The sequence below is a fragment of the Paraburkholderia podalyriae genome (genome assembly GCF_014397785.1).
Taxonomy (GTDB): Bacteria; Pseudomonadota; Gammaproteobacteria; order Burkholderiales; family Burkholderiaceae; genus Paraburkholderia; species Paraburkholderia podalyriae.
This window is the reverse complement of record NZ_VZQQ01000008.1, coordinates 1-115,343: the sequence shown is the minus strand read 5'-3', so window position 1 is coordinate 115,343 and position 115,343 is coordinate 1. Positions and strand designations below refer to the sequence as shown.

At 62.2% G+C, this 115,343-nt stretch carries 101 protein-coding genes and 5 pseudogenes; 50 read left to right on the top strand and 56 right to left on the bottom strand.

All coding sequences use genetic code 11. From position 1 onward, the window contains the following. Positions 1-148: 148 nt before the first annotated feature. The 7 genes from F6X42_RS11715 to F6X42_RS11685 all read right to left on the bottom strand — a co-directional run bounded on the left by F6X42_RS11715 (position 149) and on the right by F6X42_RS11685 (position 7,580). Complete coding sequence (locus tag F6X42_RS11715) at positions 149-373, bottom strand: hypothetical protein (RefSeq protein WP_187634367.1); 225 nt, start codon at positions 371-373, stop codon at positions 149-151. A 115-nt stretch (positions 374-488) separates the two neighbouring features. Continuing rightward, positions 489-911, bottom strand: coding sequence for a hypothetical protein (locus tag F6X42_RS11710; protein WP_187634366.1), 423 nt, complete (start codon positions 909-911; stop codon positions 489-491). A 29-nt stretch (positions 912-940) separates the two neighbouring features. Then, positions 941-2,890 (bottom strand): putative bifunctional diguanylate cyclase/phosphodiesterase, encoded by a 1,950-nt coding sequence (locus F6X42_RS11705; protein ID WP_187634365.1) that lies wholly within the window; start codon positions 2,888-2,890, stop codon positions 941-943. Between the two features lie 204 nt (positions 2,891-3,094). Next, entirely contained in the window at positions 3,095-4,036 is a 942-nt protein-coding gene (locus tag F6X42_RS11700) for an ABC transporter substrate-binding protein (RefSeq protein ID WP_187634364.1), read from the bottom strand. Between the two features lie 131 nt (positions 4,037-4,167). Continuing rightward, positions 4,168-5,196, bottom strand: a complete 1,029-nt coding sequence (locus tag F6X42_RS11695; RefSeq protein ID WP_187634363.1) for an ABC transporter permease — start codon at positions 5,194-5,196, stop codon at positions 4,168-4,170. 13 nt (positions 5,197-5,209) lie between these two features. After that, positions 5,210-6,727, bottom strand: a complete 1,518-nt coding sequence (locus F6X42_RS11690; protein WP_187634362.1) for a sugar ABC transporter ATP-binding protein — start codon at positions 6,725-6,727, stop codon at positions 5,210-5,212. 91 nt (positions 6,728-6,818) lie between these two features. Then, on the bottom strand, positions 6,819-7,580 hold the full coding sequence (locus tag F6X42_RS11685) for a GntR family transcriptional regulator (protein WP_187634361.1): 762 nt from the start codon (positions 7,578-7,580) through the stop codon (positions 6,819-6,821). A 189-nt stretch (positions 7,581-7,769) separates the two neighbouring features. On the opposite strand from F6X42_RS11685, the gene F6X42_RS11680 reads away from it, so the two are divergent. The 3 genes from F6X42_RS11680 (at position 7,770) to yfcF (ending at position 11,446) form a co-directional block, all read left to right on the top strand. Then, positions 7,770-9,065, top strand: coding sequence for an L-fuconate dehydratase (locus tag F6X42_RS11680; protein WP_187634360.1), 1,296 nt, complete (start codon positions 7,770-7,772; stop codon positions 9,063-9,065). Between the two features lie 322 nt (positions 9,066-9,387). After that, on the top strand, positions 9,388-10,584 hold the full coding sequence (locus F6X42_RS11675; protein WP_187634359.1) for an aminotransferase class V-fold PLP-dependent enzyme: 1,197 nt from the start codon (positions 9,388-9,390) through the stop codon (positions 10,582-10,584). A gap of 229 nt (positions 10,585-10,813) precedes the next feature. Then, positions 10,814-11,446 carry a glutathione transferase gene (gene yfcF, locus F6X42_RS11670; RefSeq protein WP_187634358.1) on the top strand — a complete coding sequence of 211 codons (633 nt, stop codon included), beginning with the start codon at positions 10,814-10,816 and terminating at the stop codon, positions 11,444-11,446. 110 nt (positions 11,447-11,556) lie between these two features. Here the strand turns inward: yfcF and F6X42_RS11665 are convergent, their stop codons facing one another. Further along, positions 11,557-11,715, bottom strand: a complete 159-nt coding sequence (locus tag F6X42_RS11665) for a hypothetical protein (RefSeq protein WP_187634357.1) — start codon at positions 11,713-11,715, stop codon at positions 11,557-11,559. Positions 11,716-12,035: 320 nt separating this feature from the next. On the opposite strand from F6X42_RS11665, the gene F6X42_RS11660 reads away from it, so the two are divergent. Both F6X42_RS11660 and F6X42_RS11655 read left to right on the top strand, forming a co-directional pair. After that, positions 12,036-12,761, top strand: coding sequence for a cytochrome c oxidase assembly protein (locus F6X42_RS11660; RefSeq protein ID WP_246530057.1), 726 nt, complete (start codon positions 12,036-12,038; stop codon positions 12,759-12,761). Then, on the top strand, positions 12,758-13,270 hold the full coding sequence (locus tag F6X42_RS11655; RefSeq protein ID WP_187634356.1) for a HemJ family protein: 513 nt from the start codon (positions 12,758-12,760) through the stop codon (positions 13,268-13,270). Before F6X42_RS11660 ends, F6X42_RS11655 begins: the two co-directional genes overlap by 4 nt. Here F6X42_RS11655 and F6X42_RS11650 read toward each other — a convergent pair. Then, positions 13,234-13,746, bottom strand: a complete 513-nt coding sequence (locus tag F6X42_RS11650) for a DUF2231 domain-containing protein (RefSeq protein ID WP_187634355.1) — start codon at positions 13,744-13,746, stop codon at positions 13,234-13,236. The genes F6X42_RS11655 and F6X42_RS11650 overlap by 37 nt on opposite strands. A 51-nt stretch (positions 13,747-13,797) precedes the next feature. Here F6X42_RS11650 and coxB point away from each other — a divergent pair, with 51 nt between their 5' ends. The 6 genes from coxB (at position 13,798) to F6X42_RS11620 (ending at position 20,395) form a co-directional block, all read left to right on the top strand. Further along, positions 13,798-14,484, top strand: a complete 687-nt coding sequence (gene coxB, locus F6X42_RS11645; protein WP_187634354.1) for a cytochrome c oxidase subunit II — start codon at positions 13,798-13,800, stop codon at positions 14,482-14,484. Next, positions 14,481-17,018: a cytochrome c oxidase subunit I gene (gene ctaD / locus F6X42_RS11640; protein WP_187634353.1), complete on the top strand. Its 2,538-nt coding sequence runs from the start codon at positions 14,481-14,483 to the stop codon at positions 17,016-17,018. The genes coxB and ctaD overlap by 4 nt, the downstream gene beginning before the upstream one ends. Continuing rightward, positions 17,015-17,350 (top strand): hypothetical protein, encoded by a 336-nt coding sequence (locus tag F6X42_RS11635; protein ID WP_184055744.1) that lies wholly within the window; start codon positions 17,015-17,017, stop codon positions 17,348-17,350. Before ctaD ends, F6X42_RS11635 begins: the two co-directional genes overlap by 4 nt. Before the next feature lie 53 nt (positions 17,351-17,403). Next, positions 17,404-18,729 (top strand): ferredoxin reductase family protein, encoded by a 1,326-nt coding sequence (locus tag F6X42_RS11630; RefSeq protein WP_187634352.1) that lies wholly within the window; start codon positions 17,404-17,406, stop codon positions 18,727-18,729. A 176-nt stretch (positions 18,730-18,905) separates the two neighbouring features. Then, positions 18,906-19,676, top strand: coding sequence for a tetratricopeptide repeat protein (locus F6X42_RS11625; protein WP_187634351.1), 771 nt, complete (start codon positions 18,906-18,908; stop codon positions 19,674-19,676). 20 nt (positions 19,677-19,696) lie between these two features. Continuing rightward, the gene (locus F6X42_RS11620) at positions 19,697-20,395 is read left to right on the top strand and encodes a hypothetical protein (protein WP_187634350.1); all 699 of its coding nucleotides are present in this window, start codon (positions 19,697-19,699) and stop codon (positions 20,393-20,395) included. Between the two features lie 101 nt (positions 20,396-20,496). On the opposite strand, the gene F6X42_RS11615 is transcribed toward F6X42_RS11620, so the two are convergent. From F6X42_RS11615 to ehuA, 6 genes are all read right to left on the bottom strand, one after another. Continuing rightward, positions 20,497-21,846 carry an MFS transporter gene (locus F6X42_RS11615; protein WP_187634349.1) on the bottom strand — a complete coding sequence of 450 codons (1,350 nt, stop codon included), beginning with the start codon at positions 21,844-21,846 and terminating at the stop codon, positions 20,497-20,499. 208 nt (positions 21,847-22,054) lie between these two features. Then, on the bottom strand, positions 22,055-22,828 hold the full coding sequence (gene eutA, locus F6X42_RS11610; protein ID WP_187634348.1) for an ectoine utilization protein EutA: 774 nt from the start codon (positions 22,826-22,828) through the stop codon (positions 22,055-22,057). 3 nt (positions 22,829-22,831) lie between these two features. Further along, the gene (gene ehuD / locus F6X42_RS11605) at positions 22,832-23,491 is read right to left on the bottom strand and encodes an ectoine/hydroxyectoine ABC transporter permease subunit EhuD (protein ID WP_187634347.1); all 660 of its coding nucleotides are present in this window, start codon (positions 23,489-23,491) and stop codon (positions 22,832-22,834) included. A gap of 4 nt (positions 23,492-23,495) precedes the next feature. Then, the gene (gene ehuC / locus F6X42_RS11600; RefSeq protein ID WP_187634346.1) at positions 23,496-24,155 is read right to left on the bottom strand and encodes an ectoine/hydroxyectoine ABC transporter permease subunit EhuC; all 660 of its coding nucleotides are present in this window, start codon (positions 24,153-24,155) and stop codon (positions 23,496-23,498) included. A gap of 74 nt (positions 24,156-24,229) precedes the next feature. Continuing rightward, entirely contained in the window at positions 24,230-25,072 is an 843-nt protein-coding gene (gene ehuB, locus F6X42_RS11595) for an ectoine/hydroxyectoine ABC transporter substrate-binding protein EhuB (protein ID WP_187634345.1), read from the bottom strand. Between the two features lie 79 nt (positions 25,073-25,151). Beyond that, entirely contained in the window at positions 25,152-26,054 is a 903-nt protein-coding gene (ehuA, locus tag F6X42_RS11590) for an ectoine/hydroxyectoine ABC transporter ATP-binding protein EhuA (RefSeq protein ID WP_281393955.1), read from the bottom strand. A 330-nt stretch (positions 26,055-26,384) separates the two neighbouring features. Here ehuA and doeA point away from each other — a divergent pair, with 330 nt between their 5' ends. From doeA to F6X42_RS11560, 6 genes are all read left to right on the top strand, one after another. Further along, positions 26,385-27,605: an ectoine hydrolase DoeA gene (gene doeA, locus F6X42_RS11585; protein ID WP_187634344.1), complete on the top strand. Its 1,221-nt coding sequence runs from the start codon at positions 26,385-26,387 to the stop codon at positions 27,603-27,605. Between the two features lie 65 nt (positions 27,606-27,670). Beyond that, a complete protein-coding gene (locus tag F6X42_RS11580; RefSeq protein ID WP_187634343.1) occupies positions 27,671-28,762 on the top strand; it encodes an alcohol dehydrogenase family protein in 1,092 nt (363 codons plus the stop codon). A gap of 567 nt (positions 28,763-29,329) precedes the next feature. After that, the gene (locus F6X42_RS11575) at positions 29,330-29,596 is read left to right on the top strand and encodes a hypothetical protein (RefSeq protein ID WP_187634342.1); all 267 of its coding nucleotides are present in this window, start codon (positions 29,330-29,332) and stop codon (positions 29,594-29,596) included. A 248-nt stretch (positions 29,597-29,844) separates the two neighbouring features. Continuing rightward, entirely contained in the window at positions 29,845-30,330 is a 486-nt protein-coding gene (locus F6X42_RS11570; RefSeq protein WP_187634341.1) for an Hcp family type VI secretion system effector, read from the top strand. Positions 30,331-30,342: 12 nt separating this feature from the next. Continuing rightward, a complete protein-coding gene (locus tag F6X42_RS11565; protein ID WP_187634340.1) occupies positions 30,343-30,861 on the top strand; it encodes a DUF2778 domain-containing protein in 519 nt (172 codons plus the stop codon). Beyond that, complete coding sequence (locus F6X42_RS11560) at positions 30,842-31,099, top strand: hypothetical protein (protein ID WP_187634339.1); 258 nt, start codon at positions 30,842-30,844, stop codon at positions 31,097-31,099. Before F6X42_RS11565 ends, F6X42_RS11560 begins: the two co-directional genes overlap by 20 nt. A gap of 57 nt (positions 31,100-31,156) precedes the next feature. On the opposite strand, the gene F6X42_RS11555 is transcribed toward F6X42_RS11560, so the two are convergent. From F6X42_RS11555 to ehuR, 7 genes are all read right to left on the bottom strand, one after another. Then, positions 31,157-32,554, bottom strand: a complete 1,398-nt coding sequence (locus F6X42_RS11555) for an aspartate aminotransferase family protein (RefSeq protein ID WP_187634338.1) — start codon at positions 32,552-32,554, stop codon at positions 31,157-31,159. Between the two features lie 35 nt (positions 32,555-32,589). Further along, positions 32,590-34,122, bottom strand: a complete 1,533-nt coding sequence (locus tag F6X42_RS11550) for an NAD-dependent succinate-semialdehyde dehydrogenase (RefSeq protein ID WP_187634337.1) — start codon at positions 34,120-34,122, stop codon at positions 32,590-32,592. Positions 34,123-34,288: 166 nt separating this feature from the next. Then, on the bottom strand, positions 34,289-34,780 hold the full coding sequence (locus tag F6X42_RS11545; protein WP_187634336.1) for an Lrp/AsnC family transcriptional regulator: 492 nt from the start codon (positions 34,778-34,780) through the stop codon (positions 34,289-34,291). A gap of 7 nt (positions 34,781-34,787) precedes the next feature. Beyond that, positions 34,788-35,825, bottom strand: a complete 1,038-nt coding sequence (gene doeB, locus F6X42_RS11540) for a N(2)-acetyl-L-2,4-diaminobutanoate deacetylase DoeB (RefSeq protein WP_187634335.1) — start codon at positions 35,823-35,825, stop codon at positions 34,788-34,790. A 54-nt stretch (positions 35,826-35,879) separates the two neighbouring features. Then, a complete protein-coding gene (locus F6X42_RS11535; RefSeq protein WP_187634334.1) occupies positions 35,880-36,884 on the bottom strand; it encodes a cyclodeaminase in 1,005 nt (334 codons plus the stop codon). Then, entirely contained in the window at positions 36,881-37,912 is a 1,032-nt protein-coding gene (eutB, locus tag F6X42_RS11530) for a hydroxyectoine utilization dehydratase EutB (RefSeq protein ID WP_187634333.1), read from the bottom strand. The genes F6X42_RS11535 and eutB overlap by 4 nt, the downstream gene beginning before the upstream one ends. A 182-nt stretch (positions 37,913-38,094) precedes the next feature. After that, complete coding sequence (gene ehuR, locus F6X42_RS11525; protein ID WP_187634332.1) at positions 38,095-39,492, bottom strand: MocR-like ectoine utilization transcription factor EhuR; 1,398 nt, start codon at positions 39,490-39,492, stop codon at positions 38,095-38,097. A 212-nt stretch (positions 39,493-39,704) separates the two neighbouring features. Between ehuR and F6X42_RS11520 the strand changes: the two genes are divergently transcribed. The 7 genes from F6X42_RS11520 (at position 39,705) to F6X42_RS11490 (ending at position 47,079) form a co-directional block, all read left to right on the top strand. Continuing rightward, a complete protein-coding gene (locus F6X42_RS11520) occupies positions 39,705-40,454 on the top strand; it encodes an SCO family protein (protein WP_312892627.1) in 750 nt (249 codons plus the stop codon). 70 nt (positions 40,455-40,524) lie between these two features. Then, positions 40,525-41,073 (top strand): Kelch repeat-containing protein, encoded by a 549-nt coding sequence (locus F6X42_RS45570; RefSeq protein ID WP_187634330.1) that lies wholly within the window; start codon positions 40,525-40,527, stop codon positions 41,071-41,073. Positions 41,074-41,265: 192 nt separating this feature from the next. Next, positions 41,266-41,724: a hypothetical protein gene (locus F6X42_RS46400; RefSeq protein WP_429534938.1), complete on the top strand. Its 459-nt coding sequence runs from the start codon at positions 41,266-41,268 to the stop codon at positions 41,722-41,724. A 381-nt stretch (positions 41,725-42,105) separates the two neighbouring features. Then, on the top strand, positions 42,106-43,086 hold the full coding sequence (locus F6X42_RS11505) for a glycosyltransferase family 2 protein (RefSeq protein ID WP_187634507.1): 981 nt from the start codon (positions 42,106-42,108) through the stop codon (positions 43,084-43,086). 545 nt (positions 43,087-43,631) lie between these two features. Next, complete coding sequence (locus F6X42_RS11500; RefSeq protein WP_187634329.1) at positions 43,632-44,897, top strand: flippase; 1,266 nt, start codon at positions 43,632-43,634, stop codon at positions 44,895-44,897. Continuing rightward, entirely contained in the window at positions 44,887-45,984 is a 1,098-nt protein-coding gene (gene glf / locus F6X42_RS11495) for a UDP-galactopyranose mutase (protein WP_187634328.1), read from the top strand. Before F6X42_RS11500 ends, glf begins: the two co-directional genes overlap by 11 nt. 216 nt (positions 45,985-46,200) lie before the next feature. Continuing rightward, complete coding sequence (locus tag F6X42_RS11490) at positions 46,201-47,079, top strand: DUF707 domain-containing protein (RefSeq protein ID WP_187634327.1); 879 nt, start codon at positions 46,201-46,203, stop codon at positions 47,077-47,079. A gap of 142 nt (positions 47,080-47,221) precedes the next feature. On the opposite strand, the gene F6X42_RS11485 is transcribed toward F6X42_RS11490, so the two are convergent. Further along, entirely contained in the window at positions 47,222-50,518 is a 3,297-nt protein-coding gene (locus tag F6X42_RS11485) for an adenylate/guanylate cyclase domain-containing protein (RefSeq protein WP_187634326.1), read from the bottom strand. A 268-nt stretch (positions 50,519-50,786) separates the two neighbouring features. On the opposite strand from F6X42_RS11485, the gene F6X42_RS11480 reads away from it, so the two are divergent. Further along, the gene (locus tag F6X42_RS11480) at positions 50,787-53,009 is read left to right on the top strand and encodes an SLC26A/SulP transporter family protein (protein WP_187634325.1); all 2,223 of its coding nucleotides are present in this window, start codon (positions 50,787-50,789) and stop codon (positions 53,007-53,009) included. A gap of 19 nt (positions 53,010-53,028) precedes the next feature. Here the strand turns inward: F6X42_RS11480 and F6X42_RS11475 are convergent, their stop codons facing one another. From F6X42_RS11475 to F6X42_RS11450, 6 genes are read right to left on the bottom strand one after another with little or no spacing between them, the layout of a single operon-like run. After that, positions 53,029-53,565 (bottom strand): chromate transporter, encoded by a 537-nt coding sequence (locus F6X42_RS11475; protein WP_187634324.1) that lies wholly within the window; start codon positions 53,563-53,565, stop codon positions 53,029-53,031. Positions 53,566-53,609: 44 nt separating this feature from the next. Then, positions 53,610-54,236 (bottom strand): chromate transporter, encoded by a 627-nt coding sequence (locus tag F6X42_RS11470; protein ID WP_187634323.1) that lies wholly within the window; start codon positions 54,234-54,236, stop codon positions 53,610-53,612. 9 nt (positions 54,237-54,245) lie between these two features. Continuing rightward, entirely contained in the window at positions 54,246-55,796 is a 1,551-nt protein-coding gene (locus F6X42_RS11465; protein WP_187634322.1) for an efflux transporter outer membrane subunit, read from the bottom strand. Then, the gene (locus tag F6X42_RS11460; RefSeq protein WP_187634321.1) at positions 55,793-59,113 is read right to left on the bottom strand and encodes an efflux RND transporter permease subunit; all 3,321 of its coding nucleotides are present in this window, start codon (positions 59,111-59,113) and stop codon (positions 55,793-55,795) included. The genes F6X42_RS11465 and F6X42_RS11460 overlap by 4 nt, the downstream gene beginning before the upstream one ends. Then, positions 59,110-62,265: an efflux RND transporter permease subunit gene (locus F6X42_RS11455; RefSeq protein WP_187634320.1), complete on the bottom strand. Its 3,156-nt coding sequence runs from the start codon at positions 62,263-62,265 to the stop codon at positions 59,110-59,112. The genes F6X42_RS11460 and F6X42_RS11455 overlap by 4 nt, the downstream gene beginning before the upstream one ends. Before the next feature lie 15 nt (positions 62,266-62,280). Continuing rightward, positions 62,281-63,552, bottom strand: coding sequence for an efflux RND transporter periplasmic adaptor subunit (locus F6X42_RS11450; protein ID WP_187634319.1), 1,272 nt, complete (start codon positions 63,550-63,552; stop codon positions 62,281-62,283). A 441-nt stretch (positions 63,553-63,993) separates the two neighbouring features. Between F6X42_RS11450 and F6X42_RS11445 the strand changes: the two genes are divergently transcribed. Further along, positions 63,994-64,884, top strand: coding sequence for a 2OG-Fe(II) oxygenase (locus F6X42_RS11445; protein WP_187634318.1), 891 nt, complete (start codon positions 63,994-63,996; stop codon positions 64,882-64,884). Positions 64,885-65,100: 216 nt separating this feature from the next. Here F6X42_RS11445 and F6X42_RS11440 read toward each other — a convergent pair whose 3' ends face one another. From F6X42_RS11440 to F6X42_RS11370, 16 genes are all read right to left on the bottom strand, one after another. After that, the gene (locus F6X42_RS11440; RefSeq protein ID WP_246530053.1) at positions 65,101-65,595 is read right to left on the bottom strand and encodes an OmpA family protein; all 495 of its coding nucleotides are present in this window, start codon (positions 65,593-65,595) and stop codon (positions 65,101-65,103) included. After that, positions 65,592-66,023: a M35 family metalloendopeptidase gene (locus tag F6X42_RS43955; protein WP_246530052.1), complete on the bottom strand. Its 432-nt coding sequence runs from the start codon at positions 66,021-66,023 to the stop codon at positions 65,592-65,594. The genes F6X42_RS11440 and F6X42_RS43955 overlap by 4 nt, the downstream gene beginning before the upstream one ends. Further along, positions 65,926-66,270: a M35 family metalloendopeptidase gene (locus F6X42_RS43950; RefSeq protein ID WP_246530051.1), complete on the bottom strand. Its 345-nt coding sequence runs from the start codon at positions 66,268-66,270 to the stop codon at positions 65,926-65,928. Before F6X42_RS43950 ends, F6X42_RS43955 begins: the two co-directional genes overlap by 98 nt. Before the next feature lie 4 nt (positions 66,271-66,274). Then, positions 66,275-66,730, bottom strand: a complete 456-nt coding sequence (locus tag F6X42_RS11430; protein ID WP_187634317.1) for a hypothetical protein — start codon at positions 66,728-66,730, stop codon at positions 66,275-66,277. A 460-nt stretch (positions 66,731-67,190) separates the two neighbouring features. Continuing rightward, positions 67,191-67,592, bottom strand: a complete 402-nt coding sequence (locus tag F6X42_RS43945; protein WP_246530050.1) for a hypothetical protein — start codon at positions 67,590-67,592, stop codon at positions 67,191-67,193. Positions 67,593-68,270: 678 nt separating this feature from the next. Then, positions 68,271-68,942 (bottom strand): SEN1982 family lipoprotein, encoded by a 672-nt coding sequence (locus tag F6X42_RS11420; RefSeq protein WP_187634316.1) that lies wholly within the window; start codon positions 68,940-68,942, stop codon positions 68,271-68,273. A 39-nt stretch (positions 68,943-68,981) separates the two neighbouring features. Then, positions 68,982-70,460 (bottom strand): cytochrome-c peroxidase, encoded by a 1,479-nt coding sequence (locus F6X42_RS11415; RefSeq protein ID WP_187634315.1) that lies wholly within the window; start codon positions 70,458-70,460, stop codon positions 68,982-68,984. Between the two features lie 216 nt (positions 70,461-70,676). Next, on the bottom strand, positions 70,677-73,013 hold the full coding sequence (locus F6X42_RS11410; protein ID WP_187634314.1) for an alkaline phosphatase family protein: 2,337 nt from the start codon (positions 73,011-73,013) through the stop codon (positions 70,677-70,679). A 456-nt stretch (positions 73,014-73,469) separates the two neighbouring features. After that, complete coding sequence (locus F6X42_RS11405; protein ID WP_187634313.1) at positions 73,470-74,471, bottom strand: response regulator; 1,002 nt, start codon at positions 74,469-74,471, stop codon at positions 73,470-73,472. Next, positions 74,471-75,592 (bottom strand): hybrid sensor histidine kinase/response regulator, encoded by a 1,122-nt coding sequence (locus tag F6X42_RS11400; RefSeq protein WP_187634312.1) that lies wholly within the window; start codon positions 75,590-75,592, stop codon positions 74,471-74,473. The genes F6X42_RS11405 and F6X42_RS11400 overlap by 1 nt, the downstream gene beginning before the upstream one ends. Positions 75,593-75,600: 8 nt before the next feature. Beyond that, positions 75,601-76,956, bottom strand: coding sequence for a sensor histidine kinase (locus tag F6X42_RS11395; RefSeq protein ID WP_187634311.1), 1,356 nt, complete (start codon positions 76,954-76,956; stop codon positions 75,601-75,603). Between the two features lie 22 nt (positions 76,957-76,978). Then, positions 76,979-78,370: a class I SAM-dependent methyltransferase gene (locus F6X42_RS11390; RefSeq protein WP_187634310.1), complete on the bottom strand. Its 1,392-nt coding sequence runs from the start codon at positions 78,368-78,370 to the stop codon at positions 76,979-76,981. 101 nt (positions 78,371-78,471) lie between these two features. Further along, positions 78,472-78,729 carry a hypothetical protein gene (locus tag F6X42_RS11385; protein WP_187634309.1) on the bottom strand — a complete coding sequence of 86 codons (258 nt, stop codon included), beginning with the start codon at positions 78,727-78,729 and terminating at the stop codon, positions 78,472-78,474. 261 nt (positions 78,730-78,990) lie between these two features. Beyond that, positions 78,991-79,191, bottom strand: coding sequence for a DUF2000 family protein (locus tag F6X42_RS45275; protein WP_281393954.1), 201 nt, complete (start codon positions 79,189-79,191; stop codon positions 78,991-78,993). After that, a complete protein-coding gene (locus F6X42_RS11375) occupies positions 79,160-79,657 on the bottom strand; it encodes a hypothetical protein (RefSeq protein ID WP_222945559.1) in 498 nt (165 codons plus the stop codon). Before F6X42_RS11375 ends, F6X42_RS45275 begins: the two co-directional genes overlap by 32 nt. 103 nt (positions 79,658-79,760) lie before the next feature. Beyond that, positions 79,761-80,393 carry a cysteine hydrolase family protein gene (locus F6X42_RS11370; RefSeq protein ID WP_187634307.1) on the bottom strand — a complete coding sequence of 211 codons (633 nt, stop codon included), beginning with the start codon at positions 80,391-80,393 and terminating at the stop codon, positions 79,761-79,763. A gap of 193 nt (positions 80,394-80,586) precedes the next feature. Here F6X42_RS11370 and F6X42_RS11365 point away from each other — a divergent pair, with 193 nt between their 5' ends. Further along, on the top strand, positions 80,587-81,582 hold the full coding sequence (locus tag F6X42_RS11365; RefSeq protein WP_187634306.1) for an aldo/keto reductase: 996 nt from the start codon (positions 80,587-80,589) through the stop codon (positions 81,580-81,582). Positions 81,583-81,678: 96 nt separating this feature from the next. On the opposite strand, the pseudogene F6X42_RS11360 reads toward F6X42_RS11365, so the two are convergent. Next, a pseudogene (locus F6X42_RS11360) lies at positions 81,679-82,047 on the bottom strand (LysR substrate-binding domain-containing protein); the annotation flags it as partial. Positions 82,048-82,151: 104 nt separating this feature from the next. Here F6X42_RS11360 and F6X42_RS11355 point away from each other — a divergent pair. From F6X42_RS11355 to F6X42_RS11340, 4 genes are all read left to right on the top strand, one after another. Further along, on the top strand, positions 82,152-82,943 hold the full coding sequence (locus F6X42_RS11355) for an SDR family NAD(P)-dependent oxidoreductase (protein WP_187634305.1): 792 nt from the start codon (positions 82,152-82,154) through the stop codon (positions 82,941-82,943). Positions 82,944-83,247: 304 nt separating this feature from the next. Then, positions 83,248-83,652 (top strand): galactose oxidase early set domain-containing protein, encoded by a 405-nt coding sequence (locus F6X42_RS11350; RefSeq protein WP_312892624.1) that lies wholly within the window; start codon positions 83,248-83,250, stop codon positions 83,650-83,652. Further along, positions 83,652-84,095 carry a hypothetical protein gene (locus F6X42_RS11345; protein ID WP_246530049.1) on the top strand — a complete coding sequence of 148 codons (444 nt, stop codon included), beginning with the start codon at positions 83,652-83,654 and terminating at the stop codon, positions 84,093-84,095. Before F6X42_RS11350 ends, F6X42_RS11345 begins: the two co-directional genes overlap by 1 nt. A gap of 230 nt (positions 84,096-84,325) precedes the next feature. After that, complete coding sequence (locus F6X42_RS11340) at positions 84,326-84,724, top strand: hypothetical protein (protein WP_187634303.1); 399 nt, start codon at positions 84,326-84,328, stop codon at positions 84,722-84,724. A 10-nt stretch (positions 84,725-84,734) separates the two neighbouring features. On the opposite strand, the gene F6X42_RS11335 is transcribed toward F6X42_RS11340, so the two are convergent. Next, on the bottom strand, positions 84,735-86,375 hold the full coding sequence (locus F6X42_RS11335; RefSeq protein WP_312892623.1) for an MFS transporter: 1,641 nt from the start codon (positions 86,373-86,375) through the stop codon (positions 84,735-84,737). 253 nt (positions 86,376-86,628) lie between these two features. On the opposite strand from F6X42_RS11335, the gene F6X42_RS11330 reads away from it, so the two are divergent. After that, complete coding sequence (locus F6X42_RS11330; protein ID WP_187634301.1) at positions 86,629-87,870, top strand: cystathionine gamma-synthase family protein; 1,242 nt, start codon at positions 86,629-86,631, stop codon at positions 87,868-87,870. A 57-nt stretch (positions 87,871-87,927) separates the two neighbouring features. On the opposite strand, the gene F6X42_RS11325 is transcribed toward F6X42_RS11330, so the two are convergent. Next, positions 87,928-89,133, bottom strand: coding sequence for a TIGR03118 family protein (locus F6X42_RS11325; protein WP_187634300.1), 1,206 nt, complete (start codon positions 89,131-89,133; stop codon positions 87,928-87,930). A gap of 394 nt (positions 89,134-89,527) precedes the next feature. Here F6X42_RS11325 and F6X42_RS11320 point away from each other — a divergent pair, with 394 nt between their 5' ends. Further along, complete coding sequence (locus F6X42_RS11320; RefSeq protein ID WP_187634299.1) at positions 89,528-89,857, top strand: hypothetical protein; 330 nt, start codon at positions 89,528-89,530, stop codon at positions 89,855-89,857. Positions 89,858-90,343: 486 nt separating this feature from the next. On the opposite strand, the gene F6X42_RS11315 is transcribed toward F6X42_RS11320, so the two are convergent. Continuing rightward, positions 90,344-91,561 carry an FAD-dependent monooxygenase gene (locus tag F6X42_RS11315; RefSeq protein ID WP_187634298.1) on the bottom strand — a complete coding sequence of 406 codons (1,218 nt, stop codon included), beginning with the start codon at positions 91,559-91,561 and terminating at the stop codon, positions 90,344-90,346. 123 nt (positions 91,562-91,684) lie between these two features. Between F6X42_RS11315 and F6X42_RS11310 the strand changes: the two are divergent. Beyond that, a pseudogene (locus F6X42_RS11310) lies at positions 91,685-92,628 on the top strand (LysR family transcriptional regulator). A gap of 36 nt (positions 92,629-92,664) precedes the next feature. Here F6X42_RS11310 and F6X42_RS11305 read toward each other — a convergent pair. From F6X42_RS11305 to F6X42_RS11295, 3 genes are all read right to left on the bottom strand, one after another. Beyond that, a complete protein-coding gene (locus F6X42_RS11305) occupies positions 92,665-93,282 on the bottom strand; it encodes a dihydrofolate reductase family protein (RefSeq protein ID WP_187634503.1) in 618 nt (205 codons plus the stop codon). 354 nt (positions 93,283-93,636) lie between these two features. Beyond that, positions 93,637-94,704, bottom strand: coding sequence for a rhodanese-like domain-containing protein (locus tag F6X42_RS11300; RefSeq protein WP_187634297.1), 1,068 nt, complete (start codon positions 94,702-94,704; stop codon positions 93,637-93,639). A 56-nt stretch (positions 94,705-94,760) separates the two neighbouring features. Continuing rightward, positions 94,761-95,417 carry a peroxiredoxin gene (locus F6X42_RS11295; protein ID WP_187634296.1) on the bottom strand — a complete coding sequence of 219 codons (657 nt, stop codon included), beginning with the start codon at positions 95,415-95,417 and terminating at the stop codon, positions 94,761-94,763. Positions 95,418-96,062: 645 nt separating this feature from the next. On the opposite strand from F6X42_RS11295, the pseudogene F6X42_RS11290 reads away from it, so the two are divergent. Next, positions 96,063-98,038 (top strand): annotated as a pseudogene (locus F6X42_RS11290) (acid phosphatase). On the opposite strand, the gene F6X42_RS43425 reads toward F6X42_RS11290, so the two are convergent. Beyond that, a complete protein-coding gene (locus F6X42_RS43425) occupies positions 98,003-98,470 on the bottom strand; it encodes a Fic family protein (RefSeq protein ID WP_222945563.1) in 468 nt (155 codons plus the stop codon). The pseudogene F6X42_RS11290 and the gene F6X42_RS43425 overlap by 36 nt on opposite strands. A gap of 72 nt (positions 98,471-98,542) precedes the next feature. Here F6X42_RS43425 and F6X42_RS11280 point away from each other — a divergent pair, with 72 nt between their 5' ends. The 13 genes and pseudogenes from F6X42_RS11280 to F6X42_RS11220 all read left to right on the top strand — a co-directional run bounded on the left by F6X42_RS11280 (position 98,543) and on the right by F6X42_RS11220 (position 111,231). Next, on the top strand, positions 98,543-98,995 hold the full coding sequence (locus F6X42_RS11280) for a hypothetical protein (RefSeq protein ID WP_187634295.1): 453 nt from the start codon (positions 98,543-98,545) through the stop codon (positions 98,993-98,995). Positions 98,996-99,195: 200 nt separating this feature from the next. Next, complete coding sequence (phoU, locus tag F6X42_RS11275) at positions 99,196-99,903, top strand: phosphate signaling complex protein PhoU (protein ID WP_187634294.1); 708 nt, start codon at positions 99,196-99,198, stop codon at positions 99,901-99,903. A gap of 248 nt (positions 99,904-100,151) precedes the next feature. Next, positions 100,152-101,282, top strand: a pseudogene (locus F6X42_RS11270) (oxidoreductase); the annotation flags it as partial. 2 nt (positions 101,283-101,284) lie between these two features. Then, positions 101,285-102,052, top strand: coding sequence for an SDR family NAD(P)-dependent oxidoreductase (locus F6X42_RS11265; protein WP_222945558.1), 768 nt, complete (start codon positions 101,285-101,287; stop codon positions 102,050-102,052). Further along, positions 102,049-102,609, top strand: coding sequence for a MarR family winged helix-turn-helix transcriptional regulator (locus F6X42_RS11260; RefSeq protein ID WP_187634292.1), 561 nt, complete (start codon positions 102,049-102,051; stop codon positions 102,607-102,609). The genes F6X42_RS11265 and F6X42_RS11260 overlap by 4 nt, the downstream gene beginning before the upstream one ends. A 19-nt stretch (positions 102,610-102,628) precedes the next feature. Further along, on the top strand, positions 102,629-103,480 hold the full coding sequence (locus tag F6X42_RS11255) for an enoyl-CoA hydratase family protein (protein ID WP_187634291.1): 852 nt from the start codon (positions 102,629-102,631) through the stop codon (positions 103,478-103,480). A 1-nt stretch (position 103,481) separates the two neighbouring features. After that, positions 103,482-104,693 (top strand): acyl-CoA dehydrogenase family protein, encoded by a 1,212-nt coding sequence (locus F6X42_RS11250; protein WP_187634290.1) that lies wholly within the window; start codon positions 103,482-103,484, stop codon positions 104,691-104,693. Next, the gene (locus F6X42_RS11245) at positions 104,690-105,127 is read left to right on the top strand and encodes an acyl-CoA thioesterase (RefSeq protein WP_187634289.1); all 438 of its coding nucleotides are present in this window, start codon (positions 104,690-104,692) and stop codon (positions 105,125-105,127) included. The genes F6X42_RS11250 and F6X42_RS11245 overlap by 4 nt, the downstream gene beginning before the upstream one ends. Next, positions 105,127-105,522 (top strand): RidA family protein, encoded by a 396-nt coding sequence (locus F6X42_RS11240; protein WP_187634288.1) that lies wholly within the window; start codon positions 105,127-105,129, stop codon positions 105,520-105,522. The genes F6X42_RS11245 and F6X42_RS11240 overlap by 1 nt, the downstream gene beginning before the upstream one ends. A 46-nt stretch (positions 105,523-105,568) precedes the next feature. Continuing rightward, positions 105,569-107,209 (top strand): AMP-binding protein, encoded by a 1,641-nt coding sequence (locus tag F6X42_RS11235; protein ID WP_187634287.1) that lies wholly within the window; start codon positions 105,569-105,571, stop codon positions 107,207-107,209. 33 nt (positions 107,210-107,242) lie between these two features. Further along, positions 107,243-108,466, top strand: a complete 1,224-nt coding sequence (locus tag F6X42_RS11230) for a dienelactone hydrolase family protein (RefSeq protein ID WP_187634286.1) — start codon at positions 107,243-107,245, stop codon at positions 108,464-108,466. A gap of 392 nt (positions 108,467-108,858) precedes the next feature. After that, positions 108,859-110,352 (top strand): DHA2 family efflux MFS transporter permease subunit, encoded by a 1,494-nt coding sequence (locus tag F6X42_RS11225; RefSeq protein WP_187634285.1) that lies wholly within the window; start codon positions 108,859-108,861, stop codon positions 110,350-110,352. A 45-nt stretch (positions 110,353-110,397) separates the two neighbouring features. After that, positions 110,398-111,231, top strand: a complete 834-nt coding sequence (locus F6X42_RS11220; RefSeq protein WP_187634284.1) for an AraC family transcriptional regulator — start codon at positions 110,398-110,400, stop codon at positions 111,229-111,231. A 48-nt stretch (positions 111,232-111,279) separates the two neighbouring features. Here the strand turns inward: F6X42_RS11220 and F6X42_RS11215 are convergent, their stop codons facing one another. Both F6X42_RS11215 and F6X42_RS11210 read right to left on the bottom strand, forming a co-directional pair. Beyond that, positions 111,280-112,644 carry an MFS transporter gene (locus F6X42_RS11215; protein WP_187634283.1) on the bottom strand — a complete coding sequence of 455 codons (1,365 nt, stop codon included), beginning with the start codon at positions 112,642-112,644 and terminating at the stop codon, positions 111,280-111,282. Between the two features lie 241 nt (positions 112,645-112,885). Then, positions 112,886-113,464, bottom strand: a pseudogene (locus F6X42_RS11210) (AraC family transcriptional regulator); the annotation flags it as partial. A gap of 147 nt (positions 113,465-113,611) precedes the next feature. On the opposite strand from F6X42_RS11210, the gene F6X42_RS11205 reads away from it, so the two are divergent. After that, on the top strand, positions 113,612-113,995 hold the full coding sequence (locus F6X42_RS11205) for a hypothetical protein (protein WP_187634282.1): 384 nt from the start codon (positions 113,612-113,614) through the stop codon (positions 113,993-113,995). Positions 113,996-114,159: 164 nt separating this feature from the next. Continuing rightward, positions 114,160-114,657 (top strand): GNAT family N-acetyltransferase, encoded by a 498-nt coding sequence (locus F6X42_RS11200; protein ID WP_187634281.1) that lies wholly within the window; start codon positions 114,160-114,162, stop codon positions 114,655-114,657. Between the two features lie 110 nt (positions 114,658-114,767). Here F6X42_RS11200 and F6X42_RS11195 read toward each other — a convergent pair whose 3' ends face one another. Further along, positions 114,768-115,100: a hypothetical protein gene (locus F6X42_RS11195; RefSeq protein ID WP_187634280.1), complete on the bottom strand. Its 333-nt coding sequence runs from the start codon at positions 115,098-115,100 to the stop codon at positions 114,768-114,770. Between the last annotated feature and the right edge of the window lie 243 nt (positions 115,101-115,343).

Below are 115,343 nucleotides of genomic sequence, written 5' to 3'. Positions count from 1 at the left end.
GTAGCCGGACGGCGATGACAGCCCGATGAAAACATCGGGTGAGCAGCGGAAGGAGAGGTTCGATATCGAAAGGTTTACAAAAACAAATTGCCGGTGCCGCGCGTGATTCGATCACGCGCATGCAACCGGCAATCCGTTTGACGTCCGTTCAGGTCTGCGAGCTTGAATCGTCCGCGGCTTGAGCGTTGTCGGCGTCGGCCTGCTTCTCTTCTTCTTTCTTTTCCACCAGCGATTCCAGCTTGCCGGCACCCTCGAACCCGGCGATAGCGGCCACGCCTTTGGTCAACAGACCCGCTTCGGGATCGACTTTCTCCGCAGCTTCCACGGCGGCAACCGCACCGGCAATCTTGCCCACTTCGTCCAGCAGTCCCATATCGCACTCCCACAAAAATAAATGAAACTGCATCCTCTCACGAACTTTATGGCATGTCGTCAAATGTTACATCGCTTAACGATGAAGCTTTCCGAGTGAAATTTAAATGGCTGCGTCACACCCGGGCGGGCGGCTGCGGATTGTTCGCGGGATTCGTGTCGTACCTCGAAACGCGAAGAATGCCGTTCGTGTCGATCAGCTTTGACAAGCCGGCCTCGAGGGCATCCGCCACCTCCTTGCCATACACTTCGTCGCCGTTCACATAGAGCGTGAACGATTGCAGGTACTTCGCTTTCTTTTCCGGATTCCCGATGGTCTGCCGCGTCCATTGATAAAGCGGGTAATTCTCGGTACCGATTCTTTCGGCTTCGCTGACATAGTCGGCGAATGCATCGAACTGGCATTTGAGCGTGGCGTGATGCGCTTGCAGGACGGCACGAAGCGCTGGATGCGCGGCGCACGACGGGTCCGCGCGCAGCGAGTCGGCGAGTTCCGCCGATGCGGTGATACGCAACTGGAATTGCCAGGGAGACGACATCTCGACCTCGATCGTGTCGGTAACGGATATCAAAAGTCAGCGGGCGCGGCCTTGTCGGCAACACGCGCGTCGAGCACCGCTTCGCACTGCTCGATTTCGTCGTTGCACATCGGCTTGCCTAGCAGATAACCCTGCGCATGCGTGCAACCGCATACGCGCACGAAATTGAGCTGCTCCTGGTTTTCGATGCCCTCGGCCGTGGTCGGCATGCCGATTTCGCGCGCAAGCGCGACGATGCCGCGCACCACGGCCGCCGATTCCCGCCCATGCACGGACTCGCGGACGAACGAGCTGTCGATCTTCAGTTTGTCGAACGAGAAGCGCACGAGCGTCGACATCGTCGAAAAGCCGGTGCCGAAGTCGTCGAGCGCGAGCCCGATGCCCAATGCGCGCAACCGGGTGATATTGCGGCGAGTCACTTCGTCGTCGTTCAATAGCGCCGTTTCCGTGACTTCGAGATTGAGCCGCGTCGGCGGAAGCTTCGTTTTTCGAAGTATTGCCGTGACCGTCGATGCAAACGATTCCTCGCGCAACTGAACCGGCGATACGTTGACCGCGACGATCACCTTGTCGCGCCACGCCGCCGCAGCCATGCACGATTGCAGCAGCACCCATTCGCCCAATGCGAGGATCAGGCCGGTGCGCTCGGCGGTGGGAATGAACGCGGACGGCGACAACTCGCCGCGCGTCGGATGGGTCCAGCGAATCAGAGCCTCGCGGCCCGCTACTGCGCCGGTATTCAGATCGACGATCGGCTGATATTCCATGCGCAAACCGTTGAACGACTTCAGCGCGCCTTCGAGGTCACTGCGCAACAGGCTCAGGCTTTCGTCGGACACGTGCTGCTCGGCATCGAAAATCGCGAACGCGCTTTTGCCGCTTCGCTTGACGCCATACAACGCGCGGTCGGCGCAGATCAGCAATTGCGGGCCCGTTTTCGCATGTTCGGGATAAAGCGCGATGCCGACGCTCGCGCCGATATGGACGAGCGCTTCACTCAACACGAACGGCCGCGCCAGCGTTCTGACGATGCGATCGGCCAGCACGCGCACATCGCGAAGCTGCCCGGTGTCGTCCGAAATCGCGACGAACTCGTCGCCGGACAGACGGCCAACCTGATCGCCGCTCGGCAGCAGATCGCGCAAACGTGTCGCCGCTTCCTGAAGAATCTGGTCGCCGGCGGCATGGCCGAGACTGTCGTTGATCGCCTTGAAACCATCGAGGTCGATCAGCAGCACCGCGAACGCCTCGCCCTGCCGCGTCGAATGCTCGCCGCTGCGTTCGAGCAGCAATTCGCTGATACGCGCGCGATTCGGCAAACCGGTCAGGCTGTCCTGGCGCGCGAGGCGATGACTGTTTTCGCGCGCGAGCAGCAACGCGACGGTGTCGCGATTACTGCGCAGCGCGACCGTGAAAAAGCCGGCCGCGCAAAACGGCGCCTGAAATAGCAGCACGAGCTTGCCGTTGCCCGGCGACATCGCCGCGCCGATACTCAGAAAGCTGAGAATAAACACGATCTGCAATAACGCGAGCCGCGGCGTGCTCGCATTGCGGCCGGCCAATCCGCCGATCACACCGACCGCGCAAACGTTTCCAAGCAGAAATAGCGTGGGACTTGCGCTGATATTGCATAGCAATGTGCCGAAGCCGAATAGCGCGCTCCACAACAGACTCGCGAGAATAAACGCGGAAGTCGGGGTGGGCAGCCCTTGCGCGGCGCGCTTGCGGCATAGCCAGATCAGCAGGAGCCGCGCGATCAGCAACGCGACGACCGCAATGCCCCACGCGGCATACAGCGGAATCGGGTAAAGATAATACGCGGTCGCGCAAACGCTGATTTCGCAAATCGACGCAAAAACGATCGATGCGGTCCGCGTGAACAGGTTGGCAAGCAGAATCTGCCGGTTATCCGGACTCAGGTTCTGGGCCGTGGACACGACCCACCTGAAAAATGGAGACCTTGGTTCGGTAAAAGCCATGACCTGCGCATTCGACGGTGGGTGGGTCCGAATCGGCATGCGAATGGACGGCTCGTGCAGCGATCACATAAGCATAAAATATCAGATTAATGCAGGCAATGGCAGCCGTTGCGGAACGGCAATAAAAGAGAGGAAGAGCGCGGCTCTTCCTCTTTGATGATTTCCAGCAGCCTCGGCTTCCCGAGTCGCGATTGCCGGCCTTGCCTAGTCGTACAGCACGGCTGCGATCTTCGGATCGTTCATATTGGTCTTGTCGTACCAGTAGAAGCCGGTGTCGACCTTCTTCGGCAGCTTCTCCCCGTGCAGCGCCTTGACCGCCGAGTCGACCGTGCATTTGCCGATACCGACCGGATTCTGCGTAATCGCGCCGGCCATCAGGCCCGACATAATGTTCTCCTTCTGCTCCTTGCCGGAGTCGAAGCCGATCAGCACGAGTTTCTTACCCGATTCCTTGACGCCGATCGCCGCGCCTTCCGCGGAACCTTCGTTCGCACCGAAGATGCCCTTCAGGTTCGGATTGGCCTGGATCATTGCCTTGGCGATTTCCGCGGACTTCAGGTGATCGCCGGCGCCGTATTGCACGGACACGATCTTGATGTTCGGATGCTTCGACTTCATCTGGTTCAAGAAACCGTCGCGGCGATCGACACCGGTGCGGCTCGTCTGATCGTGCACGATCACGCCGACTTCGCCAGAATTGCCGATCAGCTCGGCCATCTTGTCGGCGGCGAGCGCGGCGGCGGCGACGTTGTCCGTCGAGCAGGTCGTCAAAGGAATATCGCTGTCGACGCCCGAGTCGAATGCGATCACCGGAATCTTCTGGTTCTGGGCGCGCTTGAGCAAGGGGATGGCCGCCTTGCTGTCGAGCGCGGCGATACCGAGCGCCTGCGGTTTCTTCGCGAGCGCGGCCGACAGCATGTCGATCTGCTTGTCGACCATCGCTTCCGTTTCCGGTCCCTCGAACGTGATCCTGACGTTGTTCGCTTTCGCGGACTGCTCGGCGCCCGATTTGACGGCCTGCCAGAACTGGTGCTGGAAGCCCTTCGAAATAAGCGGAATATACGGCTCGTCCGCATACGCGAGACAACTTCCGCCGACGAGCGCACCGACACCGACCGCGACACCGATTAGTCTTCTCTTCAACATGGGGCCTCCTCCAATGGTTGGGCTATCAAGCCGCTATCGAGCTTCAGGGGGAGCCTTCGCGCGCCCCTCTCGCTCATGGTTCTGGGTTTGCTGCTTATTTGCCGCCTATTTGCTGCTTCGTTGTTCCCGCGTCAACTGCTCCGGCTGCGCCGCAGGATGTCCGCATACACCGCCAGAATGATGATCAGACCCGTCACGACGATCTGCCACTCCTGCGCGACCGACATGATGCGCAGTCCGTTGGTCAGCACGCTCATGATGAAAGCACCGATGATGGTGCCGAGTATCGTGCCCGAGCCGCCGCTCAACGAGGTGCCTCCGATCACGACCGCCGCGATCGCATCGAGCTCGTAGCCCTGACCGAGCGCCGGTTGCGCCGAATTCAGCCGCGACGCGATCAGCAGACCCGCGATACCGCAGATCGAGCCGCCCACGCCGTAAATCGCGATCTTCCAGCGATCGACATTGACGCCCGAGAGCCGCACCGCTTCCTCGTTGCTGCCGAGCGCGAACGTATAGCGGCCGAGTGCGGTGCGATTGAGCGTAATAGAACTGACGATCGCAAGAAAGAACAGGATCAGTACCGCATTCGGAATCGGCACGCCCGGCAGGAAATAGCCGATCAGCGAGTCCTGGGAAATACGGTAGAAGTTCTCGGTATCGGTGAAATAGATCGGCTTGTCCGCCGATACGACGAGCGAAAGCCCTTTGAGCAGCATCATCATGCCGAGCGTCGCGATGAATGGCGGGATCTTCATTTTCGCGGTCAGCGTGCCGGATACCGTGCCGCATACCGCGCCCGTCGCGAGTGCCGCGAGTACGCCCATCCACATCGGCAGATGCCAGTAAGTGAGAAACACCCCGCAAATCACGGCGGTAAACGTCATCAACGTACCGACCGACAGATCGATGCCGCCCGTGATGATCACGAACGTGGCGGCGATCGCCAGCACGCCGTTCACCGCGGTCGCCTGCAAAATACCAAGGATGTTGTCCATCTGCATGAATGCCGGCGACGCGAAGCTGAAGAACACCAGCAGCAGGATGAGGCTCGCGAACGCGAGCATCTTTTGCACCGCGGTCGGCGCGAAAATGCGCGCTTTCAGGCCGGAAGTGCGTCTTTCGTTGTCCAGCGTCGCTGTATCCGTTTGCAATGTCATGTCATAGACCTCTTCAGGCTTGTGCCGTTTTCAGGGTTTCGCGTTGCGTCGCGAGATGCATGATGCGCTCCTGCGTCGCTTCGCTGGCGGACAGCTCGCCGGTAATGCGGCCTTCGCACATCACGACGATGCGGTCGCTCATGCGCAGAACCTCGGGAAGCTCGGAGGAGATCATCACGATCGCCTTGCCTTGCGCCGCCAGCGAGCGTAGCAGCTTGTAGATTTCGCTTTTCGCGCCGACATCGATGCCGCGCGTCGGTTCGTCGAAGAACAGCACGTCGCAATCGCGCTCGAGCCATTTCGCAATCACGATCTTTTGCTGATTGCCGCCGGACAGGAGCCGCACCTGCTGAGTCGCTGAAGGCGTCCGAATTGCGAGCAGCTTGATGAAGTGCCGCGCTCTTTTGCGAATCTGCCCGCCGCGCAGGAACATATTGAATGACAGGAACTTGCCGAGATCGGACATCACGATGTTCGATTCGACGTCCATTCCCGTGGCGAGGCCGAAGCGCTTGCGATCTTCGGACAGGTAGCCGATGCCGCGCCTGACCGCATCACTGGGCTTTTTGATCGACGCCTTCGCGCCCTTCACGAAAATCTCGCCCGATTCGACCGGATCGGCGCCGAATACCGCGCGCGCGACCTCCGTGCGGCCTGCTCCCATCAGGCCGGCGAAGCCGAGTATTTCGCCCTTGCGCAATTCGAAACTGACGTCGCGCACCAGCGGACCGGCAACGAGATTTCTCACTTCGAGCGCGAGTTCGCCTTTCATCGGCGCGCTCTCGACCGGCATCAAGTCGCTCAGCGTGCGTCCGACCATCATGCCGATGATCGTCTCGACACTGGTACCCTCGGTCGGCACGGTGGCCACATACTCGCCGTCGCGCATCACGGTGACGCGATCGGTGATCTGCTTCAACTCGTCCATCTTGTGCGAGATATAGACGACGCCGACGCCACGCTCTTTCAATTGACGGATGATCCGGAACAGTTCCGCGATCTCGGCATCGTTGAGCGCGGACGTGGGCTCGTCCATGATCAGCACGCGCGAATCGAAAGACAGTGCTTTCGCGATCTCGACCATCTGCTGACTCGCCACGGTCAACGTGCCGACCATCGTGCGCGGATCGAGTTTCACGTGCATGCGGGCGAGGATCTCGCTTGCCTGCGCATTCAGTTTGTCTTCGTCGAGGAACAGACCGAGACCTTTGCGCGGCTCGCGGCCGATAAAGATGTTCTGCGCGATGCTCAGATGATTCATCAGTTGCAGTTCCTGATGAATGATGCCGATGCCGACCGCCTGCGCGTCGCGCGGACTTTGAAAATCGACGGGTTTCCCGTCGAAGATGATTTCGCCGGAATCGCGCGTATAGACGCCGGCGAGAATTTTCATCAGCGTCGACTTGCCCGCGCCATTCTCGCCCATCAGCGCGTGGACCTCGCCGGCCATGAGTTCGAACCGGACGTCATGAAGCGCTCTGACGCCCGGAAAGCTCTTGCAAAGCTTGTTGACGGAAATGAGTGGGTTCATGTGCTGATCTGTCGACGGCTGCCTATATCACCAACGCTTTTGCGGTGGAGCTTTTTACGGCTTGAACAACGGCTTTCATGCCAGCTTTCATTCAAGGCGCGAACAGGTCGGGCCGCTCTTTTGCGGACCGGTGCAATTCGGCGACGACCTGGTCGAGATGATCGTGCATCGCTTTCGCGGCCGCATCGCTGTCGCCGGCGCAAAGAGCCTTGAAGATGGTCTCATGCTCTTCGAGCGTATGCACGACCCGTTCGGGACTCGAGAGCAATTGCCTCGCGCGATCCAGCGCATTGCGCGATACGGAGACGATTTCCTTCACGCGCGGCAGTTTCACCGCGTCGAGCAGGATTTCATGGAAAGCCAGATCGAGCGCGTGAAACGCGAGACGTTCGCCACTTCCGGCCAGACTGCGCTGCTGATCGAGGTTGCTGGCCAATGCGTCGAGCGTCGCCCGGTCGCGCATCAGCGCCACGCCACGCACCGTCTCGACTTCCAGCGCGCTGCGGATGAATAGATGCTGGCGGATGTCGTCGAGCGCAATCGGTTTGACGCGCGTGCCGCGCTGCGGCAATACCTCGACGAGACCCGCATGCGCAAGCCTCGCCAACGCGGATGACACCGGAAAGCGCGACACCCCCATCCGTTCGCACACGGCGATCTTGTCGATCATCATGCCGGGTTCCAACGCCAACGTAACAATCGCTTCTCGCAACGCCGCCTCGACCGCGTCGGTCAGGCTGCCGCGCTCGCCGCCGCCGACTTTTTGCAGTGCGACATACGGATCACCGGCGGCATTCTCAAGTTCGGTCGAGGAATTCACGAAGGCCTTGATTTCGAGAAGACATGCTAGCATGCTAGAAAGTGAATGCCGTGTTGTCAACGCGTACAAATGCCTGGGGATGCCTAGGGATGCCTGGTATCTGAGAACTACGGGCTTACCCGTACGGGCGGCAGGAACGCGCACATATAGACGTGCGCCGATAGCGATCCGTCTGCGTCCGCAGACGACAAGCCGATAGCCATAGCCCCGGAGGGCGCGCAGATGACCACGATCACCAGGCTGTCCGTTCGGGACATCCGGTTTCCAACTTCACGTTCGCTGGACGGCTCCGACGCGATGAATGCCGCGCCGGACTACTCCGCCACCTACGTCACGCTCGAAACCGACACACCGAATCTCACCGGCCACGGCCTCACGTTCACGATCGGTCGCGGCAATGAAATCTGCGTGTCGGCCGTGAATGCACTGACGCCGCTGATCGTCGGCAAAAAGCTCGAAGACATCGCCGCAAATATGGGCGCTTTCTGGCGCGCATTCACTTCGGATAGCCAACTACGCTGGATCGGTCCGGACAAAGGCGCGATTCATCTGGGCACCGCGGCGGTCGTCAACGCGGTGTGGGACCTGTGGGCGAAATCCGTCGGCAAGCCGGTCTGGAAGCTGCTGGTCGACATGAGCCCGGAAGAACTCGTGCGCTGTCTCGACTTTCGCTACGTGACCGATGCGATCACGCCGCACGAAGCACTCGCGATGCTGCACCGGCACGCCGGGACCAAAGGCGAGCGCGAAAAGGAAATGCTCGCGCACGGCTATCCGGCCTATACCACCTCCGCGGGCTGGCTCGGTTACGACGACGACAAGATTCGCCGTCTCGCGCGCGAAGGTGTCGCGCAGGGATGGACGCATTTCAAGCAGAAGGTCGGCGGCGATCTGGAAGAAGACGTGCGGCGCGCGCGCATTCTGCGCGAAGAGATCGGCGAGAACCTGAAGCTGATGATGGACGCGAACCAGGTGTGGGACGTCGATGAGGCGATCGCGAACATGCGCCGTCTCGCCGAGTTCGACCCGTGGTGGATCGAGGAGCCCACGAGTCCCGACGACATCCTCGGTCATGCGGCGATTCGACGGCGGCTCGGTTCGATTGGCGTCGCAACTGGCGAGCATTGCCACAATCGGGTGATGTTCAAGCAACTGCTGCAGGCGCAAGCCATCGACTTTTGCCAGATCGACAGTTGCCGGCTCGGCGGACTCAATGAAGTGATCGTCGTACTGCTGATGGCCGCGAAGTTCGGTGTGCCGGTGTGCCCGCATGCGGGTGGCGTCGGTTTGTGCGAGTATGTCCAGCATATTTCGCTATTCGACTATATCTGCGTGTCGGCCTCGCTCGAGAATCGCGTGCTCGAATATGTCGATCATTTGCACGAGCATTTCGTGGATCCCGTCGTGATTCGCAACGGGCGCTACATGCCGCCGCAAAGGGCGGGGTATAGCATCGAGATGTTGGATGAGTCGTTGGACCGGTACTGGTTTCCCGAAGGACAAGCGTGGCAGGAATAAAGCCGGACGGTAAGGGTTCTATTTGCGTCGTTTCAGGCGTATAACGGCAAACTTCACTCACGCTGTTATCGCTCGATTCGATGCGCGCCACCCGCCCCTTACCCTCTCTGCTTTCGCTGCGCGCCATTGAACTCACCGACAAAGGCCGCGCGTACTGTGCGAAAGTCCACGCGGCTTTCGAACTGTTGCGACTCGGCACCAGCGAAGTCCGCGCATTCTCGACCGAACGTAAAGCGCTGAGTGTCGGCCTGCTGTCTTCATTCGCGAGCCGCTGGCTTGCGTCGCGAACGTCTGAATTCAACTCATACACTCGGAGCCGCCAATGTCTTCTCCGCTGTCGCCCGCTGTCATCGACGCAATGCGCGCCCGCACACCCGGCGTTCGCAGTACCACGCACTTCAATCATGCGGGCGCGTCGCTGCCGTCGGCCGCCACGCTCGAAGCGATTCACGCGCATCTGTTGCGCGAAGCCTCGATGGGCCCCATGGAAGCGGGCGCGGCTGCCCGTGAACAGACCGAACGGGCGCGCACGCTCGCCGCGCGACTGCTGAACGCCCAGCCGGTCGAGATCGCGTTGACGACAGGCAACTCGCCGGGATGGGGTGCCGCTTTCGCGGCATTGGGTCCATGGCGCGCAGGACAACGCATCCTCGTTGCGCGGCACGAATGGGGCGGCAATCTCGCGACGATGCGTCTGGTGGCGCAGCGCGCGGGTGCATCGATCGAGACGATTCCGTCCGATGCCAGCGGCAGGGTCGATCCTCGCGCGCTCGAAGCGATGCTCGACGACCGGGTCCGACTGATTGCGCTCACGTGGCTGCCGGCCAATGGCGGACTGATCAATCCAGCCGCCGCGATTGGGCGCATAGCACGCCATCACGGCATTCCGTATTTCATCGATGCGGCGCAGGCCGTCGGACAACTTCCGATCGACGTCGCCGAGGTCGGCTGCGATGTGCTGGCGGGCGCGGGCCGCAAGGCGCTGCGCGGACCGCGCGGCACCGGATTGTTATATGTACGACAGGACTTTCTGCCTCACCTGATGCCGGCCTTCGTCGACACGCACTCCGCGCCGCTCGATGCCAATGGCGACCCTGTACTGCGCGACGATGCCGCGCGTTTGGAATCATCGGAAGCGTCGCTTGCGCTGCATTGCGGATTGGCGAATGCATTGGAGGAAGCGCTGGAAATCGGCATCGACAACATCCGCGCGCAGATCGATCGGACCGCGCAAACTTTGCGCGAGGAACTGGCCGCGATGCCGGGCGTTTCCGTACTCGACCAGGGTGTCGAACGATCCGGGCTGGTGTCGTTCAACGTCGCCGGACTCGACGCGATGTCAGTGCGACGCGCGTTGGCGACACAGGGCATCGCGATCGGTTCGAATGGCGTCGCCTATACGCCGTTCGATATGACGAGCCGAGGACTGACACAGATCGCCCGCGCGTCGGTCAGCTACCTGACCACCAACGCCGAAGTTGATAAATTACTCGCTGGGATACGGACGTTGATGCGTTGAGTACTCGAGTCATAGAGAACATTGCGTCAGTCAAATGAATAGAAGCGCCTCTTTCAACTCAATCGGCCGCACACGACCATGAACTCCGCGTCATCGCACCGCCTCGATTTATCAGCTCACACCCCAGTTGGTCTGGGCGCGGTCGGCACCGTATCGGCGCTAGGCTGCCTGCTTGCCTGTGAGATGGCCAATCCGCACTGGTGAAAGACCGCACAAAAACGGAGCCCCTATGCCACAACAGCCCTTCCAGCTCTACACCGACGCGCAGTTCGCGAGCCCTTACGCGATGTCCGTCTTTGTCACGCTTCACGAGAAGCGCTTGCCGTTCGAGCTTTCGACCGTCGATCTCGCGAGCAAAGCGAATCACGCGTCGGACTATGCGGCCCGCTCTTTGACGCGGCGCGTGCCGACGCTGATATACGAAGACTTCGCGTTGTCGGAATCGTCGGCAATTACCGAGTACCTCGACGAGGCTTTTCCGCAGACGCCGGTTTATCCGCGGGATCGACGTCTGCGCGCGCGAGCGCGCCAGGTGCAGGCCTGGTTGCGCAGCGATCTGCTGCCGATCCGCGAGGAGCGTTCCACCGAAGTGATTTTCTACGGATCACGCCGCGGCCCGCTTTCCAGCACCGCACAAGAAGCGGCACAAAAACTTTTCGCCGCCGCCGATGCTCTGCTTCCAGCCCATTCGCCAAATCTGTTCGGTGAATGGTGCATCGCGGACATGGACCTTGCATTGATGCTCAATCGGCTCGTTCTGAATGGCGATCCCGTTCCACACAAGCTCAAGGAATACGCCACGCAACAATGGCGGCGCGCCAGCGTGCAACAGTGGGTCCAATTGGAACGTCCACCACTCTGAAGTTAACGGGTGTGGCCGCCCCCCATGCCGAAAAGCCATCGAAAGAAGCGGCAAAGAACCGCAAAAAATCTCAGTCGGGGCGCATTAAAGAAATATGGCAAATACAAATATTACGTTCGCGTTCTATCCGATTTTCTCTGCTCCGCCATTGCGCGATTTCTCGCCCGCTCCCTTTGCTGTTTGACGCGCACGATTGTGACAACGATCAACACGATTGCCAGCAATGTCAGTTCGATCATTGCAGGAATTCGAATGGGGTCATAAAACATGACGGGCCTCCGTACATGGTTCCATCATAGTACGCAGGCAACAAAACTTTGGAGTATTGCGCTGCACCATTGCAATCTTATCGTCGCCATTACAGCAGCTTTATCCAACCGGATAAATCCGCGACTGACAAATTGCAAACATTCTGTCACGCAGAAACTTACAGCATTCAGATAGCTGTCCCTAAACAGTTTATTTGCGCTAGAGTACAGAAGCGATCAGTTTGGATCGTGAATCGTCCCGACAATTCAAAGGTGTTTTCTGCCACGCGTTTGGTTGCGTGTACTCAAGAAGCACCTGGACTCGTTGAAGACATCGCGCCATGCCATATTTCCCTGTCGCCTACTGTGGTCCCGCGGCTGTCCCCGCAAGCCTGTGGCTGCGCTGGAATACAGATCCGCCGTTGCTCGTCGCGCTCGCGGCGCTCGCATGGGTCGTGGCTAGTGGCCGCTCGGCGAATGCGCGGGCGGGATGGGTCGCCGTCGCGCTGATGGCCGTCGTGTTCGTGTCACCGCTGTGCGCGTTGTCGTCGGCATTGTTCTCCGCGCGCGTCGCTCATCACATCATTCTGATCGCTGCCGTCGCCCTCCTGCTCGCCCTCGCGTTTCCGCTGCCGCGCCTCGCGCATCCGCCGCTCGTGCCGGTGGTCGCCGCGCATGCGGTGATCCTCTGGCTGTGGCATGCGCCGGGGCCCTATGCGTGGGGACTGTCCACCGTACCCGGCTACTGGCTGATGCAGTTCACGTTGCTCGGCAGTGCATGGCTGATGTGGCGCAGCATCTTCTCGCCGTTGCTGCCGACCGGCCCCGCGCTGATGGCGCTCGTCGCGACGATCGGCCATATGGGCCTGCTCGGCGCGTTGATCGTGTTCGCGCCGGTGCCGCTCTACGTCGTGCACTTCGCGACCACCGCCGCGTGGGGCCTCACCCCGCTCGCCGACCAGCAACTCGCCGGACTGTTGATGTGGGTACTAGCGATGATCCCCTATCTCGCGGCAGGACTTTCGCTCGTCTGGTCGAGCCTGCGCGTCGGAGAACCCGCACTGTGACGACCCTTCTGAAGTTCATTCATCTGGCCGCGATCTCGATCTGGTCGGGCGGTCTGATCGTGCTGCCGTATCTGTTCTGGCAACGCCGTGGGCTTGCGGCGGGCACCGAGCTCGACCGGCTGCACCGCATCACGCGGCTCGTGTTCGTGGAACTGACCTCGCCCGCCGCTTTCGTCGCGATTGCGAGCGGCACCGTGCTGATTTTTCTGCAGGCCACCTTCGTCGAGTGGTTCACCGCGAAGATGGTGTTCGTCGGCATCATGGCGATGCTGCACGTGCTGGCCGGCCTCTTGCTGCACGATCTTTATCTGCCCGGCGGCCGGTTCAGCTCTGCCTCGGCGATCACGCTAACCATCGCTTATCTGATCGTGATCGTCGCGATCATCTGGATCGTGCTGGCCAAGCCGCACATCGACTCGAACATGCTGGCCCCGCATCTGTTCGAGCCGGGCGCACTTGGCCGGTGGCTGCATCATTCCTTCGGCGAAACCAGAATCCCCACGCCATGATCGAACACGAGCTTGCCTCCATGCCACCCGGCGAAGCCCGTCATCACCGAGCTGAGCACCGACAGCACGAGACCATGCGGCAGGATCTCATCCGGGTACAGAAGCCGCAGGCCCCAGTTCGCGCCCGCGAGCGCAACGAGCGTCATCGCGGCGACCGCATGCGACCAGCTCGCCTCCTTCAGGCGAATGCCGCGCACGAGCAGCAGCTCGGCCGTGCCGACCGCGCTTGCGGCAACGCCGCTCCAGAACGCGAAGCCGGCAGCCCACAGTCCGGCGCGGATCCAGAACGGGTCGCCCGTCCACCAGTAGATCACGTCGACGCCCAACGTCGCGACGACGAACGCGATCGGGAAATGCACCATCATCACGTGAATCGGATGGCCGACGAGCGCCACCGCCGAGCCCTTGTCGAGCCGCAGCAGTTCGAGCGTCACTTCGCTTCGCGTCTCGGTGCCAGACTTGCCTTTGTTTGCCATGGTGCTGTGCCCTCGCGTCGAATGCCTGGTGGTGCAAACCATCATAGCTGCTTGCGTCTGACGGTCCAAGCAGCATCGCTCGCGGCGTTGTCCGGCTGCACCGGGCCACTGTCGACGCTCGAACCGTCGGGCCCGGCCGCCGCATCGATCGCCGGCTTGTGGTGGGTGATGCTGGCGGGCGCGGCGATCCTGTTCGCGATGGTGCTCGTGCTGTTTCTGTTGACGGTCTTCCGGCCAGGCTGGGGCTCGCGCGTGTCGCCCGCGCGCTGGGTCGTGCTCGGTGGTCTGGTGCTGCCCGCGGTGATCCTGATTCCGCTGATCTGCTACGCGCTGTACGCGGGCGAGTTGCTGCTGCCGCTGCGCGCACATGCGCCCGCGCGCATCGAGGCGATCGCGCAGCAATGGCGCTGGACTTTCCGCTATCCGGAACTCGGCAACGTCGAAACCGCAAACGTGCTGCATCTGCCAGCTGGCACACCAGTCGACATCGCGGTGACCAGCCTCGACGTCGTGCACGCGTTCTGGATTCCGCGCTTCGCGGGCAAGATCGACGCGGTCCCCGGCCACCACAATCTGCTGCGTATCCAGGCCGATCAGCCCGGCGAGTACGCCGGACAATGCAACCAGTTTTGCGGCATCGGTCACGCGGGGATGCACTTCACCGTGATCGTCGATCGTCCGGAAGATTTTCCGGCCGCAGTCAAAAGCGCCGCCGCCAGCGGGGAGGTGAAGAAATGAGTGTGCCCGTCGAGCCACCATCGCAGCGCATCAACGCGCTGCGGCTGCATCGCCAGCTTGCCGCGATCTGGGCCACCGGGCCGGGCGTGCAGAAGCTCGCCGCGGTCAACCATACGGTGCTCGGCATGCGCATGATGATCACGTCGTTCGTGTTCTTCGCAATCGCCGGGATTCTCGGCATGCTCACGCGCGTGCAGCTCGCCACACCGCATGCGGCCTTCATGGACGTGGAGACCTATAACCAGGTCTTCACGATGCATGGGTCGATGATGCTGTTCCTGTTCGCGATCCCGATGGTGGAAAGCTTCGCGGTCTATCTGACGCCGAAGCTTCTCGGCGCGCGCGACTTCGCGTTTCCGCGCCTGACCGCTTACGGCTACTGGTGCTATCTGTTCGGCGGCACGATCCTGACGGTGTCGCTGATTCTACGCAGCGCGCCCGACGGCGGCTGGTTCATGTACACGCCGCTCAGCTCCAACGTGTACACGCCCGGGTTGAACGCCGACGTGTGGCTGCTCGGTATCACGTTCGTCGAGATTTCGGCGCTGTCGCTCGCGATGGAAATCGTCGTGTCGATCCTGAAGTTGCGCGCGCCGGGTATGTCGCTGGATCGCATGCCGATCTTCGCGTGGTACATCCTCGTCACCGCGATGATGATGATCGTGGCGTTTCCGCCGCTGATTCTCGGCTCGATCCTGCTCGAGGTGGAGCGCGCGTTCAACCTGCCGTTCTTCGATCCGACGCGCGGCGGCGATCCGCTGCTGTGGCAGCACCTGTTCTGGCTGTTCGGCCACCCCGACGTGTACATCATCTTCCTGCCGATGGCCGGCGTGCTGTCGACGATGATCCCCGTGTTCGCGCGACGCAAGCTCGTCGGCTATCGCACGATCGTCGTCGCGATCATCGCACTCGCGTTCCTGAGCTTCGGCATCTGGGTGCACCACATGTTTACGGTGGGTATTCCACATCTGGCGCTCGCGTTCTTCTCGGCAGGCTCGGCGATCGTCGCGGTGCCCACCGCGATCCAGTTCTTCGCGTGGCTCGCCACGCTGTCGCACGGCCGCCCGCGTTGGGACGTGCCGATGCTGTACATCTTCGGCTTCTTTTTCGTGTTCACGTGCGGCGGCCTGACCGGCGTGATGCTTGCGATGGTGCCGTTCGACTGGCAGGCACACGACACCTACTTCGTCGTCGCGCATCTGCACTACGTGGTGGCCGGCGCGCTCGCGTTTCCGATGCTCGCGGCGTTCTATTACTGGCTGCCGCTGCTGACCGGCCGCACCGCCGTGCATAAACTTTCCGTGCCCGCGTTCTGGCTCGTGTTCATCGGCTTCAACATGACGTTCTTCATGATGCACCTGACCGGCCTGCTCGGCATGCCACGCCGCGTCTTTACCTATAGCGGCGACGAAGGCTGGAACTGGCTCAATCTGCTGTCGTCGGTGGGCAGTTTCGTGATGACGATCGGCTTCGCGCTCGTCGTGATCGACATCATCGCGCAGCTGCGCTTCGGCCAGCGCGTGCGACGCAATCCCTGGCAGTCGACCACGCTCGAATGGGCCATGCCGATTCCGCCCGCGCCGTATGCTTTCGCGTCGATTCCACACATGGACGCCGAAACCGAAAAAGTCCCGCCCGGCCAGCTCGCGACCTCGCTTGCGCGCGGCGAAGGCTATCTCGGCTTTACGCGCAACGGCTGGCAGGAGACGCTAGGCGTGCATATGACCTCGGGCGAGCCCGAACAGCTGATCGTGCTGCCGAACTCGACGTATCTGCCGCTCGTCACCGCGCTCGTGACCGCCGCGGCGGTGCTCGCGATGCTGTTCAAGTTCTATCTGCTGTCGGTCGCGTTCGCGTTCGTCACGTTTGGCCTCTTCATCTTCGCGGGCCAGAGCGCGGGCCACGCGCGCGACTATGGTGCGTTGCCGGTCGGCCGTGGCATCAGCGTGCCGCCGCATACCGAGGTGGCCGGTTCGCCGTCATGGCTTTCGATGATCTGCGCGCTGGTCGCGAACGGCACGCTGTTCACCTCGCTGATCTTCGGCACGTTCTATCTGTGGATTGCCGCGCCGAACTGGCCGGCCGCCGTGACGCCGCATCCGAGCCGCCTGCTCGCGCTCGTCGCGGCCGTCGCGCTCGCGGTGGCCGCAGCCGCCACGCGTGGCTCGTTGCGCGCGGCCGCCGCCGAGCGCAAACCGCACGGCACGATCGGACTGAGCGCGATCGCGCTGATCGTCGCGCTCGTCGCCTGCGTGATGCTGATCAACGGCGTGACACCGAATCCGCGCGAGCATGCGCTCGGCGCGACGGCTGCTGCGCTGCTCACGTACATCGCGGTTCACGCGGGCGTCGGGTTGTTGTTCCTCATCAGCAACGTGCTGCGCGTCGGCGCGGGCTTCGTTTCCGCTCGACGCCTGACCGATCTGCGCCTCTCGCGCCTGTGGGTCGATTACACGCTGGCGACGGGCATCATCGCGCTTGGACTCGTGCTCGCGCTGCCGAGCCTCGTCGCGATGCTGGGAGCCAGACCATGAATGCGCGTCCGCTTTCGCCACGGCGGTTGTGGTGGCTCGCCGTCGGCTTCGCGATCTGGTGCCTCGCGTTCGTGATCCTGTATGCGCTGCATGCGATCGGCTGCGCGTTCGCGTGGCCCACCGGCCCGCTGCGCGCGAGTCTCGCGATCATTCTGCTGCTGCATCTGATCGCGATCGGCTGGCTATGGCGCTATCGCGCCGCGACGCGCGACCCCGGGCCCGAGCGCATCAGCTCGTTCATGCATACCGTCGTCGTCTGGACCCTGATCGCGGCGCTGGTCGCGACCGTGATCACGTTCGGGCCCGCGCTGCTGCTCACCACCTGCGTCTGAACGCCGACTGAGCGCCAGCGGGGCCGCCGCCCCCCCGGCATGGAGAAGCACTGATGCAGTCTCAGGATCTCGCGCGCAAGGTCATCTGGTCGGCCATCTATCTGTTGTTCATTCTCGCGCCGCTGTTTGCGCTGCTGGCCGGCACGCTGCCGCCCGCGCGCAACTTCGGCACCGAGTTCTCGGTGGCGCTCGGCTACTCCGGCCTCGCGATGATGGGCCTGCAATTCGGCCTTACCGCGCGCTTTCGTCACGTGACCGAGCCGTGGGGCGAGGACGTCATCTACCATTTCCATCGACGCGTGTCGCTGCTCGCGGTCAGCCTCGTCGTCGCGCATCCGCTGATTCTGTTCGCGATCCGCTCGGACAAGGTCGCGATGCCCCACTCGCTACTCGACGTACCGTGGGGTGCGTGGTTCGCCTTTCTGTCGATCGGCGCGGTGATCGTGCTGGTGATCACCGCGCTGTGGCGCAAGCAGCTGAAAATCCCCTACGAACTATGGCATCTATCGCATATCGGGCTCGCGCTCGTGGCGATCTTCGGCGGCGTGCTGCATATGATCGGCTGGAGCTTCTATCTGACCGATCCGCTCAAGCGCACACTGTGGGTCTGCATGACAGCATTCTGGATCGCGCTGCTGCTGTATGTGCGTTTGTTCAAGCCGCTGTTCATGCTCAGGCGTCCGTACCGGATCGCGAACGTGCGCGCCGAACGCGGCGACACCACGACCCTCGTGATGCAGCCCGACGGCCACGCTGGTTTTCGCTTCAAGCCCGGCCAGTTCGGCTGGCTCAACGTGTGGGGCAGTCCGTTCAGGATCACCGGACATCCTTTTTCGTTCTCGTCGAGCGCCGAGGCCGCGAATGGCCGCGTCGAAATGACGATCCGCAATCTCGGTGATTTCACCAGCACGGTGAAGACGATCGAGGCGGGTCAGCGCGTGTACCTGGACGGACCGTATGGCGCGTTCACGATCGGCCATCCGACTGACATGCACGTGCTGATCGCGGGCGGTATCGGCATTACGCCGATGATGAGCATGATCCGCACGCTCGCCGATCGCGGCGACCAACGTCCGCTGGTGCTACTGTACGGCGGCAAGACCTGGGGCTCGCTGACTTTCCGCGAGGAGCTCGATGCGCTGAAAACGCGGCTCGATCTGCGCATCGTCTATGTGCTGTCGGCCCCGCCCGAAGGCTGGAGCGGCGAGACTGGGCGCATCGACGCGGCGATGTTCCAGCGTCATCTGCCGCCCGGGTTCGCCGACCACGAGTATTTCATCTGCGGCCCGGACCCGATGATGGATGCAATCGAAACGGTGCTCGGCGAAATGAAGGTGCCCCGCATGCGCTACCATTCCGAACGCTACAGCTTCGTCTAGGAGACTTGCGATGCGTCGACTATTGGCCAATCGTCTCGTCGTTGCGACCGGCGTGGTCGTCGTGGCGCTGTCGCTTCTTTTCGCGTATCTGCGCGTCGATTCGCTGCATTAGCGCCCGGTTACCCTGGTGACGGGCTCGCGGCGCGCTTTTCCTCACGCTCGAAGGTTGAATCAATATGCCCTACTTCTTTGGAATCGGTCTTCACGTTTTTATTGCGATCTTTTTCGCCGTCCACGCGATGCGCAATAACCAGGGCATCTATTGGCTATTCATTCTGTTTGCTTTTCCGCTGCTCGGCAGCGTCGTGTACCTGTTCGCGATCTATCTGCCGGGTCTGCGCCATTCGCGCGGCGCACGCGTAGCCACGCAGGCGATCACGCAATTCGTCGATCCGAATCGCGCGCTGCGTGAAGCGCGCGCGGATTTCGACCGCGCACCGACCGTGCAGCATCGGATGCGGCTCGGCGAGGCCTTGCTCGCGGCCGGCAATCCGCGCGAAGCGCTCGAACATTTTCAGGCCGCGGCGAACGGCCCGTTTGCGAACGATCCCGCGCTGCTGCTCGGTCTCGCACGCTCGCAGTTCGCGCTCGGCGACTACACGGCCGCCGATGCGACGTTGGCGAATCTGTTCTCGGTCAATCCGCAGGCGCGCAATCAGGGCGAGCCGGCGCTGCTGTACGCGCGCACACTGGCCGCGCTGAACGCGCCGGGCGCTCGCGCGGCATTCGAGCAGGCGCTGACCTGCGCGAGCGACGTCGCGCCGCGCTGCCTGTTCGCCGACTGGCTCGCCGCGCGACCGGAAGATGCGGACCGCCGGCGCGCAGGCGCGCTCTATGCCGAGATCGTGCAGGATGCCAAACATTGGCCGCGTCACGCGCGCGAGCACAATCGCGAGTGGCTGCAGCGCGCGCAGGCCGCGTTGGCCGCGGGCGCGACTCGAACCTGACCATGCCGAGGAGAACATCGATGCGACGCGCGACCCGGTCTGTTGCTTTGGCGCTGTGCGCCGCGATTGCGGCGAGTGCTTTCGGTGCGGGTGGCGCCTCGAGTTCCGTGCAGGCCGCTGGCGCGGACAAGCAGTTCGAATGGCCCGCGACTTTCGTGGTTCTCGGCGACGGCTATCCGCACTCGGGCGATGCCTGCCGGCGGCTCGGCGAGTCGACGGCGACCCTGAACTATCTCGACCACATGGCAATGCTGGTCGGCTGTCCGGGTTCGCGCGACAGCGCCGCCGTGCGCGCGATCGTCGGGCGTCAGCGGCACGCGCGCGTGGTCGGAGAAGCGGATGGCGTGACGCTGATTTCGATTTCGACTGAAAGCGCTCAGACCGGCTCGCAGACCCGCCACGTGCCCGTCAAGGAATCGCCTATCAGCGCGAGCGGCACGTTGCCGTGCGAGCGCGGCAACGGACAGACCAAAACGATGTGCAAGTTCGGCGTCGTGCATCACAGCGATCGATCGACTACGGTCGTGGTCTACTGGCCCGATGGCGCCACGCGGGCGATTTTCTTTGGCGTCGACGGTCGCGTGATGGGCACAGCGACGTCCGCGAGCGATCGGCCGATGCCCGGCGACACGCTGACGCGCAAGCATGCCGGCATCAATCTGATTTCGGTTGGCAATGAGCGCTACGAAGTCGAGGACACGGTTCTGTCCGGCGGTTGAATTGCGTTGAAGCACATCGGCGCAAGCCGTCCGCGGTAGACGCTCAATCGAACCCGCGTGGCCGAACCGCATCGCTATGCGGCTGGCCACGCCACGTTACTTCAAAGAACCACTTCCTGCTTCCCCGGAATGCCCTGCCCGCGCAACGAACACCCGCGCGTTTCAGGCACGAAGATCAACGCAATCGCACCAACGACGCACGCGGCCATCATGTAATAAGCGGGCACCAGCGCATTGCCGGTATGCGCGACGAGCCATTGGTTCGCCATAGGCGCCGTGCCGCCGAAAATCGACGTCGACAGGTTATACGCAATCGCCATCCCCGCGTAACGGACCTGGGTCGGAAACATCGCGGGGAACATCGCCGAGATGCTGGCGAGTTGCGGCACGTACAACAGCCCGAGCACCGCAAAGCCGATGAACGCACCGGCCAGGCCGAGCTTCATCAGCAGGAACATCGGAATCGCCGCGACGAACAGGCCGATCAGCGAAAACCACCAGACGTTCTTGCGTCCGACGCGATCCGAGAACGTGCCCGCGAACGGCAGAAACACCATCATCGCGAGCATGCCGATCAGCGGCACGAGCAGGGACATGTTGTCGCTCATGCCAAGCTGCTTCTGCATGAAAGTCGGCATATAGGCGAGCAGCACGTAGTTGACGACGTTCAACGCAACCACGAGTCCGCCGAGCTGGATCAGCGGTTGCCAATAGTCGCGCAGCAGTGCCTTCAGCGTGACGCAGCTATGCTGCTCCTTGTGCATCGATTGTTCGAGTTCGCGAAAGACCGGCGTGTCTTCGAGCTTCGAGCGCAGATAGAAACCGATCAGGCCGAGCGGCGCCGCGATCAGAAACGGCAAACGCCATCCCCATGAATGCATCGCCGTGTTGCCGAGCACGACGGAGCAACCGAGCATCAGAAACGCGCCGAGCGAAAAGCCTGACAGCGTCGCGAATTCGAGGAAGCTGCCGCAAAAGCCGCGCTTCTTGTCGGGGGCGTATTCGGCCATGAAGGTCGCCGCGCCGCCGTATTCGCCACCCGTCGAAAAGCCCTGGATCATTCGTAGCACGACGAGTATCGCCGGCGCCCACCAGCCGATGCTCGCGTAAGTCGGCACGAGTCCGACCAGCAGCGTTGCCACCGACATCAGGATGATCGTCAGCGCGAGCACGTGCTTGCGGCCGAGGCGATCGCCGAGCGGTCCCCAGAACAGGCCCCCTAGCGGACGCACGAGAAACGAAATGGCGAAGGTCGCGAGCGCGAATAAGGTCGCCTGCGCGGTGCTGCCGGGGAACAAGGCCGCCGAAATATAGCTCAGGCCATAGGCGTAAATTCCGTAGTCGAACCATTCTGTCGCGTTGCCAAGCGCCGACGCGGCAATTGCGCGTCGCAGCAAGCTGCTCGGCTGCGGTTGCGCGGTCTGCGCGGTCCATGAATCTGCGTAATGCATGTCTCCTCCAGGATGTCTTTGTGCGACACAGGCAACATCGCCCGAATTCAAGATACCGGCGACCAGCGCCTGCAACGATGTTCTAGGACGATGCAGGCATCGGGGTTTTCCATAAAGCCGGTAACCGATGTGGTAATCCGTACGCGTGCGTCGACGACGCGTCGTGCGCGTTCGGGAAAAACAACACGATCGGCGCGAAGCACTTCACTCAGCGCGTCGACAACGGCAGCGTCATCAAACGACCCTGCTGTGGCCTCGCGTCGTTCTCGCCGCATAGGCGCAAACACATCCATGCGGTCGCGAGGTTGCTACTCACTACCGCTTTGCCGATGGCGGCTTCGATTCGCGCTATGATCGGCGCGGCTCTCACCGCGGTGCACGAGATAAACAGCGCATCGGAGTCCGGCGCGATCGCGTCGCGCGCGAAGGCGACGATATCGTCGTGCGAAATCCGTGCCATCTCCCGGTCATCGGTCAGACCGAGGCATGAGAAGCGATCGATAACGAAGCCTTGCGCGGCAAAGTACCCGGCCATCGGCCGACTCGTTTCGGCGGTGTACGGCGTCAGCACGCTGATCCGCCGCGCGCCCAGCGTGTTGAGTGCGGTGACCGCAGCCGCGGTTGGGATAACGACCGTGGCCGACGGCTTCGCCGCATGAATCGCGCGCTCGATCTGCGCGTCGCCGATCATCACGGATGCCGACGTGCACGAATACATCACGACGTCGAGCGTTTCGTCGGGCAGGATCAGCGCCGCGCCTGCGCTCAGCGATGGCTGCATCGCTCGCAGATTGTCCGGCGTGACCGGGTTCGCATATGGCACGCGATTCACGTAGATGCCGATACGCTCGTTCGCAACCAGTGCCGCGAAGTCCGGCTCGGTGGTGTGATCGGTTGCGAGAATCACGAGGCCGATACGTTTATCGAAAGCGCGTTCGACCAGATGCGGCGCTCGCTCGAACTGCCGAATGATTGTTTGCATCGTTCAATGCCCCGGAGCGGGAAAGCGCTTTTCAAGGAGTCGCACACAGGCCACCGCGATCAGGCTGATGATCAGGAACAGCACGCCGACGAGCGTCATCGGCTCCAGATAGCGATAATCCGTATTCGCGATGATCTTCGCCTGATTCATCAATTCGAGGACCGTGATCGCCGACAGCAACGGCGTTTCCTTGAACATCGAGATCAGATAATTGGCGAGCGCGGGCACCATCGGCGGCACCGCTTCGGGCAGGATCACGTGCTGCCACGTTTGCGCGGGGCTCAGATTGCAGGCCTTCGCGGCTTCCCATTGCCCGCGCGGAATGCTTTCGATGCCGGCGCGATAGACCTCGGCCGCATACGTCGCGTAATGCACGCCTATCGCGAGCACGCCGGCCGCGAGCGCCGGCATCCGTATGCCGATGTCGGGCAGCACGTAGAACACGAAATACAGTTGCACGAGCAGCGGCGTGCCGCGAATAAAACTCGCGACCGCCGACGTGCCACGCGACACCGCTCGATTCGGCGCCAGCCGCAAAATAGCGATCGCCATGCCGACCACGGCCGCCACGACCGCGCCGAGCAGCGTAGCGAGCACGGTGATCTTCAATCCTTGCAGCAAGATCGGCAGAATCTCGCGCACGAAGCTCCAGTCCCATTCCATACGTCTATCTCCTGATGCGGTCGAGACCGAAGCTCATCCGGATTTCCAGCTTGCGCATACCGAACGAGATCAGACAGGCCATGGCGAAATACAGCGCGAGAATCGTCGCGAACGGGATCAACGTATTGCCGGTTTGCGAGCGCACCACCTGTGCCTGAAACGTCATGTCGCCGAGCGAGATCAGCGACACCACGGCCGTGCCCTTCAGCAGCTCGATCGCGTTGTTGCCGAACGTGGGCAGCATCAGTGGCAACGCTTGCGGAAGGATCACATGCCGCATGCGCTGATAGCGGGAAAGATTCAGCGCGATGCAGGCGCTGCGCTGCTCGTGGCCGATCGCGGCGACCGCGCCGCGCACCACTTCGGCACCGTACGCGCCGACGTTCAAACCGAGCGCGAGCACGCCGGCCTGCAGCGGCGTCAGCGTCAGGCCGGCCATCGGCAACACGAAGTACGCCCAGAATAGCTGCACGAATATCGAGGTGCCTCGAAAGAACTCGATATACGACGTAGCCAATGCGCGCACCACGAAGAAACGCGACAGGCGCCCGAGCCCCGCGACGAACGCCATCACGAGCGCGAGTACCGCACCCATCAGCGTCAGTTCGACGGTTGTCTGCGCCCCCTGCAGAATCAGCTGCAAATAGCCGGACCAGTGGTTCATCAACGCACCTCGCGCGCAATGTGTCGTGGGCCACGCGCGCTACCGCGTTGCGCGCATGGTGTCTTATCGCGGACTCAGTTCTTCGCCGCGCACAGTTTTTCGCGGCTCGTCGACATCGCCGCCTTCGCCGAGAAGCCATAGGGTTCGACGATCTTCGCGAACTCGCCGGAATCCTTCATCTTCTTCAGCTCGACGTCGAATGCATCGCGCAGCGCGGTGTCCTGCTTGCGGAACGCGACGCCGTCGCATTGCACTGGCGTGTTCTGCACGGGTGCGATCGATTCGAGGTTCGGGTCTTTCGCCTTTGAAAGCAGATCGGTGATCGACAGCAGCGGCAACGCGAATACGTCGATGCGGCCGTCTTGCAGCATCTTCAGACCGCTTTGCCCGTCCGGCACGATGATCACGCGATCGGTCGGAATATTCGCGGCGGTCGCGAGCTTCTGCTCGGTCGTGCCGCCTTCCACACCGATCACCGCCTTTGGATCTTTCGCGATTTCGTCGTAAGTCTTGATGCTCTTCGTGTTGCCTTTCTTGACCGCGAACGCTTCGACCGCGCACAGCACCGGCTGCGAATAGGCGACGGCCGCGCAACGCTGCGGCGTCATGAACAGCCCCGCCGCAATCGCGTCATGCCGCCCGGCCGCGAGGCCCGGAATCATCGCGCCGTACTCGGAGACCGACGCGACCACGTCGTTGACGCCGAGCTTCTTGAACACCGCGCGCGCGACATCCGGCGCCGCGCCCGTCACCTTGCCGTCGGCGCCGACTGCGGTGAACGGCGGTTCGTTCGCAATCGCGATGCGCGCGAAACCTTGCTGGCGCAGTTGCGTAAGCTTGTCGTCGGCGGCATAAGCGAGGCTCGCGAGTGTCAACAGCGACAACCCTCCCGCAATCAGAATCCCCTTTAGCTTCATGATTTTTAGCTCCTAAGGCGTAGTGGTATGGCGTAGTGAGTGATGTGCAGCGTGGGAAAACAATATGTTCCGACTCAGCTCAGATTCGATGCCCGGCGGCGAGAATCTTGCGCAGGAAGCTCTGGGTCCGCTCGTGTGTCGGATGCGTGAAGATGTCTTCGGGCTTGCCTTCCTCGACGATCCTGCCGCGGTCGAAGAACAGCACGCGGTCGGCGAAGTCGTGCGCGAAGCCCATTTCGTGCGTGACGAGCAGCATCGTCATATCGGTCTCACGCGCGAGCCGTTGCATCACGTTCAGTACTTCCTCGACGAGTTCGGGGTCGAGCGCGGACGTCACTTCGTCGAACAGCATGATCCGCGGCGCGAGCGCGAGCGCCCGCGCGATCGCCACGCGCTGCTTCTGCCCGCCCGACAGTTGCGCGGGACGGCTTTTCGCCTTGTCGGCCATGCCGACCATGTCGAGCAGCTCGAGCGCGCGCTTCTCGGCCGACTCACGGCTCTCGCCCTTCGTCAGCATCGGCGCGAGCGTCACGTTGTCGAGCACGCTCTTGTGCGGAAACAGATTGAAGTGCTGGAACACCATGCCGATCTTCTCGCGCATCTTCTGCAGATGCCGTTCGTTCGCCGGCACCATCTGGCCGCCGCGCGGCATATGGAACAGCTGTTCGCCGTCCACTTCGATATGGCCGCCGTCGATCGTCTCCAGCGTCATCAGGATGCGCAGGATCGTCGTCTTGCCCGATCCCGACGGACCGATCAGCGCGAGCTTCTCGCCGGGCATCACGTCGAGCGACAGTTCGTCGAGCACGGTCAGCGCGCCATATCTTTTCGTGATCCGGTTGAGCCGGATCAATGGCTTGTTCGCCGGGCTTTCGTCTCGGTGCGCCAGCGTGCTCGCGGGCGCGGCCGTGCGCCCGGATGAATGACTCGCCGGGGCGATGCCTGAAGCGCTCAGCAAATCGGTAACTCGCGCGGTGTTCATATCGATTCGATCCCGTTCGTCGTACATGACTTGAGTGAATGGAACGCGGCTGCGGCGCCACAAACGCCAGTAATGCGACCCAGAATACGCAGCCATATTTGCGATCCAGATTGCTCTAGAACAATTCTTTTTATGCGCGGGCAAGGGCGGCGCAGCGTGCATTGCAACAAATCCGCAGCGTCCGTCGATAACGTCATGGACATTGAACTAGCACATTCAGCGGCGTTTTTTCGCGGCATTAGACTGCGGCGAGAGATACCCGTGGACGCCCCATTCAGGTGCGCCGGGCGCCACTTTCCGCAACGACATCACGCTCAGAGAGAGGGGAAGATGCCAGATACGACGCAACACGAATCGCGAATTGGGGCGCCCGTCGTGCGCCTGCCGTTCGAACGCGACGAATACGCCGCGCGTCTCGCGAAGACGCGCAAGGCCATGCAGGCGGCCGGCATCGAGCTATTGATCGTGTCGGACCCGACCAACATGGCCTGGCTCACCGGCTATGACGGCTGGTCGTTTTACGTGCATCAGTGCGTGCTGCTCGCGCTCGATGGCGAGCCGGTCTGGTTCGGCCGAGGTCAGGATGCGAACGGTGCGAAGCGCACCGTCTTCATGCAGCACGATCAGATCGTCGGCTATCCGGATCATTACGTGCAATCCACCGCGCGACATCCGATGGACTACCTCGCGCGCGACGTGATCGCCGCGCGCGGCTGGGCCCATGCGAAGATCGGCGTCGAAATGGACAACTACTATTTCAGCGCCGCCGCGTATCGCTCGCTGGTCGCGCATCTGCCGGACGCGAAATGGCAGGACGCGACCGGCCTCGTCAACTGGCAACGCGCGGTCAAATCGCCGCGCGAGATCGAGTACATGCGAGTGGCCGCGCGCATCGTCGAGAAGATGCACGCGCATATCGTCGAGCGAATCGAGCCCGGCATGCGCAAGAATGATCTCGTCGCGGAAATCTACTCGGCAGGCATTACCGGCATCGAGGGTCATGGCGGCGACTATCCGGCGATCGTACCGTTGCTGCCGACAGGCGCCGACGCGGCCGCCCCGCATCTGACCTGGGACGACACGCCGTTCGCGAAGGGCGCCGGCACGTTCTTCGAAATCGCCGGCTGTTTCAAGCGTTATCACTGCCCGCAGTCGCGCACCGTGTACCTCGGCAAGCCGCCGAAGCATTTCATCGAGGGCGAGCGTGCGGTGGTCGAAGGGATCGAGGCAGGGCTCGCCGCGGCGAAACCCGGCAATACCTGCGAGGACATCGCCAATGCATTTTTCGCGGTGCTTCATAAATACGGCATCGAGAAGAACAGCCGCTGCGGCTATCCGATCGGCGCGAGCTATCCGCCGGATTGGGGCGAGCGCACGATGAGCCTGCGCCCCGGGGACAAGACCGTCCTCGAACCCGGCATGACGTTCCATTTCATGCCAGGCCTGTGGCTCGACGACTGGGGCCTCGAAATCACCGAGAGCATTCTGATTACGCGGACCGGCGTCGAGACCTTTTGCAGGACGCCACGCAAGCTGTTCGTTAAACCGTGATCGCGCGGGCGTCGTGCCCGCGAGAACTCGCGAAGCACGACGCCCGTTTCAACGAGAGGGGAAACATGCTTCCGAAAACGATGAAGGCCGTCGTGCTGAACGCGCACGGCGGCCTCGACAAACTGGTCTATCGCGACGACGTGCCGGTGCCCTCGTGCGCGGCTGGCGAGGTGCTGATCGACGTCACCGCATGCGGTCTCAACAATACCGACGTATGGGTCCGCCAGGGCGCCTATGGCACCGACGACGATCCGCAAGCGGTGTCGACGTGGCGACGCGGCCGCTCGACGCTGACGTTTCCGCGCATTCAGGGCGCGGATATCGTCGGACGCGTGGTCGCGGTGGGTCGGGGCGTCAGCGACGCGCGTATCGGCGAGCGCGTGATCGTCGACGCGTCGATCTACAACCGCGACGACGACAGCCTCGCCGACATCGACTACATCGGCCACGGCCGCGACGGCGGTTACGCCGAATACACGGCCGTGCGCGCAGAAAACGCGCATCGAGTCGACTCCACCTATTCCGACGCCGAACTCGCCACGTTCTGGTGCGCTTATCACACTGGCGAGCAGATGATCGAACGCGCGGCCGTCAAGCGTGGCGAAACGGTGCTGATTACCGGCGCGTCCGGCGGCGTCGGCTCGGCGATCATCCAACTATGCCGCGCGCGCGGCGCGATTCCTTATGCGGTCGTCAGCAAAGGCAAGGAAGAGGCGGTGCTGGCGCTCGGCGCGCAAGGCGTGATGCTGCGCGACAGCGGCGATTTCGTCGCGGACGTAGAACGGATGACCGAGGGCCGGCCCGTCGACGTCGTTGCGGATCTAGTTGGCGGGGCGCTATTCGGCAAGCTGCTGAACGTACTGCGGCCCGAGGGGCGATATACGACTGCGGGCGCGATTGCAGGTCCGGTCGTGCAGCTCGATCTGCGCACGATGTATCTGAAGCAGTTGCAGTTGAATGGATCGTCGCAGGGCACGCGTGGCGCGTTCAAACGCGTGCTCGACTATATTCAGAACGGGACGATCCGGCCAGTTCTGGCGGCAACTTATCCGCTGTCGAAATTTCATGACGCGCAGACGCGGTTCATGGAAAAGCGCTTTGTGGGGAATATCGTCGTGATTCCGGATCGGCATTATGGCGACTCGGTCGCGCGCTAACGCTCGATGCAATAAAACCGCCGGCCGCTGCAATCAATCCTCGACGATGAACCAGGCACACTGCGAGCCCGCCCTTCAAGGCGGGCTTTTTTTCGCGCCTAGCAATCATTAATTGTTGTCAATTTACAATTTTCTTTGCCTTGAATCACCGTCCAGTCCTGCATCATTGGAGCAGCGTGGCTATAGCGATTTTATGAGAATTCGCAACGCGCTTCTGCATACCGTCACCATTCCCGCGCAGTTCGGGGCTTCACGCTTCTGGAACAATTGAGGTCATCACGTATCGCAACACTTGCCCGTAGGCTCTTAAAGGTGGTGCTCTTCATCGGCCTCTTTTGTCTCGCCGTGCCGTATGTCCACACATACCCGTGGCCGATGCCTGAAAGTCAGTCCGTGACGTGGTGGCGCGCTTCACGCTCGCTCGGTGTCCGTGATCCCCAGGACTTATATTTCACGGTTTGGTCAGTGATTGATCTGATCGTCGCCGCTTTAGCATATGTGACGATCATGAGGCTATGGCGACACTACCGGACCAAGCGCCCGAACAACGCCTAGAGGTCATCAACTATGGCAACGCTTGTCCGTAGACTTTGCAAGGTTGCGCTGTTTATCGGGTTATTTCTTATTTCCGTTCGTTATATCCCGCTATCCAACAAGTGGACAGCAAGCGAAGCACGTGCGTGGTGGCGTGCTTCGGATTGGCTCGGTATTGAAGATCCCAGCGATTTGTATTTCGTGGCGTGGCTGACTATCGAACTGATCGTGGCAGTACTCGCCTATGTGGCGATCATGAGGCTATGGCGGCGCTACCGACGCAATGACTCGCGTGCATGATGACCAGCACCATCCGACCCGCATCGCGCGGGTCTTTTTTGCCTGTACGCTGCGCTCGATCAGATTGCACTCTCACTGCTGGCTTCCGTTTGTGAAAGAACGTCAAATTATTAATAGTGCATAGCTTACGTATTGCTAACCATCGGTTTTTCGGGTAAAAAAATTATTCGTTCGCGTAACGCGTATCTCATTAAAAGCGAGGTCGCAATCATACAGCGCTCATTTAACCATTTAAGGAAAATATAGAAATGCCAATTCCCGCACATATGTGGCTGAAAGATGATGGCGGCGCAAACATTAAAGGGTCATCGACCGTTCAGGATCGCGAGGGAAGCATTGAAATTATCGGTTTTGGACACGGGGTGAATCTGCCGGTTGATGCTGCTAATGGCAAGATCACCGGCGCGCGTGCACACTCGCCGGTCTCGTTCGAAAAGGAGTTCGATGCTGCGACGCCTTATCTTTATAAGGCCGTGGCGAAGGGTCAAACGCTGCAATCCGCCGAAATCAAGTGGTATCGCATCAACGATGCGGGCAAAGAGGAAGTCTATTTCCTGATGCTACTCGAAGGCGTGAAGGTCTGCGGCATTAATCCCGGCATGGCAAATACCAAGCTGGATCAGGCATCCGCGCTCAATCACGTCGAATCCGTCTCGATGATGTACGAGAGCATCACGTGGCACTATCTCGACGGCAATATCAAATACACCGATTCATGGAATGAGCGCGGATAAGCGGGAGTGACAATGGCTGTTACCGGTAAGTTCATTATTGATAACCAATGGCTGGCACCACTGACAATCTTCGGGGTCGGCACATTCAACGCATATTCCGGAAACGCTCAATACCGCAATCGGGGCGGCTGCACGGCGGTGCTGGGAAACGGTCCGCTTCCCGCAGGCAAGTACTGGATCGTCCCGCGCCCTACTGGCGGCGTGCGCTCTGCGGTAGAAACGTGGCTAAATGATGAGTTCAATCATTACTCGTCCCACCCGACCGATCACAGTGAATGGTTTGCACTGTATCGCGACGATGGAAAAATAGACGATTACACATGGATCAACGGCGTGCGGCGTGGAAACTTCAGGTTGCATCCGGCTGGCGGTCGCGGTCTCTCACTTGGCTGCATCACCTTGCCGAGCCGTATCGATTTCGTGAGAATCCGCACCGCGCTACTGCACACCACCACTGTTCCGGCCAGAAATTCCGGGATCAAGGCATACGGAACAATTGAGGTCATCACGCATGGCAACACCTGTCCGTAGGGTGCTTAAGGTCCTGCTGTTTATAGGTCTGTTTCTTCTGTCATTCCGTTTTGTCCGCCCCTACGACGATGGGTGGACCGAGTCCGAGATGCGCGCATGGATACACGCTTCGGAGGTGCTAGGTATCCGCGATCCAGAAAACCTGTATATCGGCGTATGGATGTCTATCGAACTGATCGTGGCAGTACTCGCCTATGTGGTGATCATGAGGCTATGGCGACACTACCGCACGAACTAAACGAAAACCCCGACCGCAAGATAACAGCGGGCCGGGGCTCCCTTTCACCTCAGTCCATCAAAGCGAAGCAGCCGGCGTAAACACCTGCGACGCCACCTCATCCACCGCCTCGCGCGTCAGCTTCACGATTTCATCCACATCACTGCGCGACGTCACCAGCGGCGGCGCAAAGCCGAGAATGTCGCCGTGCGGCATCGCACGCGCGATCAGACCGCGCTGCATCGCGGCAGCCGACACACGCGGCCCGACCTTCAGCGCCGCATCGAACGGCGTGCGGAGATCCTTGTCGGCCATGAACTCCAGCGCTGCCAGCATGCCCGCGCCGCGCACTTCGCCGACGAGCGGATGCGAGTCGAACGCCGCATGCAATTGCTCGAGCAAATAAGCGCCGGTTTGCGCCGCATTTTGCGCGAGGTTCTCGCGTTCGAGAATCTCGAGATTCGCGAGCGCCGCGGCCGCGCAGATCGGATGGCCCGAATAGGTCCAGCCATGCCCCAAAGCACCCGATTCCTGCGACGCCTTATCGATGACGTCCCATACCCCTTCGCTGACGATCACGCCCGACAGCGGCGCATACGCACTGGTCAAACCCTTCGCGACGGTGATCAGGTCGGGTTGAATGCCGTAGTGCTGCGCACCCATCTTCGAGCCGAGCCGGCCAAAACCACACACCACCTCATCGCAGATCAGCAGGATGTCGTGCTTCTTCAGCACCTGCTGGATCGCGGGCCAGTAACCGGCCGGCGGCGGTACGATGCCGCCCGTGCCCATCACCGGCTCGCCGATGAAAGCCGCGATCGTGTCGGCGCCTTCGCGCGCGATCAGCTTTTCGAGTTCGTCGACGCAGTACGCGACGAACTGCGTTTCGTTCATGCCGGCCGGCGCGCGACGATACCAGTGCGGACACACGGTATGCTTGACTCGCTCGATCGGCAGATCGAAGAACTGATGGAAGCTCGGCAATCCCGTCAGACTACCGGTGACGATGCCCGAGCCGTGATAGCCGCGATCGCGCGAAATGATTTTCTTCTTGTTCGGGCGGCCCTTCACGTTGTTGTAGTACCAGACGAGCTTGATCTGGGTTTCGTTCGCATCCGAACCGGACATGCCGTAGTACACCTTCTTCATGCCCTGCGGCGACCAGTCGATGATGCGCGACGACAACTCGATGATCGTATCGGTCGAGTGACCGACATACGTGTGGTAATACGCGAGCTTCTTCGCCTGCTCGTAAATCGCTTCTGCCACTTCGGTGCGGCCGTAGCCGATGTTCACGCAATAGAGTCCGGCAAATGCATCGATAAAAGTCTTGCCTTGATGGTCCTCGATACGGATGCCTTTCGCGCCGGTCACGATCCGGCCCGGCAGCGCGCCGCTCGCGTGGTCGTGCGCGTGCGTCGACGGATGCATGAAATGGGCGCGGTCGGCGTTCAGCAGTTGATCGAATTGAGTCATGGGTCGCTCCTTCGTGTGATGTCTGGATGAATGAATCAGTAGGTTCCGGCCGTTGCGTCGGTCGCCATCGCGTGTGCCGCGGCACGAGCCGGGGCGCTGTCGCTGACCGGCAAGCCGAGTTGGCCAAGGCAGAAATAACGTGTCTCGACGAACGGCTCGAAGCCTTCGACGCCGCCTTCGCGTCCAAGCCCCGACGACTTGATGCCACCGAACGGAATCGGCGCGCCGGTGAACTTCGCGCCGTTGATGGACACCATCGCGAAGTCGAGGCGGCGGATCAGTTGAAACACGGTGTTCAGATCTTTCGCGCACACGTAGGCAGCGAGTCCGTACTCGGTGTCGTTCGCGCGCTCGACCACTTCGTCGAGCGAATCGAACGGCGTGACCGCCGAGATCGGCGCGAAATTTTCTTCGTCGTAGATGCGCATGCCGGGCGCCGCGTCGGCGACCACGGTCGGTTCGAAGAACCAGCCGCCGCGTTCGTGCGCCGCGCCGCCTACCGTGATGCGCGCGCCTTTCTCGCGCGCGTCGGCGATGCGCTGCACGGTCGTGTCGAACGCCGCCTGGTGCATCAGCGGGCCGACGTCCACGTTCGGGTCGAATGCGCCGCCCACCTTCAACGCCTTCACGGCATCGCTATATCGCGCGACGAACGTTTCGTACAACGGACGCGCGACGAAAATCCGGTTCGCCGCGCAACAGTCCTGCCCCGAAGTCTGAAACTTCGCCGCGACCGCGACGCGCACGGCCTGCTCGAGGTCGGCATCTTCCGTCACGATGAAAGGCGCGTTACCGCCGAGTTCGAGCGCGGTCTTCTTGATGCCTGCTTGCGCGGCCGTCTGCATCACTAGCGCGCCGACGCGCGTGGAGCCGGTGAAGCTGACCGAGCGCACGCGGCTATCTGAAACCAGCGTTTGCATCGTCATTTGCGGCTCGCCGAGCACGACGTTGAACACGCCCGCCGGAAAGCCTGCTTCCTCAGCGAGTTGCGCGAGCGCGAGCGCCGAGAACGGCGTTTCGTACGCGGGCTTCGCGACCACCGTGCACCCAGCGGCCAGCGCGGCGGCGGCCTTGCGCGTCAGCATCGCGCACGGGAAATTCCACGGTGTTATCAGGGCGGCCACGCCGACCGGCTCGACGATCGTGCCGAGATGCGCGCCATCGATATGCGTCGGGATCGTGCGCCCATTCAGGCGCCGCGCTTCATGCGCGAACCATTCGACGAAGCTCGCACCGTACGCAATTTCGCCGCGCGCTTCGGCAAGCGGCTTGCCCTGTTCGAGCGACAGAATCGCGGCGAGATCCTGCTGATGACGCAGGATCAGCTCGTGCCAGCGCAACAGCAACGCCGAGCGTTTGGCGACCGGCACCCAGCGCCACGTGTCGAATGCGCGCTGCGCGGCATCGATCGCGGCGGTGATCTGCGCCGCGTCGAGCATCGGCACATGGCCGAGCACTTCCTGATTCGCGGGATTCTGCACCGCGACGCTCGCGGCGCTCGCGCTATGAACCCAGCGTCCATCCACGTAGCACAGCGATTTGAATAGGACGGGATGACCCAGCAACATGACGACCTCCTGTGTTCGATGTCTGCTATCACTGTAGGTCCGGAGGCACTGCGGTTTTTTTTGTTGTCGCTTGTCGAAGACTGCGTTTTTTCTGCAATTGGCCGTATGGCTAGCGATTTTTCGGGTGGGGCTTGTCGTCGTACTTCGACCGCATTTATCGCGCCGCTCAGCCGTTGTCTCCAATCGACTGCTCCGCCCATTCGGGTAAGCCTTCGGCTCTGCTTTTGACCACCTTCGTGACGATATAGGTGAAGTACTTTTCGATGCCCAATTCGTCGGTGAGCAACGTATCGATGAAGCGCTGATAGTGGTCGATATCGCGCGACAGCACGTGCATCACATAGTCCACGCCGCCGCCCGTCGCCAGGCATTGCACGACTTCGGGCGCGGCCGCGATGCGCTCTTCGAAGCGCCGCATGTCGGGCGCGGTATGACGCGCGAGCGTGACCTCGACCACCACGCGGCTGCCTTTGAACGCGCGCGCCCAATCGATATCCGCGCGATATCCGCGAATCACCCCCTCTTCTTCGAGCCGCTTCACGCGCTCCCACGCCGGCGAAATCGACAGATTGATTGCTTCGGCGAGGCGCGACTTCGTGATGCGCCCGTCGCGCGCGAGAATGCGAAGAATCGCGAGATCGTAGCGGTCCAGTTTCATCGCGCGCTCAGACCGTTACCGGTATGCCGCGTTCGAGCACGTCGGCGACCACTGCAACCGTGTCGCCGCTCCGCACGAGCCCGGGGAAATGCCGCGCGGCCAGCATGCCGCCGCGTCGCGCGCGATATTCGATCGGCGCGGCGCCGGTGCGCTTCGCGTCGTAAACCCGCGCGATCACCTCGCCGCTGTCGACCATGTCGCCGAGGTCCTTGCACAGTTCGAGCAGGCCGTCGTGCTCGCTCGTCGTGTAGCAGGTGCTGTCGGGCATATCGAGCAGCGTCGTCGTGCGCGGCGCGCTCGCGCTTGAGTGACCCATTGCTTCGTCTTGCCTGATGATTCCCGCATGTTGTAGAAAGCCGCGCACACCGCGCTCCGTAATCGCAACGCTGTGCATGGTTGCAGTGCCACCACCGCCAAGCTCGGTCGACACGAACACCTTGCCCGCTTCCTCGACGGCCGTGTCGTAGAGGCCGACGCTATCGAGTTCCAGCATCCGCATCGAGTACGGCGCGCCGAATGCGCGCATCGCCGCTTCGCAGCGCGCCTGCTGCGTCGCGTCGGGCAGAACGTGAATGGCGGCGAACGGCACGAAGTCGAGCGTGCGCCCGCCCGCATGCAGATCGAGCACATAGTCGGCGAGCGGCAGCAGATAGCGCTGAAAATAATCGGCGATCTTCTCGGTCACGGTGCCGTCCGGCTTGCCCGGAAAGCTGCGATTCAGATTGCCGCGATCGATCGGCGACGTGCGCGTGCCCGCGCGAAACGCCGGGAAGTTCATGAACGGCACGATGATGACTCGCCCGCATACGTCGTTGGCCTTCAATGTGCCGGCGAGCTTCGACAGCGCAATCGGGCCTTCGTATTCATCACCGTGATTGCCGCCTGTTAGCAGCGCGGTCGGCCCCTCGCCATTGCGGATCACGGTGATGGGGATCATCTCCGCGCCCCATGCGGAGCCGTCGTGTGAATGTGGCAGCTTCAGGAAGCCGTGCTGTTCGCCGTCGGCGTTGAAATCGACCGTCGGTTGAATCGGGGATGCCCGCATCTGTGCTCCTCCTTCGTGAGCCGCTGGTCGCGGCGTATTGCCGTTCATCGCGCGTCATTTCACCGGCGCGTCGTTGCCAAATGTCGTTCCCGCCTTCGCGGCACGCGCGCGCTGCAATGCGAGCGCGGCAATCGCGGTGTCCTGTGCGCCCGTCCCGGTCAGATCGCAGATCGTCACGTCGGCGTCGCTCTCGCGGCCCGTGGCCTGTTTCGCGATCACCTGACCCAATTCGACGACGGGCGCATCGTCACGCATCGCGCCCGCGGCGAGCGCGTGATGCAGTTCGCCGAGCACCCGCGTTTGCTGCGCGCGGTCGCACACGTAGCGCGCCGCCGCCAGCGCGGCTGGTGAGATTTCGTTCTTGTGCTCGGCGTCGGAGCCCATCGCCGTGATGTGGAGGCCCGGATGCAGATCGGCGGCTTCGATCAGCGGCGTGCGGCTCGGCGTCGTCGTGATCGCCACGTCAGCTTCGACGAGCGCATCGTGAACGCTGGCCGCGACGTCGCATCGCACGCCCAGCGTGTTGTTCACTTCCGCGCAGAAACGTAGCGCGCTCGCCGCGTCGCGTGCCCAGACGCGCACGTGTTCGACGCGGCGCACCAGCATCAAGGCCCGCAATTGCAGACGCGCCTGCTCGCCCGCGCCGATCACCGCGACTCGCGGCGTGAGCGGTTTCGCGAGCCAGCGCGCCGCGACCGCGCCGGCGGCCGCCGTGCGTATCGCGGTCAGATAGCCGTTGTCCAGCAGCACCGCTTCGGTTAACCCAGTCGTCGCCGACAGAACCAGCATCAGGCCATTCAGGCTCGGCAAACCGAGTGACGGATTGTCGAAAAAGCCCGGACTAACCTTGATCGCGAAGCTGTCGAGGCGAGGCAGCCATGCGGTCTTCACGTCGACTTCGCCGTTGTGCGCGGGCAGATCGAGCCGCAGGATTGGCGGCATCGCGACCGCTTCGGTCGCGAGCGCGACAAAGGCGGCTTCGATCTGGTCGATAGCGGCGAGATCGAGCGGCACGAGTTTGCGAAGCTCGGCTTCGCCAAGGAGTGTGATCGAGGTCATGATGCGGTGTGTGAGTTCGATGGCGTAGCGGCTTGCGATGTTTCATTGCCGACGATCCGCCGATGCAGATCCATATCGATGTTCGCGCCCGTCACGACGAGCACGAGCGGCCCGCGCGCGATGCGTTCAGCGGGCAGCGCGCGGTCGAGCACGGCGGCAATCCCCACCGCCGCCGCGCCTTCGACGACGAGCCGCTCCTGCCGATACGCATGCGCGATGCCACGCGCGATCGACGCCTCGTCGAGCAGCACGGTCTCGTCGATCAGATCGCGCGTCAGCGCAAACGTGTAGCGGTTTTCGAGTCCGATGCCGCCGCCGAGCGAATCGGCAAGTGTGTCGAGTTCCTCGACCAGCACCGGCTGACCGGCGGCGAGACTCGCATGCATCGCGGCGCCGCGCGCCATTGTGACGCCGGTCAAACCGATCGCGGGATTGGTGGTTTTCGCCGCGAGCGCGATGCCCGAGAACAGGCCGCCGCCCGACAACGGCACGACGATGTTCGCCACCTCGGGCAAGGCCTCGACGATTTCGAGCCCGATCGTGCCCTGTCCGGCGATCACGTGCGGATCGTCGAATGGCGGCACGTAGGCATAGCCTTCGTCACGCGCGAGCCGCAAGGCTTCGTGCTCGGCTTCGTCCTGGCTTTGACCGGTAATCCGCACGTGCGCGCCAAGCGCGCGCACCGCGTCGACCTTGTTCGCGGGCACGAGGCGCGACAGACACACGGTCGCTTCGATACCGAGCGTGCGCGCCGCATGTGCGACCGCGCGGCCATGATTACCGGTCGATGCGGTCACGACCCGAGTGCAACCCCGTTCGGCCAACTGCGCGAGCGCATTGGTCGCGCCGCGCAGCTTGAAGCTGCCGGTCGGCTGCACGGTTTCGAGCTTCAGATAGACCGGCGTGCCCGCGTGCGCCGACAGGCTCGGCGATTCGACGAGCGGCGTACGGCATACGCGGCCGTCGATACGGCTGCGCGCGCGGTAGATGTCGGCTAACGACAGATCGGCTGACGGTGGAACGGACATGCACGAGGCCCTGCATCAAGGAGGTCGATTCGAGATTCGATGCGGGCACGGCTATCGCAGACAAACCAGACATTCGCGGCCGCATCGCTTTCCATGCAGCCCAGTCTAGTGTTCTAAAAAAGGATTTTTATTGTCCTAGTTCATTTCGAGCAGCGCGTTACGCAATCCGCGCACCTGCGCAATCAGTTGAAATCGTGCACTTGCGGGTATTGCTCGAACACTTCGCACATCGTTTCGAGCGCGGCTTTATAGGTGTCCTCGCTGACCTCCGCACCGACGCAAACGCGCACCGCGTTGGGCCGATCCGCGTCGCGCACGAGGAACGGATCGGGCGACGTTACCGCGATGTCGCGGTTGCGCAGTTCGCGCACCAGCCGATCGGTGCGCCAGTGATCGGGTACCCGCAGCCACGCCGACAACGCCTGCGGATGCGAGCCGAGCACGTATTTACCGAGCGTCTGCTGCAATTGCGCCTGACGCCGACCGAGCCGTTCACGCTGGATTTCGACGAGCCGCGCGGCGGTGCCATCGACGATCCAGCGAGTCGCAACCTCGGCCATCGGCGGCGTCGCCATCCAGCTGCTGACGCGCAGCACGCTTTCGGCGCGCAGCGCGAGCCGGCGCGGCGTGGTCATATAACCGATGCGCAAGCCGGCCATCACCGACTTCGTCAAACTGGTGCAGTAAAACGAAAGCTCGGGAATCAGGCTCGAAATCGGCGTGGCATGTTTGGCGGGCAACGGGCCGTACACGTCGTCCTCGATCACGTAGACGCCATAACGTTCGGCGATTTTCGCAATCGCGCGACGCCGCGAGTCGGGCATCAACGCGACGGTCGGATTGTTCAGCGTCGGCGTGCAGACGAGCGCCGAGATGCGCTCGCTGTCGCACATCTCCTCGAAGTGCTCCGGGTGAATGCCGTACTCGTCGATTTCGAGGCCCTTTAGCGTGAAGCCGAGTACGTTGGCCGAACCTATCACGCCGTGATCCGTCAAGCTTTCGCACAGCACGGTGTCGCCCGGCCCCACCAGCGAAGCGAGCGCGAGAAAGATGCCGTGCGCGGCGCCGTTGGTGACGAGCAGCGTATCGGCCGAAGCCGGCATGCCGAGCGACGCGAGCCACGCGACGCCCGCCTGGCGATGATGCTCGAAGCCAGCGATCGGCCGGAACGCGCGGATCCACGGTTGATCGTCGAGCGTCGACAGCGTCGCGCAGACCTTGCGCCACATCGCATCGTGCTCGGGCGTATGAATGATGCGCGCGATCGAAAAGTCGACCACCGAGCGCTCGGCCGTATCGAGCATGTAGCTCGACATCGTTTCGGTGACGCGCGCCGCGACGAAGCTGCCGCGCCCGACCTCGCAGCGGATCAGTCCCTGACGCTCCAGCTCCTTGTACGCGTTGGTCACGGTCTGCACGCTGATCGCGAGGTCGGCGGCGACGTCGCGCTGCGGCGGCAGGCGCGCGCCCGGCGGCAGCGACGCGCTTTCGATGTCGCCCGCAATCGCCTTGACCAGCCGCTTGTACTTCGATTCCACGCCGTGCACCGCGCGCACGGCCTCGCGCCATTGCTCGATCACTGCTGCTCCTCCGTTGTGGCGGACGCTGGCTCCAGATGGAGTCGCGTCGTCTTGCCCGATCTCCATAGTGAGGCCAGAACGGGGCGGAAAAATATTGTCCTAGAGCAATTCGCGGAAAAAATTGCGGGTAGGCCAAGATTTGAGTCGATCCCGCCTGACATGCTCACCGCGAGGTTGCGATCAGAGAGCCAGCGAGTTGCGTCGCACCCGCAATGAAAAGCTGCACTCCTTTCTCATCGAGTGCGCGCAACGGCATTTTTGTTCCGATTGGCGTCGCGCATGGGTCGGTTGCAATGCCTGGCGTTTCGATACATCGACACGTTCAGATCAACTATTGTCGGGCGCAGGGACGGCACTGCGAGGGTGGTGACATGACCGCGTGGACTCGCCGAGACATATTGCGCGCAACCGCTTTGGCCGCGGCGGCGGGGGTAGCGGCGAAAGTTCATGCCCAGCATGGAAACATGGGGCCGGTCAGACCGCCGGTCCGTCTCACCGATGTTTCGGTAGTCGACCAGACTGGCACGACCCGAACGCTCGAAGCGTTGTTGCGCGAAGGCATCACCGCGGTGCAGACGATTTACACCGGTTGCAGTTCGGTTTGCCCCCTACAGGGAACGCTATTCGGCGCCGTTCAGGAGCGGATGCTGCAAGCCCGTACACGCTATCCCGTCCGCTTGCTGTCGATTGGAATCGACCCATTCGGCGATGTACCGTCCGCGTTGCGCGCATGGCTCGTGCGTTTCAATGCCGGTCCGCGATGGAATGCGGTCGCGCTGGCGCCAGATGACGTCGACCGGACACGAACTGAGTTGGCGGGGAGCGCATCGCTGCCACGCAATGTCGCCGATCATTCGACCCAAGTCTATTGCTTCGATCACGACGCGTTGTTGCGCTGGCGCAGCGCTGATCTTCCGCGAGTCGAAGAAGTTTGTGATGTTCTCGGTGTACTGGGAGTTTGAAGTGATTTGCCTAACCAAAGTTGCCGATCACACCGGCCATGTCATGTAACCCGGAAGAGGGGGCGTCGCGATGAATCGGAATCTGTTTCCAGCAAATTATCCAAAGTCGTCAGCAACGGACAAAAAGACGTTGGCCCTGATCGTCCTCGGGTCGATGTTGATTGCGACGAGCGGGGATGTAACAGCGCAGACCACGCCGCCGTCGCAGTGGTCTGCACCGATTGCTTTGCCACTCGTGCCGGTGGCAGCGGCTAATCTGCCGAATGGAAAGGTGCTGGTCTGGTCGGCTGATAGTCCGCTGGATTTTACTGGCGGTGAAGTGAATTTGAGCAGGCACGAGAACAACGGGGGCACCTATACCGCGATCTTCGATCCGGTGGCGCAAACGAGCACGCAGATGTTGGTCACCAATATCGGCCACGACATGTTTTGCCCTGGAATCGCCAATCTTCCCGACGGTAATATCCTGGTGACGGGTGGATCGAGTAGCGCCAAGGTCAGTGCTTTTAACCCCGACTCAGGACACTGGACCTCCCAGAAACCGATGAACATTCCCCGAGCCTATCAAGGCAGCGTGACACTGAGCAACGGTGATGTGTTTGTATTGGGGGGCTCATGAAACGGTGGGCTGGGAGGCAAGAGCGGAGAAACCTGGAGCAAATCGGGCTGGCGACAGAACACCGCGGTCACTGCCAACTGGGGCGACCCTGACGTCACAGACGATGCGGAGGGAATATATCGTGCGGACAACCATATGTGGTTGTTCGCGGATTCCAACGGCACGGTTTTCCACGCTGGACCGAGTCGAGCCATGCAGTGGATCGGCACCGCAGGCACCGGCAGCATATCGGCGTCGGTAAATCGCGGCGCTGACAATGACGCGATGACCGGCAACGCGGTCATGTATGACGTCCGCAAAATCCTCGCGGTCGGTGGTGCGCCTGACTACGGAAACGACTACGCGACGTCGAACGCGACATTGATCGATATCAGCAGCAGAGCGGCGAACACGCGCACGATCGCGCGATTCTGGAGTCGCCGTGCCCGGTTACTACATGTTATTCGCCGTCGACGCGAACGGGGTACCGAGCGTCTCAACCACGATTCGAATCCACTGATGACACGCGCCTTGAATCGGGCCGCCTTTACGCTCTGCGTGACGGCGGCCCGATTTCTGGTTGCCGTCAAACCGGCGGCAAATGGCATGGATTCATCGCAATACCCTCAAACAAACGCGACAGACCTTCAGCGCTTCAGGTCAGTACTCTGAATGACGTCGCGACAACGACTATATTCCAACTCTGCCTTCCGGCTGATCGCCCGCAACGTGCGTGATGAAATGTCCCGTTCGTGCGTGGCTGTTTCAGGCTGTCCGGACCATCATCCTGACCTTGCCTTCTGCAGCATGGGCTCCCCGGTCATCCCCGCTGGGATTGCCGGGACAAACGTCGTTACGGTCTTCACGACAACGATAGCGACGAAGATTGAGGTTTGGCGTAACCACGTCGGCTCCCGGGCAATGGTCATGCAGCAGAAGACCCAACGACCGGTCCAGTTCGAGATCACCGAGCCGACTCGTCAGAGCAAACTGGCGATTAGAATAAAGGGCATCGTTTTGCCCTGTGAAACCGAAACTTCCAGGAGCTTGTCCATGTCCGCACCGAGAATCAGCGTTCTGTTGCCGATCTACAAGGTCGAGGACTATATCGAAGACTGTCTGGATTCCCTGCTGTCACAAACCTGCACCGATTTCGAAATCATCGCCGTCGACGACAGCAGCCCCGATCGCTCAGGTGAAATCGCCGCTCGCCTGCTCGCACAACAGGATCGCATTCCGTGGAAGTTGATCAGAAACACCGACAATAAAGGGCTCGCCGAAACGCGAAAGATCGCTGCATCGGAAGCGCGGGGCGAGTACGTGCTCTGCGTTGACAGCGACGACCACGTCCATCGCGATCTCATTCGCACCGTGCTGCGCGAAGCCGACCAGTACGACGCTGATGTCGTCATTTTCGCCGCCGAACACGTCAGCCCCGATGGCGTCGTCAACGATCGCATCGACTCCGGCGACTGCATCATCACCGGCGTGGAAGCCGTCCAGAAAATTATGGAACTGAAGCTGCAAGCCTTTTGCTGGAACAAACTCGTGCGCCGGTCCATCTTCGTCGCAGCCGAGCATCCATGCGGCCTTATCTACGAGGACCTTTGCGTGTCGGTGCAGACGCTCGCCACCGCGAAAATCGTGCGGCTCATTCCGGACAAGCTTTACTCATACATGTTCCGCGAATCGGCAATCTCGAGACGCTTCAACCCGCACGTCGTCGACCTCTTTGTCATCATTGACGGGGTTGAAAAACGTACCGCGTCCCTCCCGATTCCCGACTACAAGCGTCTCTTCTTCCGGCTCAAATACGTCTTCGGATACCGCACGATCGCGTTTCAAGCGGCCACCACCGCGCCGAGCTACCACCTCGCGAGCCCAATTCTATACAGCGTTTCGAAGAAACTGCGCGTGAAGGACCTGCTCGGTATGTATACCGACGGGCGGCCGAAGCTGTCCGTCGTCATGACCATGCTCAAGATCCATCCATGGATCTTCTATTGCTTCGTGAGACGCTTCAATCGCCGCTGACTCAGCAGAATCGGCCATCTGGCACATAACGCTGAACGCGTTGGAAATGCACGCACAACGCTACGGCAAGCGCCGGGAACATGGATTGCACCCTCAGTCGTACTGCGCATTGAGGGCACGAAGCCGCAGCGTGCGCAACGACTGCTGCGGAACTGATTGATACCGGGGCCCCCGGGAATTTGAAATCTATTTTAAGTGCTTATTAATGACAGGTCGGGTCGCGCCAATTGACTGCTGTCGATCGAATTGAGTGCGTCTGCGCTTGTTCATGGCGGTGACTACGCACATACGACATATATGATGGACTAAGGCCGCGCTTGTCCAGGAACGGGATGCATCACTGTTGGTAGTCTCGGATGAAAATCGCAACGCACTATCGGGGGTTTCCTCGGCCGACGAAGCCGGGAAGCCGGGGCGCCAGGACTAACTGGCGTCGGCTTGATCGGGCACCCGCTTCCGCGGAAGCCTTACGCGCACTCGCCAGGTGGAATGAAAGACACGTTTCCAGGCGGTCCTCAATCGATGTATTGAAAACGGGCTAACTCATGGCGAATCCACTCCGACAGAACATCGTCGCGCTGACAATTCTGCAAATAGCCAACATGCTGCTGCCGCTTGCAACATTTCCCTACCTGTTGCGCGTTCTGCGCCCGGGACACTTTGGAGCATACGTCTTCGCGCAAGCCATAGTTGGCTATCTCGTGCTGCTGACGGAGTACGGTTTTAACTGGTCATCGACTGCCTACGTCGCACGGGTTCAAAATGATCGGTACGCGGTATCGAAGATCTTTTGGGCAACGCAAGGCGCAAAGGCGCTTATCGCTGTGGTCTACCTCGCCATCCTGCTGTTAGCGGCTTTCTTCGTAGCAAGACTGCGCGAATTGCTGCCGATTTTGCTGGCTACCTATCCGCTCGTTATTGGAACGGTGCTGTTTCCACAGTGGCTTTTCCAGGGCCTGGAGCGGATGATGTTTACAACGATCTCGATCTTGAGCGCGCGGTTGCTACTGCTTCCGCTAACGTTCTTCCTGGTGCACTCGCCGGCCGACACGTGGATCGCCTCGCTTATCAGTTCGACGAGCATGGTTGCTGCCGGACTCGTCGCATCGATCCTGATCGCAAAAAACGGGATGATTATCGCGATGATGCCGAGCAAGGCCGACATCATCGAGGCGCTTCGTGAAGGCTGGCACACGTTCATTTCCACGGCCGCGATCAGTCTGTACACAACCACCAATAGCGTGGTGCTTGGATTTCTTGCCGGAGACGTCGCTGTCGGCTACTTTGGCGTAGCCGACAAGATTCGGAACGTCGCGCAAGCGCCGCTTGGACCGCTCTCGAACGCAATATGCCCGCGTGTGACGGCACTCTTTTCCGAAGACTCCGCAAAGGCGTTTGCGCTGGTGCGCAAGTTGTTTTACTTGCTGGGCTCGACCATGTTACTTGCTTCGGTCGCGCTTTGGGCCGGCGCCGAGTTGATCGTTCGTATCGCAATGGGCCCCGGGTACGAACCGGCCGTCGTCGTCCTGAAGTGGATGTCCCTGATGCCGCTGCTCATCGGTCTGAGCAATGTATTCGGTATTCAGGTGATGCTGCCGCTCGGCATGAAGAAGAAAGTCAGCGAGATACTAATCGTCTCCGGCTTTTTCAATCTTGCCCTTCTCTTTCCACTTGTATCGCTTTACGGCGCTCAGGGCGCGGCAATGTCTGCCCTCGCCACCGAATTTGTCGTCACGACCTCAATGGCTCTCTACCTGATCAAATGCGAAGTTCCTGCTTTCCAGACGAGGATGCACAGAGATGAAATATGACTTCCTTATCGTAGGCGCCGGCTTTGCTGGCGCAGTCTGTGCCGAACGCCTGGCGGCAAGCGGGAAGCGCGTGCTCGTCATAGACAAACGGAATCATATAGGCGGCAACGCATATGACCGTGAAGATGAGAACGGCGTGCTGATCCATCCGTATGGCCCACATATCTTTCATACGAACAGCAAGCGGATATTCGAATACTTGTCGGGTTTTACCGATTGGCGCTTCTACGAGCATCGCGTAAAGGCTTGTATAGACGGGGATCTCTATCCAATACCGATCAATCGCACGACGATCAACACGTTATACGGCCTCGATTTGAACGAGCAGGCCACCGTGGCGTTCCTGGAGTCGGTACGTGAACCGCGAGAAACCATCTCCACCAGCGAGGACGCCGTGCTCGGCAGCGTTGGCCGCGATCTATGCGACAAATTTTTCCGTGGCTACACGCGCAAGCAATGGGGACTCGATCTGTCTGAACTGTCTGCGGGTGTCGCTGCGCGAATCCCAACCCGTTCGAACGACGACGACCGGTACTTCACCGATACTTTTCAATTTATGCCGGCGCAAGGCTACACCGCGATGTTCGAAAAGATGCTTGGCAGTCCAGATATCGACGTACGACTGTCGACCGACTATAACGAGGTGAAAGCGAGTATCGAATGCGGCCACCTTGTGTACACAGGACGGATCGACGCATATTTCGGCTATCGCTTCGGCAAGCTTCCGTACCGCAGCCTGCACTTTCAACACCAGCATCTGAGCGACGTGGAGCGCTTTCAACCGACAGGCACAATCAATTATCCGAACGATCATGAATATACAAGGATTACGGAGTTCAAGCACCTCACAGGGCAACAGCATCCGGGGACTTCGATTGTAAGAGAGTATCCGCGAGCCGAAGGCGATCCGTACTACCCGATTCCACGCAAGGAAAACGAGGCATTGTTCATGCGCTACAGCGCGCTTGCTGAGACAGTTGCCGATATCACTTTTGTGGGCAGGCTGGCGCAGTATCGCTATTACAACATGGACCAGGTCGTTGGTGCGGCGCTCAAGGCCGCAGAAGGACTCATCCAGGGAGCGTGAATAAGGGAGTTCTAGCTGGCAAGCGAGAGCTTGCCTGGGATTGACTGGAACAATTCGGAGCATATGGTTGAACGTGTCTGCCTTCGCCTGCGCATGGGCGCGCCATAGTAGTTGTTTCATGGTTTCGCGCGATCGGCGTCGGTCAAATGCAATTCTTCGCGGTGACTGTCTTTCCGTGTCCCGTAGTCTGCTCTCAACGCATAGGGAGATTGAGAGATGAAAAAGTACCTGGTCGTGCTGAGGTGTGGAGACCGCTCCTTGCATCCGCAATGGTTCAGCGGCGGAAAGACTCCGAGCTTTGATTTGATGCTGAGTTACTACGGGAACAACGAAAATTATGCGGACGTCTTTGCTAAAACCATACATCGATTCAAAGGAACGAAGTGGGAAGGTCTTCACGACTTCATGTTGCGAAACGCCCAATCGATCTCGCAATATCGCTACATCTGGCTCCCGGACGACGATATCCTGACGGACGTTCAAACGCTGAACGAGTTCTTCGAGTACGTGGACCGAGAGAATTTCGCGCTCGCGCAACCGTCTCTCGACGAGAGAAGCTACTTCAGTCACTCAACGACGTTGCAAAACAGGGCGTTCGAATTTCGCGAAACCAATTTCGTGGAGGTGATGGTGCCATGTTTCTCGTCGAATGCTTTGCATGCGATCAAAGACAGCTTTGAACGAACCAAAACCGGCTGGGGTCTGGATTACCTGTGGCCCAAACAGGTCGCTTCACTGGGGAAGGTTGGCATTGTTGACCGTTTTGCCGTGTTCCATACACGCCCGGTCGCTTCGGCTGACCACAGCATGGCATGGTCTGAACTGAATCAGACGCTCGGGCAATACGGGATGCGCGCGTCGATAAAGGTCCGGCGGGGCAGAACACGCGATGCAGGCAAGACATATGCGAGCGGTCGACTCGGCAATCCCACGTTGTTCATCCACGCAGTAAAAGGCAGCCATCCTGTGCGACGGAAAAATGTCATCGCTTATATGGGGTTGTTGAAAGAGTATCTTCCGTGGCTGCACTATACCAAGCGCAAAACGCAGCCATACTATCGGGCTCCGGATAGACGTTCAAGCCCTTTAAAGTGATAACGCGGGTGATTGAGTTGAATGCTGTATCGCTGCTGCGGTGCATTGACCGTTAGCCAAAGCACACCTGCAACCAAAAATTGTCCTGGAGCAATTCGCTGAAAAAAAAGCACGGGAGAAGCGTGAAGGGCCGAGCATCCTCTCAAGCCGCCAGCGCAACATCGACGGCGCTCAGGTAATTCCGAAAACCGGCCTCGTGCAGCGCCATTCGCACCCGCGCGAGTTCGCGCAGCGTGCGTTCGCCACCAGGGTCCGGCAGCGCGTGTGCGAGCGCCCGGCCACGCGCTGTAAAAAGCTCGGCCCAAGGCAACGGTTCACGCTGGGTGTAGTTCTCGAGTTCCTTCGCGTAACGCAACATGCCAGCCGCGTCGCCCGCGGCCAGCATCGCTTCGATGGCGTCGCGGTAAAACCACAGATGATTGTGGCCGACCGCGCCGAGCCGCAGCAGCGCTTCGCCTTCATCGAGCAACCGCGCACGCTCGACGTTCTCGTCTACTGCGCGGCTCAACGCGCTCAGGGCCTTGGGTCCACAAAACTGCGTGCCGACCTCGCGCGAGATCGCGATCGCCTCGCGAAGTTTCTTTACCGCTTCGCTTCTGGATCCGCTGTCCAGCAACAGCCGCCCCTGCATCTCCAGATTTTGCGCCTCGAAGCGGCGGGCGCCGAGTTGTCTGATCAGCCGCAGTTCCCGCTCCAGATGCAGGCGAGCGGCCTGCTCATCGCCCAGTTCCTGGCAGGCGAACACGCCCAGCGTCTCGCACAGCAATTGCGCGCGCGGCTGCCCGATTAACGCGGCCGCGCGTGCCGCAGCAATCGCGTCCTCGCGTGCCTGCCGTGCGTCGTTGAGATAGATCCTGCTGAAGCCTTGCATCGGACGATTGGCCACCTCGATTCGGCCGAGCCCGTGCTTGCGGCTGAGCGCCACGCATTCGCTGAAATGGCAAAAAGCGGTTTGCATGCGTCCTTGTGCGTACGCCGCATCCGCCAGGCCGCCGAGCGCGCGAGCTTGCGCCTCCGGCATCCCAAGGCGCCGTGCATAGGTCAGACCTCGTTCATGCTCGGCGCAGCAGACGTCGATCTTGCCAAGCGGAAAAAGGATGTTGCCGCGCAGGTGGTGAAGGCTTGCCAGGTCGGCCACCCGGCCGCCGCGTTCGGCAATCGTCTGCGCGTCCGCAAGCAGGGCGAGCGCCTCGTCGAGACCTTCGTTCACCCGGAGCCCTTCCGCGAGCCCGAGCTGGCAGTCGCAGCGGGCGTCATCGTCGGGGGCAGCCGCGAGCGCCGCGCGGTACGTGGCGATCGACCCCGCAATATCGCCCAGATCGCGCTGGAGCTCGCCGATGGCGCAGCTCAGCGCGTGGCGGTCGGTGTCCGTCTGCGCGATCTCGAGGCCCCGGTCGGCCAGCCGCAGCGCCGCCTCGAAACGATGGGCGGCGCGCTGCGCGAGCGCCGCGGCGAGATAGGCGGCGGGCGCGCGCTCGTCCTCCGCCCGGTCGAGGTGCTGCGCGTGCAACGTCGGATCGCTATGTGCGAACCATTCGGCGGCGCAGCGATGAAGCTCGCGCCGGCGCGCCCGCAATAGCGTCGCCCATGCGCTCTCCTGGATCAGCGCATGGGCGAACAGGAAATCCTCGCCCTCGGGTAGAACCAGCGCATTGGCGAGCAGGCCGTCGCAGACGTAGTCAGGGTCGTCGATGAGCCGGCGCAACAACGCCAGGTCGAAACGCTGACCGATGACGGCAGCCGCCTGGAATGCCAGGCGGTCACGTGGCGCCAACCTGTCCATCCGCGCGAGCACGAGGCTTCGGATCGACGCGGGAACGTTGCCGCTGCTGCCTTCCTCGGCATTGCGCAACAGTTGCTCGAGGAATAGCGGGTTGCCTGCCGCCCGCTCGATGCAGGCGAGCGCGACGCGCTGTGTTGCGTCGATGAAATTGCTCGCGAGGTTGAGTGCCTCATCCTTGCGGAGCGGCCCGAGGTCGATCGTGGCAAACGGGGTGTCGCGGCAGCGTGCGCGCCAGGCTGCATCGATCGGATCGCCTTCCACACGCGAAGTCGTCACGAGTAAGCCCGTTCCATCGACGATGCCCGACGCGAAAGCCGCAAGATAGCTGAGCGCTTCGCGGTCGGCCCAATGCAGATCTTCGACGACGATCATCGTCGCGGATCGCCCGCAGGCGTCCTCGGCCAGTCGTGCGGCGAGCGTCTGCTTGCCACGCTGGCGCGCACCGTGATCCATTGCGTCGTACAGCGCTTGCCACTCGCCGCTTTTGGGCAGATCGAGGAAATCCTGAAGAAACACAAGCTGCTCTTCGTTCACGACATCACGGGCCGCGGCACGCGCGACGGCGGCTTGCCGGGCGTCCGCCGATGCACTGGCCGGCAGGCCGAGCAGGCTGGCGACGATCGCGCGCACCGGGTCCTGCCCCTTGCCAACACCGAAATCGAGCACGAGGCTTCTATGCAGCGTGAAGCCCTGGGCCTGCGCGTAGCGGCGCATTTCGTCGACGAGCCGCGTCTTGCCGATTCCGGCTTCACCTCGTAGATGGAGAACATGGCCGGCGCGCCTCGCCATGCATGCGTGGACGATTCCGTGAAATTGCTCGAGTTCGGCTTCACGGCCGACGAAGCGGCTTCGGTTCGTCGTCACGGGTTCGCTCGCGATGGCAACGAGCCGCCAGGCCCGTACCGGCGTGTCGATGCCCTTGAAGAACTGCTCGCCGATCGCCTCGCACACGACGGCATCGTCGAGCAGGCGCGCCGACTCGTCGGAGATCCAGGTCTCGCCGGCGGGTGCGGCGGCCACCAGCCGCGCGGCGAGGTTCACCGGATCGCCGTGCACCGTGTAGTCCTGGGTGTCGGCGCGGCCGAGCGCACCGGCGACCACTTCGCCGCTCGCGATGCCGATGTGTGCCTGCAAAAGCCGCCCGGCCTGCGCGCCGAGTTGCGTCAGCCCGTCGTGGATATCCAGCGCCGCCCGGGCCGCGCGCAGCGTGTCGGTCTCATGCGAGCGCGGCGCGCCGAACAGCGCCATCACAGCATCGCCGATGTGCTTGTCGATCGTGCCGCCATAGGCGAGGACGACGCCGTCGACCAGCGCCGTGTAGCGGCCGATCAGCGCGCGCAGGTCTTCGGGGTCGAGCGAGCGCGACAGCGCCGTGTAGCCGCAGAGATCGGCAAACAGGATCGTGACCTGCCTGCGCTCGTCAGCAGGCGCAGCGGTGGCGGCGGCCGTCTGCGGCGGCGCCGATGCGCTCGTCACCGGTTGCGCGGCCGCCGCGGCCGCCAGGATGCGCTTGCGATGGCCGAGCGACTGCACCCCGAGTTCCTTCAGATCAGCATCGCTCAACTGCGCGAGCAGTGATACGTCGATGTCGTTCGCCGCGAATGCTTGAGCGTACTGCTCGAGTCCGAGACGCTGCAGCCATTGCGCGATGTCCATATTCGTCGCCTGCATACGATGCCAGCCGGCACACGCGACTGTGCCGCACCAGTTTGGCGCTGGCGCGGCACGATACGCATAGGTCAGATGAAACCCGGGCGCAGCACTCGGCGATGCAATCGGCCCCAGGTCGCCATTCAAGCTGGCCGATGAATACTCAGTGTAGGTCTACAACTCGCAGCGCGCAGGGTGTTTGACAGCCTTTCGAGTCACGACGGATACTGGGCAGCGCGTCCCACCGCGCCCTCGCATTCTTCGGGGAATTCACGTGAAGCCGGGCAACACCGTCTCCCACATCCCGCTACGCTCGCGCTTCGCGGGCCTGCCTGGCGACGTGGCGGCCGGCGCGGTCTCGACGCTCGTGATGCTGTGCTACGCCATGAGCCTCGGCACGATGATCTTCAGCGCCGACCTCGCCCGCTACGCGATGCTCGGCGTGCCCACTGCGCTAGTCAGCTGCGTCGTCACCGCGCTCGTGATTGCATTGACGAGCTCGATGCGGTGGAACATCGGCGGCCCTGACAGCAATGCCGCGGCGTTTCTCGCGGGCGTCGCCGCGGGGGTCGCCAGCAGCGTGCGCGCAGACGGCGGTTCCCCCCAGACCCTCATCCTGACCGTGCTGATCGCGATCGCGCTCTGTTCGCTCGTGACGGGCGTCATCCTCTACGCGATCGGCTCGTCGAGACACAGCCGCTCGTTGCAGTTCCTCCCGTATCCGGTGCTTGGCGGATTCCTCGCCGGAACGGGATATCTGCTGCTGGCCGGGGCCTTCCGCGTGATGACGGGCGAGGCACTGCACTGGCACGTGCTGGCGTTGCTGGCGCACGTTCACTGGCTCACATGGATTCCCGCGCTCGTCGTGGGTGTGATGACCACGGTCCTGACGCGCGCCTGGCAGCACATTGCCGCACTGCCGCTCACGTTGGGTTTCGGCATCGTGCTTTTCTACGTTCTACTGCACATTGCCGGCCTGTCGATTGCCGATGCGCGTGGGATGGGGCTGCTTCTGCCGCGCGTCACGATGCACCTTGCCGCGCTGCCGGAGCTGCACATGGCTGCGCGACTCAGACAGGGTGGCATCGACTGGCCCGCCGTCGCCGCGCATCTTCCGGAGAGCCTGCTGGTCACGACGGTTTCCGCTGTCACGATCCTGATGAATTCGACGGCGATCGGCGCGGTGACGGGCGAGGAAGTCGATCTCAATCGCGAGATGCGGGCTGCGGGCCTTGCCAATCTCGCGAGCGGGCTGCTGGGTGGAATGGTCGGCTACCAGTCGTTCAATCGCTCGATGCTCAATGCGCGCGTGGGTGCCACCAGCCGGGTGGCCGGCGTGTTCGCGGCGCTCGCTTGCCTGGTCATAGTTGGTGCCTCGCCCGGTATCGTGGCGCTCTTTCCCGTGCCGGTACTCGTCGGCCTTCAGCTCTTCATGGGCCTGCGCCTGATCGTGCATTGGCTCGTGGGCGCGTATGCGAAGCTCAGCTGGTACGAGTACCTGCTCGTGCCTGCCATTCTCGGCACGATCATCGCCTACGGCGTAGTAGTCGGCGTGGCCGTAGGCGTCGTCGCGGCGTGTGTGACGTTCACGCTGCTCTACGGCCGGGTCAGTTGTATACGCATGGAATTCGATCTGCGCACACGGACGTCCAATGTGGAGCGCAGCATCGACGAGAGCCAGTCTTTGCGCGAACTCGGTGCGCAGGTCTGCGGTATGTGCCTGCAGGGGTTCCTGTTCTTCGGCACGGCCAATTCGATTCTGCACAGCCTGCGTGGGCGGCTCGCCGCGAGCCATCCGGTGCCGGTCCGTTTCGTCGTGCTCGATTTCGCATCGACTCAGGGCATGGACGCGTCGGTTTCGATCAGCTTCGTCAAGCTAAGGCAGCTATGCGCGGCGAAGAACGCGGACCTGGTGCTGACCGCGCTGCCGCCGCGCTCGCGCGACCTGCTCACGAAGACCGGGACCCTCAATCTCCGGATTCATGAGTTCGACTCGCTCGACGCGGGTCTGGAATGGGTCGAAGACCAGTTGCTCACGGCGAACTCGCGTACGACAGGACACGGCTACGACTTTCACGCGATGCTCGCGCCGCACTTCACGGCCAGCGCGTTGAGCACGCTGCTGGCGTGCCTCGAAGTGCATGACCTGCTCGCGGGACAGGTGCTCTTTCTTCGCGGTGAGCAGGCTGACGCGTTGTATTTCATCGAGCACGGACGTGTCGAGGTCTCGTTTCCGCTCGACGATGGACGCTCGGTCCGGCTGCGCTCGTTCGGCCCGGGGACGGTTGTCGGTGAAATGGCCGTCTACACGCTGCAACAGCGCAGCGCGGACGTGATCGCCGAGACGCCGACGCGGGTTCGCCGCTTGTCGACAACCGCTCTGATGCGACTCGAACAACAGGATCCGGCGACCGCGCAACAGTTTCATCGGTTTCTCGTCAAGATCATCGCGGCTCGACTTGCCGTCGTCGACGAGGCACTGCGTGCGGCGTTGTGAGCGTTGCCCGCCCCGCGCCCTATAACAACCCCGCAAAATGCACCAGCACAAACACAACCGCCCCGCCCGCGATCAGCACCAACGCATTGATACGCGTCCACATCAGGAGCACGGTCGCAACCGCCGCAGTCAGCCACGCCATCCAGCCACCTTCGAGTTCCTTGATCAACACATAAACTGCCGCGAGAATCAGCCCGGCGGCGACGGGTCGCAAACCCGCCTGCAACGCGTTCAGCCACCGCGCGCCTTCGTGCCGGTTCCACACGTGCACGACGCCGTACATCAGAAACGCGGTCGGCCCGAATAGCGCGACGGTCGCGACGAGCGCGCCGCCGAGGCCACCGACCTGATAGCCGATCAGTGTCGCGAGCAGCGAGCCCGGACCGGGCGCGAGCCGCGCGATCGCGAAGTCGCTGAGGAATTGCGCATGGGTCATCCAGTGATGGACATCGACGACCTGGCGCTGCACTTCGGCGATGATCCCCTGGCCGCCGCCGACGGTCACGATCGATAGCGGCGCGAAAACGGAAAACAGAGTGATGAGAGTTCGAGACACGACGAAAGCTATTCCGGAATTTGACTAACGGCGATCCCAGGCGATCAACGCTGGCGCGCCTCACGCACGTATTCATAGCCGACGCTCAACGCACCCGCGATCAGCACGGTCCACACCAGCGACACGCGAAATACCGCCGCAGCCGCGAACGTCGCGATCAGCACCAGATACGGAAACACGCGGCGCGGCAGCCGGCGCGCGGCGGTAATCGCCATCGACAGCGACAGCCCGATCGCACCGGCCGCGGCGCCGGCGAGCGCGATATGCGTGAGCGGATACGATGCGATCGCCGAGAAGAACACGCCGAGCAGAATGATCACGACGGCCGGCGGGAAAATGATGCCGCAGAATCCCGCGACGGCGCCGCGCCAGCCGAGCAGCCGGTAGCCGATCCAGATCGCCAGATTCTTCACGTTGACGCCCGGCAGCGCCTGCGACAACGCGAGGCCGTTGAGAAATTCGTCTTCGCTGATCCAGTGCCGGTCGTGCACGAACTCGCGCATGAACCAGCCGCTCAACCCGCCGCCGAAACTCGTCAGACCGATGCGCGCGAAGATCAGAAACAGGCCGAGCGAGGTCACGTCGCGCTGCGGTGGTGTGTGGTGTCGCGCGTCGTCGTCGGGTGTCGATACCGGGTCGCCGACGTCAGGCCCGTGGGTGCCTTTGGCCAATGCTGGTCCCTAGTCGTTTTGATCGTGCCGCGCTTGCCGCGCGCCCGGCATGATAGCGGCAGACGTCGCCGACGATGCAGCCGCCGCCGGATGCCGTGGATCATGCAGGTCTTCGGTCGACCACCCGCCGCCCAGATCGCCGAACAGCGACGCCGCATGCAGCAGACGCGATTCCTGCACGTTCAGCGCGGTCTGCCGCGTGGTCAGCTGCGTCGCTTGCGCGGTCGCGACCGTCGTGTAATCGACGGTGCCCGCCTGGTATTCGTTGAACGCGATTTCCGCGCCATGGTCCGCGTCCCGCACAGCCGTTTCGAGCACGACCGCCTGATCGGCGAGAATGCGCAGCCCGGACAGATCGTCCTCGACGTTCTGGAACGCGCCCAGCACGGTGCCGCGATAGTTGGCGACCGTAGCGTCGTAGGCGGCCTTCGCCGCATCGACGTCGGCGCTGCGTAGACCACCGTCGAACAGCGTCTCGGTCGCGCTGCCGCCGAGCGACCATACGTAGTTCGCGGCCTTCAGCAGCCCGGACAGCGGCGACTGCGTGAAACCGGCCACCGCCGACAACGAAATATCCGGGTAATACGCGGCCACCTCGACGCCGATCGCCGCATTCTGCGCGGCCATCTTGCGCTCGGCGGCGGCGATGTCGGGGCGACGCTCGAGCAGTGTCGACGGCACGCCAACCGGCACAGACGGCAGCGCTGGCATCGCGGTGCTATGCGTGACCGACAGTTCCTCCGGGTTCTTGCCGACCAGCACCGCAATCGCGTGCGCGTTCTGCGCGCGCGCGACGCCGAGCGCGATCAGATCGGACTTCGCGGTATTCAACTGGCTGCGCGCGGTGATCACGTCGCTCGGCGGAATCGTGCCCGCGCGATCCTGCTCGCTGACGACGTCGAGATAGTGCTGATACGCGACGACCGTTTCCTGCAGCAGGTCGATGTTGGCGTCGCTGGTGCGCAGCTCGATGATCGCGGTCGCGAGCGCGACCTGCTCGGAGAGCGTCGCATTCGCAAGCGTCGCTTCGGTGGACTGCGCGCTCGCGGCGTTTTCCTCGACCGTGCGGCGCACCTGGCCCCACAGGTCCGGCGCCCAGCTCACATTGCCTTCCAGCGAACCAGCGTTGGCGATGCGCGCCGCGGTGCCGTTCAGCGTCGTTGTCGACGCGCGTTCGCGCGTCGCCGAACCGGTCGCGCCGATGGTCGGAAACAGCGCCGCGTGCGCGGCGCGCACTTCCGCGAGCGCTTGCTGGTAGTTCGCGTAGTCCGCGCGCACGGTCTGGTTCGACACCGCGACGAGCGGTTCGAGTTCGTCGATCAACGGATCGTTGAATGCGGTCCACCACGTGCCCTTCGGGCCGGTTGCGTTCGGCTCGGCCTGGGTCCAGCCCGGCAGCTCGGAGAAAGTGGCGGGCACGCTGACCTGCGGCCGGTGATAGTCCGGGCCCACCATGCAGCCGGCGTTGAACAGCGCCAGCAACGCGACGGCGAGCGTCGCGACACTCGGCAACCCGCAGCGCGGCCCTGTCATTGGTTCAGTGGAAGTCTTCATCGTCATGCCTTCGTATCCGGTTGTCCCGGCTTCGCGCCGCGGGTCCAGCGCAGACCCGCGGACCATCTGACCAGCCGTGCACGCAGGCGGTCGAGGTACAGATAAATCACCGGCGTCGTGTAGAGCGTAAACATCTGGCTCAGGATCAGCCCGCCCATCACGGTGATACCGAGCGGCTGGCGTAGCGAGCCGCCCTGGCCGATGCCGATCGCTAGCGGCACCGCGCCGAGCACGGCCGCGAACGTCGTCATCATGATCGGCCGCAGACGGATCAGCGCGGCCGTGTGGATCGCGTCGCGCGCGGTCATCTGTTGCTGGCGCTGCAACTGGATCGCGACGTCGACCATCATGATGCCGTTCTTCTTGACGATACCGATCAGCAGGATGATGCCGATCATCGCGATCACCGAGAACGGCGTGCCGAAAATCAGCAGCGCAAGCGTCGCGCCGATGCCCGCCGACGGCAGCGTCGACAGGATCGTCAGCGGGTGGATCGAGCTTTCGTACAGCACGCCGAGCACGATGTAGACGACGCCGAGCGCCGCGAGAATCAGCAGCGGCACCACGCCCATCGACTGCGAATAGGCCGCCGCCGCGCCCGCGAACGAACCGTGGATGCTCGCGGGCATGCCGATCTCGCGGATCGTGTCGTTGATCGCCGTGCCCGCCTGACTCAGCGACCCGCCGGCCGGCAGGTTGAACGAGATCGTCGCGGCGACGAGGCCGCTCTGATGGTTCACCTGCGTCGATGTATGGCTGTTCCTGTACGACGTCAACACCGAAAGCGGCACCATCGTTTCGGCGGCCGTGCTGTCCGCGCTGCCGGTCGAGCTGCCGCCCTTGCTGTTGGCGATGCTGTTGTTGGTCGCGTTCGACTGCGCGTCCGAGTTGCGCGAGTTCGTGTTCGACGACGTACTGCTGGTGCTCGCGCGGGTCGAGCTCGTCGCCGACACCGTGCCGTGCGGCATCTGCGTCGCGGCGGTGCCGCTCGGATTGCCCGCGGACGTGCTCAGATAGATCTGGTTCAGCGTCTGCGGATACTGCCAGTACTCGGGCGCGACCTCCATCACGACGAAGTACTGGTTCAGCGGGTTATAGATCGTCGACACGGTGCGCTGGCCGAACGCGTCATACAGCACGTTGTCGATCTGATTCGGCGCGAAGCCGTAGCGCGCGGCGGTCGCGCGATTGATCGACACATAGGTCTGCAGGCCGTTCTGCTGCAAGTCGGAGTTCACGTCGAGCAGCCGTCCGCGCTCCTTCGACAACGCCGCGACGAGCTTCGGCGTCCACGTGAACAGCGCGGCGGAATCGTCGCTCGTCAGCGTGTACTGGTACTCGGCCGCCGACTGCCGCCCGCCGATACGAAGATCCTGCTGCGCCTGCAGAAAGAGCCGGGCGCCCGACACCTCGTCGAGCTTCGGTCGCAGCCGGTTCACGACCTGGGTGGCTGTGGCGTGCCGCTGCGACAGCGGCTTCAACTCGATGAACACGTTCGCGGTATTGAGCGCGCGTCCGCCGGTAAATCCCGCGACCGACTGCACCGCCGGATCTCTCTGCACGATCGACTGCAACTGCGCGAGCTTCTTCTGCATCGCCGAAAACGAAATGCTCTGGTCGGCGATGATCTGGCCGATCAGGATGCCGGTGTCCTGCTCGGGGAAGAAGGTGGCCGGCACCAGCTTCAGCAGGAACACGTTGCCGACCAGCAGCGCGAACAGCAGCACAATCACCAGCAGCGAATGATCGAGCACGGCCGTCAGCGAACGCGCGTAGACGCCCTTGAAGCGATCGAACTGGCGCTCGATCCACCGCGCCCAACGCGCTTTCGAATGACCCGCGTTGTCGCGGCTCAGCACGTACGCGCACATTGCGGGCGTGACCGTCAACGAGATCACCAGCGAAATCAGGATCGCGATCGACAGCGTGATCGCGAACTCATGGAACATCAGTCCGACGATGCCCGGAAACAGGATGATCGGCAGAAATACCGCGATCAGCGACAGGCTCATCGAGATCACCGTGAAGCCGACTTCGCCCGCGCCCTTCAGCGCGGCCTCTTTCGGACTCAACCCCTGCTCCATGTACCGCACGACGTTTTCGAGCACGACGACCGCATCGTCGACGACGAAGCCGGTGCCGATGGTCAGCGCCATCAGCGACAGATTATCGATGCTATAGCCGAGCAGATACATCGGTCCGAAGGTACCGACGATCGACAGCGGCAACGCGACCGCCGGCACGAGCGTCGCGCGCGGCGACTGCAGGAAGATGAACACGACGCCGACCACCAGCAGCACCGCGATGAACAGCGTGCGCTCGGTATCGCTGACCGACGACGTGACCGACTGCGAACGGTCGATCGCGACATCCACATGCACACTGCTCGGCAACGTCGCTTGGATCGACGGCAACACGTTGTGGATCTGCCGCACGGTACTGACCACGTTACTACCCGGCATCGGATAGACGATCACGAGAATCGCCGACTTGCCGTTGAAGAGCCCCGCATTGCGGATGTTTTCGTTCGAGTCGCGCACCTGGGCGACGTCGCGCAACTGCACCGGCGCGCCGTCGCGATACGCGACCACCAGATCGCGATACGGCGCCGCGTGCGTGATCTGATCGTTCGACGTGACCACGTAGCGCTGATCGCCGACATCGAGATGACCCTTCGCGCTGTCGGCATTGGCCGCGCTGATCGCCGCGCGCACGTCCTCCATGCCGACGCCGTAGCTATTGAGCTTGCCCGGCTGCAACTCGACGCGCACGCTCGGCAACGCGCCGCCGCCGAGCGTGATCTGACCGACGCCCTGCACCTGCGACAACTGCTGCTGGATCACCGAATCGGCGGAGTCGTAGAGCTGCGCCTTCGTCAGCGTGTCGGATGTCAGCGACAGCACCATGATCGGCGCGTCGGCGGGGTTGTACTGGCGGTAGCTCGGATTGCTGCGCAGCGTGGTGGGCAGATCCGCACGCGCGGCCTGGATCGCCGCCTCGACGTCGCGCGCGGCGCCGTTGATGTCGCGCTTCAGGCCGAACTCGACGATGATCATCGACGAGCCGACGTAGCTGATCGAGGTCAGCTCCGCGACGTCGGCGATCGTCGCGAGCCGCCGCTCTAGCGGCTCGGCGACCGTCGACGCCATGATGTTCGGGCTCGCGCCGGCCATGTTCGCCTGCACGACGATCACCGGAAACGCGATGTTCGGCAGCGGCGCGACCGGCATGCGGAAATACGCGAGCGTGCCGGAGATCAGGATCGCGATTGCGAGCAGCGTCGTCGCGACCGGCCGCCGGATGAAGATCGCCGGGATATTCACCGCGTGCCCTCCGCGCCGCCGTCCGGCGGGCGCCCGCCCGGCTCGTCGCCGTCGTTGCGCTCAGCGCGTGCGGCGCGCCAGCGGTTCACGCGCCCGGCCATGCGGTCGAAGAACAGATAGATCACCGGCGTCGTGAACAGCGTCAGCATCTGGCTCAGCGTCAGGCCGCCAATGATCGCGAGACCAAGCGGCCGGCGCAGTTCCGAACCGGTGCCGGTGCCGAGCAGCATCGGCAGCGCGCCGAGCATCGCAGCGAGCGTCGTCATCAGGATCGGCCGGAAACGCAGCAGCGAGGCCTCGAAGATCGCATCGCGCGGCGCCTTGCCGTGATTGCGTTCGGCATCGAGCGCGAAGTCGACCATCATGATCGCGTTCTTCTTGACGATGCCGATCAAGAGCACGATGCCGATGATGCCGATCACGTCGAGATCCATGCCCGCGAGCATCAGCGACAGCAATGCGCCGATGCCGGCCGACGGCAGCGTGGACAGGATCGTGACCGGATGGATGAAGCTCTCGTACAGCACGCCTAGCACGATATACACGGCAACGAGCGCCGCGATCAGCAGATAAACCTCGCTCGACAGCGAATCCTCGAACGCCGCGGTCGCGCCTTGCAGCGACGACGTGATCGACGGCGGCAGGTCGATCGCCTGCTCGGCCTGGTGAATCTCCTTGACCGCGGTGCTCAGCGACGCGCCCTTCGCTAGATTGAACGACACCGTCACCGACGGAAACTGCGCGAGATGGCTGATCACGAGCGGCGCCTTCCCGATCTGGATCTTCGCGATGCCGGAGAGCGGCACCTGACCGGTGCTGCTGGTCTGGCTCGGCAGATACAGATTGCCGATCGACTGCACGGTCGGCATCGTTTCAGGCTTCGCGACCAGAATCACGCGGTACTGGGCCGACTGCTCGAAGATCGTCGATACGATGCGCTGGCCGAGCGCGTCGTACAACGCGTTGTCGATCGTCGCGGGCGTGATGCCGAAGCGCGCGGCCAGTTGCCGGTTCACTTCGACGTTCACGCTGAGGCCGTCGCTGTTCAGATCGCTCTGCACGTCCGACAGCGACGGAATCTGCTTCAGGCGCGCGACGAGTTCCGGCACGTACTTCTGGAACGCCTGCTGGCTCGGTCCGCGCAGCACGAAGCTGTACTGGTTCGGCGACACGGTCGTGTCGAGCGTCAGGTCCTGCTCGGGCTGCATGAACAGCTTCACGCCCGGCACGTGCGCGACTTCCTGCGCGAGCCGTCGCGCGATTTCCTGCGCGGTGTCGGAGCGCTTGTCGCGCTCGCGCAGATTGATCAGGAAGCGGCCGTTGTTCAGCGTCGCGTTGGTGCCGTCGATGCCGACGTACGACGTCAGCGACACCACGTCCGGGTCTTTCAGGACTGCCTCGGCGAGCGCGCTTTGGCGCTGCACCATCGCGGCATAGGAGACCGAGTTGTCGGCGACGCTGATGCCCTGGATCACGCCGACGTCCTGCACCGGAAACAGACCCTTGGGAATCACCATATACAGGATGCCGGTCAGCACGACGGTGGCGATCGCGACCATCAGCGTCAGCGTCTGATGATCGAGCACCCACCGCAGGCCGCGCTCGTAGGCGGCGAGCGTCTTGTCGAACAGGCCCTCGCTGATGCGCTCGAAGCGGCTCGGATGGCGCTCGGCCTGCGCGCGCAGCATCCGCGCGCACAGCATCGGCACCACCGTCAGCGACACGACCGCCGAAATCACGATCGTGACCGCGAGCGTCACCGCGAACTCGCTGAACAGGCGTCCGATCACGCCGCCCATGAACAGCAGCGGAATCAGCACCGCGATCAGCGAAATGGTCAGCGACAGAATCGTGAAGCCGATCTGCCCCGCGCCCTCGAGCGCGGCTTCGAGCGGCGACATACCCTCCTCCAGATAGCGCACGATGTTCTCGATCATCACGATCGAGTCGTCGACCACGAAGCCGGTCGCGATGATCAACGCCATCAGCGACAGGTTGTCGATCGAGTAGTTGAGCTGGTACATCACCGCGAGCGTGCCGATCAGCGAGACCGGCACCGAGATGCTCGGAATCAGCGTGGCGGGCACGTTGCGCAGAAACACGAAGATCACCGCGACGACGAGCACGATCGCGAGAATCAGCTCGAACGCGGCGTCCGCGACCGACGCGCGAATCACGCCGGTGCTGTCCGACACCACGGTCACTTTCATGCCGGCCGGCAGCGTCGATTCGAGTTGCGGCAGCTCCTTCATGATCTGGTTGACCGTCTGGATCACGTTCGCGCCCGGCTGGCGCTGCACGTTCAGCACGATCGCGGGCGAGCCGTTGTACCAGGCGCCGCGCTCGACGTCCTGCGCGGCCTGGCTCACGCGCGCGACATCGCGCATGAACACCGGCGAGCCGTTCTGGTAGGCGACCACCGTGTCCAGATAGTCCTTCGGATCGGTGATCTGATCGTTGCCGTTGATCGTGTAGTCGAGGTCGGGGCCGTCGAAATTGCCCTTCGGCTGGCTCACGTTCACGTAACTGAGCAGCGTGCGCAGGTCGTCGATATTCAGGCCGTAGGCGGCGAGCTTGTGCGGGTCGGCCTCGACGCGGATTGCGGGCACGTTGCCGCCGCTCGTCGTCACGACGCCGACGCCCGACACTTCGGAGATCTTCGTGCCGAGACGGTTGTTCGCGACGTCTTCGAGTTGCGTCAGCGACATCGACTTCGACGTGATCGCGAGCGTCAGGATCGGCTGGTCGGCAGGATTGACCTTCGCATAGGTCGGCGGCGCCGGCAGGCCCGACGGCAGGTAGCTGTTCGCCGCGTTGATCGCCTGCTGCACATTCTGCTCGGCGATATCGAGGTTCAGCGACAGATCGAACTGCAGCGTGATCACCGACGCACCGTCCGAACTGTACGAGGTCATCTGCTGCAGGCCCGGAATCTCGCCGAGCTGCACCTCGAGCGGCGCGGTCACGGTGGTCGCCATCACGGTCGGGCTCGCGCCCGGATAGAAGGTCTGCACCTGAATCGTCGGATAGTCGACGTTCGGCAGCGACGACACCGGCAGCACGCGCATCGCGATCAGACCGACCAGCACGAGCGCGATCATCAATAGCAGCGTCGCGACCGGGCGAAGAATGAACAGGCGGGAAATATTCATCGGCGCGGCGGTCCGTTACGACGAAGCGGCTTCGGACGCGGCCGGCGCAGGCGTTGCCGCCGCAGCCGACGCTGGCGCGGCCTCGGACGCGGCAGCGGGCGTCTTCGCGCCGGTGGCGGCCGCGCCGCTCGCCGCCGCGGGAGACTTCGGATGCACCGGCTGGATCTTCGCGCCGTCGTTCAGACGATCGGTGCCGTCCGTCACGACCTGGTTGCCGGCCGCGAGCCCCGACAGGATTACCGTGTTCCTGCCGTCGCTCGGCCCGATCTTGACCTTGTGCACGGACACCGTGCTGTCCGGATTGACCAGATAGACGAAGTCGCCCGGCGCGCCGGACTGCACCGCGGCGGTCGGCACCAGCACCGCGTTCTGCATCGTGTCGACGAGCAGCTTCACGTTGACGAACTCGTTGGGAAATAGCGCCTCGTCGTCGTTCGCGAAGATCGCGCGCAAGGTGACGGTGCCGGTCGCGGTCGCCATCTGGTTGCTGAGCGCGTACAGCGTGCCGGTCGCGATCTCGTGCGAGTTGTCGCTCGAAGACGCAGTGACCGGCAGCTTCGCGCCGCTGTTCACACGCTGAACGATCGATGCGAGCGAATCCTGCGGCACCGTGAACTGCACCGTGGTCGGCTTCACGGTCGTGATGACGACGATGCCCGTCGACGACGACGCGGTTACGTAGTTGCCGGGATCGACGAGCCGCAAGCCGACCTTGCCCGCGATCGGTGCGGTGATGCGGCAATAGGCGAGGTCGAGGTCGAACTGGGCGATGTTGGCGAGGTCGGCCTTCACGGCCGCTTCGTCCTGCTGCACGAGGAACTGCTGATCCGCGAAGGTTTGCTGCGCGATCGACTTGCGCTCATTCAACTGCGTATAGCGCTCGAGATCGGCGCGCGCCTGCGCGAGCGACGCGCGGTCTTTCGCGAGCGTCGCCTCTGCCTGCTGCTTGCTGATCTGATACTGGCGCGGATCGATCTGCGCGAGGAACTGGCCTTTCTGCACCTCCTGGCCTTCGTGATAGCCGACCTCGGTCAGATAGCCGCTCAACTGGGGCAGCACGGTCACGGTTGCGGTGGGGGTGACAGTGCCGAGCTCGCTCAGCGTGACCGGCATCGAACCGAGGGTTGCCTGCGACACCGTGACGACGATCGCCGCGTTCTCGCGCACCGGCTTCTTGCGCGTCAGCAGATGAACGACGACGAGCGCGACGAGGACGAGCACGATAACCGCGAAGATGGTGAGCCCGCGTCGTGAGTGCTTCGGCGGCGGGGACACGGTTTCGCTCATGTTGCTCTCCGGGAACGGATAGGGGTGTTGATATTCGGTGGGAAGCTTGTCCTCTGACGGGACTGCGCAAAAGTGCCATGGTTCGCGCGCGTTGTCATCAGTCGACGTCCTCTGGACGCGTTGTTATGAAGACGTAAGGAAACGGGCGATGGCTCGAATTCGGGCATGCGTGAATGTAACCGGCTTGCGTCGGGCTTGAGTTACAGCGGTGCAACATGTTGGCCAATGGAAGGGTTGGGTCACCGACCGGGGTGGCACGTGCGAGGCGGATACCCGTAGGAGTCGAGCTTTGGGCGCGGCGGGACATCGCAATATGCGGTAACAGACGACAGCCGATTGAAAAGCGGGCCCTGCGTCCAGAACCGTCACAAACGCTCGCTATCATCCCAAGCCAGCGTCGCGCGCGCCGCGACCACAACGACACTTCACAACGTCACGCCGATGTCCATCACCGTCAATTTCCCCGCCGAAGTCCGCGACTGGATCGCCGCCAATCTCACGCGAGGCGTCGCGCCGCAAGCGATCGTCAACGAGATGGTCGCCCGCAACAATGCGGCCGAACTCGCCTCGGCGATGGTCGATGCGGTGTCGTCGGCGTTTATGTATGGCACGCCGCTGCCCGGCGACAAGCTCGAAGTCGGCGGCGCGCCGCTCAGCTATGAGCCTGAGCCGCTGCGTGTACCCGACGGCCCGCTGATCCAGCTCGGCGAGCGCAGGGTGCGCGTGCTGTCGCGGCTGCAGCGGCCGGCCGCGGTGCATCTGGCCAATTTCCTGAGCGGCGACGAATGCGAGCAGCTAATCGCGCTCGCGCAGCCGCGGCTCGACCGCTCGACCGTCGTCGACCCGGTGACGGGGCGCAATGTGGTCGCTGGTCATCGCAGCAGTCACGGGATGTTTTTCCGTCTTGGCGAGACGCCGCTGATCGCGCGCATCGAAGCGCGCATCGCGTTGCTGACCGGCACGCCGGTCGAGAATGGCGAAGGTCTGCAAATGCTGCATTACGAGGAAGGCGCGGAGTCCACGCCGCATGTGGACTATCTGATCACTGGCAATGAAGCGAATCGCGAGTCGATCGCACGCAGCGGCCAGCGCATGGGCACGCTGCTGATGTATCTGAAGGATGTGGAAGGCGGTGGCGAGACGGTGTTTCCGCAGCTCGGCTGGTCGGTCGCGCCGCAGCGCGGGCATGCGCTCTATTTCGAATATGGGAACCGCTTCGGGCTGTGCGATCCGGGTTCGCTGCACGCGAGCACGCCGCTACGCGCGGGGGACAAGTGGGTGGCGACCAAGTGGATTCGCACGCGGCGGTTTGTGGCGCGGGATCAGGGGTGAGGTGTCAACACGGATTCCGGATGCGTCCTTGCCGCGAGCCCGCTTATGAACTGCCTAACGTCGTTCTGTTAAGCGCAGCAGAACGACGCAAGTCGCATCGTGGTGGATGGGCCCTGCGGCCCACTCTCTGGAATCAGGCGTAACCGCAAAAGGCCCGCGCAGTAGCGGGCCTCATCGCAGAAAAGCCCCGCCGAAGCGGGGCCCTGTTCGTGTGCTTCATGGGTTGATAACCTTGGTGCGCGGCGTCACCCTTGGATCGTCACACATCCATGCGCAGCTATCTTTACAGATTGGATGCAACTCAACTTCGATCTGGCGGACAGCTAGTTCACCGTCAGCCCGCTTCACCGCGAACCCATCCGTAAGAGTTTTCGGCACGATATAGATATTCTCACTTCTGATACCGAGCTTCCTCAAATACGCTTGCACGTTTTCCCCGCGGCGCTCCTGCAAAACGTCAAGATCGTGCTCGCCAATATATGCACCGGCCATCACAATCGCCTGAATCTGCACGTCAGGCCACTTCTTTGCCTCTTCCACGGCATCTGCGATTGAACGCCGATTTTCCTTTGAAAGTTCAACTGTGTTGAATGGCAACTCAATAGCCGCTACCTCTCCGATAGTACAAGCATTAACCGGGCGTCCCAAGCAAAACCACACGGCAAGCAATACCGCGAGACAGCCACCGCGCAAAATCGGTTGTCTATTCATGGTGCGATATTTACTCCATCGAATGTCGCTATGTAGCCAGCGATGCTGTCTGCGTTGCTAATCGCCTGGTGGGGCTTGTTTCTCGCGAAGATCATCGCCCCCGCTTCGCTGTCGAGATACATGTGGTCTTGCGAATTAAAAGTGTCTGTAAAGTGCGTACATTCGTGGATTATCGTCTTGACCTTGCATATTCTCCACAACTGGGCAAATGGACTTCCACAAAATTTCGAGTAAATAGCGATAACCCGTTTGTCCGAATCCGGTTTGCAGACTGCGGCGTGATTGACGCCCGAATCCGGCGTGACCGCACACGACAGGTGCCTGTTTGTTTCACTGTCCCATCGCACAATCTTTTTCTGGCTCCAATTGCTGCATCGCTGCAAGCAATCGCGGAAGCCCTTCGCTAAGTACCCTCTTTGTATGTACATCCGCACTTGCAAAGAAGGTAGTCACCCGGTCCTGTTCTTTCATGTCCCAACGTGCAAGTCCCTCAATGCGTCTTTTGATTAACTCGACGCCGATATCGCGTGCCTGCATAGCCTGTCTGCGAAACTCCTTGTTGGTCATGTTCGGGCAGATAGGGGTCGTGTTGATCGTGACGTCCCTATTTGAACCAGGAGTCGTGTTTGTAAATGCAGTGTCATCGAGAGTTACCCATTCCGTGCTGTCGTTCATTTTGCTAGCGCTCCACTTCAATCGTAAGAAACTTGAAACCCTGCGTTGTAACGCGAGAAGTCTGCCCCGCTGCGTTTGTCTTGCCGCTACAGATTTCTTTGCCTTCGGCGAGAGTCCGGTATCGCAAATCTGGTACAGGGTTGCCGTTGTAATCCCTGATGGTCAACCGTTCATCGAACGGGCCCGCAGGTCGATTGCCACAGAGGCACCCCGCGCCTTGCCCTAACGCCTGCCTCATGTCGTAACCGGATGGGAGAGCCCTGATTGCATTAATCCGAATCGGCTCCCCGGATTTCGGATTCGTCGTCATTGCATGAGGCATGTCAGGCCACTCTTTGTATATCTTGAATGTGATACGGCAATCTAGACATTCCCGGTTATCTGATCCCTCGAACATATCCGCAAAGCGAGCCTTCATTTCTTCAATGATCTCCTTTGCGGAGCGCATCCTTTCGTACATTGGACCCTCCATAGGTTAATTCGCGCTGTCAGACCATCGGACCATTGAGCACACGTAAGAACGGCACCAGTGCCCCTCGCGCTATGGTTCAGATGGAATACAACCGAAGCGTGTCCGGCGGAAAGCATTCGCCGATTTCGGCGTTCAGCGCCATTGCCGGCCGCATTGGAGGGAAGTTCGAGTAGCCTGAATAGGTGATAAGGCAAAGCTGGCACTCTTCCTTGCTCCGGTTTCATCCTGTTTCTGTTGTTCCATCTGACCTCCTGATTTTCCAGAACACACCCGACGAATTAACCATCCCAAGCAGTCACGGTCAACAGCTTTAATTCGAGATAAACCCGTTTTGACAAACATTGACAATGATTTCGGGTATCTCATTTTCAGGTGCATCTTTCCGTTGTCGCGGCCCAACGAAAAAAGGCGGTATTGAGCCGCCTTCTCCGAAAGCAATCGGCGACAGTTAGTGCTTTGTCCATGAAGCGTGCATAGCCGCCAGTTTCCCGTCCGCGCCCTGCGCAGCGTCAGCGAGAATCGCTGCTGCGTCCGCCGGTGTCAGTTGGCGGTTTGGAAGCCCCTTGGCGTCGAGTGCAAGCACCGTGAACAGTTCCTGATCGCAGCGGTTGGTCGAGTGATAGTTCTCGCCGATCTGGATCATCAGTTCCAGCAGGTTGCGGTGTTCGTGTCTTTCCTCGACAGTCACAGCAGGACTCCTGAACATCGAGGTCGCAAGTGTAATCAGATGTCGGAGTTGCTGCCCCTGCCGGTCGCAAAGATGAAAGGCGGCCAGCGCGAGCTGTTCATACTGGAGAGCGTCTACAGGGGGGCGGGATGGAGATTGCTGCTTTCTGCTGGGTTTGGTCATGCGCGGTCCCGGTTATCGTGAAGGATCGCCCGGACACATAGGGAGGTGGTGAGCGGGCACATTGGCAGGGGTGGAAAACCGGCTCCGAAGACCAGCAACCGGCAGGCGCGAGCGCCTCCCTGCCACGGCCCGCCCATAGAACAATGGACGTGCAGCAACAAGGTACTGCCTGCCGCAGCAGGCGTACCGGTCCTCAGAAATTCTCAGGTTTCCACGCCTGAACCGTCGCTGTTTTGACGGCATTCCGATTATAGACGGATGCCGCAGCATTGACGATTATTGGGATTGTGCGCTGTCGCGAGGGCTTGACGGGACTTTCACCGTGCCCGTATGACCTTCAATGCCGCTCACGGTGTTGTCGTTTCCTTCGGAACGGGATTTCGGCGCGCGCAGCGCCGCCGGAAGAATGACTGCCTGGTCACTACCGCCGAATGTGCGGGAGCACGGATTCCAGATGCACCACTACCCCTTCCAAGCCAGGGGACCCGCTTAAGAGCTGGCGGTGTAAAGCTGTCTTCTTTGCCTACTTTCTTTGCAGCAGCAAAGAAAGTAGGTGCCGCCCCGCACAGGGGCAACGCCAATAGACCGATAACAAAACAAGGAAAGGCCAACGCACCCAGAACAACGAAAAAACAGCCCCCGCCCTGCCAAAGGGTGCCCACTAACCCACCCCAACCCTCACCGCCGAAAAACCTCATCAGCCACCCAACCCGCATCGGTCAGATGTACACCTTCCCGCAACTGCATCGTCCCCGCGCCTTCGATCACACGCTTGACCATCGGAAACACACGCTGCGCGTCCTGGTCCTTCGCCCACGGCGCCGGATCGATCTTGTACGTGTAGACCACCGACGTCACCGTCTTGCCATCCATCTGCATCGGCCGTTCCCAGCCGACCACCTTATCCAGCGACAGCGAAGCCGCGCAGAAATCGGCCGGGTGCGTGACCCGCGACGTCGCGGTCGCGACCACTTCCGGGATATGCAGATAGTACTTCTGGCCTTCCGGCGTCAGCTGATACTGCCGCGCCGACGCGGTGATCTTCTTGCCGTCCGCATCCACGCGTTCGACCAGCATGTCCTTGCCCACCACCAGCCCGAGCTTTTCGAGCACCGGCATCTGGACCGCGTCGCGCGTGCCGTTGGCGCGGTCTTCAGTCGTCGTGTAGATCGGCCAGTCGTATTTGGCGAGGCACAGATGGCCGCGCTCGGCCAGGTAGTCGTTGATCGTGGCCGTGAAGTTTGCCTGATTCGCGTCCTGGCTCTTGTCGTGGCAGCCAGCGAAAAGCGTCAGGGCCATCAGGGAAAGCGCGCCGCCTGCGAGGCGGGCGGCGGTGGAGCGTCGCATCATGTCGTCGTTGCTCAGGTTGAGTTGCTTTATTGAAAGTCGTCAGTTCACGCAGGCGCCGCTCGTCGGCGTCGTGGCGGGCGGTTGATAGCCGTCCGTCAGCGTATTCATGAAACAGACCAGATCCGCAATGTTCTGCTGCGTCAGCTGCGGCGTCGAGTGAACCGGCCGCGCCTTCGCGCCGTCGGCCGCGGTCGTGCCGCCCGCATCGGTCTGGCCCTGTCCCATCGGCAGTTCTTCGTCGATGTTGCCTTGATACGCGGTGGGCAGATCGTTGAACGGCGTAGCCGTCGCGCCGGACGCGGCGCTCGGGAACAGCGCAAACGACGGGTTCTGCACGATGTTGCCGCTATCGCCGCCGCTGCTCGGATACCAGTACTCGGGGTTCGTATCGCGTGTGTTGTAGAAGTTGAGCACCTGCACGAGCGAATGGAACACGCCGTTGTGGAAAAACGCGGTGCGCGTCGCGACGTTGCGCAGCGTCGGCACTTTGAAGCGGCCGCAATAGGGATCGGGCACGTTGACGCCGGTGAACGAATCCGGACCCGCGCCGCTCGTCGCGCTACCAGGCGTGTGGCTCGTGTTCAGCGGACCGCACAGACCCAGGTCGTAGTACGCGGCGTTGGTATTGCTCGGGATAGGGTCGGGATTGTCCGGTATCGACGTGTCGTTGCGCGGCACACCGATCGCCTGATACGTGAAGTCGGTCATCAAACCCACCGAGCCGTTGAAGTTCGCGCCCGCGTAGTGGCAGGCCACGCAACCGGCGCCCTTGTCGGTGTCGTTGAAGAGTTCGAGGCCGCGCAGTTCGGCCGCCGTCAGCGTGCCGCCCAGCTTGTTGGATTCGAACAGGTCGAACTTGCTCGAATACGGCGCAAAGCTCGGGTCTTCGGTCTCAAACGCCTGCAGCGCGAGACCGATGTCGGTGAGCGCGGTGTCGGTATTGGCGAACACGCCCGAGCCGAACGCCTGTTGAAACAGCGACGCATACGACGCGCCCTGCACGGCCTTCACGACGTCGACCGCCGACGCATTGTTCATTTCGAGCGGATTGAGCAGCGGCATCGATGCCTGGGTGGCAAGCGTCGTCGCGCGTCCGTCCCACATGAAGCCGCCGCCGGGCGCATTCTGCGTGATGCCGTCGGGGTTGTCGGCGACGTCGTTGTACGGCGGCGTCATCGACTTGTAGCGCAGCGAGGGCACCGCGCGCTGACCCACCAGCGACGGATCGGAGCCGAGCTGCACGGCGAGGCTGTTGGGCGGCCCGTACGCGTATTGCGGGTTATGGCAGGTCGCGCAGGCCATGTTCTTGTTGCCCGACAGGTTCTGGTCGAAGAACAGCTTCTGGCCGACCTGCGCCGCGGCGCTCAGCGTGACCGTCGCGGGCGGCGCGACGCTCGTCGTGCCGCCGCTGCCCGACGACGACGTCTGGCTGGAGCCGCCGCCGTCGCTGCCACCGCCGCCGCATGCGGTCAATATCAGGGAGAGCGCGCACAGCACGCTCAAAGCAGGTGTTCGCATGATGTCCTGGTACGTGAATCCGATTGCCGGGCGGTCCTGGCTGGGCCTCGTGCAGGGCCTGGCTAACTGCGCGTACCGCTAAGGCCGCACGGCAATGGGACGAACGGAATGGAAAACTGCCGGACCACTCGACAGGTGGGCCGGCAGCAAGCGCTTGTCGCATCTGGCCGCGATACAAGACGGCGAACCGGCTCGTATCGCATGCGGATCGGCTCCTTACTTCGCCGACTTCAGCGACCAGACGTTGGTCTGGGTCGCGTCGGGGCCAGGGCCACGCGATGCCAGCGACGTGCTCGTCACGTCAACCGTATTGAGCTTCTGCGTGTAGGTCGCCGGCGTGATGTACGCGTGGTTCATCGGACGGACCGAGTCGAAGTGCGTATCGGCGCTGCCCGCGAGTTCCGGCAGATTCGCGATGTTCGCCGCGATGAACGACTCCGTGTACTTCGCACGAGCGAGGTACGTGCTCGGCTGCTGCGGGTCGGCGATCTGGAACATGTCCTGCAGCGTGCGAACGAACGAGAAGTGGCTGTACTCGTCGCTATCCACGACGTTCGGGTTCGCCTGGTTCGTCGCGACACCGAACACCGAGTTGCCGTGACCATGGTTGCCCTGGTTGTACAGCACGGTCGTCGTCGGCGTGTACTTGCCGTTCGCGAACGACAGCGGTTGCTGGTTCACGTTCGACGTAACCGGATTCCAGCCGCAGCAAGCGGTCGAGCTGCCTTCGCCTTCGTCGAACATCACGACGATCGCGACCTTGCGATTCGGGTTGGTCCAGATCGGCGAAGCCTGGATCTTGGCGACCACCTGACGCACGTAGTCATCACCGCGCTGCACGATCGCGGTGCTGCCGCCCGTGCATGACGGATCGGAGCCGGTGCCGTGCATGTCGTCGCACTGGTCGGGCATGACGAAGTTCACGTTACCCACGTCGCCGGTCGCGAGGTCGGTGCTGAACTGGTCATAGTTGTAGTTCGCCGGGATCGGGTAGGCCTGCGACTTCGCCAGGTCGGCGGCCGAGTACTGCGTACCGAACATCGTGCGGTTGTCGGCGTGGAACTCCGGCAGGTTACGCGTCTGCTGATAGGCCATGCCCGGATGGTGCTTGGTCTTGTACAGCGCGCCCGGCATCGCGAAGGCGGTGCCGTTGCTGCCCGGACCCTTGTAGGTGTCCGAAATCGTCGGCTCGGCAATACTGTCCGCGCGCGGGTCCTGGCCCGGGTTCATCGACTCGCTATAGGTACGCCACGTCATGCCCGCTTGCGACAGCAGCGAGAAGAGGCTCGGCGCCGAGACGTTGTGGTTCGCCGCAGAGCCGGCCGTCGTGCAGGCGGCGCCGGTCAGACCCGTCAAGTGCGAAGTGTCTTGCGGCGGCAGTGCGCCGGTCGCGACAAGCGGCTGGCCGTCCGAAGCGGTACCGCCTGCGAATGCCACGTCGGTCGGTGCGTTGGCGCCGGTCGTGCCCGCGCCGCAGCCCCACCAGTTGTCGTCGACGATACCCCAGTCGTCCGCGCCGCCGAGTGCCGTGTAGTTCGGCTCGCTCGGGTTGCCGGTCGAGTAGTAGGTCGTGAACTGCGCGTTGCTGCTCAGGAACGTGTTGATATACGGCGCGTTCGTCGAACCGAGAATACCCGGCGTGCCCGTGACCGGACCCACGCTGTGGTTCTCGAGCATGATCACGAACACGTTGTCGTAACGTGGAATGCCTTCGACGTTGAACGCGGCTTGCTGCGACTGCGCGTACGTGATCGGTGCCTGCGTCTGCGTGGACTTCACGGCCGTCAATGCGGTCACGCCGGTTACGCCGACGATCGACGGATCACCGCCCGCCACCGCGAGGTTGTCCGGATACAGGTCGCCGCGATCGAGCTTGGTCGTCGCGTACGTGTAGCGGTTCGCGAGCTGGTTGTCTTCGAACAGCACGGCCTGCTGCTCGGCACCCGACAGCTTGTTCACGTCGCCGAGCGCGTCGGCGGCGGTGACCGTCACCGACGATGCGCCGAGTGCCGGACCCGTCAGGCGCGCCGCGACGTTGGCCTTCTCGGTCGCGTAGCTGGTGCCGGTCGCTTCGACGAGACGCTGCACTTCTGTCGACATCGGGCTGATCACGATGTTGGCAGCGCCCTGGTCGGCGATCTGCGCAGCCGAGGCGCGCAGGATCACGTGGCTCGCGACAGCCGCGCCGCTTGCGGTGTTGGTTGCCTTCGTGCTGACGTCGGCGATCAGCTGACCGCTCGCGCTCGATTGCAGCGAGAAGTGGCCCTTGCTGTCGGTCGTCGTGCTTACTTCACCCGAATCGCACTTGCCGTTGCCGTTCGTATCGAGGCAGACGGTCGCGCCGGCGTAATAGCCCGCTTTGATCGTCGGGTTACCGGACGCGTTGCCCGGCACGAAGTTGGCGGCGGTCACGACGCCCGCATAGGTCGTCGGTTGCGTCGTGCCGGTGCTCGCCGTGTCGTTATGATTGGAGCCGCCGCAGGCTGCGAGGACGCAGGCTGCCGCGATTGAAGTAAGAATCAGAGTGGTGCGTGATGTTGGACTGACCGACATTGTGGGAACCCTGTTGGTTTGGATTACGACTTTTCCGCCCTATTAAACAAATCCGTAATTTTTTACGCAGCAGGATTATCTGGCCGCAATGTTCCCTTTTGATGACATGGAACTTTGACTGAACTTTTCTATCGCCTCGTCCCGTTGAATAGCAAAGCGCATGTTTCATCGAACTGAAATGTCGGTTTGTTATTTGCGCGTGTATGACGCGCGTCGCCGGCGCGTATGTCGCGTGAGGGTGTGGGTGTTGCGATGGGATGGAGTCGACAGACCCGGTGGTGCCGGGTTGCCGTCAACGGGATCGCTACGACGAATGTAGCGTGGAGGGGGATCGACTGGAGTCAGGACGGCTCGCGCGAGCCGGTGTCGGCGACGCGCGGCGTGCCGTGGTGAGCTGCGGCGCGAAGCGGATAGAAGTAGGGGCGCGTCAGTTGCCGCGCCCTTGAAGCAGAGTAATCAGAACTGCTCGATCCACGTGGCGAGGCGATCGGCGGCGAACTCGCTACCGCGCTGCGTCGGCCGGAACGCGATCGCATTGCCTTCGCGTGCCGGCTGCAGGGCAACGTCATTGCCGTCGAGCCACAGAAGGCTCGCCAGCCATGCGGCGTGGCCGCTCGACACCGCGTTGTTGGCCGGCTCCGACAGAAACTCCGCGAGTGTGGCCGGCTGGTCCCACACGAGACCATCGCCTTCGCGGCGCACATTGATGCCTGCCTCGGCAAGCGCCCCGGCCAGCACCGTCGGCGCGTCGCTTGCGCTTGCGCCGCCGTGACGGTTGCGCAGCGCGGCGAGGTGCGCCGCCACCGTATGCCCGAACGCGCCGCTGCGGACACTCTCCGCCGCGATCAGATCGGAGTAGTCCTGCAGCAGCCAGTCCGGCTCGGAGCTCGGCACGTCGGCGAGTACCGCAGCGGCAAGATAGGTCTCGACCGGCTGGAAGCGCTCGGGCCCGATCAGCGTGGCCGACAGCGTGCGCACCAGACCGATGCGCGTGGCGACCACCTGCTTTTGCAGCACGCCCAGCTTCTCGCGCACCAGCGTGTCGCGCTCCTTGCGCAGTTCGGCCAGTTCGAGCGCCTGCTTCAGCTCCATGCGCAACGCCGTGATGTCCCACGGCTTCTTGATGTAGCGATGGATATGACCAAGGTTGACGGCCGCGACGGTCTGGTCGATCTCCGAATACGCGGTGGTCAGAATCCGCACGACATGCGGAAAGCGCTCGCTCGCATAGCGCAGCAGCTCGTTGCCGAACTCGCCCGGCATGCGCTGGTCGGACACCAGCACTCCCACCCTGTCGCCATGCTCGTCGAGCAGCGCCTTGCCCTCTTCCACCGAGCCGCCAGTCAGGACCGGCGCCAGGCTGCCGATGGCACGCTGGAAGTACTTTACGGCGGTAGCTTCGTCATCGACGAAGATGATCGCCGGCGCCAACTCCTCTGTGGCTTTTGCTTCGTTCATCAACAACTCCTGTGCGTTTGACCTTTGAGATGGGGGAAATCCAGCACTACGGTGGTGCCTCCGCCCGACGTGGACTCGATCCTGAGTCCGCCGCCACAGGACTGCATGACACGGTTGCATAGAATCAGGCCCAAGCCGTTCCCCCCGGATTTCGCGTGCGTTGTAATGGGGTCCGTCAACAGGCGGTCTTTGATCTCTAGCGGAATCCCCGGCCCGTTGTCGCAGATGCCGATGCTCGGGTGGGGTTCCGTCGTCACGGTAAAGCGCACCGACGGCGACGGCACATCCGCGAGCGCGCGCAACGCGTTGGACAACAGCGACGACAGCACGAGCGCGACGCAATTCGGTTGCGTAAGCACGGCAAAGTCGCTGCCGACCTCGACCTGCACCCACGAGCGCTGCGCGGTCGTAAATGGATACGTATCGAGCAACGCCGAGATCAGCCCATGCGCGGTGCTCTCGATGCGTGCCTCGTCGCCCCCCACCTGCCGGCGCCCGTTGTGGACCGAGCGCCAGAAGGACGACACCACCGCCATGCAGTACTGCGCGCTCTCGCGCATCGATTTCGCGGCGCCGAGAATTTCGCCCTCCGCATCGCGCTCCGCGTCGGTGCGATCTTCGATGCTGTGCGCGTTCAACGCGATCGCCGCGAGCGGCGTATTCAGTTCGTGCGCGATGAACGCGAGGGTTTCGTCGATGGCGATCAGACGCTGATTCTGCATCGCGCGTTCGTGGTAGCGCTCAAATGCCAGTTGCAGCGTATCGCGCACCGCCGCCGGCTTCAGCGGCTTTTCGAGGATGCGGAACACCTCGCCGGTATTGACCGTCCGCAATAGCATGTCGACGTCTGCGTAAGCGGTGACCAGAATGCGCACGATGTGCGGATATTCCAGCGCGACCTGACGCAGCAGGTCGCCGCCGTCGCGCCCCGGCATGCGGAAGTCCGTGACCAGCACCGCGATGCGGGCATTGTCCTGTTCGAGGATAGCGATGGCTTCGTCGCTGCTCGTCGCGAGCAGGACCTCGTAATCCGCACCGACGGTGCGCGCGAAATATTTGCACGCCAACTCTTCGTCATCGACGTAGAGAAGAGTGGGCTGTGTCTGTCGGATGTCGTTCATGGTGTTTGTCAGGGTGCGGGCGACAGATCGAAACTGAATGCCGCCCAACTTCCCAGTTCGCTTTCAGCAAACAACAGACCACCGTGGCGCTCGATCACCGCATAACTGATCGACAGCCCGAGGCCCAGGCCCTGTCCCACTTCACGGGTGGTAAAGAACGGCTCGAACACGCGCGCGATATTCTCCGGCGCGATGCCCGGCCCATTGTCTTTTACCGTCACGTGCAGGCGATCTTCCGTCCACCTCACGTTGATGTGAATCGCCGGCGCGGGCGTGGCCGCCTTGCGCATCGCCAGCACCGCATTCGACAACAGGTTGATCAGCACACCGATGATGGCCGCCTCGTCGCCCTGCACCAGCGTATCCACGGGCAGTTCGCGCGTCACGGTGACGCCGCGCAATTCATGCCCGACCAGCCGGATCGCCGAATCGAGCGCCTTTTCGAACAGGAACGGCGTGCCCAACTCCGCCTCGGCGCCGGGCTTGCGATACGCGAAAGTCTTCAGGTCCGACACGATGTGCTGGATTCGCTGCATGCCCTGCCGCGCGTCGACCAGACATTCCAGCAGCGTCGGCTCCTTCTTCGAGATCGGCTCTTCCAGCGCAACCTCGATCGCCATCAGGCAGAAGTTCACCGGGTTATTCACTTCATGTAGCAAGCCCGCCGCGAGCGTACCGATCGCGGCCATTTTTTCCTGCTGCAGCAGTTGGCCCTTGATGTCGAGCAACTGGCGATTGATCACTTCGAGCTCGGCGTTCTTCGCGGAGACTTCCGCGTTTTTCGCGGAGACCTCGGCCTTCAGGCGAAACAGCATGAAGCGCACGCGCTCATTGAAGAACGTATAGACGGCACTTGCGGCAGCGGCGAACAGAAGGAGCAGAACATTGACCGTCAACGTGCCGAGCGGCATACCGTCATGCGGGGGCAGCAGACACGCCAGCAGATACAGAAGGCAGGACAACACGCCGAACACGAGGTTTTGCCACAAGCCAAATGGCAACGCGATGCCGGACGCGAAAATAGCGAGATTCAGGCCCATATAGTAGGGCGACAGAACCCCATCGGTGCGCCAGATCATCCATGAAATCATTGCCTGCGGCAGCAGCAGCCAGGACAGCGTCAGCCACGGAGTAAGGCGGCGCCCCATGCTGGTGTCGAGCAAGGCCACGATACCACCGATCATCAACGACACGAGCAGGCGCGCGAGCGCGAAAGACGTCTGATACTGCGGATACTGCGCGTAATCCAGCCCCACGCCGAGCAGCACGAGCGCAATGGCGGTGCACGCGCCGCCCCGGCTGAACGTGACGCGAAAGTCGGCCAGCTCGGTTTGATAGCCGCTCTGCAGGGGACTGGTAGTCATGGACAGGGATGTCGACACGGTTTCAGAGGATCGTGGCTTCCGCGAACACATTCACCCCGGTCTCGTCGACGTAGAGCTTCTGGTCAGTGGAGTTGGCGGGAAGCAGCGAACTCATGCCGCTCTCGTTCCTATAGATCAGATACCACTCGAGCAGATGCTCCATCCCGTACTTCTCCGGATTCGCCGAATGGACGTTGGTGACCAGCAACTGGCCGCCAGGTCGCGTGCGAGCGGCGAAGTAACTCAGCAGGCGCGCGCAGACCTTGTCCGACAGATAGTCGAACAGACCCGCGCAGTACACCGCGTCGAATTCGCGCGCGGCGGGGTCTGTTGAAATCTTACGCTTGAGCAGGTCGTGCACCGACTGATGCACCATCTCCACCGAGGCTTTATGGCCCGCGGCGTTCGCCGAGCTTTCGATCGCGTCCTTTGTAAACGCCAGCGTTTCATTGCTGAAGTCGACCAGCTCGAACGACAGTAGCTCCGGATGCGGATATTCGCGCACGAAGCGCTGGATCTCGAATGCGGGCCCGCAACCGACGTTGAGAATGCGGAACGGTCTGCCGGCCGCGCGCGCTGCCTCGGCCTGACGCGTCAGGAAATCGATCAGCAGCGCGATCCGGTTACGGTGCGCGGTCGCGACGGCAGCCTGCAGGAACGCGGTATTGACGATCTGGAAGTAAGTGGTGGGTCCCTGCTGCGGATCGCTGAGGATCTGGTTGACCATCTCGTAGTCGCCGGCGTAGCCGAGCGGCTTCGTGAACGTGCGGTAGACAAACGGCGCGCGCAGCAGCAACGGATGCAGTGCCGATTGCGCATACGTGCGATGCACGGGTGCGGTCTCCGCATCGACGCGCTCGGCCTCTTCCTCGAGGCGGTCGAGGAAGAACTTGATCTTCAGCATGATCGGCGTGGCGAGCTCGTAAAACAGGTCCGCGCGCAGCCTGCCTCCTTCGGCCTTCGGCAAGCTCTCGGTCAGGTCGACCTGCTCGACCCAGCGCGACACTTCCGACAGGAATGCGCGCATCTCGTTCACGACAATCTGATAGTCGCGCCGGATATTGAAGCGCGCATCCCAGTCGCTAATAAAGAGTTCCGCTTCCCGCCCGACCGACTTCGCTTCATTGGGCAGAACGCTAAGCTCTCGCCATTCGTCGATCAGCGCCAGAGAGACCACCGCGGTGAGACCGGTGTTCACCAGACTCACTACCACCGCCTTGCCGAGATAGGCATTCTTGGTGCCCATGCGCACGCTCAGCTCGCTTAACACCTCGCTGACCTGCACGATGGAATAGGGGTTATAGACCTCCATGACCAAAGACTTTCTCTGGAGGTTAATGATCGTCCCACGCACGTGCTCGCGCTGCGAGTTGCGGAAGCTGACCACCGGGTCGATTTGCGTTTGAGAGTACACGGTATAAGTACCTGAGGAATCCGGGAACGCAGCAGGCTGTTGGAGAAGTCCAGTGAATGGCTGCCGCACGCACGACACCAGCGACAAGTCGTGGACGCGTTTCAAACCACAGTTGAGCTGGAAACACCAAAGCCTTTTGCCAGAATGGCTCCAGCGGCATGCAGTGTAACATCAACAGGTTCAATTCTGACTGAGGTTAAATTCACAATGAAATGTATACGCAAGGTTTTTGTTGCGAGCATGTCCATGCTATAAGAGGCTGTTTTTGCAAAAAAGTATTTGAAGCGACTTGACGAGCGCGCGCGCGTGTAATCGCCGACAATTCGTTTGTCGACAAAGACTTGCAATCGCATTGCCACGATGACGACACGATCCGCTATTGAGGGGACGCGTGACTTGCGCCTGGCGAGTCTATGCCCGTTGGATAGACCGTCGCTTTGAGGCGATACCGCTTTTAGACTCGCAACGAAGTGAAGCGATGCGGCAATTGATGCCCCGTGCATTCGCCGAATAACATTTTTTTGTTTTAACCCAATTGAAGTCCGGCGCGGCAAACGTTTTACTTTTTGAGGCGTGGCGCGAGTACCGTCGACTATTGAGCGGCTCGCGCACTCGTTGACTCATTCGTGCAGGGCCAAACCTTTCACGACCTTATCGACGGCTTTCTTCGGTCCGTACAGTGCGAGACCGACGAGGTCGAGATTCGCGCATCCTCGGCACGAAAGACTGTTGGTAGCCTGCTCCGTTATCGGCCGTGCGATGTCTCGCGTCGACGAAGGCAGACCGGTCTCACGGCTTCTTCGAACGCGGGGGCTGCGCATTGACGAACGGGTTATAGCCGCGCGGACTCGCCGGCCGATCCCGTTCGGTCGCGCGGCGGCGCTTGCTGGATCGTGCGTCGCCCGACAATTGCGCAAGCAGTTCTTGCGATTCGGGCTCCGACTCCGCTTCCCTCTCTTCCACCGGCGGCGCGGCTTTTTTGCGTCGCGCGGGTTTTGACTGCGCGGCTTCCTCGCTCGTATCCGACGCGCCGCCCGCGATGTGTTCGATCACGGTCATGAACGATGCCGATGCCGATCGGACAGGTTGTCCCGGCAGCATCGTCAGCGCGACGATTTCGTGCAGTGAACGGCCATCGACGGAGCGGCCTTCCGCCGTGTCACGCCAATCGACGTTCGCTTGCGCGAACGCGCCGATCACATGTTCGAGCACGGCCGGCGACAACACGCCGCCGTCGTACAAGCGGATAACGACGCTTTCGAACATCTGGAGCGGGGTGATAACCATTGATTTCGCCGCCACGGTTTGTCGCCTTGCTGGTTTCTCTTCCTGCATAAGTCAGCAAATCATATGCCGATACGACCGGCGACGCCGAATCGTTGATATCGGTCTACGCGAGCAGCAGTAACGCGTCCGCGAGTGACAGCACCGTCGTGCGTGAATCGAATGCGGTAGAAAACAGATGTTCATGCACCACCGGGTCAGGGTCATAACAGCAATCCTTGACCGTGTACAGGCGGAAGTCCGCATCGCTCGCGTACGCGACCGAGGAAAGTACGACTCCGGTCGACGCGATGCCGACCATAATCAGCGAGTCGATACCTTGTCTGGATAGTTGCGCCTCCAGATCGGTGCCGAAGAACACGCTCGCACGATGCGCGATGACGAGCGGTTCGTTCGCCTGCTGGCCCAACTCTGGCGAGATCCTGTCTTCGACAAAGAGACCAAGACGTTTGATTCCCTGCCCATTCCTGTTCAATGGGCTGACTTCCGGATAGCCCGGACTGAACCGGAGATTGGCGAAATAGACGCTGACGCCTTTGGCCCGGGCCGCGTCGCATAGTCTGCGCGTATTGGTGAGCAACGCCGGCGCGACCGATGGAAAGAGTCCGAGAATATCGGTCTGGTAGTGCATGACCACAAGCGCGGTTTGCGATGGCGCGATTGCGGCAATCCGTGCACTCGTGCGCTCTTCGCTGAGCCCGTCGTTCGCGATGTCGTCAGAAACTGCGTTGGTTGTCATTACGCCACCTTTATCCGGATTCCACGTCCTGTTGTGTGAGCGGCTGCTTCGATATCATCGAAATCATACTTCACGGCATCGCGCGGGCGGCCCTGCTCACTTGCTACACTACGTACAAAGGTCGCCGGCACTCCCGCAGTGGTAACGAAGCACCCGCGACGTAACTCCGCAAACAAAGAGGATGAGCATCCAAATGACGCTTTCGACGAGAAAATTTGGTCGTACCGGCTGGAATGTGTCCGAAATCGGTTTTGGGGCATGGGCAATCGGCGGCTCGTGGGGCAGCGTTGCGGAAGATGACGCCAGGGCCGCGCTGAATGCCGCGCTCGATAGCGGCGTCACGTTCATTGACACGGCCGACGTCTACGGCGACGGTCGCTCGGAACGGATTATCCGCGACGTACTGCGGCAACGAGGCGGCGAACGTCCCATCGTCGCCACCAAGCTCGGGCGCCGACTCGACCCGCATGTGGCCAGCGGCTATCTGAACAAGCGCGAACTTGAAGCTTTCATCGACCGGAGTCGCTCGAACCTGGGCGTCGACACGCTCGACCTGGTGCAGCTGCATTGCCCGCCGACGGAGGTTTACTACCGTCCCGAGGTGTTCGATGCAATGGACGACTTCGTCGCCGACGGCAAGATCCGCTACTACGGCGTGTCGGTCGAAAAGGTGGAAGAAGCGTTGAAGGCGATGGAATACCCGAATGTGGTTTCGGTGCAGATTATCTACAACATGTTTCGTCAACGTCCTGCCGATCTGTTCTTCAGCCAGGCGCAAAAGAAAGACGTGGCGGTCATCGCGCGCGTGCCTCTGGCCAGCGGCATGCTCACTGGCAAGCTGTCCGCGAATTCGACCTTCGCGTCAGACGACCATCGTGCATTCAATCGGCACGGCGAGGCGTTCGACGTCGGTGAAACGTTCTCAGGCGTGCCTTACGACATCGCGTTGAAGGCGGTCGACGAACTGCGCGGCCTGGTACCCGTGGACGCCTCGATGGCACAACTGGCTCTGCGCTGGATCCTCATGGAGGATGCCGTCTCTGTCATCATCCCGGGCAGTAAAAACGCGGCCCAGGCGGCGTCGAACGTCTCGGCCGCGAGCCTCGCGCCGCTGCCAGACGAGGTCATGGAACGCGTCCGGGAAATCTATCAGCGCGATATCGCGCCTCATGTCCACCAGCGCTGGTAAAGGGCCGGGCAAGCTGTCTACGCCCCAACGCGCAGACGGATCATCCGCTTCTGAACCTGATGGTCCGGACATGTAGGACCCATGCTCTGGACGCCTTCAACGCGTCCCAGGCGTGACACCTGTCCACTTTCCGTCATCCCGATCCCATGGGGGCGCCCCGCCGAACGCATCGACCAGGAAATCGATCATGACACGCACTCTGGCGCTCAGGTGTCGACGGCTCGGATACATGGCGAGTATGTCGATCTCAGGCAGGCGATACTCAGGCAACACGTGAACGAGCGTGCCGGCACGTAGATCGTTGCCGATCAGGAACGTGGGTTGCCAGATCACGCCTTGCCCGGCGAGCGCTGCCGCGCGCGCCGTATCGCCGTTATTCGTATGCATGTGACAGTCGACCTTCACCGAGTGAGTCTTGCCGCCACTGTCGATCAGTTGCCAGTCATCGCCGGTGGCCGCATAGGTGCCCTTCCGCCATCAGGACTGAAGCCTATATTGCTTTCACGGGCCAAGGCCCGAAATGCTGAAGCAACGCCATTTTTACTTCATCCATTGAAAGGAAACCACTCATGGACCTGAATCTGACAGGCAAACTCGCACTGGTGAGCGGCAGCACAGCCGGCATCGGTCTCGCTATCGCCAGCAGGTTGGCGCAGGAGGGCGCTCGTGTGATCGTGAATGGCCGCGCCCAGTCATCTGTGGATGACGTGGTCGCGCAGCTGAAAGCGGAGACCGGCAGCGACGTGCAGGGATTTGCGGGCGATCTCAGTACGGCCGCTTCAGCAGAAGAGCTCGCGCGACGTTATCCGGACGTGGAAATTCTGGTCAACAACCTGGGCATCTTCGAGCCCAAGCCGTTTGAAGAGATCCCCGACGCGGACTGGCAGCGGTTCTTCAACGTGAATGTCTTGAGTGGGGTACGCCTCGCTCGCCTGTTTTTGCCTGCGATGAGGCAGGCCGACTGGGGGCGCATCATTTTCATTTCGAGCGAAAGTGCGGTGCAGATTCCAGCCGAAATGATTCACTACGGCATGACGAAAACCGCGCAGCTGGCGGTCTCGCGCGGGCTCGCCGAGGCCGTTGCCGGCACGGGCATTACAGTCAATAGCGTGCTGCCGGGGCCGACGAAATCGCGGGGAGTGGGTGAATTCGTGGAGACCCTTGCAAAGGCCGACGGCAAATCGTTTGAAGCGTTCGAAACGGAGTTCTTCGAGCAGGTCCGTCCCACCTCGCTCATCAAGCGATTTGCTTCACCGCAGGAAATCGCGTCGCTCGTGGCCTATATCGCCAGTCCGCTTTCGTCAGCCACGACGGGAGCTGCGTTGCGGGCCGACGGGGGCGTTATAAAGAGCGCGTTCTAGACTCGATTGATAGCCCCAGAAAGATTTCCTGGAAGACTGCGATCCCGCCTGACATGCTCACCGTCGAGACAGCGTTCGCAACACGCCTACTTACATCTGCCGGGCATGCGTCATCCGCGACTATTCGCCAGGCTACATCTTCGAAGCCCATCTGAAAGAAAGCCTCGCTATGGTTTAGGAGCATGGGATAAGACGCGAGGTTGCGATGAGAAAGCCAGCGAGTTGCGTCGCACCCGGAGTGAAAAGCTGCACTCCTTTCTCATCGGGTGCGCGCAACGGCATTTTGTTCCGATTGGCGTCGCGCATGGGTCGGTCGCAATGCCTGGCGGGTCGGTCGCAATGCCTGGCTTTTCGATACCACGCGAACGTCGAGATACTGACGCCGCCGTATCTTCTCAATGCGGATGGTTCACCCGCATCACGCCCCACGATCCTGTCGGCGCCCGCGAACGCAGGTCTCGGCTCGTCGATCTCTGTGAGCACCGACAGGGCGGTTAGCGCCTTCGCGCTGATGCGTCTATCGTCGGCAACCCATTCGCTCAACAACGAGCAGCGACGCGTTCCGTTAAGCTTTAGCGCGAGCCGCGCAGACCAGTATGTGCTGCAGATTCCGGGCGATTCTGGGGTCGCGGTGCCCGGCTACTACATGTTATTCGCCGTCGACGCGAACGGGGTACCGAGCGTCTCAACCACGATTCAAATCCACTGATGACACGCGCCTTGAATCGGGCCGCCTTCACACTATGCGTGACGGCGGCCGTATTTCTGGTTGCTGTCAAACCGGCGGCACATGGCGCGGATTCGTCGCAATCCATGGAGTTGGGACGTGAGATTTTTAGCGGGCAACACGCGCTGGCGGCGCACTTACGCGATGACAATCGCATGCTGCATGACAATGCCGTCCGGTGTATCAATTGCCATGGCCACGCGGACAACGCAGCGTCTTTTGGCCCCCCGTTGACGAGCCAGTATCTGCTCAGCGATATACGCCGACGCGGCGGGCCGCCGAGTCGTTACGATCTGAGATCGTTCTGCCGCGTCTTGAATGTCGGCGTTGATCCGACAGGAATCGTCCTGAAAAAAGCGATGCCGCAATACGCGTTGAGCGATACAGAATGCGCGGCGCTTTGGAGCTTCGTCATGGCCCAATAGGGCTTCGTCCGTACCGGTAGGTCGCCCTGACCCGCGATGTCAAGCGCGGCACAGACGCGCTCGCCGCCATTTCGTTTTCCTCCGTGAAAATGCAACGAGGCGCCAGTCGCGATCTCCGCTATTGCGATCTCGGGTTATGTTTCCCGTATCGTAGCAAGGATCGTCGATAATTACGGTACACGTTCGTCGGTAGAGTTCGTCAACCAGTTGCCCCGACTCTGGAGAGCCTCATGACAGACATCGCACTTGCACGCAAAAAAGCTTGCCTCGCAGTGGTTCACGCGGTATTGACCGACTTGATCGACGACAGCGATCTAATCGACGCGGCGCGACGTGTTGCGGATTACCTGGCGGACGATCTTGAAGGCAAGATCACCGAGACCGACGCCGTCCTACTTGCTGTCACCGCACTGACCAAAGTCAATCGCACGACTCGTCAGTGGTCCGACGTGGACGGCAACTCGATGGACGCGATCAGAGTCGCAGACTTCATCATCGATGAACAAAAGAACGGGTACGATCGCGCAACCAATCCACCTGGGACGACTTCGACCGCGGAAAGAATCCAGGCGCGTGCGGCCGCCGTGATTCGGCCGATGGAATCACCGGCGCGGCCGGTTCACCACTGAGTTCCGTATCTCACTGCGGGCGCGCTATCGTTGGGCGCTGCAGCGGCTGGATGGTGACCATCGCAATACCCGCTCCAGCGAACGCACACGCGGCGCAGACGAGCGCGACGGCGCGTAGCGCGTCGGTCATGGCATCGGCTTGCGCGCGCGCCACGGATCTGTCGCGCGGCGTATGAATGGCGGGCGCTGCCATTCCGGCTTGTTCGACCGGCGCCAGCAGTTGCCCAGTCGGGCGGGCGTCCCGCGGCACATGCAATTCGTCGAGGCGCGCCGATAACGCCGCGTGGTGCGACCACACGAATACGACACCGAGCACCGCAATCGCCAGCAGGCCCGCCACGCGCGCGACGGCGTTGTTGATGCCGGACGCCACGCCTGTGCGGTCGCTCGCCACCGCGCCCATCACGGTCGTGGTAAGCGGCGCGACGGTGATCGTCATGCCCAGCCCGAGCACGACGAGCGCAGGAAAAAATCCCGGCCAATAGCTACCGCGCGCGAACGGCAGCGCCAGCAACATGAACCCGATTCCGGCGACGCCCGGGCCAACGGTCAGCAGCGCGCGCGAACCGAAGCGGCTCGTCAAGGCGCCGGTGAAGCGCGATAGCAAACCGATAATGACAGGCACCGGTAACAGCGCCGCGCCCGCTTCGGTCGCGGTGTAGCCATGCGCGCGGATCAGCGTGAAAGGTAGGAAGAAGAACAAGCCAATAAGGCCGAAGTAAAGCAGCAAGGTGACGAGGTTGGCACCGGTGAAGTCGCGCGACTGAAACACGTCGAGCGGCACCATCGGATTAGGGCTGCGCGCTTCGATGATCACGAATGCGGCGAGCACGAGCACGCCGGCCCCGATCGCACAAAATACGAGCGGATGCGCGAAGCCACGCGCCGATGCCTCGGTCAGGCCGAACGTGAGCGCGGCGAGTCCAGTTGCCGCGCTCAGTGCGCCGGGCCAGTCCAGCTGTTGACGCGCATCGGGCTTGTGGCTGTTGGGCACCGCCAATAGGGCGAGCGCTATAGTTAGCGCCGCGAGCGGGACGTTCAGGAAGAAGATCGCGCGCCACGACCATGCATCGACCAGCCAGCCGCCCGCCACCGGCCCCACTGCCGACGTGATCGCGCCGACGCCCGCCCAGGTGCCGATTGCCCGTCCGCGCGCTTCGTCGTCGAACACCGTGCCGATGATCGCGAGACTGCTGGGTACCAGCAACGCCGCGCCGATGCCCTGAACCGCGCGCGCGACGATCAGCGCGAGCGAATTCGGTGCAAGCCCGCAAGCGGCCGACGCCAGCGTGAAAAGCGCGACGCCCGCGACGAACACCGTGCGCCGGCCGAGCTTGTCGCCCATCGCTCCGCCGATCAGCACCAGCGAGCCGAGAAAGAGCAGATACGCGTTGACGACCCACTGCATCGCCGCGACGCTCGCGCCGAGTTCGCCCTGAATCGACGGCAGTGCGACGTTGACGACGGAGCCATCGATGAACGCCATGCTCGAACCCGTGATCGTCGCGGCGAGCGCGAGCCGCTTGCGCCGGCACGGGCTGTCGATCGCGGCGAACTGCGTGCGGATGACGAGTTCGTCGCACGGGCTCGCCTGCGCGGCGATGACCCGCGCCGTCTTCGGCCTGCTAACCTGATGATCCGAGTTGGCCACCGTGCCTCCCATGATGAGCGATGATGTCTAGCCTGTTCGGGTCAAGGAGGCTAGTCAACCCCCGGGACGGCGTATTCATCGCTGGCAAACACCTCGCGCTCACGCAAAGGTAGTCGGACGCCGGCAAGCTGGCAACCTCGCTGGCCGTCAGTCGAGGCCCGCGCCGCCGGGCGGGACGCCAACGACTTCGCGCGCCGAACGGTTACAGGCGATAATCGGTCGAAAGCAATCGATCTGAAAAGGCGGAGAAAGAATGGACAAGCAAGGTTTCACCACTGGCATCGTTCACGGCGACAGAATCGCGGGCACCGAGCACGGCGCATTGCGTCAGCCAGTTCATACGTCCGTGCAATATGGTTTCGAGCGCGTCGAGGACCTGATCGGCGTGTTCCAGGGCACGAAGAAGGGCGGCTTCAATTACGCGCGGCAGGGCACCCCCACGACCGCCGCGCTCGAGCGCAAGATCACCAGCCTCGAAGAAGGCGTCGGCACCATCTGCTTCAGCACCGGCATGGCCGGCATCACGGCGACGTTCCTCACGCTGCTGCGCGCGGGCGATCATCTCGTGTCGAGCCGCTACGTGTTCGGCAACACCAACAGTCTGTTCGGCACGTTGCGGGCACTCGGCGTCGAAGTCACGACCGTCGATGCCGGCAACGTCGACGACGTGAAGAACGCAATCCGGCCGAATACGCGCATGGTGTTTGTCGAAACCATCGCGAATCCGGGCACGCAGATTCCCGACCTGCAAGGTATCGGTGACTTGTGCCGTGAGCGCGGCATCGTGTACTTCGTCGATAACACGATCACATCGCCCGCATTGTTCAAGCCAAAGGCGGTCGGCGCGAGCCTCGTCATCAACTCGCTGACGAAGACTATCGCGGGTCATGGCGCGGCCCTCGGCGGCGCGGTGACGGATACCGGTCTGTTTGACTGGAGCGCGTATCCGAATATCGCCGACGACTATCGGCGTTCGGCGGCGAAGGATCAGGGGCTTCTGCAGATCCGCAAGAAAGGCCTGCGAGACATGGGCGCGGCATTGTCGTCCGAGCAGGCGCACTCGATCGCGATGGGCGCGGAAACGCTCGCCTTGCGCGTGAAGCAAAGCAGCGACAATGCGCTCGCGCTCGCGCAGTTTCTCGAAGGACACGAAGCGATCGGCAACGTGTTCTATCCTGGCCTGAAGAGCCACCCGCAATACGAGGTTGCACAGACGCTGTTCAAGGGCGCATCCTGGCTGTTGTCGTTCGAATTGCTCAACGTGGATCGCATGATCGAAGTCGTCAACGCGCTGAAGCTGCCCGTCAAGGCGACCGGTCTCGGCGACACGCGCACGCTGATCATTCCCGTCGCGCCGACGATCTTTTTCGAAGCCGGGCCGGAAACGCGCAGGGCGATGGGTATCTCCGACGGTATGCTGCGGCTCTCCGCGGGCATCGAGGATATCGACGACCTGATTGCGGACTTCGCGCAAGCGCTGAAGTTTGCGGCGTAGTATCCGGGCCCTCGAAAGTCCGGGCGAGGCCGGTGCACCCGCCTCGCCCGCCCGGCGCTACATACCCATGCTCATCCCTCCGCCCGCGCTTGTGCCCGTGCCCGTGCCCGTGCCCGTGCCCGTGCCCGAGCCCGAGCCCGAGCCCGAGCCCGAGCTCGACGTTGCATTCAGATCGATTCTTCCGTAGACGCCATCGGCTTCGTCATTCGGGCCCGCTGCAAAAAAGAGCGTGTTGGAAGGCTGATTGTCGAGATCGTTGCCAAACGCGATGCCCCACACGCCGTGTTCGACGATCGGACTGCTGTTCGGCCCTTTGATCTGTCCCACCGACTGGCCGTTCGATGCATTGAACGCGTTGATCATGCCGTCGCCGAAATTGCCGATCAGTATTGCGCCGCTCATCGAGCCGAAGTTCCCGGGCGCTTGAGCAATGCCCCACGGCGCGTTCAACGGACCGCCTGTCGCGAAGCGTTGCTTGAGGTTGCCCGCGGTGTCGTATACATCGACCATGCCGAGTCCCGCGCCCGCGACATTGTCGTGCTTGGCTGCGTCTTGCATCGCGTAGGTGACGAACAGATTCGAACCGATCGCCTGAATGCCGAACGGCGCAAAGCCGGCTGGAATTTCCGGGTCCGTGAAGGCGCCGGGCATCGCGACCTTGGTGAAGGAGGTATCGAAGACGTCGATCTTGTTGTTATGGAAGTCGGTCGCGTAAAGGAAGCTGCCGTTGTTCATCGCGGCGAGCGCGAGACCCTTATAGACGGCGCCACCCGTACCATCGTCGTACATGACGAACGCATTGGTCGGCCCGACAGCGGGCGCCCACGCGGTGATGGTGCCGCCTTCGCCCGTGAAAATGAATGCAGCGACTCCAGACTTGCCGTTTTCGGTGACGCGGAAGCTTTGTGTTCCGTTGAAAACGATGCCCGTGGGCGACGCCGAACCGTTCTTGCCGTTGGGTATCGTGACGACCAGCGATTGCGGTACGCCATTGCCGTCATACAGCGTCGCGACATTGGTGCCGTTGTCCGCGACCCAGGCGAAACCTTTGGGATTGAAGGCGACGCCCCAAGGGTTTTTCAGATTTGCGTCGGTGTGGGCAGCGGACACCGCGCCATCTGATACGAGGGCCGTCGCTGTGAACGACGACTGCGGGGGCGGGCTTGCGCTGCTCGAACTCGAGCCACCGCCGCCGCATGATGTAAGAGTCGCGATGGCCGCGCCGCATGCAACGACGCCGAATACAGCGAGTAGAGACTTCATGACCGTACTCCTTGTGCTGCCCAGAAGACATAACGGTCAGTGAACGAGGACGATGCGGGGTTTATTCCGGTGCAGAGGGGCCTATTTCGCGGGAGATTTCGTGCGGCGGCAATGGCTGCTCTCGTTCGGATAAAAGCAATGGGTACGCAACGAACACGAGGCATGACTATTCCATACGCGCGGCCCAAAAAGTGTAAGCGCGCCATTGACGACGTGACCTGCGTGAGGCGAGCGACTGCGTTTGATCTGCCAGACGCGAACGAAAGCGGCTCACTGCGACGCAGGTCGTTTCTGTCAGGATCAGGACACGCGGCACGGTGATTGCGGCCCTCCATGTAGCGCAGGCGGTCACTGTCTGCGTCTATCTTCCAGTCCAATCAAGGAGGGGCGGATCATGAGCAAGGCAACCATCACATTAGTCGCGGCCATCGCCGCACTCGCGATGTCGGGCGGCGCATATGCGCAGGCGGCCGGGGGCCAAAGCGGCAGCGGTTCGACTGGCACTGCTGGCAGCACGGCTAGCCCGTCGAACCAGATGAACGGTTCGACGACGGGCGGCTACGGCATGCCAAGCACCACGAACTCGGACGCGGGCATGGGCGCCAAGGCGCCGAACTCGGGCCTGCCGAGCAACGACAGCAACTCGGCGACTTACAACGGCCCCGCTCCTAAGACCAACAACACGCTGGCGACCCCGAGCGTGGTGTCGCCGGCCGGCCATTAACAGCCAGTAAAAATGACGATCAGCCGCGACTCAGCGCAAGCATAGAGCGCTCAAATCGCGCGGCCGCCAGTGTAATTGTGACCGGCGCCCAGTTCCCCGGATTGCAGGCGCAAGTTGATCCGACCGACCTACAAGGTCCATGCTGTCGTATTCGACATTTCACCAATGGGAACGACGCGCCGGGTCTCCGGCGAAAAGTATCGCAGCACGACGTCAACGCGACGGCGACGAGGACCGGCGGATGGATGATATAGACCGTGTACGCGCGTCGCGCTAGCGGCTGCCACACGCCAACCAGTCTTTCGAAGCGGGTTTGACTGCAAGGAGAGACAGCTCGTGAAAAATACTCGTTCGTTCTTACGGATGCCTAACCCGATTCCGCCCGCACCGCGTCGGTTGACGCATTAACGCGCGCGTCGTTCTGCAGAGCGGTGCCTCGCATCAGCGTGCGGCCAACACCTCCCTATCGAAGCCTCATGGAGAGGCTCAAAGCCACGTGCCCCCTTGCCGCTCGCTCGGCTCTTGCGCGAGCGCGTCGAAATCGTGAATCCAGTCGAGGTGATGCAGCATGCTGTCGCGCGCCGCTAGCCGCGCGTTGCGTTCCTGCGCGGCGGGCCCGTCCGGCAGATGCAGCACGTCCGCGGTGCTGATCGACGCGAACTGCACCTTGCGCGTGCGGCCCCGGCGCAGACGCTCGTAGGCTTCCTGCGCTTCCCGCCAATTGCCAGGGCCCGCCTTGGCCAGTTGCGCGGCCAGCACCACGGCATCTTCGATCGACTGGTTGGCGCCCTGACCGTGATGCGGCACGAGCGCATGCGCGGCATCGCCGATCAGCGTCACGCGACCTTTGCTCCAGCGGCCAAGCGGCGGACGGTGAAACAGGCCCCAGCGCTGACTGATCGGCACCGCCGTGATCATCTGCACGACGGCCGGATGCCAGTCCTTGAACAGGCGCAGTTGCTCGCCTTCGGTGGACGGCATGACCCAGTCGCGCGACGGCCACGGCGACGGATGGCGCTCGACCAGCAGGAAGTTCTGATCGCCCCTGTCGCCGATCGGATAGTGCAGCAGGTGGCCGCCGGGTCCGACCCAGAACTGGATCGTGTCCGGATCGGGCAACAGCTCCATGCGCTCGGCCGGCACGATGCCACGAAAGCCCGAGCAACCGGAATACAGCACGTCGTCGTAGCCGAGCATCCAGCGTCGCGTGATCGAGCGTGCGCCGTCGGCGCCGATCACGAGATCGGCGTCGATGCGCCGACCGTTGTCGAACGCGAGACTCACGCGATCGGGATGCTGCACGAGATCGACCAGCCGATGGCTAAGCTGGATGTGCCCGAGACCGACCGCCTCCGACAGCACAGCCTGCAGATCGGCGCGATGAACGCCCCAGTACGAGCCGCCGAACTGTTCGCGATAGCTGGGCATGCCGCGATGATGGCCAATGACGCTGCCGCTGCGGCCGTCACGATAGATGAGCCCGGGTACTTCAGCGCACACGTTCGCAAACGCCGAGCGTAGCCCCATGCGCTCGTAAAAACGCGTCGCGTTGGCCGACAGTGCGACTGCCGCGCCCACCTCGCGCAACTCGTCGGTCTGCTCGTAGAGTTGCGCATCGATGCCATGTTCGCGTAGCGCGAGCGCCAGCGTAAGGCCGCCGATGCCGGCGCCGACGATCGCGATGCTCAGATCCATTCCACTCATGATTGTGTCTCCGATATAGGGTTTATCGTGTCGGTATTTTCAGCACTAGACCTTCATTGCTCAATAAGATGAAATGAATCTCCTTCATCACTGAAATGAATGACCTTGGGTCACGCAGGATTCATGGAACTGAACGATCTCGATCTCAATCTGCTGTTGCTGTTCCAGCGGCTGATGCAGGAGCGGCGCGTGGCGAGCGTCGCCGAGCAAATGAACATGAGCCAGCCAGGCGTCAGCAACGCGCTCGCGAAGCTGCGCCGCCTGCTCGGCGATCCGCTGTTTGTCCGGGCGCCGGGCGGTGTGGTTCCTACCCCGTTCGCGCAGCGTCTCGCGGAGCCGGTCTCGCAGGCGCTCGCCACCTTGCACGCCGCGCTCAATCCGGTGACGGGCTTCGATCCGCTGCGCGCGATGCGAACGATGACGATCGGTATGACCGATATCGGCGAAGTCGTGTTTTTGCCGGCACTGCTCGAACGACTGTCGCGCGTCGCGCCAGGCGTCGCCATGAATACAGTCCGCAATACGAGCGTCAACCTGAGCAACGAGATGGCCGACGGCCGCGTCGATCTGGCGATCGGTCTGTTGCCGCAGTTGAAGGGGGGTTCTATCAGCGGCGCCTGTTCGATCAGCGCTACGTCTGTCTGTTCAGACGCGGCCACCCACTCGAGGACGCCCCGCTGACGCTTTCCGCATGGCGCGAAGCCGAGCATCTGGTGGTCGTGTCGGCCGGCACCGGCCACGGTCAGGTGGACGAGTGGCTGAAACGACGCGGCGTGCGGCGTCAGGTGCGACTGACGGTGCCGCACTTCATGAGCGTGGGCTACATCCTGCAACGGACCGATCTGATCGCCACGGTGCCCGAGCGCCTCGCTCTGGAGTTGGCCACGCCGTTCTCGCTGAGCCTGAGCGCGCTGCCGATGACGCTGCCCGCCGCGCCGATCCACTTGTTGTGGCACGAGCGGGTCCATCAGGATGAGGGCAATCGCTGGCTGCGCGAGGTCGTGATCGATCTGTTCGCGGATACGGCGGCGAGTGGCAGGCGAGCGCGGGACGTGAGGAAGAAGTAGGACTCTGTTTGAAAACGCCGAACCGAAGCTTCGCGCTTACTCGAACGCTCCGGTTCGCACCTCGCCGTCACGCGTGTAGCGGGTGACGAGCACGCCGCCGGGCGTGCTCGTCACGTGTGCCAGCGTGAAGGCGGACGCTAGTGCGTCGTGGCCGAACAGACGTTTGCCGCGCCCGAGAATGACGGGGTAAATCAGAAGCCGGAGTTCATCCACGAGGCCCGCCGCCAGTAGTTGGCGCACCATGTCGCCACTGCCGAACGTCACCAGATCGGCACCGTCCTGAAGTTTTAGCGCGCGTATCGCATCGGCAAGATCGCCCTGCAGCGCATGACTGTTGTGCCAATCGAGCGTATCGGATCGATGCGTGGCCACGTGCTTGCGGACCGGATTGAACTGGTCGGCAATGCCGCGGCTGCGTGATTCGGCCGGCACATGTGGCCAATAAGACGCGAATATGTCGTACGTGCAACGCCCTAGCAGCAACTCGAACGGCTGCGCGAGCAGATCGCGCACACTTGCGCCGATCGCTTCGTCAGCGTACGGCACGGTCCAGCCGCCCAGGCGAAAATCACCACTGGCATCTTCGTCGGGCGCCCCGGGGGATTGAGTGACGCCATCCAGGCTAACGAACATGGAAACGATGTGCTTGCGCATGATGTGCTCCCGGTCAACGAACCCAATCGGTTCATCAATACGACGAACGAATCGGGTGCGGATCGACAATCGACGTCCTGGCGAAAGCCGCGCGAGCGAGTATGGCTCGATTGGCGCAGAATGATTGGACCCACGGGTGCCTGCGCCGCAGGTGTGAAGGCGCGCACCACTCGCCAGCGCATGGTCGGAAGATCGCCCGACACAGTGATGCGGACATAGCAGCCGGCGTAACGTCCGGCCGCCCGTGGCATGTCGTTCGATGGCCGATGGGTGTCAGCGAATGCCGCCTGACATTACATGGTCTCGCCTATGCGGCCGGTGTACGCGGTTCGATCCTGAACTCGACGACGACCTTCAAACACTATCCGACGCAACCGGCAGCCCCTCCGTCCTCCACCGCAGCATCCCACCGGCAAGATTCGCCACCTTGCCGAACCCGGCCTTCGTCAACAACACGCTCGCCTGAGCCGAGCGCACGCCGGAGCGGCACACCGCGACCACCGGCCGCTCGCGATCCAGTTCATCGAGCCGCCCTGTCAATTGCGACAGCGGCACCAGCTTCGCGCCGGGCAAATGACCCAAACGATCGATGAACTCCGGCGCCTCGCGCACATCGACGATCTGAAGCGCCGCGCCATGCTCGAGCAGCGCCATCGGCTCGATTTCCCACACGCCGCTAAAGCGCAGCGTCAACGGTGCCCAGTCCGGCGTTTCGGTCGCAACTGCGGCGCTGCCTTCCGGCTGCCCGCAACGCATGTTTGCGGGCACCGCGACCGCCATCTGCTTCGGGTGCGGCAAATTCAGGTTGTTCATATACCCGGCGAAATCGCCGACGTCGACATCGCCGCCCAGGCGCGGATTGAAGCGTCGCTCCTCGCTCACGCTCGTCACCGTGATGCCGCGATAATCGTGCGCGGGATAAAGCAGGCAGTCGTCCGGCAGTGACAGGATCTGCTCGCGCACGGACGCGAATAACTGCTGCGGACTGCCTTGCTGGAAATCGGTGCGGCCGCAGCCGCGAATCAGCAGGCTATCGCCGGTAAAGGCCATGCTCTGATCGTCGAGCACGTAGGTCAGGCAGCCGTTCGTATGGCCAGGCGTTGCGCGCACGCTCAGATGACGCGTGCCGAAGTCGATCCGATCACCATGCGCGAGCGGTCGCGTCACGCCTTTCGCCTCGACGACCGCGGCAAGCGCGATCTCGCTGCCGCAACGCAAACGCATGCGCCATGCGCCGGTTACGTGGTCGGCGTGCACGTGGGTATCGAGCGTCGTGCGCAGCCATAGGCCCAGTTCGCGCAGCAGCGCCTGATCGCGCGGCACCTGTTCGTAGACGGGGTCGATCAGCACCGCCTCGCCGCTGTCGCCGAGCAGGTACGTATAGGTGGACGAAACAGGATCGAACAGCTGACGAAAAATCATCGGTATCCCTCGGAAAATCGGCGAGGCGGCCGCAAACGGCCGCCGTGCCACACCTATCAACCCGGTTGCCTGGTGGTGCGCAGATACGGCTTGATGGTCTTGAAACCAGGGAACGTCTGCTGCGCCTCTTCGTTGCTGACAGCCGACGTGATGATCACGTCTTCGCCCTGCTTCCAGTTGGCCGGCGTGGCGACCTTGTATTTCGCGGTGAGCTGGATGGAATCGAGCGCGCGCAGGATTTCGTCGAAGTTGCGGCCGGTGCTCATCGGGTAGGTCAGGGTCAGCTTGATCCTCTTGTCGGGATCGATGATGAAAACCGAGCGCACGGTCGCGTTGGTCGCGGCGGTGCGGCCCTCGCTGGTGTCGCCTGCGTCGGCCGGCAGCATGTTGTACAGCTTGGCGATCGCGAGATCGGTGTCGCCGATCATCGGGTACTTAACTGTTGCGCCCTGGGTTTCCTCGATGTCCGCGACCCATTTTTCGTGGTCTTCGACCGGATCGACCGACAACCCGATCAGCTTCGCGTTGCGCTTGGTGAACTCCGGCTCGATCTTCGCCATGTAGCCCAGTTCGGTCGTGCAAACCGGCGTGAAGTCTTTCGGGTGAGAGAACAGGATCGCATATTGGTCGCCGATCCAGTCGTGGAAATCGATGGTGCCTTGTGTGGTGCGCGCGGTGAAATTGGGCGCGACGTCATTGATACGAAGTGACATATTGCCGTCCTGTGAAGTCGTGGTTAAGCGGAAGACCCGAGCGAGGCCTGTCTGCAACGGTCCAACACGGGCCCGGATAATCTCGGGGATTGCTCGCGCGGCAAGTAGAGCATCGCCGCATCGCGCAGTGAGACTTCAAATATAGCGCGTTATGCGCCAACCCATGTCGATACCCGTCGAAATCGGTCCCGGCGGGCCACAGCCGGACCACGGCTTCGAGGAATCCGTTTATCGGTAAATCATGGACATTGCACGCGCCGCCGTGTGTGCGATAGCGCACAGATTTACCGGGCCGTGATTTGATCAGACCGTTCGATCGTCCAGTCCGCCCCGCTGTTCGAAAACGGGATAAGCGGTTGTTAAGGTTGCGGGCGTAGCCTGCCGTCGACATTTGCCTACATCGATATGAAGAAACTGTTGCGCTCCATTGAGCCCATTCTGTTGACCGCTGCGTCGGTAGGCCTCGTCATGTTTGTCGTGTGGCGAGTGGCGACGGTAAAAGGTTGGTTTTAAGCTCGCGCGATACGGTCGTCCGCTACTGCGAAAGGCGCCACGATATCCGATATCGCGCAATAACTCGCAACAATGCCGTCATAATTGACCCGCACAATCCGACGCCACTGACAACCACAACAAAGCCACGTCATGCGTCATTTTCGCGTTCCTTTCGCGCTGCGACTCACGGTGCTCGCAAGCGTTGCGGTACTCGCCGCGTGCGGTGGTAGCAATGATTCTCCTACGCCGACGGCGTCGAATACTTCGACGGCGACGGCCTCGATCCCGGCGCCCCTGCCGACCCCGGTTTTGTCGACAACGCTGCAATCCCCGACGTGCCCGCGTTCGTCGACACGATTGCGACCAACCAGCGCGGCGATGCGAGATATGCGACGCTCGCCACGAATGCGGGTGTGCGTGTCGTCTCGCGATTCCTCGACATCTGGCAACCGTTGACCGAGATTGTCGACGCGGGCGTGTCCGCCACCGCCAATGGTTCCTTTCCGGCTGTCGTGCAGTCCACGTGGACTGGACTACCGAATGACGGCACGCCGGGTGGGGCTGTCGTGAACAGCGCCGTCCATGCTGCAAACATTCAATTCGTGGTCACCGAAACGACCAACCGAACTCAGGCACAGGCCGATGCAGCCTACTACGACGACCGGCGCGGCAAGGGTTATAGCGTGACCGATGGCATGGGACCGCTCACCGGTGCGTGGCGCGCGGCGGCGCAGCAGACCACGACGATTACGTCGATTCCGGCGAATGCAACGACGGTTCTGTACAACGACAGCGGCAACAACATCGGCGTCGGCAGCAGTGGCGGCAACACCAATTTCGGCCAGGTTGTCGACCTGCTCAACAACATGGGCAACAACGCGTCCACCGAGCCGGCCAAGCGCTTCTACAAATACGCGCGGCCATACCGCTGGAGCACGAGTGTCGTGGTAGATCCGACTCTGGTGCCTGCCGAGAGCACCACACCCTCGACCGATGGCGGATATATCAGCGGTCACCAGGCGGAGGCCATGCGCGATGCGATGACGATGGCCTACGTGCTGCCGGAGCGGTTCCAGGAGATGGCAAGCCGCGGCCTCGAACTTGGCGAAAATCGCATTTTCGCCGGTATGCATTCGCCGCTCGACGTCATTTCTGGTCGAATGTTTGCGCTTGCAGCGACTGCTGCGAATCTTTCCGATCCGAACAACGCCACGTTGAAGAGCGGCGCATTTAGCCAGGCGCACGCAGCGCTGATGCAATCGACGAACACCAATTCGACGACCTTCGCTGCTTTCGCCCACTCCGGCACGACAGCGACGGACCGCTTCGCCGACTATGCAACGAACAAAGCTGATTTCACTCGCCGTATGACGTTCGGCTTCGCTCCGATCGAATCCACCAATGCGCCTCCCGTCGTGCCGAAGGGTGCGGAAGTGTTACTGGAGACGCGCTTTCCGTATCTGAGCGCTGCCCAGCGCCGCGTGGTGCTCAAAACGACCGAGCTGCCTTCCGGCTATCCCGTCATGGATGATGCGGAAGGTTGGGGCCGCCTGAACATGTTCGCAGCCGGGGACGGATACGGTGCGTTCGATGGCAGCGTCATCGTTTCGATGGATGCGTCCCAAGGCGGATTCAACTCGTCGGATCTGTGGCGCAACGATATATCGGGTGCTGGGAAGTTGACGCTTCAGGGTAGCGGTACGTTGAAGCTCGGCGGCAACAACAGCTGGTCGGGCGGTTCCCAGGTCAGCGGCGGTGTGCTCGAGGCCGATTCCCCGAATGCGTTCGGCACGGGCGACGTGTATGTGGGAGCGGGCGGCGTCACCATTGCTGCGTCTTCGCCCGTGTCCATCGCCGGCAAGTACACGCAGCTCGCCGGCACGACGCTCGAACTCGACATCGACGGTAACGGCGCCGGCCATCTGCGCGTTGGCAATCAGTTGACCATCGCCGGCGGCACGCTACACGTGAAATTGGTGAACGGTTATGCGCCCAAGGTCGGCGACACCATCGATCTGATCGACGGCAATGGCACGACGAAGCAGTTCACGACGATCACGGTCGACGGCCATAAGGCGACGCCCATCTATTCATCGACCGGCGTGTCGGTGCGCATCGATTCTTGATCCGGCTGCGCTGTCGTCAGGTGGTCTTCCGTCGGGGCAGATCGCGGACTTTTTGTTGATTGGCGCTCTTATGCCCCGGGAAGCTCGGTGCCCCGGTTCATGATCTCGATGTAACTGTTGTAGCTGATGGGATTTGAAGTAGAGGCTGAGATACAGCATCGGTTCGCGCAGTACCTGCTGCTCGCATAGCAATAAAGTGATCAGCAAACGTCCCAGTCGGCCATTGCCATCGAGGTACGGGTGGATGGTCTCGAACTGAACATGTGAAAGAGCAGCCTTGACCAACGCGGGCGTCGTTTGGGGCTGGTCGTGCAGAAACAGTTCGAGTTTGCTCATGCACTCCAACACCTCGTCGGGCGGCGGCGGCACGAAAGCTGCGTTGCCGGGACGTGATTGTATGGACAACTTGATGGTCCTGGCCCGAGGGCGCATCTCCAATGCAGTCTGGTAATCGCAAATTAACGGTATATACTGTTTATACCGTTAATCAGTCTGGAGATGGTCATGAGTGAACCCAGCGTGAGGAAGCCGACGAAGAAGGCCTTTCACTTCCCGAAGAATGCCAACGGCCATGCGAAAGTCGATGAGAAGCCAGCGGATGAGAAGAGTATGGCCGCAGCCGCAGCGCCAGATGCCCAGCCGGCTCCGACGAAGGCCGACAAACAGAAGCGCGCGAAACCCGTTGAGGCCGCGCAAGTCAGTCCAGCAGCAGAGGTGAAAGCGAAACGCGCGAAGAAAGAGAAGGTGGTGCGCGACAGCTTCACGATGCCGAAGTCCGACTACGAGAAAATCGCGGTACTGAAACAGAAGTGTCTCGACGCCGGCGTCTCGGTGAAAAAAGGCGAGCTTCTGCGCGCTGGTCTGCTCTTGCTGGACTCGGCGCCCACCATCGAGGGTCTGCTGGCAGCTGTTTCTGCGGTCGAAACCGTCAAGACTGGTCGACCAGCAAAATCATAGCTGTACCACGGTCCGAGCGGATTGCCGTGCGGACCGGGGTTCGCCGCTGTGCTTCGCTGGATGCTCCTGCATGTTCCGTGGAGCTTCGACCACCGTTCCCTACGACTCGACCCTAAACTGATACCGCGGTCACGAAACCCCGCGGTCACGAAACCGAATGGCGATTAGGCAAATAGCCGGGGCGGTTGAAGGGGATTCCGATGCCAGACGAGCACCTTTCCAGTCGATTCGACGCTGACATCAACCACGTATTGTCCAAGGTGTTCGAGATGGGCGGCTTCGTTGAATCGCAAGTCGTCAATGCGATGCAGGCGCTTAACCACCTCGATTTGGACCTGGTCGACAGAATCTTTGCCGACGAGCGTCGACTCAATGCCATCGAAGCGGAAGTTGATGAAGAGTGCGTCAACATTATTGCGCGGTACCAGCCGGCTGCACGCGACCTGCGTCTGCTGATGGCTATCTCGAAGACCGTCACGAACCTCGAGCGTGCTGGGGATGAAGCGCGGAAGGTCGCGAAGCGGACCCGACGAATTGCTGAAGACCACAATGCACCGACCATCAATATCACGGAAATCGCATTATCCGGTGAGATGGCCATGACTATCCTCCGCCGTGCGCTTGATGCATTTGCGCGCCTCGACACCGGTGCCGCAGCACAAATCGTCCGCGACGACGACGCTATCGATGACCAGTTTCGTGCAGTCGTACGGAAATTGGTGACGTCCATGATGAATGACCCGCGAACCGTCTCCAGCGCACTGGACTACCTCTTCATCGCGAAGGCCATCGAACGCATCGGCGACCATGCGACGAACATAGCGGAATTCATCATCTACGTCGTCAAGGGCAAGGACGTGCGCCACGTTTCCCGTGAACAACTCGAACGCGAAGCCTTCGGTCAATGACAGAGCGCGAAAGCAGGACGAAGCCGGGAGCGCACCGGTCGCGAAGACGGACTGACAACTGCGCGAGTCGCGAACCTGAAGCGTGCGCTCGCACGCATAAAGCCATTCGCTAGATATGTCTTTACATCTTCTTCAATCGAAGACTTCTTCTGACATATAAAGCCAACTCGCCTGCCCCTCGCGACCCTTCGCTTCGAAATTTACTTGACATCTAAACTATCAAAACCTAAATTAATCTCACAGCGGAGTTCACGCCATTCAAGGTGCGCGGCGTCACGCTGAAAAATCGCGTGATGGTGTCGCCGATGGCGCAGTACTCGGCGGTCGACGGCGTGGCCGGCGCGCGTGCAATGGGCGGCGCCGCGCTCGTGATGACCGAGATGACCTGTGTGTCGCCCGAAGCGCGCATCACGCCGGCATGTCCCGGTATGTATGCGCCCGAGCATCGGGCCGCGTGGAAGCGCATCGTCGATCTGGTGCACCTGCAATCGGATGCGAAGATCGGCATCCAGCTCGGCCATTCGGGCGCGAAAGGCTCGACGCGCGTCGCGTGGGAAGGCATCGACCAGCCGCTCGACGAAGGCAACTGGCCGCTCATTTCGGCGTCGCCGCAGCAGTATCTGCGCGGTATCAGCCAGCATTCGCGCGAAGCCACGCATGAGGAGCTGCGCGCAATCGAGCAGCAGTTCGTCGAGGCGACGCGCATGTCGATCGAAGCGGGTTTCGACTGGCTCGAACTGCACTGCGCGCACGGCTATTTGCTGTCGAGCTTCCTGTCGCCGCTCACGAATCACCGCACCGACGCATACGGCGGCTCGCTCGAAAACCGTCTGCGTTATCCGCTGCGCGTATTCAACGCGATCCGCGCGGTGTGGCCGCAAGACAAGCCGATCTCGGTGCGGATTTCCGCGCACGACTGGGTCGAAGGCGGCAACACGCCCGACGACGCCGTGAAGATCGCACAAGCGTTCAAGGCGGCGGGCGCGGACATGATCGACGTGTCGTCGGGCCAGGTCAGCAAGGAAGAAAAGCCCGTCTTCGGCCGGATGTTCCAGACGCCGTTCGCCGATCGCGTGCGCAACGAAGCCGGCATCGCGACGATTGCGGTCGGCGCGATCTCGGAAGCGGACCACGTGAACAGCATCATCGCCGCGGGCCGCGCCGATCTGTGCGCAATCGCGCGTGCGCATCTCGCGAATCCGTCGTGGACCTTGAACGAAGCGGCATAGATCGGCTATCTCGACGTCGCTTGGCCGAAGACCTACACCGCCGCGAAAATGCAGCTCGAACGCAACCTCGAACGTGAGCGCGCGCAGGCCATCGCCAACGCCGGCCTCACGGCGCAACAACGCGCGCAACGCGCCGAAGGAACCGTGTGAACATGTCAGATACCCCTCTTGCCGGACAACACGCGGTCGTCACCGGCGGCGGCAGCGGCATCGGTGCGGCCATCGCGCAGACGCTGCTGCGCGCCGGCGCGCGCGTCACGCTGATGGGCCGCAACCTGCAACGCCTCGACGCTCAGCGCGAACAATGCGCGGCGCTGGGCGAGGTCGCGTGTATCGGCGTGGACGTCACGCAAGAAGAGTCGGTGGCGCGCGCATTCGATCAGGCGGGCGCCGTCGATATCCTCATCAACAACGCGGGGCAGGCGCAGGCCGCGCCGTTCACGCACACCGATATCGCGCTGTGGCAACGCATGCTCGACGTGAATCTGACCGGCGTGTTCCTCGGCACTCGCGCTGTACTGCCCGGCATGCTCGAGCGTGACTATGGCCGCATCGTCAATGTCGCGAGCACCGCGGGTCAAATCGGTTATGCATACGTCGCCGCGTATTGCGCCGCGAAGCACGGCGTGATCGGTCTCACGCGCTCGCTCGCGCTCGAAACCGCGACGCGCGGCATCACGGTCAATGCGGTGTGCCCCGGCTATACCGAAACCGGGTTACTGCATGCATCGCTCGAGCAGATCACGAGCAAGACGTCGCGCACCGACGAACAGGCGCGCGAAACGCTGCTGCGCTCGAACCCGCAGCGCCGCTTCGTGAGTCCGGAGCAGGTCGCGAGCGCGGTGTCGTGGCTGTGCCGCCCCGGCTCGGATGCGATCACGGGGCAATCCATTTCCATTTCGGGCGGAGAAGTGATGTGAGCAAATCAACGCAAGCAAAAAAGTCGGCGGCGGCAGCGGATGCTAAACCGTCGCGCAAAGGCATCGCCGAACCCGCGGAGAACGTCGTGGACCTCGAAATGAGCACCGGTGCGGACAGCCACATGGGCCTGCGTTTATGGCTGCGTATGCTGACCACCACCAATCTCGTGCAGGCCGAACTGCGCAAACGTCTGCGAACCGAATTCGACACCACGTTGCCGCGTTTCGATTTGATGGCGCAGCTCGAACGACATCCCGAAGGTTTGAAGATGACCGAGTTGTCGCGCCGTTTGATGGTGACAGGGGGCAACGTCACGGGCATCACCGATCAGCTCGAAAAAGAAGGGCTCGTCGCGCGCGATACCGACCCGAACGACCGCCGCTCGATCAGCGTGTGCCTGACGCCCGCTGGCCGCAAGGCGTTCGACAGGATGGCCGTCGCGCATGAGCAATGGGTCGTCGGAATGTTCGGCGGCCTGAGCCTCGACGAGAAGATGCACACGCATCAGGATCTCGGCAAGCTAAAACAACATCTGCTCGACAGCCTGAAAGGCTGACTTCGCACTGGAGGAATCCATGACACGATCCAATGCCGACGCACTGTTGGCCGGCAACCGCCTGACCCTGGCTGGCTATGAGGCGAAGCATTTCGGCTGGTCGGTGACCGACAAGGTCGCGACGATCACGCTGAACCGCCCCGAGCGCAAGAACCCGCTGACCTTCGAATCGTATGCGGAGCTGCGCGACCTGTTTCGCGACCTCGCCTATGCGACCGACGTCAAAGCCGTCGTGCTGCACGGCGCGGGCGAGACCTTCTGCTCGGGCGGCGACGTCCACGACATCATCGCGCCGCTGATCGATTTGCCGATGCCCGAGCTGTTGCTGTTCACGCGCATGACCGGCGAGCTCGTCAAGGCAATGCGCCATTGCCCGCAGCCGATCATCGCGGCCGTCGACGGCGTCTGCGCGGGCGCCGGCGCGATCCTCGCGATGGCTTCCGACCTGCGCCTCGGCACCGCGCGCAGCAAACTCGCGTTCCTGTTCACGCGCGTCGGCCTCGCCGGTTGCGACATGGGCGCATGCGCGATGCTGCCGCGCATCATCGGCCAGGGACGCGCCGCCGAGCTGCTGTTCACCGGCCGCTCGGCAAGCGGCGACGAAGCTCATGCATGGGGCTTTTACAACCGCCTGTGCGACCCGGCCGCGCTGCTCGAACCAGCGCAGAAGCTCGCCGCCGATCTCGCGGCTGGCCCGACCTTCGCGCACGGCATGACGAAAAAGATGCTGCACCAGGAATGGAGCATGAGCATCGACGAAGCAATCGAAGCCGAAGCGCAGGCACAGGCAATCTGCATGAGCACCCGCGATTTCGAGCGCGCGTACAACGCGTTCGCGGCGAAGACGCGTCCCGTGTTCGAAGGAGACTGAGTTGAGCGCCGACCAACAGAACACCACGATCGATTTGCATAGCCCGCTCGCGTGGCCGTTTTTCGAGCCGCGTCATCGCGAACTCGCGGCAGGCATCGACGCGTGGTGCCGCACGCATCTCACGCATGAAGAACATGGCGACACCGATGCCACCTGCCGCCTGCTGGTGCGCGAACTCGGCCAGGCCGGCTGGCTGAAATACGGCGTCGGCGGCCTCGCGTACGGCGGCCACGGCGACACGATCGACACGCGCGCCGTGTGCCTGCTGCGCGAATCGCTTGCGCGCTATTCGGGGCTCGCCGATTTCGCGCTGGCGATGCAAGGCCTCGGCTCTGGCGCGATCTCGCTCGCCGGCACGCATGAGCAGAAATCGCGTTATCTGCCGCGCGTCGCGAGCGGTACGGCGATTGCCGCGTTCGCGCTGTCTGAGCCGCAAGCGGGCTCGGACGTCGCGGCGATGGCGCTCGCCGCACGCGAAGAGGGCGACCATTACGTGCTCGACGGCGAGAAGACGTGGATTTCGAACGGCGGCATCGCGGACTTCTACGTGGTGTTCGCGCGCACCGGCGAGGCGCCGGGCGCGCGCGGCATCAGCGCGTTCATCGTGGATGCACAGACGCCCGGCCTCGGCATCGCCGAGCGCATCGACGTGATCGCGCCGCATCCGCTCGCGCGCCTGCGCTTCGCGAACGCGCGCGTGCCCAAGAGCCAGATGCTCGGCGCGCCCGGCGAAGGCTTCAGGATCGCAATGCGCACGCTCGATATCTTCCGCACGTCGGTGGCGGCCGCATCGCTCGGCTTTGCCCGCCATGCGATGGCCGAAGGCCTCGCGCGCGCGGCGTCGCGCAAGATGTTCGGCCAGACGCTCGGCGACTTCCAGTTGACGCAAGCGAAGCTCGCGCAGATGGCGCTGACGATCGACAGCAGTGCGCTGCTGGTCTATCGCGCCGCGTGGCTGCGCGACCAGGGCGAAAGCGTCACGCGCGAAGCCGCGATGGCGAAGTGGCACGCGAGCGAAGGCGCGCAGCAGGTCATCGACGCAGCCGTGCAGCTCCACGGCGGCATGGGTGTGCAAAGCGGCAGCGCGGTCGAAATGCTGTACCGCGAGATCCGCGCGCTGCGCATCTACGAAGGCGCGACCGAGGTGCAACAGCTGATCGTCGGCCGCGATCTGTTGAAGGCGCATGCCGCCGCGAACGGGAACGCGCAATGAGCACGTCGTTCGAGCGGCCCGTACGCATTCGCTTCTCGCACTGCGATCCCGCAGGCATCGTGTACTTTCCGCAGTACCTCGTGATGACCAACGTGCTCGTCGAAGACTGGTTCAACGAGGGCCTGCGCATCGACTACGCGCAGATGATCGCGCAGCGCCGCATCGGCCTGCCGATCGTCAAACTCGACTGCGAGTTCTCGCGGCCGAGCCAGATGGGCCAGACGATCCTGCTCACGCTGTGCGTCACTACCATCGGCCGCAGTTCGATCGGCATCGAGATTCACGGTCATTGCAACGGCGAAACGCGTTTCCGCTCGAAACAGGTGCTCGTGTTCATGTCGTTCGACAGCGGCAAATCGATCGCTATTCCCGGCGACATCGCGAGCGCGCTCGCGGCGTACGCCCCATCGTCCTCCATCGAGGCGCACCGCTGATGAAGAAAGCTCTCCTCCCCGCCGGCTGGGTCAAACCGCGCGGCTACGCGAACGGCGTCGCGGCGACCGGCACGCAGGTGTTCATCGCCGGCCAGATCGGCTGGGACGAACAGGCGCAGTTCCACACCGACGACTTCGCGCGGCAAGCCGAGCAAGCGTTGAAGAATCTGCTGGCCGTGCTGCGCGAAGCGGGCGGCAAGCCCGAACACCTGGTGCGCCTCACGTGGTACGTGACCGACAAGCGCGAGTACCTTGCGTCGCTGAAGGACATCGGCCGCGCCTTTCGCGAGCTGATCGGCGACTACGACATCGCGATGAGCGCGGTGCAGGTCGTCGCGCTGATGGAAGACCGCGCGAAGGTCGAGATCGAAGCCACCGCGGTGATTCCGCACTGAACCTCGTACAGGTAGCGAACACATAGGCAACGCCTCGGAGACCATGATGGAACCGTCAGCACACGTCGATACTTTCGCGCGCGACAATCTTCCGCCGCAGGATCAATGGCCCGTCTTGCTGCTCGACAATCCGGACGTCGCTTATCCGTCGCGGCTGAACTGCGCGACCGAACTGCTCGAACGGACCATCGACACGGGGCATCGCGAGCGGCCGGCGATCTGGTCGGACGTGGACGGCAAGCCGCAGGCGACCACATACGGCGAACTGCTCACGCTGGTCAACCGCAGCGCGCATGTGCTCGTCGATGAAATGGACTTGCGGCCCGGCAACCGCGTGCTGCTGCGCGGACCGAACACCTTGCAGATGGCCGTTACGGCGCTCGCGGCGCTGAAGGCCGGGCTCGTCGTCGTGCCGACCATGCCGCTGCTGCGCGCGAAGGAACTCAAGCAGATCATCGACAAAGCGCAAGTCAGCGCCGCGCTTTGCGACGCGCGTCTGACCGTGGAACTCGAGCGCTGCACGAATCCGCGGGACGAGTGCTACAGCGCGGTGCTGAAGCAGACGCGCCGCTTTCACGACGACTCCGCCGATTCGCTCGACACGCTCGCCGTCAACAAGCCCGAACACTTCACCGCATGCGACACCGCCGCCGACGACGTGTGCCTGATCGCGTTCACGAGCGGCACGACCGGCGCGCCGAAAGGCTGCATGCATTTCCATCGCGACGTGATCGCGATGTGCGATCTGTTCCCGCGTCATGTGCTGAAGCCGTCCGCGAGCGACATCTTCTGCGGCACGCCGCCGCTCGCGTTCACGTTCGGCTTCGGTGGGCTGCTGTGCTTTCCGCTGCGCGTCGGTGCGTCGACGGTGCTCGTCGAAAAGCTTTCGCCGCAAACCTTGCTCGACGTGGTCGAACGTTTTGATGCGACGGTGATGTTCACCGCGCCGACGTTCTATCGGCAGATGGCGCCGCTCGTCGCGCAGCATGACGTAACGTCGCTGAAGAAGACCGTGTCGGCCGGCGAGGCGCTGCCCGATTCGACGCGACGTCTATGGCGCGAGGCGACCGGCATCGACATGATCGACGGCATCGGCAGCACCGAGCTGATCCACATCTTCATTTCGTCGCAAGGCGCGCAGATCCGCCCGAATGCGATCGGCCGCGCGGTGCCGGGCTACGTCGTGCAAGCCGTCGACGACAACATGCAACCGGTGCCACCCGGCACGATCGGCAAACTCGCGGTGCGCGGCCCGACCGGATGCCGCTATCTGGCCGACGAACGGCAGTTGCGCTTCGTGCGCGACGGCTGGAACCTGCCGGGCGATTCCGTCTATCTCGACGCGGACGGCTACGTGTTCTACCAGGCGCGCGCCGACGACATGATCGTGTCGGCCGGCTACAACATCTCCGGTCCTGAAGTGGAAAGCGTGCTGATGCAGCACGAGGCGGTGGCCGAATGCGGCGTGATCGGCGTGCCCGACGAAACGCGTGGACAGATCGTGCGGGCCTTCGTCGTGGTGAACCCCGGCTACACGGCCGACGATAAACTGGTCGCGCAACTGCAGGATTTCGTTAAAAATAACGTGGCGCCGTATAAATATCCGCGCGTCATCACGTTCGTCGGCGCGCTGCCGCGTACCGAAACCGGCAAGCTCAAACGTTTCGAGTTGCGCGCGATGACGTAACCCCTATCTTTCGTGAGACTGGAGGCAGACTGCATGGCCGGCTCTTTCATCGAAGTCGTCGCCCACGATGGCGGCCGTTTCAACGCATACGTCGCGCGCCCCGCGCAGGGCTCGGGCCCGGGGCTCGTGCTGCTGCAGGAAATCTTCGGCGTCAACGACACGATGAAGGCGAGCGCCGATCGCTACGCCGACGAAGGCTACGTCGTGCTCGTGCCCGATCTGTTCTGGCGTATCAAGCCCGGTATCTCGCTTGGCTATGGCGACGCCGACATGAAACAGGCGCTCGGCTATCTGGGCCAGTTCGACGCTGATGTCGCGGTCGAGGACATCGCCGCCACCATCGCCACGTTGCGCGAGCTGCCCGAGCGGGTCGGCAAGGTGGGCGTGGTGGGCTACTGCCTCGGCGGCAAGCTCGCGTTTCTGAGCGCGGCGCGCACCGACGTCGATTGTGCGGTCAGCTATTACGGCGTGGGCCTCGAAGCGCATCTCGATGAAGTATCGGCAATCCGCTGCCCGATGGTCTTTCACTTCCCCGAAAACGACGCGCACTGCCCGCCTGAAACGCGCGAGCGCATTGGCGCCGCACTGCGCACGCGGCCGCAAATCGAGCAATACGTGTATCCCGGCTGCGATCACGCGTTCGCCGCGCCGCAGCGCAAGCAGTACGACAAGCCCGCCGCGATGATGGCGTACTCGCGCACGCTCGCATTACTGCGCAAGGTGCTCGGTCCGCTCTACGATCTGAACGCGCTTTGGGAGGCGCATTGCTATCACGAGTTCGCGACACGCGACGTCGACGCGGTGATGCCGACGATGGTCGCCGAGCCCTACGTCAATCACGTGCCGACGATGACGGGCGGTGTCGGGCACGACAATCTGAAGCGCTTTTACACCCATCATTTCGTCAACTCGAATCCGCCCGACACGAAGCTGATTCCGATTTCGCGCACGATCGGCTCTGACCGCGTCGTCGATGAATTCATTTTCAGCTGCACGCATAGCTGCGAGATCGACTGGCTGCTGCCGGGCGTCGCGCCGACGGGCAAGTACTTCGAGGTGCCGATGCTCGCCGTGGTGTGCTTCCGCGGCGACAAGCTTTATAACGAACACATCTATTGGGATCAGGCTTCGGTGCTCGTGCAGGTGGGGCTGCTCAATCCCGAGGGCTTGCCGCTGGCGGGGATTGAAAGTGCGAGGAAGTTGCTGGATGAGACGTTGCCGTCGAATGGGTTGATGGGGGGTAAGTCGAAGGTTTAAGGGAAGGGGTGCTGCCGTCGCGGTGTGTCATCTGCATGACTCGCGCTGGCAGCGCGTATTGACGGCGGCATGCAACACCGAAAGCTCATTAACCACTCGATGAAAGTCTGACCATCATCCGCTCATACGTCCCATACGATAATAAAAAGCGGGGGTTGCTTTCTGTTTCTGCGATCGAATTGCCGAATTCGAGCTTGCACCGTCACTTTGGATTTCGAAGCATTTCTTTGCCTGACGCGATGCAAATCGATGGCGCTTCTTCGTGTATAGAGGCACCGACTAAACCCCCGCCTCGACACACCACTATTTCGTAGTTGGACGCGAAATGCGCCGGTGCTAGACTCGAAAGCCCGTTGTCGGTAATCGCCAGAATCCGCGTAAAGGGCACCCGCATGACCCATTCCCTCCACGGCAAACAACGTTGGCTCGCACTGATCGTGCTCTGCCTCGGCGTGCTGATGATCGTGCTCGACACGACCATCGTGAACGTCGCCCTGCCGTCCATCGCCGCCGATCTCGGCTTTAGCGAAACCTCACTCGTGTGGGTCGTCAATGCATACATGCTGACGTTCGGCGGCTGTCTGCTGCTCGGTGGACGGCTTGGCGATCTGTACGGACACCGCAAGCTGTTTCTCTGCGGCATTACGCTCTTCACGCTCGCTTCGCTCGCCTGCGGCCTCGCCAATTCGCAAGTTCTGCTCGTCGCCGCGCGTGCCGTGCAGGGCCTGGGCGGGGCGATCGTCTCCGCGGTGTCCTTGTCGCTGATCATGAATCTGTTCGCTGAATCCGGCGAGCGCGCGAAAGCGATGGGCGTGTATGGTTTCGTCTGCGCGGGCGGCGGCAGCATCGGCGTGCTGCTCGGCGGACTGCTCACCAACCTGCTGAGCTGGCATTGGATCTTTCTGGTCAATCTGCCGATCGGCATTGCGGTGTACGCGCTGTGCGTCGCGCTACTGCCCGCCGCGCGCGGACACGCGCACGGCGAACGGCTCGACGTGGCCGGCGCGCTCAGCGTGACCGCATCGCTGATGCTGGCGGTCTACGCGGTCGTCAACGGCAACGACGCGGGCTGGACTTCAGCGCAGACACTCGGCCTGCTGTTCGCCGCGCTGGCGCTGCTCGCCGCATTCCTCGCGATCGAGGCGAGAGTCGAACATCCGTTGATGCCGCTCGGTCTGCTGCGTTTGCGCAATGTCGCAACCGCGAACGTAGTGGGCGTGTTGTGGGCGGCGGCGATGTTCGCGTGGTTCTTTATTTCGGCGCTGTATCTGCAGCGCGTGCTCGGCTATCGGCCGTTGCAGGTGGGGCTTGCGTTTCTGCCCGCGAACCTGATCATGGGACTCTTTTCGCTGGGCGTGTCGGCGCGTGTGGTGATGCGCTTCGGGCTGCGTCGGCCGCTCGCGGCGGGCCTGCTGCTGGCGGCATGCGGGCTTGCGCTATTCGCGCGCGCGCCCGTCGACGGCAGCTTCGTGGTCGACGTATTGCCCGGCATGATGCTGCTCGGCTTCGGCGCGGGCATCGCGTTCAACCCGCTGCTGCTGGCCGCAATGAGCGACGTCGACCCCGCCGATTCGGGCCTCGCGTCGGGCATCGTCAACACGTCGTTCATGATGGGCGGGGCCCTCGGGCTCGCGGTGCTGGCGAGCCTTGCCGCGGCGCGTAGCGAGGCGATGCAGGCGTCGTCGAGTGCGGCGGCTGCGCTGAACAGCGGGTATCACGTTGCGTTTCTGTTTGGGGCGGCTTTTGCGGCGACGGCCGGCGTGGTGGGCGGGGTGTGTTTGAGGCCGGGGCAGGCGGGTGGTGCTGCGGGCGTGCATGGTGAGGCGGCGGATTCGACTCGGCCCACCGCCGCGACTGCAAAACCGCAAGTGCGATCAAATGCGTGAGTTCGCCGCTGACTATGCTGGCTTCATGCTGACATGAGAGCCGAGATGAATCCGGTTGGAAAAGCGCTCTGGTTTATCGAAAGCCACTTCGCCGGCGACTTGACGCTCGACGATATCGCCCGCTGCGCATGCGTGTCGCGCTTTCATCTGGCGCGCGCGTTCGAAGCGGCGACCGGGCTTTCGGTGATGCGCTATGTGCGCGCGCGTCGCTTGAGCGTTGCCGCGCAACGTCTCGCCGACGGCGCGCCCGACATTCTGGCGCTCGCCATCGATGCCGGGTACGGCTCTCACGAAGCATTCACGCGCGCGTTTCGCGAGCTGTTCGGGCTCACGCCGGACGCGCTGCGCGCGCGGGGTCATCTCGACAATCTGAGCATCGTGGAGCCGATCAAAATGGACGAAACCCTTCTGACCCATCTGGAACCGCCGCGCTTCGAAGACGGCAAGCCGTTTTTAGTCGCTGGACTCACCGAGCGCTATACATGCGAGACCAGCAAGGCGATACCATCGCAGTGGCAGCGCTTTGGCGCCTGGTACGGCAAGGTGCCGGGACAGGTCGGCAGGGTGGCCTATGGCGTTAACTACAACGCCGATGAACTGGGCAACTTCGACTACCTGTGCGGCGTCGAAGTCGGCGATTTTTCGGCATTGCCGCCAGAGTTGAGTCGTGTACGCATCGCCGCACAACGCTATGCGGTGTTCAATCATCGCGAGCACATCTCGGGCATTCGCCGCACGATGAATACGATCTGGAATCAGTGGTTGCCCGCATCAGGGCATGTGCCTGCCGATGCACCGCATTTCGAACGGTATGGCGAGCAGTTCGATCCGGTGACGGGGATGGGTGGAGTCGAAGTCTGGTTGCCGTTGAAGAGCTGATGGTTAATTGGGCGGATGGCCGCTGTGACCGGCTATCCGCCTGATCGATCATGGAGTGGCATGCCTGTCGTCAGGCATCGCATGCGCGTCGTCGTATTCGCGCGAAATATCTTTATTCGTGCGATCGCCCAGGCGCATGGCGGCGGCCACGCTAATCACCCCGCACGCGAACACGTACCACGCCACCGCAAAGCCCGAATGGAAGTAAGCGTACAGCGCGGTCGCAATCAACGGTGCGGGACCGCCAGCAATGACGGAAGCCAACTGGTAGCCCATCGACGCACCGCTGTAGCGCAAGCGCCCCGTGAACGACTCGGCGATCAGCGCGGCTTGGGGACCATACATCATTGCATGCGGCACCAGCGAAAGCACGATGGCGACAAAGATCAATGCCTGGTTGCGGGTGCCGAGCATGAAGAAGTACAGGAAACCGAATAGCCCGGCAGCAGCGGCGCCGATCACGTACATGCGTCGCCGCCCGATCAGATCGGACATGTGACCAAAGAACGGAATCGTAAATAATTCCAGCACCGCTGCGGCCAGCACCGCCGTGAGCAACAGGTCGCGTGTGACGCCCAGCCGCATCACGCCATAGGTGAATATAAAGGCCGTGAAAATATAGAAAGGCGCCTGTTCGGCCATGCGCGCAAGCGCCGACAGAAGAATGTCTTTCGGCTGCCGGCGCAATACTTCGCGCATCGGCGCCTTTTCGATCCTGCGCTCAGCGAGGAGCTTCGCGAAGACCGGCGTCTCGAGAATACTCAAGCGAATATAAAGGCCGATCGCGACCAGCACGATACTGAGGAAAAACGGCACCCGCCAGCCCCACGTAATGAATGCGCTGCCGGAGATCTGGCTTGTGGCCAGCACCACCAGGTTCGCAATGCACAATCCCGCCGGTACGCCGAACTGCGGCCAGGACGCGACGAAACCGCGATGTTTGTTCGTGCGTGTCCATTCCATCGACATCAGCACCGAGCCGCCCCACTCGCCGCCCACGCCCACGCCCTGAATGAAGCGCAGCACCGTGAGCAAGATTGCCCCCCAGATGCCGATCGTCGCGTAGGTCGGAACGAAGCCCACGGCAAACGTCGCAAGTCCCATCAGCAATAGCGTCACGATTAACGTGGCTTTACGCCCGATGCGATCGCCGTAATGACCGAAAATCGCCGCGCCCACCGGCCGCGCGATAAAGCCGACCGCGTAAATCAGAAAAGCCTGGAGTGTGCCGACGAGCGGGTCCGATTCCGGAAAGTACAGCTTCGCGAAGACGAGACCCGTGACTATGCTGTACAGGAAGAAGTCATACCATTCGATCGTGGTACCAATCGTGCTGGCGATGACAGCTCGGCGCAACTGACGCCGGGCCTCATCATCGGAGAGGGACATTGGCCCCGGTTGCGCGTCAGCCATTTGAAATCTCCCCAAATGGAAATGGACACGTGATACCTGTCATTCGACAGTTGGTGTATTCGGTGGTTCCGGCGATCAAGCGAGGTGCAGACCGCGAAAATCGCCTTTGAGTTTTTCACGCCGATTTGCGTTTCGGAATTGCATTTATTACTGAATACACAACAAGGCATTCATCGTTTCGATGCAATGAATACCGATGCGGTCAGCAGTGACACGAAACGCATTCCGCACCCCACCCGCAGTCCGGATTGCCGTGCGGAATGCCAAAGGTCCTGCTCGACGCCACCGGCGATTGTCCGCTTTGAATACGCCAATCGGTGAACTTGCGCACACTCTCGTTGAGGAGTCCAGGCGGACCCCGATGTTCGAGCGCTGCAACGCGGGTTTCAGCAAAATCGACTAGTTGCACTTGCATGGTCAGTTTCCTCGAAAGGTAGGGAACGATAAAACTCGCACTCCAGAATTGCCATGTCGGATGCCGGCGGAATACGCTCGGCGCCGCGCCGAACGCCCGCTTGAACGCGCGGCTGAAGGCTTCGGGACTGTCAAAGCCGGCGTCGAGCGCAACATCGAGCACCGAGCACGACGCTTGCGACGCGAGCCGGCGGGCCGCGCGACGCAAGCGCATCAGTTGCACATAACGTGCGACGGGCACGCCGACATACGCGACAAACTGTCGATGAAAATGGAACATCGAGAAGTTTGCGATGCGGCTTAGCGCGTCGACCGACAGATCGCCCTCGAGGTTTGCATCGATATAGGCGAGAACGGCTTCGAAGCGCATCGTGTAGGCAGCGGTGGCGTATGGGCAAGCTTGCATGGTCTGGAGTGTGCGAGTTCCGATATGCTCGCCGAGGTTGGGCACATCTTACCTAGCAGGACTTGCTCGATCTTCGATCGGCTCGCTGCCGAACCCACGGAATTTGCGTAAACTCATTCATCCGCCGCGCTTCCTGACTTTCCGCCGATGCCCTCTTCGATCAGCAATTCGCTCCTCTGGATCTTCGACGCGTTCGAACGCGATCCGACTTATGTGCGTCGGCGGATGTTCGGTTGCGACGCTGCGTATATCGATGGGCTGTTGTGTCTGGTTGCCGCCGACCGCGATAAGCCATGGAATGGACTGCTCGTCTGTACGTCGCACGAACGCCATGCTGCTCTGATTGCCGATCTGCCTGCGTTGGGGCCTCACCCGGTGCTTCGGAAATGGCTTTACGTGACGCAGCAGCATCCGGCGTTTGAAGACACTGTCGAACAGTTGACGGCGCTCGTGCTGGAGCGGGACCCGCGAGTGGGGGTGGAGCCTAAGCCGAGAAAGCGGCGGAGCAAGTCTTTGTTGCCGGAGGGTTGAGGAGGGGCGACGCGCTAACCGCAAGAATATAGAGCGCGTGGCTCCATCTGGGGAAGCACGGGGCCTTTGGCTCTTTGCTACGATGTGAGTCTGTTCCAACGCCGACGCATCTGGCGCGTCCCGCCAGCCGGCTACGATTCACCGAACTCACCGAGCACTCAGCCTTGACCATCCACATCCGCCCCGCCACCGCTTCCGACGCCACCCTGATCCTGCGTTTCATCACGGAACTCGCGGTCTACGAGAAAGCCGAGCAAGAAGTCGTCGCCGGCGTCAAAGACATCGAAAAGAGCCTGTTTTCCGCGGGCGCGCCCGCGAAAGGGCTGATCTGCGAAATGAACGGCGAGCCCGTCGGTTTTTGCGTGTACTTCTTTTCGTATTCGACGTGGCTCGGCAAGCAGGGACTTTATCTGGAAGACCTGTACGTATCGCCCACATCGCGTGGCAGCGGCGCGGGCAAACAGATGCTGCGCCATCTCGCGCAAATCGCCTGCGAAACGGGCTGCGGCCGCTTCGAGTGGAGCGTGCTCGACTGGAACGAGCCGGCCATCGGCTTCTACAAGTCGATCGGCGCGAATCCGCAAAGCGAATGGGTGCGTTACCGTCTCGCGGGCGATGCGCTCAAAGCATTCGCCGAAGGCGAAACCGAACGGAACGCCTAAGCCTTCACCGCGGGCAGGCCGCAACCGGCGCCACCTCGAACGCTTCGCCCATCGCGAAGAAGCCCACGAGCCGCCGCCCGACCAGGCTTCAAGCGAATTTCAACAAACCCTCAATGCGGCGCCTTGCCGTTTGGCACCGCATTGAGCGGCTTGTGCTGCTCTTCGCCGAGCCCCGGGAAGAACGCGTTCCAGGCGGCACGCACGCCCTGCGCCGCAGTGGCTTCAGCGCCGACCGACCCGGCCGCGCCATCGGCGGCTTTCGACGGATCGGCGGACAGGCCGCGCCAATGCGTGAATACGAGCAACGGCTTTTCCGTCCACACGCCATCGCCAAATTTCGCAAACGCCGTGTCCCCGCTCGCCAACTGCACCTCGTACCAGCCTTTGCGTACCGGCGTATGGATGGCAAGGTCAAACCACGGGGTGGGTTCGATTTCCTTCATGTCGTCTCCGGTCGGATAGATCGTCATCGATAACCATACAACGCATTGTTCGTGCCAATCGCCGGCGCAACGCCTGCAACGCGGCGGGCCGGACAAGCACGGCACATGCGGGCAAACCAGCACGTCGGAACGGCGAAGTCGCCGCGCATACGACACGATAGCGCGACATGGGCCGGGGGGACAAACGTAAAACTCAGGTTGCCGTGGTGACGGGCGGGCGGCGTTGCGCCTGTCTCTTATACA

Excerpts from the sequence above, each read along its gene's own strand:
- F6X42_RS11690 (WP_187634362.1), bottom strand. The coding sequence starts at position 6,727 with ATGAACCCACTCATTTCCGTCAACAAGCTTTGCAAGAGCTTTCCGGGC.
- F6X42_RS11575 (WP_187634342.1), top strand. The coding sequence starts at position 29,330 with ATGGCAACGCTTGTCCGTAGACTTTGCAAGGTTGCGCTGTTTATCGGG.
- F6X42_RS11410 (WP_187634314.1), bottom strand. The coding sequence starts at position 73,013 with ATGTCGGTCAGTCCAACATCACGCACCACTCTGATTCTTACTTCAATC.
- ehuB (WP_187634345.1), bottom strand. The coding sequence starts at position 25,072 with ATGAAGCTAAAGGGGATTCTGATTGCGGGAGGGTTGTCGCTGTTGACA.
- F6X42_RS11375 (WP_222945559.1), bottom strand. The coding sequence starts at position 79,657 with ATGGTTATCACCCCGCTCCAGATGTTCGAAAGCGTCGTTATCCGCTTG.
- F6X42_RS11340 (WP_187634303.1), top strand. The coding sequence starts at position 84,326 with ATGACAGACATCGCACTTGCACGCAAAAAAGCTTGCCTCGCAGTGGTT.
- F6X42_RS11490 (WP_187634327.1), top strand. The coding sequence starts at position 46,201 with ATGAAAAAGTACCTGGTCGTGCTGAGGTGTGGAGACCGCTCCTTGCAT.
- F6X42_RS11505 (WP_187634507.1), top strand. The coding sequence starts at position 42,106 with ATGTCCGCACCGAGAATCAGCGTTCTGTTGCCGATCTACAAGGTCGAG.
- F6X42_RS11685 (WP_187634361.1), bottom strand. The coding sequence starts at position 7,580 with ATGCTAGCATGTCTTCTCGAAATCAAGGCCTTCGTGAATTCCTCGACC.
- F6X42_RS11620 (WP_187634350.1), top strand. The coding sequence starts at position 19,697 with ATGCGACGCGCGACCCGGTCTGTTGCTTTGGCGCTGTGCGCCGCGATT.
- F6X42_RS11555 (WP_187634338.1), bottom strand. The coding sequence starts at position 32,554 with ATGACTCAATTCGATCAACTGCTGAACGCCGACCGCGCCCATTTCATG.
- F6X42_RS11440 (WP_246530053.1), bottom strand. The coding sequence starts at position 65,595 with ATGAATAGACAACCGATTTTGCGCGGTGGCTGTCTCGCGGTATTGCTT.
- F6X42_RS11545 (WP_187634336.1), bottom strand. The coding sequence starts at position 34,780 with ATGAAACTGGACCGCTACGATCTCGCGATTCTTCGCATTCTCGCGCGC.
- F6X42_RS11300 (WP_187634297.1), bottom strand. The coding sequence starts at position 94,704 with ATGATTTTTCGTCAGCTGTTCGATCCTGTTTCGTCCACCTATACGTAC.
- eutB (WP_187634333.1), bottom strand. The coding sequence starts at position 37,912 with ATGTCCGTTCCACCGTCAGCCGATCTGTCGTTAGCCGACATCTACCGC.
- F6X42_RS43955 (WP_246530052.1), bottom strand. The coding sequence starts at position 66,023 with ATGTACATACAAAGAGGGTACTTAGCGAAGGGCTTCCGCGATTGCTTG.
- F6X42_RS11255 (WP_187634291.1), top strand. The coding sequence starts at position 102,629 with ATGACACGATCCAATGCCGACGCACTGTTGGCCGGCAACCGCCTGACC.
- F6X42_RS43950 (WP_246530051.1), bottom strand. The coding sequence starts at position 66,270 with ATGAACGACAGCACGGAATGGGTAACTCTCGATGACACTGCATTTACA.
- F6X42_RS11215 (WP_187634283.1), bottom strand. The coding sequence starts at position 112,644 with ATGGCTGACGCGCAACCGGGGCCAATGTCCCTCTCCGATGATGAGGCC.
- F6X42_RS11345 (WP_246530049.1), top strand. The coding sequence starts at position 83,652 with ATGACACGCGCCTTGAATCGGGCCGCCTTCACACTATGCGTGACGGCG.
- F6X42_RS11705 (WP_187634365.1), bottom strand. The coding sequence starts at position 2,890 with ATGGCTTTTACCGAACCAAGGTCTCCATTTTTCAGGTGGGTCGTGTCC.
- F6X42_RS11230 (WP_187634286.1), top strand. The coding sequence starts at position 107,243 with ATGGCCGGCTCTTTCATCGAAGTCGTCGCCCACGATGGCGGCCGTTTC.
- F6X42_RS11560 (WP_187634339.1), top strand. The coding sequence starts at position 30,842 with ATGGCAACACCTGTCCGTAGGGTGCTTAAGGTCCTGCTGTTTATAGGT.
- F6X42_RS11660 (WP_246530057.1), top strand. The coding sequence starts at position 12,036 with ATGCCATATTTCCCTGTCGCCTACTGTGGTCCCGCGGCTGTCCCCGCA.
- doeB (WP_187634335.1), bottom strand. The coding sequence starts at position 35,825 with ATGCGGGCATCCCCGATTCAACCGACGGTCGATTTCAACGCCGACGGC.
- F6X42_RS43945 (WP_246530050.1), bottom strand. The coding sequence starts at position 67,592 with ATGACCAAACCCAGCAGAAAGCAGCAATCTCCATCCCGCCCCCCTGTA.
- F6X42_RS11240 (WP_187634288.1), top strand. The coding sequence starts at position 105,127 with ATGAAGAAAGCTCTCCTCCCCGCCGGCTGGGTCAAACCGCGCGGCTAC.
- F6X42_RS11675 (WP_187634359.1), top strand. The coding sequence starts at position 9,388 with ATGTCTTCTCCGCTGTCGCCCGCTGTCATCGACGCAATGCGCGCCCGC.
- F6X42_RS11500 (WP_187634329.1), top strand. The coding sequence starts at position 43,632 with ATGGCGAATCCACTCCGACAGAACATCGTCGCGCTGACAATTCTGCAA.
- F6X42_RS11415 (WP_187634315.1), bottom strand. The coding sequence starts at position 70,460 with ATGCGAACACCTGCTTTGAGCGTGCTGTGCGCGCTCTCCCTGATATTG.
- F6X42_RS11225 (WP_187634285.1), top strand. The coding sequence starts at position 108,859 with ATGACCCATTCCCTCCACGGCAAACAACGTTGGCTCGCACTGATCGTG.
- F6X42_RS11680 (WP_187634360.1), top strand. The coding sequence starts at position 7,770 with ATGACCACGATCACCAGGCTGTCCGTTCGGGACATCCGGTTTCCAACT.
- ehuD (WP_187634347.1), bottom strand. The coding sequence starts at position 23,491 with ATGGAATGGGACTGGAGCTTCGTGCGCGAGATTCTGCCGATCTTGCTG.
- F6X42_RS11330 (WP_187634301.1), top strand. The coding sequence starts at position 86,629 with ATGGACAAGCAAGGTTTCACCACTGGCATCGTTCACGGCGACAGAATC.
- doeA (WP_187634344.1), top strand. The coding sequence starts at position 26,385 with ATGCCAGATACGACGCAACACGAATCGCGAATTGGGGCGCCCGTCGTG.
- F6X42_RS43425 (WP_222945563.1), bottom strand. The coding sequence starts at position 98,470 with ATGCGCCCTCGGGCCAGGACCATCAAGTTGTCCATACAATCACGTCCC.
- F6X42_RS11550 (WP_187634337.1), bottom strand. The coding sequence starts at position 34,122 with ATGTTGCTGGGTCATCCCGTCCTATTCAAATCGCTGTGCTACGTGGAT.
- F6X42_RS11565 (WP_187634340.1), top strand. The coding sequence starts at position 30,343 with ATGGCTGTTACCGGTAAGTTCATTATTGATAACCAATGGCTGGCACCA.
- F6X42_RS11220 (WP_187634284.1), top strand. The coding sequence starts at position 110,398 with ATGAATCCGGTTGGAAAAGCGCTCTGGTTTATCGAAAGCCACTTCGCC.
- yfcF (WP_187634358.1), top strand. The coding sequence starts at position 10,814 with ATGCCACAACAGCCCTTCCAGCTCTACACCGACGCGCAGTTCGCGAGC.
- F6X42_RS11520 (WP_312892627.1), top strand. The coding sequence starts at position 39,705 with ATGAAAAGCTGCACTCCTTTCTCATCGAGTGCGCGCAACGGCATTTTT.
- F6X42_RS11635 (WP_184055744.1), top strand. The coding sequence starts at position 17,015 with ATGAATGCGCGTCCGCTTTCGCCACGGCGGTTGTGGTGGCTCGCCGTC.
- F6X42_RS11350 (WP_312892624.1), top strand. The coding sequence starts at position 83,248 with ATGGGTCGGTCGCAATGCCTGGCGGGTCGGTCGCAATGCCTGGCTTTT.
- F6X42_RS11535 (WP_187634334.1), bottom strand. The coding sequence starts at position 36,884 with ATGACCTCGATCACACTCCTTGGCGAAGCCGAGCTTCGCAAACTCGTG.
- F6X42_RS11665 (WP_187634357.1), bottom strand. The coding sequence starts at position 11,715 with ATGTTTTATGACCCCATTCGAATTCCTGCAATGATCGAACTGACATTG.
- F6X42_RS11265 (WP_222945558.1), top strand. The coding sequence starts at position 101,285 with ATGTCAGATACCCCTCTTGCCGGACAACACGCGGTCGTCACCGGCGGC.
- F6X42_RS11695 (WP_187634363.1), bottom strand. The coding sequence starts at position 5,196 with ATGACATTGCAAACGGATACAGCGACGCTGGACAACGAAAGACGCACT.
- F6X42_RS45570 (WP_187634330.1), top strand. The coding sequence starts at position 40,525 with ATGAATCGGAATCTGTTTCCAGCAAATTATCCAAAGTCGTCAGCAACG.
- F6X42_RS11615 (WP_187634349.1), bottom strand. The coding sequence starts at position 21,846 with ATGCATTACGCAGATTCATGGACCGCGCAGACCGCGCAACCGCAGCCG.
- F6X42_RS46400 (WP_429534938.1), top strand. The coding sequence starts at position 41,266 with ATGCAGTGGATCGGCACCGCAGGCACCGGCAGCATATCGGCGTCGGTA.
- F6X42_RS11580 (WP_187634343.1), top strand. The coding sequence starts at position 27,671 with ATGCTTCCGAAAACGATGAAGGCCGTCGTGCTGAACGCGCACGGCGGC.
- F6X42_RS11305 (WP_187634503.1), bottom strand. The coding sequence starts at position 93,282 with ATGCGCAAGCACATCGTTTCCATGTTCGTTAGCCTGGATGGCGTCACT.
- F6X42_RS11320 (WP_187634299.1), top strand. The coding sequence starts at position 89,528 with ATGAGCAAGGCAACCATCACATTAGTCGCGGCCATCGCCGCACTCGCG.
- F6X42_RS11315 (WP_187634298.1), bottom strand. The coding sequence starts at position 91,561 with ATGAGTGGAATGGATCTGAGCATCGCGATCGTCGGCGCCGGCATCGGC.
- F6X42_RS11485 (WP_187634326.1), bottom strand. The coding sequence starts at position 50,518 with ATGGACATCGCGCAATGGCTGCAGCGTCTCGGACTCGAGCAGTACGCT.
- ctaD (WP_187634353.1), top strand. The coding sequence starts at position 14,481 with ATGAGTGTGCCCGTCGAGCCACCATCGCAGCGCATCAACGCGCTGCGG.
- F6X42_RS11445 (WP_187634318.1), top strand. The coding sequence starts at position 63,994 with ATGTCCATCACCGTCAATTTCCCCGCCGAAGTCCGCGACTGGATCGCC.
- F6X42_RS11370 (WP_187634307.1), bottom strand. The coding sequence starts at position 80,393 with ATGACAACCAACGCAGTTTCTGACGACATCGCGAACGACGGGCTCAGC.
- F6X42_RS11205 (WP_187634282.1), top strand. The coding sequence starts at position 113,612 with ATGCCCTCTTCGATCAGCAATTCGCTCCTCTGGATCTTCGACGCGTTC.
- F6X42_RS11355 (WP_187634305.1), top strand. The coding sequence starts at position 82,152 with ATGGACCTGAATCTGACAGGCAAACTCGCACTGGTGAGCGGCAGCACA.
- ehuA (WP_281393955.1), bottom strand. The coding sequence starts at position 26,054 with ATGAACACCGCGCGAGTTACCGATTTGCTGAGCGCTTCAGGCATCGCC.
- F6X42_RS11465 (WP_187634322.1), bottom strand. The coding sequence starts at position 55,796 with ATGACGATGAAGACTTCCACTGAACCAATGACAGGGCCGCGCTGCGGG.
- F6X42_RS11245 (WP_187634289.1), top strand. The coding sequence starts at position 104,690 with ATGAGCACGTCGTTCGAGCGGCCCGTACGCATTCGCTTCTCGCACTGC.
- F6X42_RS11700 (WP_187634364.1), bottom strand. The coding sequence starts at position 4,036 with ATGTTGAAGAGAAGACTAATCGGTGTCGCGGTCGGTGTCGGTGCGCTC.
- F6X42_RS11650 (WP_187634355.1), bottom strand. The coding sequence starts at position 13,746 with ATGGCAAACAAAGGCAAGTCTGGCACCGAGACGCGAAGCGAAGTGACG.
- F6X42_RS11630 (WP_187634352.1), top strand. The coding sequence starts at position 17,404 with ATGCAGTCTCAGGATCTCGCGCGCAAGGTCATCTGGTCGGCCATCTAT.
- F6X42_RS11365 (WP_187634306.1), top strand. The coding sequence starts at position 80,587 with ATGACGCTTTCGACGAGAAAATTTGGTCGTACCGGCTGGAATGTGTCC.
- F6X42_RS11715 (WP_187634367.1), bottom strand. The coding sequence starts at position 373 with ATGGGACTGCTGGACGAAGTGGGCAAGATTGCCGGTGCGGTTGCCGCC.
- F6X42_RS11235 (WP_187634287.1), top strand. The coding sequence starts at position 105,569 with ATGGAACCGTCAGCACACGTCGATACTTTCGCGCGCGACAATCTTCCG.
- phoU (WP_187634294.1), top strand. The coding sequence starts at position 99,196 with ATGCCAGACGAGCACCTTTCCAGTCGATTCGACGCTGACATCAACCAC.
- F6X42_RS11195 (WP_187634280.1), bottom strand. The coding sequence starts at position 115,100 with ATGAAGGAAATCGAACCCACCCCGTGGTTTGACCTTGCCATCCATACG.
- F6X42_RS11405 (WP_187634313.1), bottom strand. The coding sequence starts at position 74,471 with ATGAACGAAGCAAAAGCCACAGAGGAGTTGGCGCCGGCGATCATCTTC.
- F6X42_RS11295 (WP_187634296.1), bottom strand. The coding sequence starts at position 95,417 with ATGTCACTTCGTATCAATGACGTCGCGCCCAATTTCACCGCGCGCACC.
- ehuC (WP_187634346.1), bottom strand. The coding sequence starts at position 24,155 with ATGAACCACTGGTCCGGCTATTTGCAGCTGATTCTGCAGGGGGCGCAG.
- F6X42_RS11400 (WP_187634312.1), bottom strand. The coding sequence starts at position 75,592 with ATGAACGACATCCGACAGACACAGCCCACTCTTCTCTACGTCGATGAC.
- F6X42_RS11420 (WP_187634316.1), bottom strand. The coding sequence starts at position 68,942 with ATGATGCGACGCTCCACCGCCGCCCGCCTCGCAGGCGGCGCGCTTTCC.
- F6X42_RS11710 (WP_187634366.1), bottom strand. The coding sequence starts at position 911 with ATGTCGTCTCCCTGGCAATTCCAGTTGCGTATCACCGCATCGGCGGAA.
- F6X42_RS11395 (WP_187634311.1), bottom strand. The coding sequence starts at position 76,956 with ATGACTACCAGTCCCCTGCAGAGCGGCTATCAAACCGAGCTGGCCGAC.
- eutA (WP_187634348.1), bottom strand. The coding sequence starts at position 22,828 with ATGCAAACAATCATTCGGCAGTTCGAGCGAGCGCCGCATCTGGTCGAA.
- F6X42_RS11280 (WP_187634295.1), top strand. The coding sequence starts at position 98,543 with ATGAGTGAACCCAGCGTGAGGAAGCCGACGAAGAAGGCCTTTCACTTC.
- F6X42_RS11625 (WP_187634351.1), top strand. The coding sequence starts at position 18,906 with ATGCCCTACTTCTTTGGAATCGGTCTTCACGTTTTTATTGCGATCTTT.
- F6X42_RS11455 (WP_187634320.1), bottom strand. The coding sequence starts at position 62,265 with ATGAATATTTCCCGCCTGTTCATTCTTCGCCCGGTCGCGACGCTGCTA.
- F6X42_RS11450 (WP_187634319.1), bottom strand. The coding sequence starts at position 63,552 with ATGAGCGAAACCGTGTCCCCGCCGCCGAAGCACTCACGACGCGGGCTC.
- F6X42_RS11570 (WP_187634341.1), top strand. The coding sequence starts at position 29,845 with ATGCCAATTCCCGCACATATGTGGCTGAAAGATGATGGCGGCGCAAAC.
- F6X42_RS11430 (WP_187634317.1), bottom strand. The coding sequence starts at position 66,730 with ATGTACGAAAGGATGCGCTCCGCAAAGGAGATCATTGAAGAAATGAAG.
- F6X42_RS11325 (WP_187634300.1), bottom strand. The coding sequence starts at position 89,133 with ATGAAGTCTCTACTCGCTGTATTCGGCGTCGTTGCATGCGGCGCGGCC.
- glf (WP_187634328.1), top strand. The coding sequence starts at position 44,887 with ATGAAATATGACTTCCTTATCGTAGGCGCCGGCTTTGCTGGCGCAGTC.
- F6X42_RS45275 (WP_281393954.1), bottom strand. The coding sequence starts at position 79,191 with ATGCGCAGCCCCCGCGTTCGAAGAAGCCGTGAGACCGGTCTGCCTTCG.